The sequence below is a fragment of the Bartonella tamiae Th239 genome (genome assembly GCF_000278275.1).
Taxonomy (GTDB): Bacteria; Pseudomonadota; Alphaproteobacteria; order Rhizobiales; family Rhizobiaceae; genus Bartonella; species Bartonella tamiae.
In genome coordinates, this window is sequence record NZ_JH725147.1 from 539073 (window position 1) to 654415 (window position 115343).

A 115343-nucleotide genomic window follows, 5' to 3' on the forward strand; every position below is an offset into this window, starting at 1 on the left:
CGTGCTGAAACAGTAGCAGAGGCAACACCATGCTGACCAGCACCTGTTTCGGCAATAATACGTGTTTTGCCCATTCTTTTGGCAAGCAATATTTGTCCTAGACAATTATTAATTTTATGACTGCCGGTATGATTTAAATCTTCCCGCTTGAGATAGATTTTTGCACCACCTAAATGTTGGCTTAAGCGTTCTGCATAATATAGTTTTGACGGGCGGCCAGCATAATGGGTTGATAAATCTTGCAACTCTTTTTTAAAAGTGGGGTCTTTTTTTGCACTTTCGTAAGCTTCTTGTAGTTCTAGAATGAGAGGCATAAGCGTTTCTGCAACAAAACGTCCGCCAAAAATACCAAACATGCCATCATGATCAGGCCCTGTTTTGTAGGAATTGCGTTCTGCCGAATTGTCCACGTCAGTCTCCTTCAAAGTCTATACTTTTGACTGTTTCAATAAAATTGCGCATAAGCTGAATATCTTTAACGCCAGGTGTTTTTTCTATTCCTGATGAAATATCAATACCATCAGGTCGAGCAATATGAATGGCCTGCTTGACGTTATTGGCATTCAATCCACCCGAAAGCATGGTTTTTATATCTGCGTCAAGCAACTTCATAAGTGACCAATCAAAAGAAATGCCATTTCCACCAGGAAGTGATGCATTTTTAGGTGCTTTTGTATCCAATAAAAGAATATCGGCGATCCCTTTATAACTATGAGCAGTTTTCATGTCGTTTTCATCATAGATGGAAATTGCTTTTATAACGGGCAGATCATAGCGCTTTTTCATTGATTGAATATCTTTGGCGCTTTCATGACCATGAAGCTGCAAAATATCGGGATTGACACATTTGACAAGATGATCCAACTCCTCTTGGGTCGCATTGACTGTAACGGCAACCAATTGTGTTGGTTTTTGTATCAAAGGGCGCAGTTTAGCTGCGCGTTGTAAATCAATATTGCGCGGGCTTTTTGCATAAAATATAAAGCCAATATAGTTCGCGCCGAGATCCATTGCGGCTTTAATCGCTTCGGGCGTTTTTAAGCCACAGAGTTTAATGTCAAGATTCATCTTTTTAAATTGTCACAAAATTGTATAAAAGTCGAGTTTGAACATGATAAAAACAAAGCCGACTGAAAATATCAATTGTATCAAAGGTGATTAGAATTGATAAGCGTTTTCTTCTCATCGTTATGGTCGAGCTTTTTATAAAGATGAATCATAAAAGCGGCAGCAAAAAGTGGCGTTAAAAGATTAAGAAAAGGAATGGATACAAAAAAAGCAATAATCAATCCGCTTATAAAGACGCTCCCAGAATTACGTTTATAAAAAGCATGGGCATCGGCTTCAGAGCGAAATCGACAGGCTGCAAATTCAAAATATTCCCGTCCAAAAAGATACCCATTAATAACATAAAAGGCGATCAGATTGACGCCGGGAACAAAAAATAAAAGCAAAGCAATGAAATTGCCAAGAATGCTTAAAAGAACAAAACGTAAAGCTATAATAAGTGAACGACCTAATGGCATAGCCGTTCCTGGAATGTCATTTCGATAATCGTTTTTTTCTATAATTTCCGCGACGTCATCAATAAAAAAACCACCAATCATTGCTGTAATAGGAGCAATTAAAAGCGCCATTAAGACAGCAAGACCAATAGAGAATGTAAGCGCACCAATAAAACCTAGCCAACCGACCCAACTAGGAAGCGTTGGTAAAAAATCAGCAATCCATGGCCATACAAATGTAAAAAAAGCTTGTCTCACTAAAAGCCATAAAATGGCTAAAATCGCTAAAGTCGCGCCTAATGCTTTCCATAGCATAGAGCGAAATGGCGGGGTGAATATACGCTGAAGCGCGCGATAAGCAGCATCAAAAATCATGTTATTTTAAATAAGAAATGAGAGAATAAGAAGCAAGGGGTCTTGCGAGTTTTGATGTTTATAGTCATAAGAATTGATAGGAATGCCTGTTTTGGTGCAAACCTTTATAAAAGGAAGATTTTATGGCTGATTTTGATGTTTTGGCAATTGGCAATGCTATCGTTGATGTTATAGCGCGCGCTGATGATGATTTTTTAATTCAAAACAACATTATTAAGGGAGCGATGAATCTTATTGATAAAGAACGCGCTGAAATGCTTTATGCCTCTATGGGGCAAACGGTAGAAACATCAGGTGGAAGTGCTGGAAATACGGCTGCAAGCTTAGCAAGTCTTGGTGCGAAAACGGCTTTTATTGGTAAAGTCGCACGTGATCAATTAGGACATGTGTTTTCTCATGATATGCGTGGACAAGGCGTGGCTTATGATACACGCGCTCTTGATGGTGGTGCGTCAACTGCTCGGTGTATAATTTTCAACACCCCAGATGGCGAAAGAACGATGAATACTTATCTTGGCGCTTGTTTAGAATTTGGCCCAGAAGATATTGAAGTCTCAAAAGTTGCTGCATCAAAAGTCGTATATTTCGAAGGATATTTATGGGATCCGCCTCGCGCCAAAGAAGCCATGCGGTTAGCGGCAAAAATCGCTCATGAAAATGGCAATGAAATGGCAATCACACTTTCAGATTCTTTTTGTGTCGAACGTTTTCGTGATGAGTTTTTAGAACTCATCCGTTCCAATGTCGTCGATATTGTTTTTGCCAATGAGGCAGAGCTTCTTTCACTTTATGAAACATCATCATTTGAAGATGCCGTTGCAGCTATGCGTAATGATACACGTGGCTTTGCTTGTGTCACACGCGCAGAAAAGGGTTCACTTGTGATTCGTCGCGATGAAACTTTTAGCGTAAAAGCCTATCCTGTTGATAAGGTTGTTGATCAAACCGGTGCGGGTGATTCTTATGCGGCAGGTGTTCTTTATGGGTATACCAATGGACTGTCTTTTGAAGATAGCGCACGTTTGGGGTCACTTTGTGCCAGCCATATTATTCAACAAATTGGTCCAAGAGCGCAATATTCACTACGTGATTTGGGCGTGCAAAGCGGTATTATAGCTTCTAAATAGATCTGTTATGAGCTCAAGCCTATGGAATAGTTTCATCACATCATCCAAAGTCAAGTTCATTTGAATACATAAATTTTGTTTGCATTGAGTGAAATTTTTTAAATCTCATTGCGACACTAAGCACTGATAAAAATTATTGTATTCACACTATCATAAATTTTCGCAAGAGTGCGCAATGCCTTGATTGTGTCGTTAATAGCTGTAAATGGCAAGATAACACCTTGAAATTTGATCATATAGCCACTGCACTTATTTTGTATTTCTATCATATAGATGGGAAAGTTAAATAGAGACTGTTATAAAAGGTGTTTTTAATAAAATTGTTTTAAGAAAAGACAGCAAAAATAAATCGTTCTTTCTCAGAACTCTTATTCTAATGAAAACGCATATTTTTTAAAAAGCCTCACTTTATAAAACTATATTTTTGAAAAAAAATCGGCAATCTTAAGTGCAAGCTTTTGTGCAACATCATGTTTGCTCATTTCAGGCCAATCTTCAATTGTTTCATGGCTGATTAGATGAATGGTATTATTGTCTCCCCCCATAACACTTTGGCCTTTTTTAGAAAAAGAGACATCATTGGCTACAATGAAATCTGCTCCTTTTGTTTTTAGTTTTTTTTGTCCGTTTTTCAAAACATCATCAGTCTCAGCGGCAAATCCAACAACAAGTTTTGGTCGGTTTTCGGCATGACCGATTGTTGATAAAATATCGGGATTTTCTACCATTTTAAAGGCTGGCGCGTGTTTATTTTTTTTCAGTTTTTTAGAAATTTGATGATCACTACGCCAATCAGCAACTGCTGCAACGAAAATTGCGCCATCTGCAGGTAATGCTTCTTGCACAGCTTTTAACATATCATTAGCGGTTTCAACATGAATTGTGGTTACGCCTTTGGGGTCTTCTAGGTGGACAGGTCCTGAAATCAGTGTCACCTTGGCACCTAATTGATTAAGTTGAGTTGCGATCGCATGTCCTTGCTTGCCTGATGAGCGATTAGCAAAATAACGGATAGGATCAATAGGTTCATGCGTTGGACCAGATGTTACTATAAAATGGTGATTTGAAAGCAATTTTTTTTTGTTAGAAAAAAAATGTTCTATATGGGCAACCAGTGTTAAAGGTTCACTCATTCGGCCGCGTCCATTTTCACCTTTTTCAGCCATTTCACCACTTTCAGGACCTATAAAATGTACGCCATCTTTGTGCAGTATTTCGACATTGCGTTTGGTTGCAGGATGTGCCCACATGGAAGGGTTCATAGCTGGTGCTAAAATTATAGGACAAGTTGCGGCTAAAAGCACAGCACCTGCAAGATCATCAGCAATACCATTGGCCATCTTTGCGAGGCGATCTGCGGTTGCTGGTGCAACAATAATCGCATCGGCCATGCGTGCCAGCCGAATATGTCCAACATCATGTTCATCCTTATGTGAAAATAAATCGGTATAAACAGATGTGGCTGATAATGTACTTGCACTAAGGGGTGTCACGAAATGCTGAGCTGCCTGTGTCATAATGATATGAACTGTCGCACCGCGCTCTTTAAGACGTCGAATAAGATCAAGTGTCTTATAAGCAGCAATGCCACCGCCAATAATAAGGAGAATATTTTGTGATTGCAATGATTGCACATCATACGACAAATCATTTATGAAAACTGTTGGGTCGTCTTCATTGATGGTATCTCTTTTGCTTAAGATTTGTCGAACTTCTTCTTCCATAGAATGCCCGTTTTGAGCGGCTTGAAGTCTTAATTTTTCTTTGATTTCAGGGTTAAGATTACGAATCGTTATGCTGGCCATCTTGATTTCCTATTGCGATCAATGCAATCATTTTAACAGAAAAACATTCTTATAAAAAACGAAATGTTATGATGACTAAGCAAATCGCAATAATGATCAAAGCATAACGTCCAAATTTGTTATTTTTTGCGTGCGCATTTGCTAGTTTTTTAACTGTGGCATCTCCAAGAATAAGACCTTCCTGCGCCATTTGATCCATGCTCTTTTGTATACGCTGAAAACTTTCTGTGAGTTCAGGTGTTTTGCGCGCCAATGTTAAGAGAGATTGGGCACTTTCGTTTAGATCTTTTAAAATACCAACGGGACCCATATTTTTGGCTATCCATTCCTTAACGACAGGTTCAGAAGCTTGCCACATATTAAAATGTGGATTGAGTGAACGGGCGACACCCTCAACGACAACCATGGTTTTTTGCAAAAGCAAAAGCTCTGGACGTGTTTCCATATCAAAAAGTTCTGTTACTTCAAATAACAGCGTCAGCAGTTTTGCCATAGAAATAGTTTCAGCAGATTGTCCATGTATTGGTTCACCAATAGCGCGATTGGCTTGAGCAAAACTTTCAATATCATGATGATGCGGCACATAACCAGCTTCAAAATGCACACGGGCAACACGCATATAATCGCGGGTTATAAACCCATAAAGAATTTCAGCTAAAAAATATTTTTCTTTTTTCCCAAGCCGTCCCGTAATTCCAAGATCGACTGCAACAATACACCCGTCGTGATCAACAAATAAATTTCCAGGATGCATGTCTGCATGAAAAAAACCATCACGTAAACTATGGCGTAAAAATGATTGCATCAACGTAACAGCAAGTGCATTTAAATCAAAACCTTGAGCTTTAAGGGCATCAATGTCTGACATTTTTGTGCCCTCTATCCATTCCATGGTTAAAACGTCGCGTCCCGTTCTTTCCCAATCAACGATTGGAACACGAAACCCCGGATCTTGAGCAGAATTTTCACCCAATTCGGAAAGTGCGGCAGCTTCTAGGCGTAAATCCATCTCAATTTTTGTGGATTGGGCCAACATATCGACAACATCAACGGGATGAAGGCGGCGACTTGCAGGCACGTAGCGCTCTTGTATCTGAGCAACCATATAAAAACTTTGCAAATCTTTTGAAAATCGCACACGCACCCCAGGTCGAATAACTTTGACAGCAACATTGCGCAATGTACCATCTGGATTTTTAATGATTGCAGGATGGACCTGTGCCATGGAGGCGGCAGCTATGGCAGGTTTAAATTCAACAAAAATATCGTCAATTTTGCGCCCCAATGAACCTTCTATTTGTGCTACAGCCAATTCATGAGGGAAGGTATAAACACGGTCTTGTAGTTGAGCCAGATCTTTTGCAACTTCAGATCCTACAATATCAGGGCGTGTTGCCAAAAATTGACCAAGCTTAATATAAGATGGCCCGAGTTTATTCATAGCGCGCGACATATTTTCAGATCGCTTCACATTTTTGGCTTTTGGGCGCGCAATCCATTTTGCTATTTTATGCGCAAGTGCAGGAGGACCTTGCAATCCATCACTTGGCAAAGCGCTTAAAACACCCTCACGTGCTAAAATCCAGCCAGCGCGCATTAAACGCAATGTCGCAGTTATTTTTCCCATTCAAATTTTCCAAGCTGAATGTATGGCAGCAATTCCACCATTGAGATTACGATAAGAAACATGCGAAAATCCTGCTTTGCTTATCATTGCTGCAAAGTCCGTTTGTTTAGGAAATTTACGAATGGATTCAACAAGATATTTGTAAGAATCTGCATCCCCTGCAATCATTTGGCCCACACGCGGAATGCCATGAAATGACCATAAGTCATAAATCTTATCAAGAATTGGCATTTCGACTTCAGAAAATTCCAAACACATGAAACGGCCACCCGGTTTTAAAACCCGAAAAGCTTCAGATAAAGCTTGATCAATATGAGGAACATTACGAATTCCAAATGCAATTGTATAGGCATCAAAACTGTCTTCATCAAAAGGTAAATTTTCCGCATTGGCTTCAATAAAATCAATAAAAGAAGAAAGCCCTTTTTTTTGCGCGCGCTCAGTTCCAACTTCAAGCATGGAGCTGTTAATATCAAGCACTGTCGCATGTGCCTGACGGTTTGATGCTTCAACAATACGAAAAGCAATATCACCCGTTCCGCCCGCAACATCGAGCACATTCCAGTTTTTGGTTTTGGATGGCGATAGCCAAGATACAAAAGCATCTTTCCATAAACGATGCATGCCGATAGACATAACATCGTTCATAATATCGTATTTTTTTGCAACAGAATGAAAGACATCATTGACCATGGTTTGTTTCTGATTTTCTGCAACTGTTTGAAAACCAAAAGATTTTTCCATGCCACCTTGTGTGCCTACGCGTTTTGTTTCGAAACTCATATTATTGCCTTTCACGTCTTTCTTTACGTTTTATCGCAACTTCTATCTTTAGGGAATGGTTTCTATAAAAATAAGGTGAATAAACTCATGAGATGGATATTAGATCATCATATTATCTTTATTTACGGGCTTCATCCATAGATTGATCCATCATTATTTAAAACTATATAAATTTTAAAAATTATTCATTCAAAATGAAAGAACAGCCAAGTCAAAGAACAGCCAAGTCAAAGAACAGCGATTTCATTGTTACAGTCTTTCTTTGTAAGATTTTATGAGGCATATTTATTGTTGCGTATTTGAATGCTGGTGCAACATTTTTTTCAAAGAGATGCGTGTTCTTAATCAAGAAATATTTTTGTATGCTGTAAAAATAAATAATCACTAAGAGGAGATCCTTACATGGGTATAACGGTTGTTTCTCATCCCCTTGTTCAACATAAATTGACGATGATGCGTATGAAAGAAACCTCAACAGCCGAATTTCGTCAATTGGTACACGAAACGGCTTTTTTGTTAGGTTATGAAGTGACAAGAGATTTAAGTTTAGAAATGGTGCCAATTGAAACACCAATGGAAGACATGGACGCTCCTATGTTAAAAGGAAAAAAGCTCGTTCTTGCTTCTATTTTACGCGCGGGGGAAGGGCTTCTGTTTGGGATGCTGGATCTGCTCCCTTCTGCGCGCGTTTGTCATATTGGTCTTTATCGCGACCATGATACTTTGGAAGCTGTTGAATATTATTTTAAAGCGCCAGAAGATCTTCATGAACGTCTTGTTATTGTTGTTGATCCGATGCTTGCGACAGGCAATTCTGCAATTAAAGCGATTGATCAGCTTAAAAAGCGGGGTGCTAAAAATATACGTTTTGTATGTATCTTAAGCGTTGAAGAAGGGATTCAGCATCTTCAAAAAAAGCATCCTGATGTTGATATTTATACGGTCGCTATTGATAGAGAATTGAATCACCAAAGTTATATTTTACCAGGTTTAGGCGATGCGGGTGATCGTATGTTTGGAACAAAGTAATATTAATGTCTTGAAATCGTGATTTCCATTTATTAGGTGCTTAAAATATTATTTTAAAGACGTTTTAAAACGAAGAAAAGGCGGCATTATGCGACAGTGGATTTTAAAAGCCAATGCTAGATATCTTGATGATTTGGTGCTTGTTGAAAAAGATGTTCCAGAGCCAGGTCCAGGATTTGTGCGTATAAAAATGCATGCTGTATCATTGAATTTTCGTGATGTTGTAATTATGAGAAATGATGTTGGTATGGGGGTTAAACGGGATACAATACCCCTTTCTGATGGTGTTGGTGTTGTGGATGCAATTGGGCAAAATGTAACCAAATGGCATAAAGGCGAACGTATCGTGACAAATCTTTATGCAGGCTGGAAAGACGGAGCCATTACTGCACAGTTGGATAGCGGCCTTGGTTCTCAAGATATTGATGGAACTTTAGGCGAATATGTTTTAATCCCGGAAGATCGTCTTATGAAAGCCCCACGATCACTCTCAGACGAAGAAGCAGCGACATTACCTTGTGCAGGATTAACCGCTTGGTCTGCACTTCACGGCAATCGACCTTATCTTTTTACACCACAAAAAAAGCAAAAAATTTTGCTTCTTGGTACAGGGGGGTTGTCGCTTATGGCGATAAATATGGTGAAGGCGATGGGGTGTGATGTTTATATAACGACTGGTCAAAACGAAAAAATTGATCATCTTTACACAATGGGTGTAAAAGGTGTCTTTAATTATCGAGAAAACTCTCAATGGGGAGAAGCGGTTTATGATAAGACACAAGGTGGTGTTGATCTTGTGATGAATAATGCAGGACTTGATTCAATTGACCAAGCAGTTGCAGCATTAAAATATGGCGGTGTTATGTCTTTAGTAGGGGCAAAAGAACAAGCCAATATAGCACCGAATTTGTTGGCAATCATTCGAAAGAATATTACAATTTTTAGTGTTTTGACGGGTAGTCAAGCCGCTTATCAGGATTATATTCAATTTATTGATGATCATAATGTTAGATCGCCTATCGCAACTGTTCTTGAATTTGAAAAAGCTCGTGAAGCTTATGAACATGTCATAAATGCAGATCTTTTAGGAAAAGTCGTTCTTCGTATAGCACATGTATAATCGCTTATGACTGCGAAGTGATAATTAAAATATCTAAAAATTAATAGAACTCTCTTGTAAAGAAGATAAAGGATATCTTTTTAAGATAGTGTGCTGGCTTTAAGGCTTTATAGGTTGAAAAATAACACGTAAGCCACCAAGAGGGCTTTCGTCCAAAATTAAATGCCAACCATATGGTTTTAAGACACTGCTTGCAATAGAAAGTCCTAATCCAGTTGAGGAAGAGCGTTCATCAAATCGAATGCCGCGTTCAACAGCGTTTTTACGTTGTTGTGCTGTCATACCTGCCCCATCATCATCAATGATGAGGTGACAGTGATCATCAGTACTGATGATCACTGTTTTTGTGGCGTGGCGGGCGGCATTTTCTAAAATCGGTCCGAGAGCTTCTGCCATATCCGACATATCTAGTGGTAAATATGTCTGTGGTGTGATGTTGATTTGCCATTTCAAAACCTCACCATAAGCGGTGTTGGATAAAACACGAACCAATTGACACGTTAATGTATCAATATCACAAGAAACGGGACCTTTTTGTACAGAAACTTCGGCACGGCTGCGTGTTAATTCACGATCAATTTGGCGTTGTAGCCCAATGCTTAATTCGCGTAGATGCTGTGAAGCAACGTCATGACCTTCATCGTAAAGCTTTTGCGAAAGATTACGTAAGGCCGCTAAGGGAGATTTTAAGCCATGTGCAAGATCTGCCGCACGGTTTTTCGCCTCTTCAATAGATTGAGCGCGTGAATCCATAAGATGATTGATGGTTTGCGTTAGTGGTAATACCTCATTGGCAAAATTGTTATCCATGCGTTGAGAAGGCGTATTCATAAGTTTTTCAACCGCACTTCTTAATCCGCGCAACGGTAAAAGTCCCAGTTCAATTTGCAACCAGATGAGTAAAATTAGAACCGTGCCTAAAAGTAGAAGATAAAATGCTAAATCACTGGCAAATTCATCTCGTGCCTTATGGATAAACGCTGTATCAATGGCGACCTCAATACGCACACGCCGTGCCATATCCGTTGATGAAAGCATTAAACTGCGGGAAAGAATAAAATAATGATTAAGGCGCTTTGCGTGTTGACTGTCGCGCGTTTGCGGTAAATCTCCATCCCACAAAGAGCGTGAGCGAATATCTCCACCGTGTTCTAGATCACTCACACGCCAATAATATCCACTTAATGGCACATCAAATTGTGGGCTAAGACTTGAAGTGGATAAGTGGAGCTGATTGTCATGACCGACAATAAGACCAGCGGCAATGGCATTGAAGTGTAGATTCAATTCTTCAGAAAAGCGCCGCTCAATATGGCGTTCAAAAAGAAAAGTAAACCCAAAAAAAGAAATACCCATAGCCAGAATGATGGCTAAGGCGCCGAGCCCAAGTTGGCGTATGCGTAGTGAACGTGAGAGTGTCATTGGCTAACGCAAACGCTCATACATCACCACAAAAACGATAGCCAAAGCCGCGCCGTGTTTCAATTGTTTGACTCCCTAATTTTCGCCGCACCCGACCAATCAGTGCTTCAAGTGCATTGGGGTCACGTGCATCAGTATCTCCATAAATATGTTCGGCAAGTTCGCTAGCTTGGACAATGCGTTCGTGATGAAGTGCTAAAAAATGCACAAGACGATATTCTAAGGCTGTGAGATCAATGACTTTACCTTTTTGGGTTAGGCGCATTAATCGCGTGTCAATGTGTATATCACCTATGATTAAGTTCGGGTCTGCTTGTCCAGCGCTTCGCCTAATGAGCGCACGTAAACGCGCGATAAGTTCTATCATTTCAAAAGGTTTTGCTAGATAATCATCACCTCCTGAATCTATACCTTCTACTCGTTCCATCCATGTTCCGCGGGCTGATAATATAATAACAGGCGCGTGCATTTTGGCTTTGCGCCATAATTTTAAAACACTTAAACCATCTTTTATCGGCAAGCCTAGATCAAGAACAATGCCATCGTAATTTTCTGTATCACCCATAAACCATGCTGTTTCACCGTCACTTGCTTCATCAACGTTAAAACCAGCTTGTGTTAATGCATCGACCAAATCACCACGCAAACGCGCATCATCTTCAACAACAAGAACTCTCAATCATCCACCTCAATATCTAAGATATTACCTGTTTTAGCGTCTATTTCCACTTCTCGGATAACACCTTTTGCATCAATGACTTTCAATTCATAAATATAAAAACCGTCATCACGGTCAAATTCAACTTTAATAACATTACTGCCTGGCAGAACATCGTCTATGATTTCAAGCATATCTTTTAAAGGGCGAATTTCACCACGTGCCAAGGCTGCACGTGCAGCATCTTGGTCATCATCTGCCACAGCAAACGATACTAAGGCTGAAGATAAGCCAAGGGAAAGTGTTGAAAAAACTATTATCTGTAACCATCTCATCATCGTGTCAGTATGCCTTATCGAAACTGATAGAATGCTGACAGAAAATGTAAGGATAGTATCAGCTTTATTATTGTAAATGATGAAAGACGATCTGAAAAGCACGTTGTGTTTTAAATCGACGGTCTAAAAAAAATAGTAACGTTCGTTTTTGAAAAAGGAGATAGATATGTCTTTTAAAAATATGCGCATGATTGTACTTGCTTCTGCGTTAACGGCGACAGCAATGAGCGGTCTTGCAGCAACAAGCTACGCACAAAATGCACCAGATGCTCGAATTAGTTGGTCGCAATTGACCACGCAATTAGAACAAAACAATTATAAAATTCGTGAATTGGACGAAAAATATTATGGTTGGAAAGCTGAAGTGTATGATAAAGACCATCGACGCCTTGAATTGCGTATTGATAAACAAGGCAACATTATTCGACAGGAATTTGATGACTAATTTTTAATCAAAGTGAATAACACTCTTTCAATAAGCCCTATGCTGGGTATTTAATTCTTTTATTTAGGCACTTTCTTTTAAAATAAGAAGGTGCCTAAATTTATTCTCAATAGAGTATTTTTGAAATGTATAAAAAAGATACAATAATAAATTTGATTTTGAATTATAGCGATGTTTTTACTGTCTTTTTTTGAAAATAATAAAACAATAATGCGATTTTCATTATATTCTTTTGATATGAGCGGAAAAATTATTTATCGCCTGAAAAAGTTTACAGTGAGCGCATTCATGTTTTGTCTCTTTTGTTTTGAGGTGAATGACAATATCAATATTCGAAATAACATAGCCATCAGGTGGGGTCGGTAATTTTTTAAAATTTGGCGTAAACGCACTCATACTGATTTTATGCGCTTGCCCATTTTGATCCGTATGGTGAAAAAAAACACTATTGTTGCGTGCTGTTGCATAAAGTTGTTTTTGAGCATGACAAGAAACTGGCCTTATCAATCCGACTTTAGCAAAATGATGAAGCGTATTATAAATAGTTGCCAAAGACATGGTGTTTCCACAAAGAGCAACATCTTCATAAAGTGTTTCTGCATCGATTAAGGGATCTGTGCGGTCAAATATCTGCGCTGCAACCGTTAATCTTTGACGTGTGGCGCGCAAACCATAATGTGTGAGCAACTCACGATAAGACTTTTCTTGTTTTGTGCGCTCAAGAATGCTTCGTGTTTTTTCCGTATAGTTTAACATTCATAAAACTTTCAAAAAATTGCAATGAAGCAGGTTTTTGCAAATAATTCTTAGTTGCAAAAAGACATTAAGTTTGATAAGTAATAATGAAAATGCAAATCATGTGCAATAAGAAAGTGATATCCATGAGTGAAAAAAGTATAGTGTCTGTTTTCATACCAAAAAGGAACTTTTTAAAAGGTGCTGTTGTCGCGTTAGCACTCTATAGTGTAAGTCTTTTATCTCCAGTGCAATCTTTTGCTGCCGAAAAATTTAAAGCTGTTACAACCTTTACCGTTATTGCTGATATGGCTCGCAATGTTGCTGGCGAGGCCGCAGATGTTGAATCTATTACAAAACCAGGGGCGGAAATTCATGAATATCAACCAACCCCACAAGATTTAATGCGTGCGCAAGGGGCGGATTTAATTTTATGGAATGGTTTAAATTTAGAACTTTGGTTTGAGAAATTCTTTGATAATGTTCAAGACGTGCCAAGCGTCGTTGTTTCCGATGGCGTTGAGCCCATGAGCATTAATGATGGACCTTATCGGGGAAAGCCAAATCCACATGCTTGGATGTCTCCAACATCTGCATTGATTTATGTTGATAATATTCGTGATGCATTTGTAAAATATGATCCTGATAATGCAGATATTTATCGCAAAAATGCTGATGAATATAAGCAAAAGATCAGTGCGTCTATAGATCCAATCAAGGCAGAATTATCTGCTTTGCCAGAAGATAGACGTTGGTTGGTGACAAGTGAGGGTGCGTTTAGTTATCTTGCACGTGACTTTGGTCTTAAAGAATTATTTTTATGGCCCATAAATGCTGATCAACAAGGAACACCTCAACAAGTTAAACATGTCATTGATGAAGTGCGTGCTCATAATATCCCTGTGGTTTTTTCTGAAAGCACGATATCTGATGCGCCAGCAAAGCAAGTTGCACGTGAAACGGGCGCAAAATACGGTGGCGTTCTTTATGTTGATTCGCTTTCTGAAGAAGATGGTCCAGTTCCAACCTATATTGATTTGTTGAATGTTACCAGTTCTACAATAGCTAAAGGCTTAGCAGAATGAGTAATAGTGGTATATCCGCGCGTGATGTTAGTGTAACTTATCGCAATGGTCACACCGCTTTACGACATGCAAGTTTTGAAACGCCAACCAGTTCCATAACGGCACTGGTTGGTGTTAATGGTTCTGGCAAATCAACTTTATTCAAAGCGATTATGGGATTTGTTGGGCTGTCAAAGGGAACGATTACGGTTTTTGATATGCCTGTGAGCCATGCGCTCAAACAAAACTTGGTTGCGTATGTGCCTCAATCAGAAGATGTTGATTGGAACTTTCCAGTTCTTGTTGAAGATGTTGTGATGATGGGTCGTTACGGACATATGAATTTTATGCGCCGTCCCAAAAAAACAGACTATGAAGCTGTCAGTGATGCGCTTTCACGGGTAAATATGTTGGAATTTCGCAAGCGCCAAATTGGTGAGCTTTCAGGTGGTCAAAAAAAACGTGTTTTTTTAGCCAGAGCCATTGCTCAGGAAGCGCGCGTTATTTTGCTTGATGAACCTTTTACAGGTGTCGATGTAAAGACAGAAGATCAAATCATTACACTTCTTAAACAAATGCGCGATAGCGGTGCGGTTATGCTGGTTTCAACGCATAATCTGGGTTCTGTGCCTGAATTTTGTGATCGAACTGTTTTGATAAAAGGGACAGTTCTTGCTTACGGCCTGACATCGGATGTTTTTACCAAAAAGAATTTAGAAGAAACATTTGGTGGCGCTTTGCGTCATCATGTTCTTGATTCTGATCAGACGTCAGGTGTTAATGTTATAAGCGATGATGAAAGTCCACTTTTCCTTTATTCAAACAAAACTGGAAAGGGGGCATCGTGATTGCTTGGCTTTTGGAACCTTTTTCTTATCAATTCATGATTAATGCTATGTGGGTGTCAGCCCTAGTTGGCTGTGTTTGTGCCTTTCTGTCCGCCTTTTTAATGCTCAAAGGCTGGTCATTGATTGGCGATGCGCTGTCACATTCAATTGTACCGGGTGTTGCTGGAGCTTATATAATTGGGTTGCCTTTTTCGCTAGGTGCTTTTTTTTCAGGTGGTTTGGCTGCCATTGCAATGTTATTTTTCAATCAAAGAACCAAATTAAAAGAAGACGCAATTATTGGTCTGATTTTTTCTTCTTTTTTTGCTCTTGGACTATTTATGAAATCTCTGAAACCTATGGCCGTGAGTATAGATACGATTGTACTGGGGAATATTTTGGCTGTCAGCCCATCAGATATATTTCAATTGGCATTTATCGGTTTTGTGACCCTTTTTATTCTTTTATTAAGATGGAAAGATCTCATGGTCACATTTTTTGACGAAAACCATGCGCGCTCCATTGGCTTAAATACAAAAGCATTAAAATTACTTTTTTTTGCATTATTAGCGGCTTGTACAGTCGCAGCAATGCAAACAGTTGGGGCATTTTTGGTCATTAGTCTTGTTGTTACTCCAGGCGCGACCGCCTATTTATTAACCGATCGTTTTCAACGGTTGCTCATCATAGCGGTGGTTATAGGAACTTTAACAAGTGCGGTCGGCGTATATTTGAGTTATTTAATGCATGCGCAAACGGGTGGTGTTGTCGTTTTATTGCAAGCACTTTTTTTTGCATTAGCATTTATTTTTGGACCCAAGCACGGTTTTATTGCGGCGCGTTTACGCGCAAAACAGGCACGCTCATGATTGATACACTTCTTTTCCCTTTTCAATACCCGTTCATGATTCGTGGTATGGTGATAACCATGACCGTGGCATTTCCTATGGCCATGTTGTCTTGTTTCCTTATTTTGAAAGGCTGGTCTCTTTTGGGAGATGCAATTTCGCATGCAGTTTTCCCAGGAGTGGTGATTGGTTATATGGTTACTCCGAGTGTAGTTTCTGGATTAGCTCTTTTACCATGGGCAGCATTTCATATGCTCAATCCATCAGATGTAACAATGGCAATGATGGCAATTGGTGCTTTTATTGCAGGAATGATATGTGCCATTTTGACAGGATTTATCGGTGCCAATAGTCGTGTTAAGCAAGATACGGTGATGGGGGTGGTGTTTTCTTCCATGTTTGGCTTGGGTCTGGTTCTTGCTACAAGTATTGAAAGCGAATTGCATCTTAATCATATTCTTTTTGGTCATTTGCTAGGTGTTAATTGGCTTGATATTACCCAGACTGCGATCATATCAATAATAATCGTTGCAATTTTAGGCTTGAAATGGCGTGATTTTTTATTGTTCAGTTTTGATTTTATTCAAGCGCGTGCTGTCGGATTAAGTGTAAAGATACTTCATTATGCATTACTCATGATGATTTCTCTTACTATTGTTGCCGCACTTAAAGCTGTCGGTATTATTTTGGCCATTTCACTTCTTATTGCACCTGGTGCAATTGCATATTTGATGACCAAACGTTTTTCGACAATGTTAATTATTGCAATTCTCATTGGTGTATCATGTAGTTTTTTAGGTGTTTATTTAAGTATTTTTATAGGTTCAGACGCCGCATCTACTGTTGTATTATTAATGACAATACTGTTTGTAATGACCTTTATAGGTGTCTCTTATTCTGCAAGACGAGTTTCACAAAACAGTCTTTGAAAGACATGGATATTTATTGGCAGATGCTTCATAGCATGATAAAGACGAAATTCTTAATGAAAGGATGCAGTCTTAGCTCATGAAACTTTATGTTATTAATTTGGACCGTTCCAAAGATCGTTTGGAATTTGTAAAAAAAGCTTTTAACAGTGCAGGACTTGATTTTATTCGTGTGTCTGCTGTTGATGGTAAAAAAATTCCAGAAGATGAGTTTTTGCGTTTGACAAAAGTGCGTAATTGGTCAAAAAAATTGACATATACTGAAGTCGGCTGTTTTTTAAGCCACTTAGAATGTTTGCGTTTAATTGCGGAAGGTGATGAACCTTACGGGGCAATTTTTGAAGATGATATAAAACTTTCGCCACATGCGTCCACATTTTTAAAAGATTGGCATTGGATTCCTGAAAACACGGATATTGTAAAAATCGATACAGCTGAAATTGTTTGTGTTTTAGGACGTTTTAGTAAAACTTTATCCAACAATTATAAATTGGCACCATTAATAAGCAAACATTATTGTGCAGGTGGATATATAGTTTCAAAAGACTGTGCAAAATATCTTTATGAAACAAATCAGCAAGTAAGCGCTCCTATTGATGAAATTTATTTTAATCCTGAATGTGGATTTTTGCAGACAATGAATGTGCAACAAATGATGCCAGCTATTGTGATTCAAGCCGGTTTGGTCAGTACTATTCGCGATCCTAAAATTGAAATACACGATAAAAAATTAAAGAAAAAGAACCATAAACCTTCAAATAGACCTTTATGGGTAAAAATTATACGTGAAATTGCGCGCTTTGACCGACGTTATATTTATCCTTGGCGCATGAAAATTTCTTGTGGATATTATTGGGGAATTGTTCCATTCAAATAAAATAGAGTGATTATTTTTTTTAAAAATAATGACCATTAAATCTTTAAGATCATTGATCATTTCAGGAGCGGTTCCTTTTTAACACCTATTGAAGAATAACAACATCTTGTGCATAACAGCTATGCATTATTGTGCGTTGTGATCCTAAAGCTAATCCGCTAAATTTTTCGTCACCGGGATACTCCTCCCAAGCCCGGTATATGAGTGCAGCAATTCCTCCTCCCAACGCTGCATTCGGAATTAAAGGGCTGCGCACCTCCTCCCGCGCAGCCTTTTTTCTTTTTCAATATTTTTAATTCTCTCTTTTTTTCCATAAATAATTTATTGGATTTCATATAAGTTTATTTTTTTAAGTGTTTTGCTCAACCATGTTCTTTAAAAATAAATACAATCATTGGTTGTATATTTTTATTTGATTTTGGATTTTTTGAAGAATTTTAAGTATCTATTAACCTTAAATGCGTTAAGTGAATTTGTATTTTAAAATTGCCTTAATGGCTTGGTTGGAGAGGGTTCATGCGGTTAAAATCTTTTTTAATAGGAGTTGGTCTTCTGGCGACAGCAGCACTTTCAGGTTGTACAACTTTAAACGGTCCAGCAGCGACTTATCCGGCGATTAATGATGGTGGCTATGCAATTCCAGCCTTACCAGCAACAAAACTAAAGCCTGAATATCGTCGTCAAATGGTAGCTTATGACACGAAAGAAAAACCTGGTACTATTATTATCGAAACAAAGGAAAGATTTCTATATCTTGTTATGGAAAACGGTAAAGCTATGCGTTACGGCATTGGTGTTGGACGTGATGGTTTTCGTTGGTCAGGAAATGCAAGCGTCGGGCGTAAAGCAGAATGGCCTGTTTGGACACCGCCCGCTCCCATGATCCGCCGCCAGCCTTCCTTAAAGAAGTATGCTAACGGAATGAAGCCTGGGTTAAATAATCCTTTAGGCGCACGTGCACTTTATCTTTATCAAAATGGTCGAGATACACTTTATCGTCTTCATGGTACACCAGAATGGTGGACAATTGGCAGTAATGTATCATCGGGTTGTGTACGCCTTATCAATCAAGACATTATTGATCTTTATGAACGTGTTCCTGTCGGTGCTAAAGTTATTGTCCGTTAAAATTACATTCATGTCATAGATAATAAAAGCGCGGGTTAACCCGCGTTTTTTTGGTAAAATTATGAGAATGAGTAAAAACGAATTTTAGCAATCTCCAATGTTAGAAAAGGAAACAATGTTAGTTAAATTTTAATCACAAAATTCAGCGATATTGCAGCTTTTGGTGATTTTATTGGCTCATCATTTTACGAAATTATAGTATCAATTATTGAAATTTTTATGAGATGGGCGTGTTAAAATATATAATGATATACCGATTAGAATAATAAAAACGCCCAACGCAAGCCATAAAGCAGGTTTTGCAAAAAATAAAAAAGAACAAAATCCAATAAGCATGCCGCCAATGGCCAAACATTTTACATAAGGCGCAATAACACCATACTCTTCCCATTGAGTAATGGGTGGTCCAAAAGCTTTGTGATTATGCAGCCAGTTGTGAAAACGTGGCGAAGAACGTGCAAAACACCATGATGCGACAAGAAGAAATGGAACAGTAGGCATAATAGGCATAATCACACCAATGGCGGCTAAAACAACTGTGATGCATCCAATGATGTAGTAAATAATGCGAAGCGGGCGTGGTATATCAAAATTTTTCATTTATGTTCCATAATTGAAGGACGTTTGGTTGTTTTCCTAACATGTCTCTTCATGAGACAGTCATTTGTAAAAGATCATCAAATTATCTCATAATGGTCGTTTTACGACCATATATGCCCACTATACCAAGCGGCGTTATTTTTCTTCAACTCTCAATTTGTTAGCATCATATGTGTATTATAAAGATCAAAAAAAAGTCCTTATATTTTTTAAGCGTTATAATTATTGTCTTATTCCCAATCAGCAGTTTTGCCAGTGAATGTGGAAACGCATCTTGGTATGCGTTGCATTCAAAAACAGCATCAGGCGAAATGATGAATCCTTCGGCAATGACAGCCGCACATAAGACACTGCCACTTGGTAGTAAAATCCGTGTTACAAATCAACGTAATGGAAAAACCATTATTGTTCGTATTAACGATAGAGGGCCTTTTATCCGCGGCCGTGTTCTTGATTTATCAAAAGGCGCAGCTAGTCAATTAGGTTTTATACAAAGCGGTCATACCAATGTTTGTTTTGAAAAAATCAATTGAAGAATGCTTAAAACGCGTCATTATCTGTAAAATTGTTTTATGAGTATCTTTAAAAAAACTATAATCAATAAAATTAATAAAGAGTGATCATATCGTCATATATAAACTTTTTAAAAAGGCCGATATATATATCGGCCTTTTTTAAATTTTGCTCTTTAATTATAAGATCAGCTTAAATTGTGTTTGATAGAACGAAGTCCTATAGAAAAAGCAATCCAGCTCCATCCTTGAAAAATAAGATCAATGGCTAAGAAAAGACCAAGAACCCAAAGTGTATTTGCTGGCCAGCCCGTAATGATAAGAATACCTAATAAACCAGAAATAAGGCCTGCTGCTACAATCCAGCCCCAGCTTGAATATTGACGACTTTGGAGCCCAACTATCACACGGATCACACCATTTACAATCAACAAAAATCCAAGAATAAATGTAAAAATTGACGCCGCAAGTATGGGTTGAGTAAAACAGATAACGCCAGCAACAGTATAGAGCAGTCCTGCCAGAAGCCATAAAATAAAGCGTCCCCAGCTTTGAAGACTGAAAGCATGAATTAATTGAATGACGCCACCAATAACCATCATAATACCGATATAGATTGCCACTGCAGCGGTTGCAAATGGAAGCGCAATTGCAGCAATAAGACCGACAATGAGCAAGAAAACACCCATAGCCATAAACCAACCCCATTTTCCAGAAAGTTCGCGGCCATTTTGCGCAAGATTTATATTGTCTGCTTGTACCATGGTTTTTCCTTTTCATGTTAATGTTCCTGAGGAACGTTTTTTATGTCTTCGCTTTGTGTTAAAGGATTATATTTACATTTTTTATCGTCTAAAGATATAAAACTTTAATGAGACCTGAAAAGAGGTCAATCATCACTTTTTTGACAATAATTATTGTCTATTTATTAAGAAAGAAGCAAAACAGTCGATGAATGTCTTTATCGAAAATTATTGGCCCCATATTCTTGCCTTTATTTCTATCGTATTAGGTCTTTCAGCAGCTATTCATGCGACCATGACCAAGCAAGAAGTACGTGCAGCTATTGGATGGGTAGGGGTGATTATACTTTCACCTATTTTAGGTGCCGTTATTTACGGTATTTTTGGCATTAATCGAATACGCTCACGTTCAATAAGTAAAAAACGCCATCAAAACACTTCTTTTAGTTATTTTCATCCTTATGATTATGATCGCAGTGATAACGATATTCTTATCCAGTTTGGTCGTTTTGCCTTGCCTATGAAAAAATTAGGTGATCGTGTGAGTTTAGGACGTTTAACGTCAGGAAATTCACTCAAAATGCTCACAAAAGGCGATGAGATTTATAATGAAATGTTGCAATCCATTTCTATGGCAAAGCGCACGATTATTATGGAAAGCTATATTTTTGACTATGATAAAATGGGAGAAAAATTTGTTCAAGCTTTGAGTGAGGCAAATAAAAGAGGTGTTGAAGTCCGTGTGCTTGTTGATGCAGTGGGGGCACGTTATTCCAATCCAAGTATTGTCCGTGATTTAAAGCATCACAAAGTGCCAGTTGCCGTATTTAATGGTAATATAATCATTGGTTTACGATTGCCTTATGCGAATTTACGCACGCACCGTAAAATTCTTGTGATTGATAATGAGATCGCATTTACGGGAGGTATGAATATACGGGCAGGATTTTCTGAAAAACTAAGCGGGAAGTCCGCTTCTGATGATACGCATTTTAAAGTTGAAGGTCCAGCCGTTATAGATCTGTTTCATGTGGCAGCAAATGATTGGCGTTTTGCAACACATGAAAAATTAGGTGGAGAGAAATGGCTTATTCCGGCACCAAAATTAAAGCCGGGCGAAGGGATGAATATCAGGGTCGTTCCGACAGGTCCTGATCGGCTTATTGAGACCAATCAACGTATGATGATTGGAGCATTTTCAGTTGCTGAAAAGCATATTCGCATTATGACACCTTATCTTCTTCCTGATCGTGAATTAATTAGCGCTTTAGTGACAGCAGCAAGGCGTGGTGTTGAGGTTGATATTATTGTACCAGCTAATAATAATTTAAAATTGGTTGACCGTGCTATGCGTGCTCAATTTGACCAATTATTAAATGATGGTTGTCGGATATGGCGCGCTATGGGTCCGTTTAATCATTCGAAATTAATGACAATAGATCATATGTGGAGTTATGTAGGATCTTCTAATCTTGATGCGCGTTCTCTGCGTTTAAATTTTGAAATTGATATGGAAGTTTTTGATGAGACCCTTGCACATTTGCTTTATGATAGAATTGAACAAGAGCGATCTAACGCCTATCAAGTCTTATTGCATAACTTAAAGAAAAGACCATTTTTATCGCGCTTGCTTGATAAGATTATTTGGCTTGGCTCACCATATCTTTAACCACTTGTGTTGCAGAGGCTAAGTCAACTTGTGCTTTAATAGGAAGATGGTCTGAAGCAACGCGTGATAAAGGCGTATAATGGCTTTTAATATTTGAGACAAGCTGATGAGGAAAAGCAAAAACACGATCAAGAGCTAAGAAGGGAAAACGTGAGGGAAAACTTGGAACAGTCCCTAATGTGACATCAAAATAAGGAGCAAGATTAGTGAGGGATGAGCCTTTTCCAACACGCCATTCATTCAAATCACCAATCATAAGTGTTGGCATAATTTCACGTTTTTCAATAAGAGAAAGAATAAATTTTGCTTGCCGATTTCGTGAATGGCGTAAAAGACCAAAGTGGGCTGCTATAATGCGGATAGGTCCAGCATCCATTATCAATTCAGCAATGAGTGCACCTCTTGGTTCCATGCCTGGAAGTTTTACTTGTAAAACCTCATGAACATGGCCATTGCGATAAAACAGTGCATTACCATGCCAGCCATGACCATTCGGAGACATCGTAATGATAGGTACAGGCATTAAACCAGTCTCTTCGTGTAAATAATCAAGGTCAAGCAAACCAACTCGTTCACCAAAGCGTTTATCAGTTTCTTGAACGGCAATAATATCGGCATTGATTTCTGCGATGACGCGCACAATGCGCTTAGGATCAAAGATTTTATCAACGCCCACACATTTATGCACATTATAAGAAGCAATGACGAGGTCGTGATGATTATGATCCATTGTGCTTGGCCGATGACCACGGCGATTGCGAATGGCCTTCAAAATATTTTTTTGAATTGTTTTCTGACGTAACGGATCACGCCAGACAAATCTTTTGTTTTTTGGATCCTTAGACATGAAATTTATCACTTTAAAGATTAAAAGGAAAACTCAATTTAAAATTATGAAATCTTCATGCCATGACTGCAATAGACCTTTCAAAAAAGTGAAGATAAAAACACAAAAAGATGTTCTATTGAAATTGCGACATACAATGATCATAATACTATAAATTAGGGCGATTTCTGGAAAGTCTGCTCATTTATAGAATTTTGTTTATGAAAATATAGAAAGAATGGTTTTGCAGGCATGGGGCAGGAGAATAAAAATATTATCACAGCCTTTACAAACAACAATCAAACAAAAAAATATAAAGGGCCTGTCGCATTTAATCGTATCGAATTGGATGCGATTTTAAGAATATATGGGCAGATGGTTGCTGCTGGTATATGGCGCGACTATGCCATTGATTATCTTGATGATTATGCCGTTTTTTCAATTTTTCGACGCACAAGCGAAGTGCCTATTTATCGTATAGAAAAAAATCCAAAACGGGCGCAAAAACAAGGAGCCTATAGTATTTTGGGTGCCAATAATGTTATTCTTAAACGTGGTCACGACATAAAACAAGTCTTGAAATTCTTTAATAAATCTCTTTTGAAAATTGTTTAGGCTCAAGATCCATTCAATTTTTTGAATTGCCATTATAAACATTTAGATATGCGAGCTAGAAAGAAACTAAGCGGCTGAGGAATCTGGCTGTGCTTCCTTAAAAAATAGATTGAAGTTCTTCTTTGCCCTTTTGATATAATAAAATCTTCGCGATTAAATTTTTCGAAATCTTTGAAAAATCATATTTTCTGCTGTTCCTCTTCTCTTTCTTACATAAATTTTCATACTATTTGATAAAATTAATGGCTTTTTCGCTTAAGTTTATAAATCGTAAAACAACGTTTAAGGCTAAAAATTCAAAAATATAGGCTGTGTAAAGTATAAAGTCGTTTTGAATTTTAATGCTTAAGGCAATGCTTTCAAAGTATCTTTACGGAATTGTGATCATTTTTAACGTTCTTTGGTAATTTACATTCACATATAATTTCTAATGGTTTTGCTTGAAAGATAAGAGCTTGCGACGATAGTATCTGAGTTAACTCCTACTAAATTGAGAAAACTTTGTCTTTATAAAAGGCAATCTTGCAGTCAAAAGATTAAACAATCTTTATACAATGGTATAAAAAGCAATGATCATGTGAATGAAAATGGAAGATAAATACAATTGCATTTATTATTGGGATTTTGATTTTTGGTCTTAGAATGCGCGGTCACTATGCCATCTTACGCGCAATCATCTTGTGACGTACTGGAAATGAATCACTGTCCGACACAGTTGATACTAAACTTCCAGATGTTCAAAACATGTTGACATGGGATCTAAAAGACAAAATTAACGCTTTTTGTAATGAGTATCGTTTCAATCTTGCTGATTTATTTAAACATGCTACAGCGCGTTCGCTTTTACGCGACATTCAGTATTTATCACCAGTGTCGTATCGTATGGATCTTCATAATTCTGGACTTCAATAATATATAGAGCGAAAAACGTCACGGGTTTGATGTTTATTAAAAATGGTACTGTTATTTTGAATATTATGGACAAGGAACCATATCAAAAACCTTATGGACATCGCGTTCAGTTGGAAAATCCAATGTTTCAGCATTGGTTGGAGTTGCAGTAAAAGAGGGTAAAATTCAATCTTTGAATGATAAGGTCGTTCAATATAATTCTCATGTCTCAGGTTTAGCTTGGGAAGATGTAAGTATCCGCCAACTTTAGCAACATATTTCAGGCTTAGCATGATCAGAAAATTATGAAGATCCTCAGTTTGATTTTCTCAATTAATGCAATGTGAAGCTAATGATAATCCTTATGCATGTGTGCATGGTCTTATTATTAATAAAGATCAAAAAGCCTATACAAAACTGGGAGAAGAATGGTCTTATTCATCTGGTGGGGCATGGTTATTAGGGGATACGCTTGAAAAAGATGTTGGTATGCCAATTGCTAAATATTGACAAGAAAAGTCTGAAAACCTTTTGGTATGATACAGGATGGTGTCGGACATAGTTATGCGGTGAGTCAACATGATGTTGGTGCCCATGGTTTATCGCCACTTTAGAAGAGTAGGGAAAATTCGGTGAATTTAGTGAATTGCATGATAGTAAAAAAATATTGCCAGATAATTGGGTGTCGGAAGCAAATTCGCAGAAGCATGTAAAAAATTCTATGTCACAATGACATTCAGAAGGAACATATTTGTATGAATGGTGGAATAATTCCGTGCCACAAAACGTAGGAAATGTCTCACCAAAACAAAGCTTGATTCTAATGATACCATGTCGGGTCTTGGTATTTTCAGACAAATGAAGGTTGTTAATCAAAAACAAAATGTGGTTATTATTCAATGATCAACATGACCAAAAGCAGAACCGTCTTTTTTAGAACAACTTTCTGAAGCCCCTTAAATGTTTAATGTGGTTGCAAACAGTTTAAATTAGTAAGTTCTTTCTGAATTTTTAAGCGCATATCAATTTATTCAATGATCGAACGTCTCTTATTTTTATATGAGGCGTTTTTTAAATAACATAGAAATTTTATAGTAAAAACCAATTTAAAAAATGAGTGAAACATCGGCAATAAATAAGTCAATTGGTGTTTAAAATTTGTTCTTTAAATAAAAAATAAAGATTGACTTCTAAAGTTTAGATTATCATTGCGCGATTGATAAGTGTTTTAAATGTTTATAGGCAAAGCGTTTAATTAGTGACAAAACTTGAAAAAAATCATGTTTAAATTTTTGAAAAAGAAAATGAATTTAAGCGTTGAAAAAGTCAATGAAATAAGGACGTTTATAAATAGCTATAAGGGGAATGAGAATGAAGTACTCGTAAAAAAAGTTTCTCTTTAATGTTTGGTCGTTACCATGTGATTTATGATCATGCATCGGTGTATGAAACACAATTATCTATTATGTGAAAATAATAATTTAATGATCAAATTAAAACAAAAAAACCCCGTATGTCTGCGACAACGGGGCTTTTTGAAATAGTTATTTTATCAATTACGGTTTGAACCAAGAAATTGAAGGAGGAACATAAACATATTGATGAAATCGAGATAAAGTGCCAATGCACCCATGACAATTTTTCTACCACGTACTTCACTTCCATCAACCTCATAATACATTAATTTAATTTTTTGTGTATCATAAGCGGTAAGTCCTGCGAAAATCAAAACACCAATAATTGAAATTGCAAACTGAAGTGCACTTGATTGAAGGAAAATATTGACAACAAGTGCCAATATTACACCGATTAAACCCATGAAAAGGAATGAACCCATACCTGTTAAGTCGCGTTTTGTTGTATAGCCATAAAGCGATAACGAACCAAATGCAGCGGCTGTAATCAGGAATGTTTGCGTAATGCTTCCTGGTGTGTAGCGCAAGAAGATTGATGATAATGACAAGCCAACCAATGCGGCATAGACAAAAAAGAGTGTCCGTGCTGTTGAGGTGCTTAAGCTATTAATTCTAAAACTTAAGAAAAATACAGCTGCCAGAGGCGCGAGCATGATCACAAATGAAAATGCCGATGTATAAAATGTCACACCAAGTGATGTGAGCATAACACCATTACCCAATGAACCAGCTGCTTGTGCTGGATCTGTTGTTGTTGTAAGCGAAGAAATTGCAAATGCAGCTATGGCTGTTATGACAAGTCCAATTGCCATGGCATTGTAAACGCCTAACATATAACTGCGTAATCCTTGGTCGATAGAGGCATCTGCTCTTTCGACAGGTGCTGAATGATAATTTTTGAAATCAGCCATGAAATGAGTCCTTTAGCTTGTGTTCCGTCGGGTGTCAGGATTAAAGTAATTTTTAATTGAATTATCAAAAACTTACAATTATCCCGGGCTCCGCTGGCGGAATCCCAGCATGCCTAATATCTATTATGGCGATTTATTTTAAAAATTCAAGTCTTTCCCATAATTTAAGAGGTTACAAATCTTTAAGATATTGTGATGGTTTACGCCCTAAAATTTTCCATGTCCCAATTAATCCAAAACCGACACTTAAAATAAGTGCTATTGCAATAACGCCAATACCTGTACCAGCAAGTATCGTTGCATTGGTAAGTTCCATTTTATAACGCGCGATTGACCAACCAGCAAAACTCCCAGCAAGAAATGAGAAAATTGCTGTCGCTAGTCCAAGAAGTGTATATTCATAAATAAATGCTTTTATAAGAACTTTACGCGTTGCGCCTAATGTTTTTAAAACAACAGCATCATAGGCACGTGCACTGTTTCCTGCTGATAAAGCCCCAGCAAGAACCAATATTGAGGCGATAAGTGCAATGGAAGCGGAGGCTCGAATAGCAATACCAATTTGGCCAACAAGCACCTGTGCATCGGCAATGACTTGACGTACGGAAACAACCGTGACCGAAGGAAATTCTTTTGAAATATCACGCATGAATTTCGCATCATCAAAGGCGTTATTTGGATTGGTTTTTAATGTGGAGAGCCAAACATGAGGCGCACCTTTCAAACTTTTTGGTGAAAAAATCATTACGAAATTCATATTTAATGAATCCCAGTCAACATGACGAAAACTGGTAATGGTCGCGGTTATATCTTGACCCAAAACATTAACGGTAATCGTATCTCCCAACTTTAGCCCAAGTTCACGACCCTCGGGTTGCGATAAAGAAACTTTTGGTCTGTCATTTTCATTTTCGTTCCACCATTTGCCTTCTATGAGACGTGTATCTTCTGGCATTTTTTCAGCATAGGTAATATTTCGATCACCGCGTAAAACCCAAGCGCTATCAGGATGCACGGTTGCGTCTTGTGCTGGAACGTCATTTAATTTGGTGATGCGCGCGCGTAATGTGGGCATAATACGTAAGCGGCCTTCTGGATCTTGTTCTTTGACAAAAGACGAAAATGCATCAGCATCATCACGCGCTATATCCATAAAGAAAAAATCGGGTGCAGTTTCTGGTACAGATGTAGATAATTGATTGCGTAAATTGCCATCAATTGTGGCAAGAGCAACAAGAAGAGTTAAGCCAAGTCCAAGCGCCAAAACGACAGAGGGTGTTAAAGCTCCGGGTCGATAAATATTGCCAATGGCCAAGCGCAAAGCAGTTGATTGTACATGGACAGATTTTCGAGCCAGAAATTGTATAAAAATAGAAACAATGCGTAAAACCAAAAAAGCTCCACAAACCGCTAAAATAAAAATGACCGCCATTCTTCGGTCATAGGATTGGTAAATTGCCAAAGCGGTTGTGATCACCAATAATAACATCACAATAAAAAGTGCTAATTTTTGTTTTTCAGGGCGACGTGTGTCAAAGCTGCGCAAAAGTGCTGTGACAGGCGTTGCTTGTGCGTTTGCCAATGGCAAAAGAGCAAAGGAAGATGTGATAAGCAGTGCAAAAATAATCGCCATTATAAGAGCTGAAGGATAAAGATGTGCGCCGCCTAAAAACGGTAAATAATTTCGCAATAATTCTGAAGCCAAAAAGGGAATAAATGCTGCTAAAAAAAGGCCAATAACGATCCCGATTAAAGCGATTATCATGATTTGGAAAAAATACATTTCCATTATCATTCGTTTTTTTGCGCCTAAAGATTTAAATGTTGCAATCACACTGCGCTTTTCATCCATATAGGTACGAACGGCATTGGCAACACCGACTCCTCCTACAATAAGTGCGGTCAAACCGATAAGTGTTAAAAATTGTGTAAACCGTTCAATATTTTTAGAAAGCCCAGGTGCAGCATTATCGCGTGTTCGAATAGACAATCCCATTTCGATAAAGTTATTTTGTGCCTTTTCTTTTAATACAGCAAGTTCAGTGTCACTTAATTGTGGAGCGTATATGCGATAAAAATAAGTATGAAGGCTGCCTGGTTGAATGAGGTTGGAAGCCATTAAGGCTTCTTGTGATATCATTAAACGCGGTCCAAGAAGGAATCCTTCTGATAAAAGATCGGGTTCTTCATCAAGAATTGCAGTAATGGTAAGCTTGAGATCACCAACATTAATCGTGTCACCAATATTGAGCTGCAATTGGTTAAGCAATAATTTGGGTGCAACTGTGCCAAAGCTATCGCCTTTTTTCGCAAAAAGCTTTTTTGTGTTTAATTGTGGCGTGGTTTTGAGAGTCCCATAAAGTGGGTAAAGGGTATCAACAGCTTTGAGCTCTACCATAGTTTGGTCGTTGGTATCGATACGCCTTGCCATTGATCGTAAATGGGTAGATTGAGAAACTTGACCAATTGCTTGCATAAAGGTTGTTTCATTATCATTGGCAGGTCGCTGCACCAATCTAAAACGAATGTCGCCTGCTAAAAGTGCTTGACCTTGGCGGGTCATTTCTTCACCCACACTGCGGGAAATGCCATTGACACCGCCAATCGCTCCAACGCCTAAAGCAATACAGGCAAGAAAAATATAAAAGCCTTTTAATCCTGCGCGCATTTCTCTTAATGCAAAACGCAATGCTAAGATCATTTCATTCAAAACTGTCATGGTACAGTATTCCTACCTTTATTAATTTTTATGATGTGTGACAGTTTTGTTTTGATTATCACTTTTTAAAACGGATTGATCTGAAAACGCATTTTCTTGAACTTCTCCATTGCGGACATGAATTTGGCGATCACATTGTGCGGCAAGATTGAGATCATGGGTTACAAGTATTGTTGTTAAACCACGTTCATGGGCACGTTGAAAAATAAGCTCGGCAACGGCTGCACCTGTTGCTGCATCCAAATTTCCAGTAGGTTCATCCGCCACTAAAATGTGAGGATTGGGGGCAAGTGCGCGCGCAATTGCTACGCGCTGTTGTTCCCCACCAGATAACGTACCAGGATAATGATGCAATCGGTGTTCAAGCCCAACGGCTTTCAATTCTTGGCGTGCAACATCAAAAGCGTCTTTGCGACCTGCAAGTTCCAGTGGCACAGCCGTATTTTCTAATGCCGTCATATTAGGAATGAGATGAAATGATTGAAAGACAATGCCAATATTTTTTCCACGAAAAACCGCCGCCGTATCTTCTTTCATCGTATCAAGGCGTTCATGATTAATCAGGACTTCACCTTGATCAACTTTTTCAAGACCTGCAAGCACCATTAAAAGAGTTGATTTGCCTGAGCCTGAAGGACCAATAATGCCGACGGTTTCACCTTTTGCTATGCTAAGAGAAAGATTTTTTAACACATGAACACGAGATGCACCCTGTCCCAAAGTAAGATCAATATTTTTTAATTCAACCAATGCACTTGCCACAAAAATCTCCACATCCTATTTTATGCCTATGATAACGTTTAAAGGTAAACAAATGTTGCGATTTTCACTATCAACATTATTCGGGCTTTTTCTGGGCTTGTCTTTTTTATCACCAAGTTTTGGACAAGAAACTGGACTCCAAGAAGCTGTTACACCGCCAGAACCTTTTCAAATTGTTGGTTTTGGTGACAGTCTTATGGCAGGCTATCGTTTGGATGCCGATCAGTCTTTTACGGCTCAAATGGAAAAAGCTTTGCATGATAAAGGCTATAATGTTACCATAAACAATGCAGGTGTCTCTGGCGATACAACATCTGGAGGAAAAGACCGTCTTGATTGGTCTGTTCCAGATGGAACCAATTTGGTTCTTTTAGAATTGGGTGCAAATGATATGTTGCGTGCTATCAATCCCGAAATCACTGAAAAAAACTTAGACTTTATGTTGGCGCGTTTAAAAGAACGCAATATTCCAGTTATTTTGGCGGGTATGTATGGTGCGCCTAATCTTGGTGAAGATAACGCTGAAAAATTTAATGCCATTTATCCTCGCCTTGCGAAGAAGTATAATGTTCCGCTGTATCCCTTTTTTCTTGAGGGTGTCGCAGGCAATACGGGTTTGCAATTGGATGATGGTATGCATCCTAATGAAAAAGGCGTAGCAGTTATGGTTGAAAATATGCTGCCTTTTATGGAAGATATATTGAATAATTTAGGCGTCAATCCGTAAAGGGTTGTCGATTTTTGTTTAAAAATGCAAAAAATAATAACGTCTTAAGAAGTAAAATAAATGCCTATATTAAATTTGCATAAAAACCATCCATTGGAAGATGGGCGCCAATCTGAATATGCTCTTTTCGTGCGTCGTGGTGTGCAAAGATTTTTTCTGCAAATGGCGACTCCAACTTTGAGTGAGGTACCGTTAGTTGACGGGCGTCGTGCTGACTTAATCGGAGTAGACAAAAAAGGTTCAATCTTTATTGTTGAAATAAAATCGTCCATTGCTGATCTTAAAGCAGATCATAAATGGCAAGATTATCGTAGAAATTGTGACAAACTTTTTTTTGCAAGTCATGATGGCGTTCCACTCGATCTTTTTCCTGAAGATTGTGGTTTTTTATTGGCCGATAGTTTTGGTGGTCATATGATAAGAGAGGCACCTGAACATCGCCTTGCCGCTTCAACACGTAAAGCGTTAATGTTGCGTTTAACACGTCTTGCGGCACGCCGTTTAACGTGTTCTGAATTGCAAGGGTTTGATATGAGTGATGAAAAAGATGAAATGCTGTAAATTTTGATTTACAGGAACAATTTGCAAAGCTTTTAACGCGGTGCTCTTTTTGCGAGGATACGTTGAAGCGTACGTCTATGCATATTTAATCTACGCGCTGTTTCAGACACATTACGATCGCACATTTCATAAACGCGTTGTATATGTTCCCATTTTACGCGATCAGCTGACATTGGATTTTCTGGTACAGGCACTTTTTCATCAGGTTGTCGAGTAAGGGCTGTATAGATATCATCAGCATCTGCGGGCTTTGCTAAATAGTCAATCGCTCCTAATTTAACGGCATTGACGGCAGAAGCAATATTGCCATAACCAGTTAAAATAATGGCATGTGTGTCACTTCGATGCGCGCGAATTTCTTCAATAATATCCAGCCCATGACCATCGGTTAATTTCAAATCTATCACAGCATAAGCAGGTGGGTTTAAGCGTGCATAAGCGATTCCTTCTTTCACAGTTTCAGCTGTTGTGACTTCAAATCCACGGGCTTGCATTGCGCGTGCGAGGCGGTGTAAAAAAGGTCGATCATCATCAACCAAAAGCAGGGATGCATTAGGTGAGAGGAGATCTTGTTTGCGTTCCTCAACCATGATTTTTATATCCTTTTTATTCAATAGACTTTCGCATTTATATGGTGTGTGTAGCCAGAATAATGAAGAGGACAAGTACAGGAAAAGTTTTTCTATAAAATACGAATGTTTTTCACTGCTTTTTCTATGTGATTTTTTATCGTGTTCTTAACGCTAAAAGGCGTTTTTTTAAAGATCACTAGGAAGTGTTTTAATACGAGACATTTCATAAGAACAAAGTGTTCAATACTTTTTGATAAAAAAATGAAAGTTTAAGGTTTTTCTTTCTGTGATTTAAATCTTAAGGTTGACTTTATTAAAATCATCTCAGCACCAGAGCGAAAGAACATGTGAACTATTCATTTCAATATTTTTCTGTTCCATGCAAGATAAACTTCTGCACCAAATTCAACTTCTGGACTGTTTCGAAAACGTAATTGTGCGCCTGAGCGTTCAAGTAATGTTTTTGCAATAAAAAGTCCCAATCCTAAACCACCACCCATTTCACCTTCTGTCATATTTGTTTTTTGATTTTTTTGGTGCGTTATATGCCGTGTGGAGATGTAGGGTTCACCAATACGGTCGAGTATTGAAGGGTCATATCCATTGCCGTCATCAATAATGGTCAGTGCGATATATTTTTCATTCCACTGATAGTGGATAACAACCTTACTTTTAGCAAAATCAACGGCATTTTCGAGCAGATTTCCTAAGCCATAAATAATCCCTGGATTGCGTATAAAAGTAGGTTCTGCACCTGTTGTTTCGTCTTTGACCATTATAATATCGATGCCAAAATTGCGTAATGGGTTGCTGGCTTCTTCAATTAAAACTGTTAATGGTAAGCGCGCCAATTGATCTTCGTTTTGTGTTGAAAGACTGGTGAGTCGCGTTAATATATGGCGGCATCGTTCAGTTTGGCTGCGTAATAATTCAAGGTCTTCACCAATATTTTTATCATCTTTCATAGTATTGTACATTTCTTTCACAACAAGCTGAATTGTTGCCAAAGGTGTGCCTAATTCATGGGCTGCGGCTGCCGCCAGACCATCAAGAGCGGATAGATGTTTTTCATGTTGCCAGACAAGATCGGTTGCGGTGAGAGCATCAGCCAAGCGACGCGCTTCTTCCGCAACTTTATAAGCATAGATGGTTGTAAATAAAAGTGCTGAAACGATGGCCACCCAAATGCCGTCAATAAGAAGTCTTGGGATCTCAATGATTTTATCTGTATACCATGGAAGCGGCATTGAATAAAATGATAAAATACTTGCGGAAATAATAACAAAAATATTGAGGAAAATAATATTAAGAATAGGCAAAGACGCTGCTGAGATTACAGCAGGAGCAATCAGTAAAATAGAAAAAGGATTTTGCAAACCCCCAGTAAGAAAAAGTAACGTGGCAAGCTGAAGGCTGTCAAAACCTAAAACAAAAGTTGCAGCCTTTGATGAAAGTCGATGGTTGATTGAAAAATGTAATGTGAGAAAAATATTTAAAAAAGCTGATGCTGCGATCAAGATTATGCATGGGATTAAAGGCAAAGGAAAATTTAAATAAAAACTGACAAATCCGACGGCGATTGTCTGACAAAACACAGCCAGCCAACGTATGCGTACCAATGTTTTTGTACGCAACAAACGCGAATAGTTGGATGTGCGTTTGGTAAATTGATATTCCATGTTTTATAGCCTTTTTCATAAAATATTGGACAATTCCCATTTATTGTAATGCTATAGAGACTTCAATTATACCGTTTTTTTACGTGTTTTGTTGCAGGTGCGTTTAAAGGATTTTCAGGCCAAGGATGCTTAGGATAGCGTCCCTTCATATCTATACGGACATCAGCCCATGAACCTTGCCAAAATAGTGGTAAATTACGTGTGATTTGAATAGGGCGCCCTGCAGGAGACAAAAGTTCTATCATGAGGGGTATTTTTCCTTTTGCAATGGTTGGATGATGTGCAAGCCCAAATACTTCTTGCACACGTACGGAAAGAACAGGAATATCGCCTTCATAATGTATTGGAATTGAGGAGCCTGTTGGGACCGTAAAATGCGTTGGTGCCATATGCAATAGATCACTTTGTAAAGCATAGGGCACTAAAGATGTTAAAGCATCGCTTAACTTTTTTTTATCAATCGTATCAAGACGCGCATCACCTTTTAAAAATGGTAAAAGCCAGTCCTCTAAGCCATCAATAAGCGCTTTATCGGACATATCTGGCCATGGCTTTCCAAATTGACGAAAAACCCAATCCAATCTTTCTCGCAGCGCTTTTGTTTGTTTTTCCCATGGTAAAATATTTAAACCATGATGACGAATGACATCTAGAAGCGCATTATTGGCTTCTTCCCCTTTAGGAAGAGAATGGGCTGATTCATGAATGGTCAATGCGCCCAGTTTTGTGCGTTTTATTGCTTTGAAATTTTTTGTTTCTTTGTCAAAATCAAGCTCAATACGTGTGATAAAATCTTTATGCATTGCGTTTTGCATGGTCTTTTCATCAAGTGCAGCGGCTGAAAGAATACGTGCATTATCTGCTTTTCCAGAAATATCTCCGATGACGAGATAGGGAGCCTTAGCTAAAGGAGAGGCCGTATCAAGCGTTGCGCCACGTCCATTAGAAAGAATGAAAAAACCATGCTGGCTACGTGCTTTTGCAATACGGTCTGGCCAGGCTAACATTAAAAGATATGCGGTTTTTTGATGATGGTTTGAGTATTTTGCTGATGTTAAACGTTTTATAAGCGCACGTGCTTTTTTCGCCCTTTCTGACGTGTCTTTACGAAAATTATCCAGTCTTATGTCGAGATCAATATCTGTACCGCCTAGACCACGCTCTGTTAAAATGACAGCAATTTCTCCAGCCAAATATCCAAGATTTAAATATTCAGCTTTAAGCAACATGGCAGCAAGACGGACTGGTAAGGCCTTATTACGCATTGCTTGTCCTATTAAGGTGAGGTGCCCGTCTTTATCAAGTGCTTCAAGACGTGTGAGCAGGCTTTTGGCTTCACTTATATGCGCTAAGGGCGGTTTATCTAAAAAAGACAAATTTTCTATATTTTTAATACCGAAAGCGGTGCTTTCTAAAATAAGATTTGAAAGATCGGCTGATAAAATTTCGGGATGAGAATGTGAAGGCAAGGAAGCTGTTTGTCCTTGATGCCATAATCGAATGGCAAGACCTTTCATCGTGCGTCCTGCTCTACCTGCACGTTGATCGATTGAGTCACGAGAAGCTTTGACAGTCTGAAGTTTTGTCATTGAACTTGCAGCATCATAAAAAGGAATGCGAGATAAACCACTATCAATAACAATGCGTATATCGTCAATCGTTAAAGAACTTTCTGCAATAGATGTCGCCAAAACGATTTTGCGGTGTCCTTTGACAGAGCGGCGTATAGCTTGGTCTTGATCTGCCAAATCCATCCCGCCATAAAGAAGAGCAAGATGCGTTGTTGTGTTCAATAAGGGTGCTAAAAGAGTGGCTGTTTTTTTAATTTCTTTTTGACCAGGTAAAAAGGCAAGAATGCTTCCTTCTTCTTTTAAGAGCCATTTTTTGATTGTCGTAGCCATAGCTTGTTCTATTGAGTGTGTGCTTTTGCGTGGCTCATAAATAATTTCTACTGGATAACTACGACCAAGACTTTCAATAATAGGCGCATTTTGAAGAAGATTAGCCACTTGACGGCCTTCTAATGTTGCAGACATGACAATCATTGAAAGATCTGGACGCAAACTTTGACGCACATCAAGAGCCAATGCCAAACCAAAATCTGCGTCGATACTCCGTTCATGAAATTCATCAAAAAGAACCGCTTTTATGTCAGTTAATTCAGGATCATCAACGATCATGCGTGCAAAAACACCCTCAGTTACTACGAGTATTTTTGTCTTTGAAGATATTTTTGAATCAAGCCGCATTTGATATCCAACTGTTTGACCAACGTCTTCTCCCAAAAGTTGCGCCATACGTTTTGCGGCAGATCGAGCGGCGAGACGACGCGGCTCTAAAAGAATAATTTTTCCTTTATCTTTAAAAGTTTTTTTAAGCAGGTGAAGAGGCACAATTGTCGTTTTTCCAGCACCAGGCGGAGCGATAAGAACGCATGTACCTGTTTGTTCAAGGGCTGCATCAATTTTTGGCAAAACGTCACAAATAGGTAACTTCTTTGCGACATAGCGATTATCTGCATCATATGGAATGTTTTGCGACATTTTGACCTTATTGAAAAGTGGGATTTCTTTTTAGCACGATTATAATTGTTCTTTTATAACCATTAAAACACTTTCGCCAAGAAGTATGATACATGACTATCACTAAGATATGATCAGTATTATAAAACTAATTTTTGTGAAGATTAAGGAAAAGAAGGTGACCATTCACTATATTGAAACTAGTGCACGTATGAGTGAGGCTGTTATCTTTGATGATATTTTTTTGTCAGGGCAAGTGGAGGGTCCCGGTAAATCAACAAAAGAGCAGACTGTTGAAGCATTGGCCGAAATTGACCGCTTGTTACAAGAGGCAGGCACTGACAAATCGCGTTTGTTGTCCGTTACAATCTGGCTTGCCGATATGGTTGATTTTAATGTGATGAATATTGTTTAGGAAAATTGGGTTGTGAAAGGTTCAACGCCTGCTCGAACAACATTTCAGGCACAACTGGCCTCGCCTTAATATAATGTTGAGATCATTGTGACAGCAGCATTATAAGCATATTTTGATTATGTGATGTCTTTAATCATTGTGTTTGGACCATGCTTCATTAAAGACACAATTTCTTGATCGTCTATCGAGTATGATTGCAGTATAGTATGCGTTAATTTAAAATTTGAGCATCATTTAAATTTGATTATGCCTTATGATAGATAATCTGATCTTGCAATGACGAAGGAGAGTATTTTGATAATGCTCTATTTTGAAACACGATACAATTTTATGCTAAAAATTATATAAAATTATAAAAATTAAAGAGAGAGAGCCTATGAAGTCACGTGCAGCAGTTGCTTGGCAAGCCAATCAGCCTTTAACCATTGAAACAATTGATATTAGTGGGCCAAAACAGGGCGAAGTTTTGGTGGAAATTATGGCAACAGGTGTTTGCCATACAGATGCTTATACTTTGTCAGGGCTTGATTCTGAGGGACGGTTTCCTGCAATTTTAGGCCATGAAGGCGCAGGCATTGTTCGAGAAGTGGGCGCTGGCGTAACATCTGTAAAGCCAGGGGATCATGTTATCCCACTTTATACGCCTGAATGTAGAGAGTGTAAAACATGTCTTTCACAACGTTCAAATTTATGCACCGCCATTCGTTCGACGCAAGGGCAAGGTTTAATGCCTGATCATACCAGCCGCTTTTCGTGTGAAGGGGGCGAGGTTTTCCATTATATGGGCTGTTCAACCTTTTCAAATTTTACTGTTTTACCTGAAATTGCTGTCGCAAGGATCCGTGAAGATGCACCTTTTGATAAAGTGTGTTATATTGGTTGTGGCGTTACAACAGGTATTGGTGCGGTGGTCTATACGGGCAAAGTATGGCCAGGCGCAAATGTCGTTGTTTTTGGCCTTGGTGGTATTGGTTTAAATGTCATACAAGGGGCGCGTATGGTTGGTGCTGATAAAATTATTGGTGTTGATCTTAATTCGTCAAAAGTAGCATTGGCTAAAAAATTTGGTATGACGCATTTTATCAATCCCAGTGAAATTGGAGATGATAAAGTTATTGAAGCAATTGTTGATCTTACAGAGGGAGGTGCAGATTTTTCCTTTGAATGTATTGGAAATGTGAAGACCATGCGTCAGGCTTTGGAATGTTGTCATCGCGGTTGGGGTGAATCCATTATTATTGGGGTGGCACCTTCCGGTGCAGAAATTGCTACACGGCCATTTCAATTGGTTACAGGTCGGGTTTGGAAAGGTTCGGCTTTTGGTGGGGCACGTGGACGCAGTGATGTTCCCAAAATAGTAGATTGGTATATGGACGGCAAAATTGATATTGATAGTCTTATTACTCATACAATGCCGCTTGATGAAATCAACACTGCTTTTGATTTAATGCATGAGGGCAAATCTATTCGTTCTGTTGTACTTTATTAAAAAGGAAGAATTCATGATAGAAAGGGTCAATGAAACGCGATGCTTTGAAGGCATACAAGGCGTATATGCGCATGATTCACATGAAACAGAATGCAAAATGACATTTGCACTTTTTTTGCCTCCACAAGCACAAGAAGGCAAAGTGCCTTTGATTTGGTATTTATCAGGTTTAACATGCACGCATCAAAATGTTATGGATAAAGGAGAATATCGTCGTCTTGCGGCGGAGCTTGGTTTAGCAATCATTTGTCCTGATACCAGCCCGAGGGGTGATGATGTCCCTGATGAGGCTGATAATTGGCAATTTGGGCAAGGTGCTGGTTTTTATCTTGATGCGAGCGAACCACTTTATGCAAAAAATTATCGGATGTATTCTTATATTATTGAAGAACTACCAAAATTTCTTGAACACTATTTTCCTCTTGATATGGGGCGCCAATCTATTTTTGGTCATTCTATGGGTGGGCACGGTGCTTTAATTATGGCTCTTAAAAATCCAAATCGTTACCGTTCAGTTTCAGCTTTTGCACCCATTGTTCAACCAACAACGGCTGATTGGTCAAAGCCTGCCTTTCAAAAATATCTGGGCGATAACAAAGCGCTTTGGCGTAGCTATGATGCCACATGTCTTATTGAAGATGGCGCCCGCTTTGATGAGATATATATAGATCAAGGTGGTGCTGATGATTTTCTTGATCACGGTTTGCGTCCTTGGTTGCTTCAACAGATTTGTAATGAAAAGAACATTCCTTTAAAGCTTCATATGCGTGAGGGTTATGACCATTCCTATTTTTTTATTTCAACATTTATGAATGATCATTTGCGCTATCATGCAAAAAAACTTGCTTTATAAAGTTTTGTTGCGTTTTAATTTTGCGGCTTAAAGAAAGTCTTTTTATAAGCACGCTGTATCTACAAATTGTTAAAAGTGACAGATCATTTATTTGTCGTCCCAACATTATCTCGTGCATTTTGTAGTGCAATACCGCAAAATAGTTGCACGATAGTAAGGCAAAATAGCAGTCGTGCAATAAAAAAAGCATGCTAAAATCATTGAAAAGCTGGTGCATATTATGCTTGATAATAATGATGTTGGAACGATTGTTTGTTTCCATTATATTGTCCAGTTTTTCAAAAGGTTACGTTAGGTCAAAAAAGGACTTTTTATTCATAACAAACAGTCTTGTCTATCCACTAAAAAAACGTGAAAAAACTTGGTAAATCGGTACTCTTCACGTATAAATAAAGCAGATAAAACAACGATTCGTATGGTTGTTTCTTTTTAAGATTTAAGAATGGATCCGTTTATGAGTGATGAGACAGTGCAGAGCGAAGGTGTTTATGGTGCCGATTCAATCAAGGTGTTAAAAGGTCTTGATGCTGTGCGCAAACGCCCAGGCATGTATATTGGGGATACTGATGATGGATCTGGTTTGCATCATATGGTCTATGAAGTGGTTGATAACGCTATTGATGAGGCGTTGGCTGGACATGCAACATTGGTCACTGTTACACTCCATGCCGATGGCTCATGCTCTGTAACAGATAATGGGCGTGGTATTCCCACTGATATTCATCCAACAGAAGGTGTTTCAGCGGCCGAAGTCATTATGACACAGCTTCATGCAGGTGGTAAATTTGACCAGAATTCTTATAAAGTTTCTGGGGGGCTACATGGCGTTGGTGTTTCTGTTGTTAATGCGCTTTCTGTTTGGTTACGCTTAACGATAAAACGCAATGGTAAAATTCATGAAGTTTCGTTCACACATGGTGATGCAGATGCCCCTTTAAAGGTTGTGGGCGATAGCGGTGGTGAAACAGGAACAGAAGTTAGTTTTCTTCCGAGTGCTGAAACATTCACAATGGTTGAATTTGACTTTGAAACGCTTGAGCGGCGTTTGCGTGAATTGGCTTTTTTAAATTCAGGTGTACGCATTCTTTTAACCGATCGTCGTCATGCTGATTTGCGTCAGGTTGAATTGCATTACGATGGCGGATTGGTTGAGTTTGTTAAATATATTGATCAATCAAAGAAGCCTTTAATTGCTGAACCGATTTATATCATGGGAGAAAAAGATGGTATGACGGTTGAGGTTTCTATGTGGTGGAACGACAGTTATCATGAAAAAGTATTATGTTTTACCAATAATATTCCTCAACGTGACGGTGGAACACATTTAGCGGGTTTTCGCGGCGCTTTAACACGGCAAGTCAATGGTTATGCAGAAAGTTCGGGGCTTGCCAAAAAAGAAAAGGTTAGCCTGACAGGTGATGATTGTCGTGAAGGTTTAACAGCGATTTTATCTGTGAAAGTGCCGGATCCGAAATTTTCTTCTCAAACAAAGGATAAACTCGTTTCTTCTGAAGTGCGCCCCGTCGTTGAAAGTTTGGTCAATGAAGCTTTGTCAACGTGGTTTGAGGAACATCCAGCTGAAGCAAAAGTGTTGATTGGCAAAGTGATTGAAGCTGCAGCAGCGCGTGAAGCAGCGAGAAAAGCGCGTGAATTAACACGCCGCAAAGGTGCTTTGGATATTTCTTCGTTGCCTGGAAAGCTGGCCGACTGTCAGGAACGTGATCCTTCTAAATCTGAAATTTTTATAGTTGAGGGTGACTCAGCTGGCGGATCAGCAAAAAGTGGACGATCACGCCAAAATCAAGCTATTTTACCTTTACGGGGTAAAATCTTAAATGTTGAACGCGCGCGTTTTGATCGTATGTTGTCGTCTGATATGATAGGAACATTGATTACAGCTCTTGGGACATCCATTGGTAAAGATGAATTTGCTCCAGACAAATTACGCTATCATAAAATTATTATTATGACAGATGCTGATGTTGATGGTGCGCATATTCGTACATTGTTATTGACATTTTTCTTTCGCCAAATGCCTGAATTAATTGAGCGCGGGCATATTTATATTGCTCAGCCACCGCTTTATAAAGTGACACGTGGTAAATCATCGCAATATCTTAAAAATGAATCTGCTTTTGAGGATTATCTGATTGAAAGTGGGTTGGATGATACCGTTTTAGCATTGGCAGATGGCGAAGTTCGTGCAGGAGCGGATTTACGCCAATTGGCTGAAGATGCACGCTTATTACGGCAATTGCTCAATAGTTTGCATACTCGTTATAATCATGCAGTGGTTGAACAGGCTGCCATTGCTGGTGCGCTTAATCCTGAAGCATTTTCTACACCAGAAAAATCGCAGCAAACAGCTGATAGAACAGCAGCGCGGCTTGATTTGATCGCACATGATATGGAACGTGGTTGGAAGGGATCAGTTGATTCAGATGGATTGCGTTTAGAGCGTGTTTTACGTGGGGTTAAAGAAGTTGTCCTTCTTGATATGGCTTTGATTGGCTCAGCTGATGCACGTCAAATTGACCGTTTGTCTCAGCGTCTTCAAGAAGTCTACGCGAAACCACCTGTTTTAAAACGCAAAGATAAATCGGAACAAATTTCTGGGCCTGTGGCTTTACTGGAAAGTATTCTTGCAAATGGGCGCAAAGGATTGGCATTGCAGCGTTATAAAGGGTTGGGTGAAATGAATGCTGAGCAATTATGGGAGACAACGCTTAATCCTGATGCGCGCTCACTTTTACAAGTCAAAGTGACGGATGCAACAGATGCTGATTCACTCTTTTCACGTCTTATGGGTGATGAAGTTGAACCACGCCGTGAATTTATTCAAAGCAATGCACTTAATGTTGCCAATCTTGATGTTTAAAAATATAGGCCATGAATGGTTTTTTATCAAAAGGCGTAAGAAGTATAAGTTTATCGCCTTGTGATCATCATAAAAATCATATTGCTTCAGTGTGTGGATTAAAAAACACAACAGCCAATATCCTAGCATTTATTTTTAAACTTATGTCGCTATTCGACATTATTTATAAAAATTATGTAATAAAATTTTTTCGTGCATTTTCGCGTAAGCTCAAAACCACTTCATTTTAATGATATGGTGCTATAAATTGCAAAAAAAGGGGTAAGAAACTAAAAAACGGAGGATGTATCCTCCTCTTGGCTGTTTGGCAAAGGCGATTGAATCGGTTTTTGTGTATTTTGGATATGGATATTTTGTCGATAACTTTGTTGAACAGTCTTCAATATATCCATTTTTCCTGAGGCGACTCGCTTTTTTCTCAAAATTTTTTTCATACTCTATCAAAAAAAAGCAAGTGTTTTGTACCTAACACAAAAAAAATAAATGACCATTAACTGGTTTCAGTATTAAACCTCATAGTCACTCTGCTTTCACTCTATTCGTATAAAGTATATTGACCGTTTGAAGCTTTGTTTAAAGAAGAGCGGTTTAATAAATGAAAGCATTTTAAGAAATATTCATTAAATCACTATGATGAAAGCCGTTTAATTTAAAAGTTAAAAAAAGTTTGATGCCCAGTAGTAGGTTTGCATTTCAATATATACTATTCATCATAGCTCATCTAATATAAAAAGCTGAAGTTATATAAAAAGATGAAGGAGAGTGAAGACGAATGTTTAAACACGGACTGGGTTTAAAATGCGATCAACATTCCCAAAAAAATCCAAATAACGTTGAATTTCTTTAGGTTCTCCTGTCGCTTTTTCTGGATTATCCGATAATTTTACCGCAGGTTTACCATTGACATGTGTTACTTTACAAACAACAGAAATTGCATCTAACTCCTTAATTTCCCTCGGCGCACAACCCGCAAAATCATTTGTAAGATTGGTTCCCCAACCAAAACTCATGCGAACGCGGCCATCAAAATGGCGATAAGTTGTTTCTATCGTGTCGACATCAAGTGCATCAGAAAATATAAGTAATTTTTCACGTGGGTCTTTCCCGCGACTTTTCCACCATTCAATAATACGTTCCCCACCCTCAATCGGTGGTGCGCTATCAGGTCTAAATCCTGTCCAATCAGCGACCCATTCGGGTGCATTGCGTAAAAAAGCAGCTGTTCCGAATGCATCAGGAAGCGCTATCAATAAATTGCCGCCATAATAACGGTTCCAATCTTGCATGATTTGATAGGGAGCTGCACGTAATTCATCATCTGTATTGGCAAGAGCTGCAACCACCATCGGTAATTCATGTGCATTTGTCCCCAAAGCTTCAAGGTCATTATCCATCGCCAATAATACGTTTGATGTGCCTGTTAAAGATGCTCCTATGCCTTCTTTCAAAGCTTCAACGCACCAACGTTGCCATAAAAATGAATGTCTGCGGCGTGTTCCAAAATCTGATATTTTAATGTCAGGTAATTTTTGTAGCCGCTCGACCTTGCTCCACATTTTTGCTTTTGCACGTGCGTAAAGAATATCTAATGCAAACCGACCTTGCCCTTTCATGGCGGCACGTGAACGCAATTCATTGACAATTGCAAGAGCTGGAATTTCCCACATAGATGTATGTGTCCATGGACCGTCAAAAGTCAAAATATATTGACCATCCTTGCGCTTTAAATCATAATCTGGCAATTGAAAATCTTCAAGCCAATGTAAAAAATCAGGCGTGAAGATTTGTTTACGACCGTAAAATGTATTTCCAGCTAGCCAGATCATTTCTTTCTTGCTAAAGCGTAATGTACGGGCATGATTAAGTTGCGCGCGCAATTCCTCTTCATCTATCGTATCGGCCAGTTTTACCGATCTTGTACGATTAATAAGTGAAAATGTCACATTCACATCACGATAAAGACCCCAAATCATTTGAAGCATTAAAAGCTTATAAAAATCCGTATCTAGAAGTGAACGGATGATGGGATCAAGCTTCCATGCGTGATTGTAAACGCGTCTTGCAATATCGGTACGAGCCATGGTCTTATCCAATTATCATTAAGCTACTATGCCCTATTCTTGAAAACTTTTTCAAGAAAAAAATAAATGCTCAAAAAACTTGATAGTGAAACAGGTACTATCACTTTTTTTAAAGCAAATTTAATTAAGGATTAGTTTTAATCTTTTTAAATGACTGAAAATCTTTCTTAAGAGTAAAGAAAATAAAAATACTACTTTAATAGTTTAATGGTGAAAGTTATTGTGTTTATCTTTAAAAATTGACGCCAAAGCTCGCTTATAAGCCTTAAATACAGTCCCATTGATTTGTTGAAATGAATGGGACTTGAATCAGTTTTATTTTTTCCTTTAAGCTTGCTTTGCAAAAATCAAATATTATGAAAGCATTTATTCTGTTTTTTTAATGATGCGTTTAAGTGTGTGCTTTCCTGATTTTTCTAACTCAATAGGCATAATTACATGGTCGGTTTCTTTCCCATCAATGAACAATTTATCATCTTCGCCGCGCTCTAATGTAATGTAATAGAGCGCATCGTCGATTTTTAAAGTGGCTTCAAAGCCTGGCCAGTGGGTTGGTATGCAAGGTGTAAAATGCAAGGAATTACCAAAGCGGCGAATACCCAAAATAGTTTCCGTTGCCGCACGATAAAACCAGCCTGCCGATCCAGTATACCACGTCCAACCACCTCGCCCACATTTTTCTTCAACTGAATAAATATCTGCAGCCATAACATAAGGTTCAACACGATAAATATCGGCGTTTTGACCATGAGTGATTGGATTGATCATTGAGAATACATCATAGGCCATATCATTTTTGCCAAGTTTTGCCAAAGCAAGAATGCTCCAAATCGCTCCATGCGTATATTGTCCGCCATTTTCACGAATACCGGGTGGATAACCTTTAATATATCCGGGCTCTTGTTTTGTTTTATCAAAAGGTGGCCAAAAAAGACGAATGAGACCGCTTTTTTTATCTGATAGATGATCAAGCATCGATGCCATAGCCTGTTTTTGGCGTTCGATATCAGCCATGTTTGACAAAACACTCCATGATTGAGCGATTGTATCAATCTGACATTCGTCATTCTCTTTTGATCCCAAAGGCTGACCATTGTCATAAAAACCTCGGCGATACCATGCGCCATCCCATCCGTTTTTTTCAAGTGCTTGAGACAGTTTTTGCAATTGACTGCGCCAGATTTTGGTACGAATGCGATCTCCTCGTTTTTCAGCAAGAGGGATAAAGGCTTGTAAAACTGAACCTAAAAACCAACCCAACCATACACTTTCTCCTTTTCCTTCAAATCCAACAAGATTCATTCCATCATTCCAGTCACCGCCAAGCATTAAAGGAAGACCATTTTTACCTATACGACTTAGACCAAGATCAAGAGCTAAAGCACAATGTTCATAAAGAGATGCTGTTTTTTCAGAAACATTAGGTTGAAAAAAATTATCATGTTGCCCTTTTTCTAGAAGCGGTCCTTCTAGAAAGGGGATATCCTCATCAAGTAATTTCTCATCGCCTGTTGTTTGGACATAAAGTGCTGTTCCATAACCAAGCCAGGCAATATCATCACAAATGAGCGTGCGAACGCCGGCTCCCGTATTTGGAAGCCACCAATGTTGAACATCCCCTTCTATAAATTGTCTGGATGCGGCTTGTTTTAATTGCGCGCGCGCAAGTTCTGGTTTGAGCAAAAGTAGAGATAAACTGTCTTGTAGTTGATCACGAAATCCAAAGGCACCACTTGCCTGATAAAATGCGGCACGCGCCATGATACGGCAGGCATATGCTTGATAAGGAAGCCAACCATTGACCAAAATATCAAAGGAGGGATCCACCGTTTTTACTTGCAGTTTGCCGATAAAATCGGTCCAGCGTTGTTTTTGTTTTTCGAGTATAGTATTAAAGCTTTCTTGAATAATATCATCAAGCAAGATTGTGCTGGCATGTAATGTTTGAGCACTTCCCATATAAAAACAAATTTCTTTGATTTCATTTGGATGAAGATCAATATCATAGGCCATTGCCGCACAAGGATCTTGCCCAGCTTCGACAAGATTTGATAGATTGTCTGCTTTTTTAATTGCATTAGGATGTTTTACAGTGCCAGTTGATCCGATAAATTCAGATCTATCCCCCGTTATGCTAGAGGGTATTTGAGAGGCGACAAGGAAACTCACCTGATCAGATTTTTCAGTATGGTAAGGATTGCGTACAAAAATAGCCCCTCGTTTTTTATCATAATGTGAAATTATAAAGGGAACATTTTTTGACCGAACGTTTCCTAAAACCCATTCGGCATAATTATAAAGTCTCAAGCGACGGTTTTTGTTCGTTGTGTTTTCAATAATAAGGCGTGAAATGCGCACGGGCCTATCATGGTCAATCGTATGAGTGAGACTTAAACGTAAATTTTCATGTTGCGAGGTAAAGGTTGAATAACCCAAACCATGGCGCGTTTGATAAGAAGCCGTTTCATCACATTCAACAGCACTTACTGGCGAAAAACGTTTTAATGTGGTGCGATCAACAATATAAAGCGCTTCGCCTGGGCGGTTTACGACAGGATCATTTGCCCAGGGTGTCAACTGATAATCACGACTATTTCCTGTCCAAGTAAAGGCTGAACCTTCGGCTGAAACATGAAAACCAAAATGCTCATTTGCAATCACATTGATCCACGGATGCGGTGTGGTTTGTTGACCATGAAGATGGATAACATAGCTATGATCCTTATCAAAACCACCATATCCATTCCAATAGGCAAGTTCGGCATGATTATTGTTTGATTCTGCTTTATAAGCGTTACCTACAATACCAATTGCAGTAGCATTTCCTTGCACTGATACTGTTTTGTCTTCAATTTTATGGGCAAAATCTTCAGAGTGCTTTCTATCCGCTTTTTGGATCGCGCGATGCTGTGTTTCTACACGTTCAAGCTGTTCTGAAAGTGGGCCATTTTGTGCATGTAAGACGATACGCGCACTTGCAAGCAATGTATTGAAGCCTGCTTGATCCATTTGATCTTGTCTAAGAGTAAAAATATGCGCGCGACCATCCTTTTCAGACGTGCGATTTTTGTATCCTTCACACATCCACTCAATGGCGTGTTGTGTATCTTGCGCATAAGAAAACGCACGTTCATTCAAAATGACAAGATCCACCGTTAACCCACGCATACGCCAATATTCGTGTGCTTTTAATAGGTCACGCAGGACATTAAGATCCGTTTCATTATGAACACGTAACAGAAAAATTGGAAAATCACCAGAGATTGCCATTGGCCATAGATCAGACTGTTTACCCAGATTTTGAGCTAAAGAATCAGGAGGCAATCGCCATAAGCGATCTGGATAAATAAGCGATGTTGCAAATTTTTGATAAATTTGGGCTTCTTTGGGTTTAATGCTTAATTGATAGAGCGAAACTTGTGAGCGGGTCCAAGACATAGAAAATTCACGCTCAAACATATTGGCTTGGCGGTAATGATCAATATAAACGTGCAGTTTTTCACGTTCTTGCGCTGCAAATGTCCAAAAAATTAATTCTGCTTTTTTATGCGCTGGAACGCGAATGCGACAACGAAGCGATGCAATGGGATCTAAAACACAACCTTCACTGTTTTGAAAAGCACTGTCACGATCAAAAGCTGCTGGTCTACGTATCGACCGTCCACGACCAATAAATACACGCCGATCTGTTTCTGCTTCACAACTTCGTATTGCCCCTGATCCATCCGTAACAAAATGGCTCACATGAATATCAGGATCAGATGGAGCTCTTTTACGTCTTTTTGCAAAAATTGTGCTTCCATTATCAGCAATTTCTGTTTCAACAAACATACGGGCGAAAGCTGTGTGTGCGGCATCTGTTTCAGCTGTTGTTAAAACAAGTTCTGCATAAGATGTTATTTCAATAAGACGGTCTTTCGATGTCGTGTTTACAAGCTCTATGCGTCGGCCCTCACCATCACCATCTGAAGCGACAATGCATTCAACTGTTGATTTTATACCATCGACTGTTTTGATATATTCAGCCTTTTCATCACTAAATATACTGACGGTTTCTGCTTCTGCAATTCGTGTTGGTTCAGCAGTTGCAGACCACCAGCGTCCTGTTTTTGTATCACGTAAAAAGAGAAAACTTCCTTGTTGGTCTTCGCTATTATCAGGCTGAAAACGGCTAATAGCATAATCATTCCAGCGGCTATATCCAGAACCATTGGCTGTTAAAAGCGTATGATAAGATCCATTAGATAAAAGCACACTGGCGCGTGGCTTGATAAGCGGATCATTAATGATCCGTAAAGGCGCATCTTCAAATCCACCGTTATCATTACGCATAGGATTCGTCGTTTTAGCATGCAGCATTGGAATTTCACGCGGTGCTTTTTCTTGTAACAAAAGTTCTGTTGCTTCAATGACTGGATCATTGTGAAAACGTTCGCGCATGCGTCCATCAAAAATCACATTATTCACAGCGAGTATAGACATGCCATGATGGTGGGCATAATAGTTGCGAATAACAGCGTATTTTTCACCTTCGCGCAGCCGCGCAGGGGTGAAATCGACCGCATCATGATAGCCATAGTCTCCAAGCGCCCCAAGTTTTCTTAATCGCTTTAAATTGGCCACGGCTTGTTTTGGTGCATATTGAGCGGCCAAAAGACTTGCATAGGGTGCGATTACGGCATTACGCGAAAGACCACGCTGTAGTCCAAGACTAGGCACACCAAAATTAGAATATTGATAATTCAACATGGGATCACGAGCATTAAAGGCGGCCTCAGATATTCCCCATGGCAATCCACGTTCATGAGCGTATTGTATTTGACGACGAACAATGAGGCGATTCGTCTGGTCAAGAAGAGACCCTAAAGGTTCACGCATAACTAGTGGAGGCATTAAATATTCAAACATAGAACCAGACCAAGATAAAAGTGCACCTTTCCAACCCACAGCTATTAATAAACGCCCAAGTCTGAACCAATGTTCAACTTTGATATCACCTTTCGCAATAGCAAAAAGGCTGGATAAACGTGCCTCAGAAGCGAGAAGATCATAACAGCTTTCATCAAGTTCTTCTTCTTGTACACGATAGCCGATGGATAGAAGACGTCGTTCAGGCCGTTCGAGAAAATCAAACTTCATATCAAAAGCAAATTGACGAGCTTGTTGTGAAAGACTTGCAAGTCTTTGTCTTAAAACGTGCGTGTCATGCGCACTTATGGAATCATCATTATGTGCTTTGCAGGTTTTGATAAGTTCTTTTGCCCAAGAAACCACCAATTTTGTTTCACGATTGTTGATTTCGCTGTCCAGCTCATGGCTTAATCGTAAAATATTTTCAGCCGCAAGACCAATATTGACCGTTCGTAAAGAAGAACTTTCTGGTTCATTTATTGTTGTTTGCACCAAGCGGCGAAAATTCTTGATACATTCATGAATACGTTGCCTTAAAGGGCGCAAAACACGCCGATCATCAGGTATAGTGTTTAAAGTGTCTTCTAAAATAGCATTAACATCCAAAAGTCCGTTAAGCTCTCCTTGCAAAAAGACTGAAGGTGCTTCTGCCCATTGTGTTAAAGCAGAAGAAAGAGTCACAAGATGACCGGCAAGATTGCCTGAATCAACCGTCGAGACATAAGTTGGCATCATTGGTTTCAAAGTGTCCGTTTCATACCAATTGTAAAGATGTCCACGAAATTTTTCTAATTTTTCAATACTTTCTAATGTTTTTTCAATTCGCATAATGGCATCTTCAAAACTGATCCAGCCAAAATCGCGTGCAGCGACAATCGATAGCAGATAAACACCAATATTTGTTGGAGAGGTTCGTTTTGCAACAACAGGTTGTGGATCTTCCTGAAAATTGTCGGGAGGAAGAAAATTGTTATCTTCAGTGGTAAATTGGTCATAATATACCCAAGTCCGTCTTGCAATGCATCGCAGTTCATTGATGTCCTCGGCGTCAATTTTTAAAGTATCATGATAGGCTGCAGAACGGCTGACTATCCAGGCTATGAAAGGTGAAAAAAACCACGCGAGTGTAAAGGGAAGTGCGATCAATGCAGTCCAACTGTTTAGATTTATCGACATCGTCAAGCATAAAAGACCAATAACCGAGGCAGGCCACATGGTGAATATATAATAACGTAAAGTATTGGGTGTTGAGCGTGTGGATGCCGATGTTTTCCATTCAAGCAAATCGCGATGAGAAATCAATAAACGGTAAAGAGTTCTTATAATAGCATCAGTGGTGAAATAAGCGGCATGAGCAAGAAATGTCGCTCTTAGCATAACATCAGCAGTACTTGTTGTTATTGTTGTTACGACGGATTGCGCATGGCCTTTTAGTGAATTATCCATGCTTGTTGGCATAATGTTACGCAAAATACCAAGCGTTGGCGCTGTAAAGATAGATAGAAGAAGAAAAATTTGCCAAATAAGAGCTTGTTCAACCGATAGAACGCACCAACCGACCAAAGACGCGATAATCCAAAAAAGAGGTGTGAGTGAACGCCTCAAATTATCAAGCATTTTCCAACGCGTTGTCAGACTTATATTTTTGGAAAATAACAGATAGGGAAGCAATTGCCAGTCACCGCGTATCCAACGATGATGGCGAGCAACATCAACGTTATAGGCTGTTGGATAATCTTCAACCACTTCGACATCACTCACCATGGCCGCGCGCGCATACCCTCCTTCAAGAAGGTCATGGCTTAAAACCGCATTTTCTTCGACCTTTCCTTCCAATGCTTTATGAAATGCATCAATGTCATAGAGTCCTTTGCCCGTAAACGTTCCTTCACCAAGCAAATCCTGATAAGTGTCTGATACGGCAAAGACATAAGGATCAATTCCCCGATTGACAGAAAATACACGTTGCAGAAAAGAAGCATCATCACCCGTAGTCAGTGATGGTGTAACACGTGGTTGTAAAATGCCATAACCTTGAGTAATGGTTTGTGTTTTTGAATCAAACACAGGTCGATTTAAAGGATGGTTTAGCTTGCCTACCAATTTTGTAACCGAACCAGGTGTTAATCGTGTGTCGGAATCAAGTGTCATGACAAAGCGAATGTCTTTGGGAAGTCGCGCATCAGGGGGGAAGAAGCTTGTATCTTGATCGCCTCGTAAAAGCAAATTAAGCTCATGCAGCTTGCCTCTTTTGCGTTCCCACCCCATAAAACAGTCTTCACTTTCATTATAAAGACGATGGCGATGCAAAAGGAAAAATAAAGGTTGATTGTCTCCACGATAATGGCAGTTGAGTGCGTCAATACCTTTTTGCGCGTAATTGTAAAGTTCGATATCTTTTGGTGTTTCTTCTTCGTCTGAATCCGCCCAGTCCGTTGCGAGAGCAAAATAGACAGCACCTTGTGGATTGGACAGATAATGAACCTCAAGATTGTGTATTTGTTCATCAATCACATCATGTGAGGTGATCATCGTTGGAACAACAACCATTGTTTTTGCACTGTCAGGAATTCCTGCTTTATATTCATAGCCAACTAATCGTGTTGCGGGCACTCCCCATGCAATAAGAGTGTTAAATAATGCCAATGCACCATCCATTGCTGGAAAAAGTGCAAGTGCTGTAAAGAGTAAAGACTGCGAAACGCTAAAATCTATATTATGAAAAACCAGATAGACAATGCTGAGAATAACAAGCGTTAAGAGCGTCACAGGAAGCGCAATGCTCCATATTTTCATCGCGCGGAAACGACGCATAAATCGGGTGCTAAAGGGGCGTTTATAGCCGCACGCATCTTCAAATTCAGGGCGCCCGTTACCCATAAAATATCGCGCAACTGAAGCACTTGTTGTTTGATTGTCTTGTTGCGCAGTTTTTGCCATTTTAAGCGCTTTTTGGGTCACGTCAATTTCGCTCAATTGTGAGCGACGTGCAATTTTTTCTATCACCACGCGATAGGCGTTGCGCGAATGAAAATCAATTTCGGCAAAATCACTTTGGTCGCGTAACATCGCATCAACACGACTGACACTTTCAAACCATGTCGTCCAGTCAATATCGTCGATTGCTTTTAAAGAGCGAATAATATTGCTTAAACTCACACTGCCTGATGTTTGATTGGCATATTCCTTAGTCGTAATCGTTTCATCATCAAGATGGTGTTTTTTTAACTGAGTATCCAACCAATTTAAGGCAAAAGATGAATCCGTTGATGCTCCACGCAAACGATAGAGCAAATGGGTTGAAAAAGTTGCATCAGCAGTGAGCCTTTCATAAGATGATAATAACTTTATTAAGCTATCTTTATTTTGATTGTGTGTGATTTTATCAGCAATTTGATTGGCAAAGTGACGCATTCTGCGTCCTCTTTCAATCAACAAAGAAAGGCGGCGGGCATTTTCAATTAGAATAAGACGAATAGCCGAGGGAAGTGCCCATAATTCACCAATTTGAAGATTGGTATCTTTTTGAAAACCTTCGACCATAGCGGTTAGAGTGTCGAGAGAAAATTGACTGTCATTATAGGCAACATAAGCCCACGCAAAAGCAAAAATGCGGGGAAGTTGATCCATGTCTTTATAGAGCGGTAGTTGTTTTACAAAAGCTTTTGGAAAATCACGTTTTACTTGTTGGATATTTTTATCAATTGTATAGTGATTGTCTAAAAGCCATTGAGCGGCAGGTGTTATGGTTTCATTATTGCGAGCAGCTGCATCTGTCGCACGAAAAGCGTGAAGAATAAGTTTTGCATTTTCTTTAAGCCGTTTTGCAAAATCAAATATGACATATTCAGGTAAATCAACGCCTTGCACAGATGCCATTTCATGACCCAATTGTCGTAATTCATCTTGTGATTTCAATTGCGCGCAAATGGGTGGAGAGGCTTTAGGTATAAAAGATACATCAGTGGATTGAGAAAAAAGCCATTGAATCTTTGACGCCGTTTCAGCCATTTATTCTATCCTTATTTTCGTTTTAATGAAACATATCTTTGTGACATATGTCATAGTTTATATTGGACCGATTAAATCGACATTTTTAAGATGGATATAGCGATTGACGAACACATTATATTACAAGCTATTACACGCCTATAATGTATCATGGTCTTGAGAATCTCGTAGAAAAAAATTATAAAAATTTCTCCTATGAATTTAAATGTCAATTTTCAGCTGATTGATAAAGAGCATAACGCATTGAAAAGTGTTATTGCACCTTTTGATCAATCCGATGGATTACCTTTATAATTTCGATTGTGTTGATCTTTCTTAAGAGATCAATAAAAAAGCCACGGTTTCGCCGCGGCTTTTGAAAGTGTTTGATATCTTGTTATTAAGATTTAGCATTATAAGCACTAAAGGCTGCCATTGTTACGATATCCGCGTCACGTGCGTCAAGCGGAACAATTTGAACAGATTTTTCAAGACCGATTAAAATAGGACCAATAAGCGTCGCTCCACCTAATTCTTGTAACATTTTGCTAGCAATTGATGCAGAATGATAGCCTGGCATCACAAGAACATTGGCCGCTTCTTTAAGTCCCATAAATGGATATTGTTGCATGAGTTTTGGATTAAGAGCAACATCGGCGCTTATTTCACCATCAAAAGCAAAATCCACATGGCTTTCTTTTAAAATATTAACTGCTTCTTGAATACGATGTGCGCCTTCGCCTTTCATGTGGCCAAAGGTTGAAAAAGCAAGGAGCGCCACATTCGGCGTATAACCCATAGTTTGAGCAAATTTTGCGGCCTGTTCACTTATTTTGGCGAGTGTTTGCGCATCGGGATGTTCGTGGATTGCGCAATCGGCGATAAAGACTGTCCGCCCACGACAAGTAGCAATAGTGATGCCGATCACGTTTTCATCGTTTTTAACATCAATAACTTGGCGAATATCCGCAAGCGCTGTTTCATAATTGCGTGTGACACCAGTAATCATGGCATCAGCATGGCCAAGCGCGACCATACATGCGGCAAAATAATTGCGATCATTATTAATAGCGCGATGACAGTCTCGCGAAAGCCAACCCTTACGTTGCAATTTTTTATAAAGATAATCTGCATAAGTATCTTTATGTTCACTCAAGCGTGCATTCACAAGACTGATATTTTCACGTTTTAAATCAATACCAGCTGCCCGTGCGGTCTTTTCAATTTGATCTTCACGACCAATAAGAATTGCTTTACCTAACTTTTGGTGCACAAAGGACACCGCCGCACGCATAACTTGCTCTTCTTCCCCCTCGGCAAAAACAATGCGTTTGGGATTTTCAATCACGCGGTTATAAACACCACGCATTGTTGCTGCCATAGGATCACGCCGTGCTTTCAGATCTCGTTCGTAGGCTTGCAGATTTTCAATTGGTTTTCCTGCGACACCGCTATCCATTGCAGCCTTGGCAACAGCGGTTGGAATGGCTGAAAGCAAGCGTGAATCAAATGGAACAGGAATAATATAGTTTTTACCAAATTTTAATTGGCTAGAATGATAGGCTTCAGCAACGTCATCAGGTACTTCTTCACGCGCAAGCTCTGCAATGGCTGTTGCTGCAGCAATTTTCATGTCTTCATTGATAGTTGAGGCGCGTACATCAAGCGCTCCTCGAAAGATGTAAGGAAAACATAAAACATTATTGATCTGATTAGGATAATCAGAACGTCCCGTAGCCATAATGACATCGTTACGTATATGAGCAACTTCTTCTGGTGTGATTTCTGGATCAGGGTTTGCCATAGCAAAAATAATGGGATCTTTTGCCATGGATTTAACCATATCCGCAGTAAGCGCGCCTTTAGCGGAAACACCAAAAAATACATCTGCTCCATCCAGAGCTTCTGCTAGAGTTCTTTTATCTGTTTTAACAGCATGAGCAGTTTTCCATTGGTTCATTCCCTCTTCACGGCCTTCGTAAACGACACCTTTGGTGTCACATAAAGTGACATTATGTGGATTGAAGCCCATGGCTTTAATAAGTTCTATACACGCAATACCTGCTGATCCAGCGCCATTGCAAACAAGTCGGGTGTTTTGCATGTCACGATTGGTAAGGTAAAGGGCATTGATAAGACCAGCCGTTGCAATGATTGCCGTGCCATGTTGGTCATCATGAAAAACAGGAATATTCATAAGTTCGCGCAAACGGCTCTCAATAATGAAGCAATCTGGGGCTTTAATATCTTCCAGGTTAATGCCACCAAATGAAGGACCAAGATAACGGACGGCATTGATAAATTCGTCAACATTGTACGTATCAATTTCAAGATCAATAGAATCAATGTCGGCAAATCGTTTAAATAAGACGGACTTGCCCTCCATAACGGGTTTTGATGCTAATGGGCCAAGATTCCCTAGCCCTAAAATAGCTGTGCCATTAGAAATAACGGCGACAAGGTTGCCTTTAGCTGTATAATCATAGGCTGCAGAGGGATCGTCGGCGATCGCCTTTACAGGCACAGCAACACCTGGTGAATATGCCAGTGATAAATCATGCTGTGTGTCCATAGGCTTTGTCGGTATAATTTCTAATTTACCCGGCCTTCCACGTGCATGAAAATCAAGTGCTTCTTGTTCCAAATTACTGTTAAGAGATTTTTCTGACATATTATTTTTATGCATTTTCTTTCATTTCTATCTATGGTCGAAGATGATGATATTTTATTCAGGTAGCTGTGTGCAATGAGAAGTTTTGATTTGCGTTCTTTCAATCATTGTGATGATTTAGAACGGTTAAGTTTTTACATATGTTTGATGGATAATGATGATTTTTAATAAAGTAAACTTAAAAACTGACATAAGATTGATATGGATAGACAATACTACTTCATTAAATTTGTTTGCAATACTTTCAATGTGAAAGACCAATAGTGTGGTGAGAAAAATTGAAAAACGAACAGACAAACTTAAATATTAATTTTGAACAAGATGCAAGTCTAAGCAATGAACGTAAAGAACGTTTAACGCCTATGATGGAACAATATATCGAAATCAAAGCGGTGTATAGCGATTCGATGTTATTTTATCGCATGGGTGATTTTTATGAATTGTTTTTTGATGATGCACAAGAAGCTTCACAAGCTTTAGGAATAGCGCTGACAAAACGAGGAAAACATTTAGGTGAAGATATTCCAATGTGTGGTGTGCCTGTTCATGCCGCGGATGATTATTTGCAAAAATTAATTTCCCTTGGGTATCGTGTTGCAATTTGTGAACAAACAGAAGATCCACAAGAAGCCAAAAAACGTGGACCTAAATCCGTTGTGCGTCGCGATGTTGTGCGATTGGTAACACCTGGTACCTTAACTGAGGATAAGTTGCTTGATCCTGCAAGCGCAAATTATTTGATGACGTTATCACGTTTGAAAAGAGATGATCAGGATCAATTTGCACTTGCTTGGATTGATATATCGACAGGTATTTTTCGTGTTGCTCAAACAGATAATGATCGTGTTTTGGCAGATATCATGCGCATTGATCCTAAAGAACTCATTGTAGCAGAATGTGTTTATCATGATAAAGACATAAAAGCGCTTATTGATGTTTTAGGGCGTCTCATTGTGCCACAACCCGACAGTCTTTTTGAAAGTACAATGGCAGAGCGAGCAATTTGTGATTATTATAATCTGTCAACGATTGACGGCATTGGTGATTTTAATCGCAGTGAAATTGCCGCCATTTCAGCAACCATACGATATATTGAAAAGACACAAATTAAAGAACGTCCTGCTCTTATGCGTCCTGAGCATGAAAATACGAATACGACACTTTTTATCGATCCTGCAACGCGCATCAATTTAGAGCTTGCGCGCACATTGTCCGGTCAGCGTGAGGGAAGTTTGATAAAAGCTATTGATCGAACGGTGACAGGTAATGGAGCGCGTCTTTTGAGTGAGCGGCTCATGGCACCATTGACGGTTTCAGCAAATATTGATGAACGGCTTAATTCTGTTGCTTTTTTTCTTAATGAAACTCTTTTGGCAGATGCGGTTCGCACGTCTTTAAAAGGTGGCCCCGATATGGCTCGTGCATTGTCGCGTCTTGCACTTGGTCGTGGGGGGCCGCGTGATCTGGCGGCTATTCAGCGTGGTTTTGAAATTATTGGTGAAATCAATGCCCTTTTAGAAACATGTCTTTTGCCACAGGAACTAAGAGACGCACAAAAAATATTACAAACCTTGCCTGTTGCGCTTTATGATCACTTAGATCGATTATTAGATGATGATTTGCCGCTTTTAAAACGTGAGGGTGGTTTTGTTCGTTCGCATTATCATCAAGAACTGGATGAATTAAGGGGGCTTCGTGATGAATCCCGCCGCATTATTGCGCAATTGCAATTGCGATATTGTGAAGAAACGGGTGTTAAAGCCTTAAAAATCAAGCATAATAATATTTTAGGCTATTTTATAGAGGTCACGGCCTTGCAGGCGGGTGCTTTATGTAACAGTAATGAAGCAAAAGCACGTTTTATTCATCGCCAAACGATGGCAAATGCCATGCGTTTTACTACAACAGAACTGGCGGAACTTGAAAGCCGCATTGCCAATTCTGCTGAACGTGCTTTAGCGATTGAGCTCACACTTTTTGACACTATCGTTGAAGAAATTGTTGCCAAAGCTGATTTTATCAGAAAAGCAGCACAGGCTTTGGCTCTTTTAGATGTCTCTATAGCCCTTGCACGACTTGCAGAAGAACAGGGCTATTGCCGTCCAAAAATTGACCAGTCTTTATCCTTTCAGATTGTTGCAGGTCGTCATCCCGTTGTGGAACAGGCATTGCGCAAACAGGCGGCGGATCCTTTTGTGGTAAATGATTGTTGTCTTTCGCCACAAAAAGAGGGTGATTATGGTGCTATTTGGCTGCTGACTGGGCCAAATATGGGTGGAAAATCAACTTTTTTACGCCAAAATGCGCTGATTGCTATCATGGCACAGATGGGGTCTTTCGTGCCTGCTGGATCAGCTCATATAGGTGTGGTTGATCGACTGTTTAGTCGTGTTGGCGCCTCTGATGATTTGGCGCGCGGTCGCTCAACATTTATGGTTGAGATGGTAGAAACGGCAACAATTCTTAACCAAGCGGGTGAACGGTCAATGGTGATATTGGATGAGATTGGGCGCGGAACATCAACATTTGATGGTCTTTCTATTGCTTGGGCGGCTGCCGAATATCTTCATGAAGTTAATCACTGTCGTGCAATTTTTGCAACGCATTTTCACGAAATGACATCTTTGGTTGAAAAATTAGAACGTCTTGAAAATGTAACGATGAAAGTCAAGGAATGGAATGGAGATGTCATTTTTCTCCATGAAGTGGGGAAAGGAGCGGCTGACCGTTCTTACGGTGTGCAAGTGGCCAAACTAGCAGGACTTCCTGATGCAGTGGTGATGCGCGCAAAAAATGTTCTTCATCAATTGGAAGAAGGAGAAATGGCTGGAAAAGGGCACAAATTGATCGATGATTTGCCACTTTTTTCGGTAACATTATCGCAAAGTACAAAGAATCATAATTCTCAGATATCAAAAATTGATGCCGCCTTAAGAGCCGTTAATCCAGATGAATTGACACCTAAACAAGCTTTAGAAGAACTTTATCGTCTTAAAATGCTTAGTGTTGCATAGATAAAAAGAAGTATCGTTTATCGTGTTATCGCAAAAAATAAAAAAAGGATGTACTTAACTCAATAAAATAGTTTTACGTTTTGAACTGATTTTAATGCTGGGTCATTCTTTGGAATATGGTTTTAAAGGTGCATGGGTTTGAACAATGCTGATAGCCCCATGCCGCCACCAATTCCCATTGTTGCTAAACCTAAAGAGGCATCAGACAGATCTTTCATCTGTGCCAACAAACGTGTGACCAAAATAGCGCCTGACGCACCAAAAGGATGACCAAGTGCAATCGCCCCTCCATGTTGATTAACCATAGAAGAGTCAAGATTTAATTGATCAAGACTTGCCAGAACTTGTACAGCAAATGCCTCATTAAATTCTATGATGGTTAGATCCCTTAGCTTGAGCGAAGCTTGTCTTTTAAAAAGTTTTTGAGTGGAAGCTACAGGGCCAATACCAAGAAAATTTGGATCAACACCTGCCACGGCACTATCGATAAAGCTTAAAACATGCTTTGCGCCCACTTCACGTGCTTTTTGTTGTGATGTCACTAATGCCATGGCGGCTCCATCATTGAGTGGACAAGCATTACCTGCTGTTACAGTACCACTTTGGCAAAAAACAGGTTTTAAGCGTGAGAGTGTTGAAAAGGAAAGTCCTTCTCTTATAGATTCATCTTTTTGAATAAGACCAAGCGATGTTTGGACTGGTATGATTTCGTCTTCAAAAATATGATTTTTTAACGCTTTCATTGCTCTTTCGTGACTTTGTAAGGCAAACGCATCTTGCCTTGCGCGCGAAATTTCAAATTTTTGTGCAATATTTTCTGCGGCTATCCCCATGTCAGGATCACCAATTTCATCAGGTGAAAAACGCGCTCTTTTATAAAATTCTGGTGTATCGCTCAGTCTTTTTGGGCGTTTTATACGCCAAGGAGCGGTACTGATACTTTCTGCGCCACCTGCCAAATAAAAAGAACCTGCTCCTGCCTCAATAAGCCGACATGCTTGAATGATGGCTTCAAGCCCTGATCCACATTGGCGATCAACTGTTTGACCAGCTACATGAAAGGGTAAACCAGCACTAAGAGCGGCAAGACGGGCGAGGTTTCCTCCACCACCAGCAGCATTGCCTATAATAACATCGTCAATATCATTCTCATTCACATTGGTGCGTTCTAAAAGAGATTTTATCAACGTGGCAGCAAGATATTCAACGTCAACCATGGCAAGTCCCCCATAAGCACGCGCAATTGGCGTGCGAAGAGCCGCAATGATAACAGCTTGATGAGCTTCATTTTTCATAGTTTTCGTAGGACCTTCGAATTTTTTTCGACCAGTTGTTTTACTTGCTCACGCGCGATTTTATCACTCCAAGTCATTGGCCATTGAGAAATTTGGTAAATATCTTTCGGCCATTTATATTGTGGTAAAAAGGCACGGCATGCCGTATGAATCTCGTTCGCACTATAAGATTTATCCGTCTTTAATGAAATGACGATAACCAGTTTTTCCCCATAGAGTGCATCTTTTTGCCCAAAAGCGATGACGTCATGAATGTCGTCAATTTGTTTGATGGCATCTTCTATTTCAGAAAAATAAATATTATTCCCTGCAGAGATCATCATTGTACCTTGTCGTCCTAAGATATGAAGGTTATCCTCATTATCAAGCATACCAAGATCACCAACACTTGCTCCCTCAGCTATTTTTCTAAATGATTGGTGTGTATCACCCCATAAATAGTGCGAAGCAACCAAGTCACTATCAACAAAGATTGTTCCGATTGTCCCATTGGGACATAAAATATTTTTATCATCGCGGATTGTAATTTTTACGCCTGGAAAAGGCTTGCCAACGGATGACATAGACGTATTTCGGGATAGTTTTTCTTCAGTCAAAGTATTGATTGAAACAAAACTTAATTCTGATGCCCCATAATATTGAAGAATTTTGGCATTTGGAAAAAATTTTTTTGCCTGTTTAAAATGGTCTTTATCAAATTTTGCAGCACCACTCATGAATTGGCTTAAACGTGGAAAGACAGTTTTTTTTAATTCTGAAGCATTGCTGAGGAGCGACAACATTGTCGGTACACCAATAAAGCGGTCACAATTTGTTAAAAGCTTTGCAATATTCTTTGGCTTGAATTTTTGAGTACTATAAAATCTTTGTCCCATAAAAAAAGCTTCTGCCATCGCATAAAGGCTGACTCCGTGAACCAGTGGCCCTGGTGCTAAGCAATTTTGTTGCTTTTTAAGATTAAACACATCCTGTCCTCTTTGCAAAGAGTAACGCCAGCTATTACGAGTTCTGATAAACGCTTTTGGCATTCCTGTTGTGCCTGATGTAAAGCCAATAAAAAAAGGATGATCAGGCAAGTTTTCGATACACTTGTCATCATATTGATTTTCTAAAAAACGTTCGTAAGAATGATTAGGATGATTAGTTTCATCAAGGAAAAGGACATTATGTGCCTTCTCAAGAGCAAGACTGGCAATTTGAGTATGATCTTTTTCACAAATGACAAGATCTGGTTTGAGACGTGTTAAAACTTCACGCATTTGTATTTTTGGTGTTTGTGTTGATAAAAGTGCAATGCAATGAGGTGAGGCTGATGCCCCTGTAAAAATTTCTGCAAAGTGAAAATGATTGGGCAAGATTGCCAAGACAAGACGACCTTCTTCACTTAAGCCGTGACATTCACAATTTTGGCGTTTCAGTGTTTTGAGGGCTTGGCGAAAGCGCGAAGCGCGATTAAAAAGTGTCGCATAATTCATACTCTGCCCATCAATATTGAAACAAAGCTTTTGCGGCATATTGTGTGCATGTTTTTGCACAGCATCAATAATCGGCATCAATCTTTCCTATAAAATTATCAATCTTTTAAAATAATCGTTTTGAAAACTTTTTTATGATGACATAAAAACTTTATAAAATAAAAACAGCTTCACTTTAAATATCAAAGTAAAGCTGTTTGTAAGATATAAATAATATTTTTTTTAAATTTTAAATTTGGCGCACTGCACCTTTTGCAGCCGATGTCGTCATCGTAGCGTAAGCTTTCAGTGCTTTAGAAACTTTACGCTTACGCACTTCTTCAGGTTGCCATGCATCTTTGCCTTTTTCTTCCATTTTTTCACGGCGATGGGCAATTTCACTATCATCAACTACAAGATGAATTTTTCTGTTTGGAATATCAATCTCAATTATATCGCCTTCTTTTACCAGACCGATAGTGCCTCCTTCAGCGGCTTCTGGAGAAATATGCCCAATGGATAGCCCTGATGATCCGCCTGAAAAACGACCATCAGTAATTAATGCACAGTCTTTTCCTAATCCTTTTGATTTTAAATAGCTGGTTGGGTACAACATTTCTTGCATGCCCGGTCCCCCACGGGGACCTTCATAACGGATAAGTACAATGTCTCCAGGTTTTATTTTGCCGTTTAAAATTGCCAATACTGAAGAATCTTGACTCTCAAATATGCGTGCGGGTCCTTTAAATGTTAAGATTGATTCATCAACACCCGCGGTTTTAACAATGCATCCATCTTCGGCTAAATTACCATAAAGAACAGCTAAACCACCATCTTGCGAGTAAGCATGATTCTTTGCGCGAATGACACCTTTTTCACGGTCAAGATCCACCGTTTCATAACGTTTGGATTGACTGAAAGCCGTTTGGGTTGGAACACCACCAGGTGCTGCACGATAAAACTCATGAATTGTTGGATCATTAGTTTGTTTTACATCCCATTTGCGCAAGGCATCTTTCAATGTCTTTTCATGCACTGTATAGGTTGAATTATCAATGAGACCTGCGCGATCAAGTTCGCCCAATATGGCCATAATTCCTCCTGCACGATGGACATTTTCCATGTGTATATTGGCAATAGCTGGAGCAACTTTACATAAAACAGGAACATTGCGTGACAAACGATCAATATCAGCCATCGTAAAATCAATATCGCCCTCTTGTGCCGCAGCAAGAAGGTGAAGGACTGTATTGGTCGAGCCGCCCATTGAAATATCAAGGGTCATAGCATTTTCAAACGCTTTCAGTGAGGCAATATTACGAGGCAATATAGTTTCGTCATCATTTTGATAATAGCGTTTGGCAAGTTCAACAATACGATGTCCAGCCTCTTCAAAAAGGCGGCGGCGATCAGAATGGGTTGCAAGTGCAGAACCGTTGCCAGGCAATGATAGTCCTAAAGCTTCTGTCAGACAATTCATCGAATTTGCTGTAAACATACCTGAACATGACCCACATGTTGGACATGCAGAACGTTCCATTGCGCTAATTTCAGCATCACTATTATTATCATCAGCCGCAGCAACCATCGCATCAACAAGATCAACAGAAATGTCTTTGTCTTTCCAAGTGATTTTGCCTGCTTCCATTGGACCGCCAGATACAAAAATGGTTGGAATATTCAACCTTAAAGAAGCCATGAGCATTCCTGGCGTAATTTTATCGCAGTTGGAAATGCACACCAAAGCATCTGCACAGTGTGCATTAACCATATATTCTACAGAGTCGGCAATAATTTCACGCGATGGTAAAGAATAGAGCATACCATCATGACCCATGGCAATACCATCATCAACAGCAATAGTGTTAAATTCCTTTGCTACACCACCAGCATTGGCAACTTCTAAAGCAACCAATTGCCCCATATCTTTAAGATGGACATGACCGGGAACAAATTGGGTAAATGAATTGGCAATAGCGATAATTGGCTTTCCAAAATCGCTGTCTTTCATGCCTGTAGCGCGCCATAAGCCGCGTGCACCTGCCATGTTGCGACCATGGGTAGAGGTTCTTGAGCGATAAGGGGGCATTGTTATTTCCTTGAAGTAATCTAAATTTTATTATGTTTTGCGCCAATTCACAGTTAAAGGCAAGACGATTGTATTTTTTCTTATCAGAATTGGCTGATATCTTTGTTATAATATTATATATAATAAATATTTTTCGTAATATTATTGCTTATATTTCAACCATTCTTCCTGAAAAATCACGTCATTGAGAGGCATGCGTCGCCGCCAGCCTTTTTCTTCCAATTCAGGTTTATCGTAAAAATGGCTAACATAGCCCAAACAAAGATAAGCAATAATAGTAATTGATTCGGGGATCTTTAAAAGAGCGCGTAATTCACTTTCACAATAGATTGATACCCAGCCCACACCAATATTTTCATATCGTGCTGCAAGCATGAGATTTTGCACAGCACAGGCGCAGCTATAGGCTGACATTTGCGGATTATGATAGCGTCCAAGTCCACTTGCGCCATCCCGTTTATTTTCACAGGTGATAACAATATTAAGCGGTGCTTTCACAATTCCTTCTAGTTTTAGTGATTGATAAAGTTGTTGTTTTTTATCTTTAAAAAGAGTTGCTTCTTGAAGTTGTGCCTTTTTAAAGATGTTTTGAACATTTTTTTTTCGTTTTACATCACGGATAAGGATAAAATTCCAAGGTTGTTGAAAGCCAACAGAAGGGGCATGATGAGCCGCATCTAAAAGACGCATTAAGGTTGTCTCATCGATCGACTTTGGTAAAAACTCATCGCGAACATCACGCCGTTTTTTTATTAGAGCATAAATATCGTCACTCATATTCAAGAGATTCGCTAACAGATCATTACAATTTTGGTCATTATTTGTAAATTTTGATCCTTTTAAAGATTGTAAGTGCTTTATAATTTTAGTTTAAGGATTTGATCTTGATAATTTTTTAAAGGCGGGCAACAGTTATGAACATTTGATGTCTCTTTTTAAATATATGACTGATCTTTCTATTAAAATTAAGTGAATTAATAGACATAAACGCGCATGACAAGCATGGTCAATGCTATAACGACAATATGACTTTTGTAGATGGTTTGTACATTTGAGAAAAAAACTAAAACCGCTATTTATTCAATATGAGCAATGTTTCATTGAGCGTCATTGTCAAAAGAAGTGACTTAAATTTTAAGAAGATAGAAAAATGGTGGAGCTAAGCGGGATCGAACCGCTGACCTCTTGCATGCCATGCAAGCGCTCTCCCAGCTGAGCTATAGCCCCAAATTCATAAAATGATTTGGTCAAAAAACTTTAAGCAAACTTTTAGGTTTCTTAAAGCTTGCAAAGAGGAAGATCAAGAAGAATTTGTACTCTTTGATAAATGGAATACAAATTCTTCCTTTTATTTGTTCTTATTCGTCGTCGTTAGAAATACCGCCGCCAAGTATGTCGTTGACATCGTCATTTTCATCGTCATCATCATCTGGCAAAAAGGCATCATCACCATCATCACCAAGATCAATATCATCGTCGCCAAGATCAGGAAGGTCATCATTGCCTTTTGTCTCATCATCGGCATCTTCGAGAGAAATGAATTCAGGTTTTTCTAATGCGGTATCGAGCTCTTCTGCTTCCACTTCCTCTTCTTCACCCTTAGCCTCAGCAGAAGCTTCAAAATAAGAGCGTGGATACGAAATGCCCGTATAGGGCGAAATAACAGGATCGCGATTAAGATCGTAAAATTTTTTGCCTGTTTCTGGATCTATACGTTTGGTTCCAAGTTCAGGTTTTGCCATGGACCGTGCCTCTTTAGTTGATCGAGCTATTTTCTTCTTATAAACTTATGCTTAAAAAAGAAAATAAGCCGTTTGCCTTATGCAGTACATTTTCAAAGCAGAACCGTGTTCTAATTGCAAATGAAAATGCGAAATGGTTACATTAAAAAATCGTTTGTGGTGCTTAAGCGCAAAATGACTCATTTGTCAAAGATAAAGCGCAAATTTTACGCGTATTTTCTCATGACGTAAACAATTCTGTATGCTAAACCACTCTTGATTTTTATAATGAATGATAAAATTAGGGTGTCATGCAAAAACTAATAACCGCTATTGCAGAAAAATCTGAAGGACTTAAAGGACATGTTCGTATTCCTGGTGATAAATCCATATCCCATCGTGCTTTTATGTTTGGTGGTTTGGCAAGTGGGGTAACGCGCATTACTGGTTTGCTTGAAGGGGACGATGTTATCCATACAGGCAAAGCCATGCAAGCAATGGGTGCTAAAATTGCGAAAGAGGGTAATGTTTGGATCATTCATGGAACAGGAAATGGCTGTTTGTTGGAAGCACAAAACCCTTTAGATTTTGGTAATGCGGGAACAGGCTCACGCTTAACAATGGGTTTAGTTGGTACCTATGCTATGAAAACCAGTTTTATTGGCGATGCATCTTTGTCAAAGCGCCCAATGGGGCGTATTCTTGATCCATTAAGATTAATGGGTGTTCAAGTTGAAGCCTGTGAAGGGGATCGTCTGCCCTTGACTTTAAAAGGCCCTCATATGGCTTCTCCAATATCTTATCGCGTTCCAATGGCTTCTGCTCAAGTAAAATCAGCCGTGCTGCTTGCTGGTTTAAATACACCAGGTATTACAACAGTCATAGAACCTATCATGACACGCGATCATACAGAAAAAATGCTTGTTGGATTTGGTGCGGCTTTAGAGATAGAGACAGATAAAAACGGTGTGCGTCATATCCATTTGCAAGGTCAAGGACAACTGATAGGACAAATTATTGACGTTCCAGGAGATCCCTCATCGGCAGCTTTTGCTCTTGTTGCGGCTCTTATTGTTGAAGATTCAGATATAACCATTGAAAATGTTCTATTAAATCCAACACGGATAGGTTTAATCGACACATTGCTAGAGATGGGAGCAGATATTCATTTTATCAATCAGCGACAAACAGGTGGTGAGGATGTTGCCGATATTCGTGTGCGCTCATCACAATTAAAAGGGGTAACAGTTCCTAAAGAACGTGCGCCATCTATGATTGATGAATATCCAATTTTAGCTGTTGCTGCTGCTTTTGCTGAAGGTGACACACATATGGAGGGTCTGGAGGAATTGCGTGTTAAGGAGTCTGATCGTCTTTCAGCTGTAGCGCAAGGTTTGAAAATAAATGGGGTGTCCTGCAAAGAAGGGGATGATTTTTTAACGGTTACAGGCGCAAAAGATAGAAAAATATTGGGAGGTGGTACGGTTATCACTCATCTTGATCACCGTATTGCGATGAGTTTTCTTGTTTTTGGTCTTGGTAGCGGTAAGCCTGTGAAAATTGACGACAAACGCATGATTGCTACAAGTTTTCCTGAATTTATTGATGTAATGGTTCAATTAGGGGCAAACATACAATGAGCACATTTGTCATTGCAATTGATGGACCCGCTGCATCTGGAAAAGGCACTTTGGCACGAAAAATTGCGGATCATTATCATTTTCGCTATCTTGATACAGGTTTAACATATCGCGCGGTTGCCGATGTGCTGATGAGAGAAAATATCGCATTGGATGATGAAGAATCTTTGGTAGAAATAGCGCATCATCTTGATTTTTCTGCACTTGATCGGACGCATTTATCCGATCATAAAATTGGGGAAGTGGCCTCAAAGATTGCGGTTTTTAAAAAATTACGGCAAACATTAGTGCACTTACAACGTCAATTTGCTCAAAGCAATGACGGTGTTGTTCTTGATGGTCGCGATATTGGGACCGTGGTTTGTCCCGATGCCAATGTAAAATTATACATCAGTGCATCTGCTGAAATCAGAGCTCAGCGTCGTTATAAAGAGTTACGATCAAAAGGTTTCCAAGCCAATTATGACAATATTTTAGCAGATTTAAAAAAACGCGATGAGCGGGATATGAATAGAATCGAAGGGCCATTAAAGCCTGCTGATGATGCGCACTTGCTTGATACAACAAAATTAAGTATAGAGGCAGTGTTTGAAGACGCTTGCTTATTGATTGATCCACTCTATCACGTAGTTTGCGAAATATAACACCATAATTATCGAAATGCTTAGCGGCTTTCATAATGGCAAAAAGAATTGGCATTTGGAATAAGCAACAGCTTTTAACAAAATTGAACTGTTAAGCGCTGAACGGCTGATTGATAATATTAAAAATTTGTGTTTTTTCTGCCTTTGCGCCAAAAAATGCCTGCTGAAATGTAGGAGGTGGAAAGCACATTGTTTTAACACCAACCTGGCGCATGTGTCTATATATAACGGCACGTTTTAGGAGTTTCTATGTCACAATATAATCCCACAACAGCGGATTTTGAAGCCCTTTTGGCAGAATCCTTTCAAACAAATGATTTGGCTGAAGGTTCTGTTGTAAAAGGCCGCATCATAGCAATTGAAAAAGATATGGCGATCATTGATGCTGGTTTAAAAGTAGAAGGTCGTATTCCTTTAAAAGAATTTGGTGCCAAGGGCAAAGATGGTTCATTAAACCCGGGTGATGAAGTCGAAGTTTATGTTGAACGCATTGAAAATGCCATGGGTGAAGCCGTCTTATCGCGCGAAAAAGCACGTCGCGAAGAAAGCTGGGTTCGTTTGGAAGAAAAATTCAATGCAGGTGAACGCGTTGATGGCGTAATTTTCAGTCAGGTCAAAGGCGGCTTTACAGTTGATCTTGATGGTGCAGTTGCATTTTTGCCGCGCTCGCAAGTGGATATTCGTCCTATTCGCGATGTCACACCTTTGATGCATAATCCACAGCCATTCGAAATTTTAAAAATGGACCGTCGCCGTGGCAATATTGTGGTATCACGTCGCACAGTACTTGAAGAAAGCCGTGCAGAGCAGCGTTCAGAAATTGTCCAAAATCTTGAAGAAAATCAAATTGTTGATGGTGTTGTTAAAAACATCACAGATTATGGTGCTTTTGTTGATCTTGGCGGTATTGATGGTTTGTTGCATGTGACGGATATGGCTTGGCGTCGCGTGAATCATCCTTCAGAAATTTTGACAATTGGTCAAACGGTAAAAGTTCAGATTGTTCGCATCAATCAAGATACCCATCGTATTTCCTTAGGCATGAAACAGCTTGAAAATGATCCATGGGATGGTATTGGTACTAAATATCCAATCGGCAAAAAAATCACTGGAGCTGTTACCAATATTACCGATTACGGAGCTTTTGTTGAAATTGAACCCGGTATTGAAGGTTTGATCCATGTTTCAGAAATGAGCTGGACGAAGAAAAATGTTCACCCTGGAAAAATTCTTTCAACATCTCAAGAAGTCGAAGTGGTCGTGCTTGAAGTCGATCCTTCAAAACGCCGTATTTCTCTTGGACTAAAACAAACATTAGAAAATCCTTGGACTGCCTTTGCAGATAAGTTCCCTGTCAATTCACAAGTTGAAGGTGAAGTGAAAAATAAAACCGAGTTTGGTTTATTTATCGGACTTGAAGGTGATGTTGACGGTATGGTTCACTTGTCTGATCTTGACTGGAATCGTCCTGGTGAGCAGGTGATTGATGACTACAATAAAGGTGATATGGTTAAAGCCATTGTTCTTGATGTAGACGTTGAAAAAGAGCGTATTTCTCTTGGTATTAAACAGCTTGCAGGCGATAAAGTTGGAGAGGCAGCTGCTTCTGGCGATTTACGTAAAGGTGCAGTTGTAACATGTGAGGTAACAGGCATTAATGAAAATGGTGTTGATGTTAAATTGATTGATCATGACATTGAAACCACTATTCGTCGTACAGATCTTTCACGTGATCGCGATGAACAACGTCCTGAACGCTTTACCGTTGGTCAGAAAGTTGATGCGCGTGTATTGAGCTTTGATAAAAAAACACGCAAACTTTCCGTTTCCATCAAAGCACTTGAAATTGCTGAAGAAAAAGAAGCGGTAGCTCAATATGGCTCAACAGATTCAGGCGCGTCGCTTGGTGATATTCTTGGTGCCGCTTTGAAAAAACAAGGCGATGACTAAAAATAAAGTACAATTTCAATAGCCACTTTTATAGTAATACATAATAATTTAAACCCGCTTTGAATGGCGGGTTTTTTATTACTAATTTTTTCTAAATTGCCTCGCGTATATTCACTCACATAAAGATGAAACCAGACAAAATGTCATCTCACGCAGCAATGAGAGAAAATATTGAAGAAGCATATGTGTATGTAAAAAATAATATTAATAGGTTCTATATGACTATGCATGTCAGTATTATTGTGATGATTGACTGATAAATTTTAAACTATCATCAATATAAAAGGTAAAATTTACAAATAATATATGTACTATAAGTATATTTATATAAGTTTTTTATTTTAATATAAATTGGTATGATATTTATTGTATTATTTAATTTTTTAAAAATAAATTTAAAACTATATATAATATAAATTTATACCTAATGTTTATTTTTATGTATGATAAAATAAAACCATCCCCAAAATATGTTGGGAATGGTTCACTATTAAAAATTGACGATTAAGAAGGTTTGCTCTGCGCCTTAGCTTGTTCTTCAGCAATACGTTTTTGAAAAAGACCTGCGAAATCGATTGGGTCAATCATCAAAGGTGGAAATCCACCATTACGCGTAGCTTCAGTAACAATTTGGCGCGCAAATGGGAACAAAAGTCTTGGGCATTCAATAAAGACAAGCGGCATCAAATGTTCTTGTGGAATATTTTTAACTCGAAAGACACCGCCATAAACGAGTTCAACATTGAATAACATATCTTTGCCTTCACCAGCTTTAGCAGAAAGGCTTAAAACGACATTGTAGTTATCATCGCCGATGGGATCGGCATTAACATTAATGCCTATATCAATTTCTGGCGCCTTGTCACGAGGACGCAAAGCGTCTGGTGCATTAGGGCTTTCGAACGAAAAATCTTTAAGATATTGCGTTAAGACTGTAAAAACTGGCGCTTCGCCTTTATTGTTTGCGTCACCTTCGGCCATTTGAAAAACCTTCTTTTATAATTGATAGCTTCACCATCAGGGTTTAAAGATAGTCTTGGCTATCATGTTGTGCCTCATCTTGCAAGAAAAGCTGAACGTGTTTTCTTCTTTTCCTATTGTTTAAGGGAGACGACGATTATCATCATCTTGGCGCCATGGTGATTTATTTGGATCAGAACGATGATATTCATCGTCATGAAGATTAATAATTGTCTCATCATCTTGCTTTATATCACCATGATAAGTTGTTTTAACCTGTATTTTCTTTGTAATAAAATGCCAAATTAAATGACGAATTGGCGGTATGAAAAGAAGTATTCCAAAAATATCACTGACAAAACCCGGAATAATAAGAAGAATAGCCCCAATAATTACAAAGGCACCGTTACCTATGGTGCGATTAGGCATGTGCCCAGCCGCCAATTCATTTTGTAAGCGCGTCAGCAGAGTAAGTCCTTGTATGCGTAAGAGAATGCATCCAACAAACATGGACAAAATTATAAGGCCAAGTGTTGCTAATACACCAATCTTACGTCCAACAATGATAAATCCCGCGATTTCAATAAATAATGCGGCAAAAAATAATAAACCGGCAAAACCGGGTTTGACTCTATAAATATGTTTCAACGGTTTTTTCCTTTTACGAATTCTTTATTTTGCACCATATTAATTACAAATTGCGACTTTATAGAGAAAATGCATAGCAAAATTTGAATGATCGTACTGACTGCTCTATATGTTTAGAAGAATTTTCGCTATGATGATATGGCGATGTATGAAGTTTTTATGAAAGATTGGCTGTCCTGATGGAATTTGACATTGTAATGGTTTTGGCGTTGATTGCGGCTGTTGTGGTTTTTCTTCAATTGCGTAGTGTTTTAGGAAAAAGAACAGGTTTTGAAAGACCTCCACTTGATCCGTATGCGCAGAAAAAACAAAATGAAGCTGATAATGTTTCTTCGGCTGATATTGTGGAATTGCCAAAACGTGAACAGCGAGAGCCAGATGATTTTAAAGATATTGACCGTTTTGCGCCAATAAACAGTGATTTGAATAAGGGGCTACGTTCGCTTCGTAAGAGTGATCCTTCATTTGCGCCACAATCTTTTGTTGATGGTGTGCGTGTAGCTTATGAAATGATTGTCACTGCGTTTGCAAATGGTGATAAAAAATCTTTAAAACCTCTTTTGGCCGCTGAGGTTTATGATGGGTTTTCTGATGCTATTGATATACTTGAAAAAAATAATGAAAATGTAAGCTTTACTTTTGTGGGTATCAATAAATTAGAAATGATCACTGCGCAAATGGTTGATAAGGAAGAGCAAATCACAATGCGTATTGTGAGTGAAATTATTTCAGCAACCTATCAGAAGGATGAAACATTAATTGATGGTGATCCTGAAACGATTGTCGAGATTACTGATGTTTGGACATTTGCACGGCCGTCTCAATCCAATGACCCAAATTGGAAGCTTATTGCAACACAAGATGAAGAATGATTTTTATCTAGGATAAAAAATTAAATGCATATGAAAGATTTGTGGTGTAAACGCAAAAATGACACGCAAAGGAAGCAACGACAAAACGTATCCATTAAATGTGCATGATCGTATCTTATGGGATGCGGTTAAACGTACCGCAACGCCTTTACACCATTTAGAAGAAACACAAAAAGACAATAATGTCTTTGTGACTGGTTTTTATGATTTTCGTGATAAAACGAAAATCATAAAACCTGATCCATCAAAAAATAATAAAGAAGTGCTTACGAAAAATACACGATCAGTCAATCCGCTCCATCCTCTTGATAAGACAACACAACGTAAATTAGCCAAAGGGCGTCTTCACATTGAAGGACGGGTTGACCTTCACGGATTATATCAAGAGGAAGCTTATTCTTTACTTTTAAGTTTTTTAAACTCTGCCCATCAAAAAGCCCTGCGTTATGTTTTGGTGATTACTGGAAAAGGAAGATCATCAGGAGGAAACGGTGTATTACGTCAATCTGTGCCACAATGGTTATCGACAGCACCATTTCGTCAATATGTTGTGTCTTATGAAGATGCGGCCCTTACTCATGGAGGTAAGGGGGCTCTTTATATTCGCTTGAGGCGAAATGTGAATGGAAAAGATTAATGACACCCTTTGGTCTTAAAATAAGAGAATTACGCCAAAATAGAAACATTAGTCAAAAGAAAATGGCCAATGATATTGGTGTATCACCAGCCTATTTGTCTGCTTTAGAACATGGTAAAAAAGGTCAGCCCAGTTTTGTAATGGTGCAACGCATCATTACTTATTTTAATATTATATGGGATGAAGCGGATGAATTGATCAACCTTGCTGGAAGGTCACACCCAAGAGTTGTTATTGATACATCTGGTTTAAGCAGTGAAGCAACGCTTTTTGCCAATCGTTTATCAAAAGAAATTAATCGTTTATCTAAAGAAGAGATTATCATGCTTATGCACATTTTAAATCAGTCATCAATGACGTAAATCTTTCTCAATTTTTTATTTAAACGTTATCAGAAAAATAAATATTTATTACTACAGCATTTTTTTAAGGATTTTGGTAATTGATCTCAGAAAAATATATCAATGTGATAATTTATCGCAATGCTTAGAATAGTTTTTTAAGATCGTCTATTTTCGAATTAACGAACCAACCATAATAATTTTCTTCAGGTAGACGTATTTTTTGACCGTTTTTAACGGCGCGCTTATTGTCATCGGCAAGGATTTTTGCGCGTGCTTGCGCGCCACCAGTATTGTATAATGTTGATGTTAGACCTGGATTTTTGGAAATATCAAAATCAGCAATTTGACGATATGCGTCGATTGATTGCCGAATTGTGGCTGCAATATAGGGAATTGTTAAATCAGGATCCATAATGGTTTTATAGACTTGCCCACCATTATCAGCTGACAGTTTAGGAAGACCGGAAATGCGATTAACACGGTCAGACATTTTCAAAGCTGTTAAAGGGTTGACTTGCCCAAGACCAAATGTTTGTCCAGCATAAAAGGGTTGAAAAAAAACAGCGCTAAAACGGTTATCTGGATATTTTACGCCTTCAACTGTTTTTCCTCGAAAATCTTTGTCCCATATATCTTCACGGCATGTCCACAATCTGTAACTATCGTTCAAACTTGTGCATAGAGAAAATTGTGGTCGTTTTACAAAAGTTGTAACATCTTCTCCATTATAATTAAAGCGAACACCCTGTTTGATGTATGATATACCTTTGACATAATAGGTTTGAAGACGATCATAGACATCGACATTATAGGTATGTTCACCAATGATTGCACCAGCAATATGTATAGGATCAATGCCATATGTTTTCGCTGTGGCTTTTATCCGTGCGCGTAATTTGTCATCATTTTTTATGAGATGATAGATTTTATCATATTTTGAGGCATAACTTGTGGCCAATTCTCGCGTACGTTTGGCTGATGCATGAGGAATAGGAGGTTGAGTGTTATGACGATTGCCCTCAGGCACCACCATAATGGCATTCGCCTCAGCAAGTAAGATTTGAGTGAAACATGATAGAGATAATAAGGCAATCATACATAATTTTTTCATCGATATGCTCAAGTTCACACCTTTAATTAACCATAAACGTCTCTTTTCATAGAAAACGATGGGCGTGAAGTCGAGTGAAAAACTTAAAACGCGCACATATTTATTATTTAATCGCGATTTATCTACCACGCAATATGTCTAGTAATGTGCGTTTTTTGTGTGGTGAAGCTTGAGCACGATTATCAATTGCATTTTGTTGAGCCCAATATATATCTTGATTATTCCTTTCAGGTGAGGGATAGGGCGCTAATGGTTGATCGCTATCAGGTAAAATGTCGCTGCCACCAGGGATCGCATTTTCAAGATGGTAGTTGCCCGGTAATGGTGTTATGGGGAGCGATTTTTCTGCAATCGACATATAGGCTTTCCACGCTTTTACTGGCAAAGATCCGCCCGATACCGTTTTCATCGCCGCACCATTATCATTACCAAACCATACACCCGTAACATAATCAGCGGTATAGCCAATAAACCACGCATCACGAAAATTCTGACTTGTCCCTGTTTTACCTGCGGCGGGCCTTTGAATGTTGGCATGTCTGGCTGAACCATTTTCAACAGTTTGTGCTAACATGGCATTCATCATACCCACAATATTCGGATCAATGACGCGTACTGCGGAAATATCACCAAAGTCATAGAGAATTGTACCATTTTTGTTTGTAACGCGGCTAATGAGGCGTATTTGGGGTTTATACCCGCCATTGGCAAAAGGAACAAATGCGCCTGTCAATTCCATTAAGCTGACTTCTGATGTGCCTAATGCAATAGATGCATTGTCAGATAATGCTGAATGGATGCCAAGTTTATGAGCGACTTCAATCACTTTTTGTGGCCCCACTTCCATAATTAATTGAGCAGCAACAGAATTGAGAGAATGGGAAAGTGCGGTTGTCAATGTCACCATACCTCTATATTTTCCACCATAATTCTTTGGTGTCCAATTGCCAATTTTAACAGGCGCATCATTGCGCACAGAATTTGGCGTGCGACCATCTTCAAGTGCGGCAAGATAGACAAAGGGTTTGAAGGTTGATCCAGGTTGACGCTTTGCATCTACAGCCCGATTAAATTGGCTTTGCGCATAATCCACTCCGCCAATCAAAGCACGAACGGCACCGCTTCGGTCAATAGAGACTAAAGCTCCTTGGCTGACATTGCGATTTTTTCCATTTTCAGAAATTTGATCGCGAATAGACGTTTCTGCTTCTTTTTGTAATGTCATATCCAATGTGGTTTCAACTACAATATCCTCGTCACTTTCTCCTATAAGAAAGGGCAATTGTGCCACCACTTGATCAGCAACATAATTTTCTGCCCCTGTCCAATAAGAAGCAACAGGTGACACAGGTTCTGTCTGAGCAATTTGTACTTGTTTGTTGTCAATCATGCCTTCTTCACGCATAGCGTTTAAAACAAGCTTTGCCCGTTCATGTGCAGCTTCTGCGTCGCGTGCAGGCGAAAGACGCGAAGGTGCCTTCAAAAGCCCTGCTAATGTTGCGGCTTCCATGAGATCAACATCTTTAGCTGATTTGTTAAAATAACGCCTTGAGGCGGCTTCTACACCATAGGCACCTGAACCAAGATAAACCCGATTAAGATAGATTTCGAGAATTTGATCTTTGCTATATTTATGTTCAAGCCAAATAGAAAGTAGGGCTTCTTGTATTTTTCGTTCTATGGTGCGTTCAGGTGAAAGAAAAAGATTTTTTGCCAATTGTTGTGTGAGTGTTGATCCGCCCTGTTTGCTGCCACCGGGTGTGATATTTGCCAAAAGTGCACGAAGAATACCAATCGGATCAATCCCTGGATGATCATAAAAACGGCGGTCTTCAATCGCAATAACAGCTTTTGGAATCCAAGCGCTCATTTCATGAAGAGACACGGCCTCTCCACCTGTGGTGCCACGATTGGCAATTAAAACACCATGACGATCAACAATGCTCACATTGGGTGGGCGTTGTGGGATATCCCAAGTTGATGCTTGCGGCATTTTTAAAGCGACATACCCAACATATCCAACAATAGCTACGCCTGCCCACATCCCCAAAATGAGGCTGTATTTAAAAAATAAACGAAAAAAACCTTTTTTGGGGTTTTTAGGTTTTTTTTTGCGTGTTGATGAATTTTTGCGCGATGAAACTTGTTTATATTTCTTTTGCGGTGGCACCGAGCGATCATTATGGGTTACGCGCATGTCTTGCGCCCCCTCTCTTTATAGAGTTCGCAAAGTTTAAAATAAAATACCATAAAATTATCTTCAAAAATGAGTACACTGCTATTGATTAAAATCTAAATGAGGCAGTTTAATGAGAAGTAAACTGATTTGAAATTTTATAGTATTGAATAAAGGTACTTTGAAGCAAAATTACGAAAGAAACTGCATAAAATTTGGTGAAGGCATTTTATTATTGAAAAAAATAATCAAAATGCGACTCTTGTTGTTAACAAAAAAATAAAAAGAGCGAACCTGTTCAATCACGACTATTCACTGCGTTTATTGTTAGGCGTAAGAGCATATTGATAATAGGCAATAATACATAATGCGTATAATTTCACGATAATCTATCGTTTTTAAGCTTTATGAAATGTCATTATTTTTCTTATCATCGTCGTTATTTTGTGAGGAACCAAGTTTATCAGGATCAAAATGATAGACAGATGAGCAAAACTCACAAGAGACAGTAATTTCACCATCTTCAATGCTTTCTTGCAACTCATCTTGATTAAATCCTATCAATACATTTTCAATTTTCTCGCGTGAACATGAACAACGATCAATGATTGGCGTTGCATCAAAAACACGGACACCATGTTCATGAAATAGGCGAAACAGCAATCTTTCAGCACCAATATGAGGATCAGTCATTTCTGCGCTTTCAACTGTATGTGTAAGGGCAATCACTTCGCGCCAATGATCATCCAGAATTTGTTGATTTTGCTTTTCGTTTTCTCCTTCATGAAAGGATGATTGTGGCAAAAATTGTGTGAGCATACCACCAGCACGCCAACTTTGTTTTGGTGCCCCTTGTTCATCACGATCAAAAAGTGTGGCAACAGCCAGTCTTATATCTGTCGGAATTTGTTCGGATTGTAAGAAATAATTGCGCGCAATTTCTTCAAGATTTGACCCATCTAAAGCAACAATTCCTTGATAACGTTGCATATGAGAACCTTGATCGACTGTCAGTGCCAGTGTGCCTTGGCCAAGTAATTGCTCAGGCGCTGTTTGTCCATCTGATATGGCTTGTTTAAGCCGCTCTTCGTCAAAGCGCGCATAACCGCGGATTTGTGAAGGGGTCTGAAAATCACAAACAAGAAGATTAACAGGTCCATCAGAACTTGTTTGAAATATAAATTTACCGTCAAATTTTAAGGACGTCCCAAGAAGAACTGTTAAAACCAGCGCTTCCGCTAAAAGGCGTGAGACAGGTTCAGGATAATTATGGCGTTCCAATATAGAATTAACCGCCGCACCCAATTGTACAGAACGCCCACGAGCATCCAACCCTTGTACTTCAAAAGGAACAACCGCATCATCGCCTGCAAAATGAAAGTCGCCCAAGCGGATAGCATCTTCACCTTTACCAAATTGTTCACTCACGGTGATTTCCTTTTTGTCTCTAACAGCTGTAATTTATTTCTTCCTGCGACGATATTTCCATTACGAGATATGAAAACAGTCTGATAGGTCAATGAAGTATACAAGACTGATCTTATTCAATTTTAACCAAACGATTGAAGTTTATCTGCATTAAAATCATCATGAATGATGACATCATTTCAATGTTAATAAATTCTCGTTTTAATTTTGATAACAAAATGTGTTTTGAAAACGCATCTGTAAATTTATAGTGTTATGCTTATAGATAGGTGAAAAAATTAATCGTTCAAGCACCATGCAAGGATAGCCTTTTGTGCGTGAAGACGATTTTCTGCTTCATCAAAAACCACAGAATGTGGGCCATCAATAACGGCATCAACAACTTCCTCACCGCGATGGGCTGGCAAACAATGCATGAAAAGCGCATCTGGTTTTGCATGTTGCATAAGCGCTTCATCAACACAATAGGGTTTAAAAACCCTATTGCCGCGCGCGCGAAATTCTTGCCCCATCGAAACCCAAGTGTCCGTCACAATACAATCAACATTATTTGCTGCTTCTTGCGGATTATGTGTCAAAAAAATATGCGCACCGCGCTCACGAGCCCAACTCACATAACGTTGTTCTGGTTCACTACCAGCGGGTGTGGCAATATGTATATTAAATTTGAAAAGTGCGGCAGCTTCAATCAAAGAATGTAAAATATTATTCCCATCCCCCATCCATGCAAATGTTTTTCCCTCTATTGGTCCTCGATGTTCTTCAAAAGTTAAAACGTCAGCCAAAATTTGGCATGGATGCGTATCATCCGTTAAAGCATTGATCACGGGAACTTCGGCATGTTTTGCGAGATCTAGCATACGTTCATGAGCGGTTGTGCGAAAAGTGATAATATCGACAAAACGCGATAAAACCCTTGCGGTATCTGCTATGGTTTCGCTATGACCAAGTTGCATTTCAGAGCCTGTCAACATTAAGGTTTCTCCACCCAGTTGGCGCATTGCTACGTCAAAAGAAACTCTGGTGCGAGTTGACGGTTTTTCAAAGATCATCGCTAAGGTTTTACCACAAAACATAGCCTCACGATGTCCGGCTTTTAAAGCTGCCTTCATACTTTTTGCGTGCTCTATTATAGCACGTGCTTCATGGCTTGATAATAGAGATAGATCCGTAAAATGCCGTATTTTTATTAGGTCCCGCGTCATAATTTAAACCTGTTTTTCTTTTTTGGAATGAGAAATGCGTGCAATTGCTGCTTCAATGCGTTGTAGACCATCATGCAAGTCATCTTCACTGATAGTTAAAGGAGGTAAAAGACGAATAACATTATTGCCTGCACCCACGCTGAGCAATTTTTCTTCATGCAATGCTGTAATGACTTTATCACGAGGGATCACACATTTAAGGCCTGTTAAAAGACCAGTGCCTTGTATGGAACTTACAATGTCAGGATAGGTGTCAATAATAGAGGCCAAACCCTGTTTAAAAATATTGGACATGGCATTGATGTGATCAAAAAAACCTTCTTTTAAAATCACATCAAGCACTGCGTTTGCGGCAGCCATTGCAAGCAAATTGCCACCAAAGGTCGATCCGTGGGTGCCAGCTGTCATGCCCTTTGCCGCTTTTGCTGTTGCAAGGCATGCGCCAATAGGAAAGCCACCTCCAAGTGCTTTTGCCAAGGTTAAAATATCAGGTGTAACACCAGATAATTCATAAGCAAAAAGTTTACCTGTGCGTCCAATTCCTGTTTGTACTTCGTCAAAAATAAGCAAAATGTCGTGATCATCACATATTTGTCGTAAAAATCGTAACGTTTCATTTGGAACAATGCGCACTCCCCCTTCGCCTTGTATAGGTTCAATAAGAATAGCAGCCGTGTGTTTATTTAAGGCTTCTTTTAAAGCTTGTTCATCATTAAAGGGAACTTGGATAAATCCTTCAGCTTTAGGACCAAATCCTTCTAAGTATTTTTCTTGGCCACCGGCGGCAAGGGTTGCTAAAGTGCGTCCGTGAAAAGCACCTTCAAAAGTAATTATTTCATAACGCTCTGGATGGCCTGTTACATAGTGATAACGACGTGCTGTTTTTATGGCGCATTCTAAGCTTTCTGCACCAGAATTACAAAAAAAGACCTTATCTGCAAAGCTATGTGCACATAAAACTGACGCAAGTTTTTCTTGTTCAGGTGATTGAAACAGATTGGATATATGCCATAATTTTTCTGTTTGAACTTTAACAGCATCAATCAATTGAGGATGGTGGTGACCAAGCGCATTGACCGCTATACCTGAGGTGAAGTCAAGATAGTGTTCGCCTTTGTCTGAAATAAGCCATGCGCCGTTTCCTCGCACAAAACGCAAATCGACACGCGCAAAGGTATCATAAAGATGTTGCGTTGAGGACGTGGGCATGTATTTTCCTTTCATCTTTTTTGTTTTAAAATTTGCTGGGCTTTATAAATTTTGTTCTATTTTGCGCATTGTTATGCGATGTGCAAATGTTTTATGCATCTTTTTTAAAAAAATGTCTGAGATTATTATGCTTTATAGATACAATTTACTTTGTTTTTGATCTCTATTTTAAATTTTATCGTCTAGTATTATGAACATAAAAATTCAAATAAATATGATCAATAGTTTTAAGCGCCATTTAATAACCATAATCAGCTTATATGAAGAGTATTGCTTTTTAAAAAAGATTGTATTTTTTGAAAACTGATTTGCAAGTTGGGGAAAACATAAGGAAAAGTGGTGATAGAGCTTATCAGACTCTTGCCACATAGTTGAGCCATATTGTAGTATTTTAACCAATACATTTTGTGTCAGTAGTTGAATTATCATAATAGATGTAGTTATCGAACGCTTTTTTTGAGCAATGATGATATTTGGCAATATGCAAAATGAATATAATAAGACGTGATATGCGATGACAAGTGAGATCGCAATGAATGAAAAGAACGGAGTGCCGGTATGAACTGGACAGATGAACGCGTTGAACTTTTAAAAAAATTATGGAGTGAAGGATTGAGCGCGAGCCAGATTGCAGCTCAATTGGGCGGTGTGAGCCGCAATGCTGTTATAGGAAAGGTTCATCGCTTAAAATTGTCAGGCAGAGGTAAGCCTACAAAATCTACCCCCCGTGCCAATAAAACAGTTGAAAATAGCGCGAGTAATAATCTAACGTCAAATACTGCAAGTGTTAGTCGTGCAAGCCGCGTAGCTACGCCAACATCTGCTGCATCGGGACGAAATACAACGCGCAATGTTGGTGCGACCGCGCTGAAATTAGATTTTGTAGCGGATGCTGTTTCTCAAGTTGAGACACGCCCAACGGAAGATGTGGTTGTTCCTATGTCACGCCATTTAAGCCTTCTTCAGTTGAGTGAAACGACATGTAAATGGCCTGTTGGAGACCCTTTGGCTGAGGATTTTTACTTTTGTGGTGCGGATTCTGGTGAAAATGGTCCTTATTGCACATTTCATGCAAAAATGGCGTTTCAACCTATTTCAGAACGTCGGCGTGTGAGAGCTTAATTTTATCACAATAAACTTAGTATTGCTTTTGTAAGTTTATCTCATGAAAAAGCTGTCTTTATAAGTTATCTTTGTAATGAGTGCGAGTGACTTTATAGTTTAAGCAAGCCGTTTGAACTATAAAGTGTTCATGTTTAATTGTGACTTGAATATGTAACATTTATCAAAATATTAAAGCCAATAAGGCTATAATTATAAACAATTGCCAATGATTGTAAGCTGCTTTTACCATAGTCAATCGTTTTATTTAATTCTTATGAAACACAGATCCAACGACGATATCGTCACGTTCTTCAATAGACACCCAATAGCCGGGTGATAGTATTGCTTGACGTTTAAGATAAGTATATTCTGTGTCTTTCCAATTATAAATTTCATCACGCAAATTATCGAGAATAAAATCACCACGGTCAGTGCGCACGGTAAGAACGGCATGACCTTCTCCATTTGGTTTTTTCAAAACGGTGATTAAAAGGCTTGCAAGAGGGAAGCCTTTTTGATGCAAAATACGCTGTTTTTCTAACGCATAATCTTCACAATCTCCAGCATCAACAGGATAGGCCCAATATTCTTCCTGCCCATAAAGCTCAATATCTGTGACAGGACGAATGCGTTTGTTAATGTCGTTATTCACATCAATCAATGTATCCCAGCTTCTTTGTGTTAGTTTGATAGGGCGTAAAACTTTGTTGCGGATTTTACATTCATTGGGCAAACGTTGGCAAAATTCATAATGACCGATAGGTTGAGATGTCTGTCCCGTTGTGATCATAAATTCATCAGCAGCCAACGCCGCTGACATGGAGGAGATAAGACCAAAAAACAGGAAAAAAAAACTTTTATACAGATTGACCATTTGTTTACTCAATTTAACACTTCACGATAATCATCGTTAATAAAAAGTTAAAAGGCAAATTTGGTTCCCCGTCAATGACATGAAAGCAACATTAAAGTAAGATTGCTTTTATGGTTAAAATTGCAAAATCAAATCAGTTTACCACTTATTTTTGTAAAAAAGCATATATTCTTTTTTAAAATTTATGGAGAGCTTATACGTATTGACGCATAAAGATGTATCCCACATGAAACGATTATGGTTAACCAACATCTCTCTTTTAGGCGGTTATGCAGACCACTTAAAATAAAATTAAATTTTTCATGATGGAGATGGGTTTATTTGGAATTGGTTTTGGCGTTTTGTTGAAGAGTGAGGGCTCTTTCAATTTCTGGTAAAGTTTCTTGAGCATAAATTTGAGGTGATAAAGGACCAATATGTTTATATAAGATGATCCCATCGGCACTTAACAAAAATGTTTCTGGTGGTCCATAAACACCCCAATTAATGGCGGCGCGTCCTGATGGATCAAAACCAATAGATTGAAACGGATTGCCAAAATTTGTTAGAAAACGCTGTGCATTTTCTTGTTTGTCTTTATAATTGATACCGACAAGATCAAATCGTTGATCTTTGCTGATCTCCATTAAAACGGGATGTTCGTCACGGCAAGGTGGGCACCAAGATCCCCAAAAATTAACCAATGTAACACGCCCTTTTAAATTTTGCGGATCGAACACACCGTCTTTTCCCAATAAGGGCAATTTTGTTTGAGGAACGGTTTTTCCTGCCAAGGCATTCGGTACAAGGTTTTGACTATTAGGATCCGTTTTTTCCATATGATTATACATAAGGACAACGAGCATAACAAACAGAATGAACGGCCCAAAAAGTGCCAAAGCAACCGGCCAACGCATGGTTTTATTATTCTTATCCATTTTTTGTTTTATGCCTTGCTTTTTTGTTTTGTTCAATCTGTGTTTGTTTCATGGCTTCAAGCTTTAAAAGTTTCGTGTTTTCGCGTTTTCCTGCAACAATAATATAGATAATTAAAACAAATAAAACGAAAGCAGCTATACTATAACTCAAAATAACAATTTGATTATGGCTTAAAGTGCCAAGCCAAATATCGATCTGTGCAAAAAAACCGTGTGTTATGGTTGATGGATCAACATCGTTCATAAGGAACGCTCCTTATTACGTAAACGCCGCGCTGCCATACGTTGCAAATTATGAACTTTACGCCTTATAATTTCGGTACGCATAGAGGCCAAATGAAGAGTTAAGAGTAAGAAAGTAAATCCGATAGCCATTGTAAGCAAAGGCCAAAGCATAGAGGGATCAATCGCAGAACCCCCAGAACGTATTAATGATGCGGGTTGATGTAGTGTATTCCACCAATCAACGGAAAATTTTATAATAGGTATGTTGATGAAACCAATAAGGGTCAATATGGCTGAGGCCTTAGCACCTTTTGAAACATCATCAAAAGCGCGTGATAAGGCAATTATTGCTAAATAAATGAAAAAAAGCACCAATACGGATGTGAGACGTGCATCCCATTCCCACCATGTTCCCCACGTCGGGCGTCCCCATAAAGAGCCTGTGATGAGTGCTAACGCCGTAAATATTGCACCAATAGGAGCTGCAGATTTTAATGCAACATCGGCCAAAGGATGCCGCCAAACAAGTGTGCCGAATGCAGAGGCAGTCATAATTATGTAACAAAACATAGAAAGCCAAGCAAAAGGAACATGAATATACATGATGCGGACGGTTATGCCTTGCTGATAGTCCGCTGGTGCGCGAAATGCAAAAAATAGTCCGACAATCAGAAGGATAGAGGTTATTGCAATAAGCCACGGCATAGCCGTTTTACTTAAAGACATAAAGCGGCTTGGATTGGCAAGATTTTGCCACCAATTTGGTTTGTTTTGTGTTCCATCCATAGTAATGTCCATGATAAGCGAGGTTTAAAAAACTGGCAATCGTCTTTCTTTACTCTGATAAAGCTTTCAGAGCAAAAGAGGCGGCAAAAGGGCCTAAAATGCTAAAAAATAATGATAACGCAATCAGAAAAATAAGCGGATTTATAAAAGAGACATCATGATTAGTTGCGGCATAGGCGGCAGAAACACCAAAAATGATGACAGGAACAGTAAGGGGCAAAACAATGATGGACATTAATATGCCCCCCTTGGGCAGGACTGTCGCCAAAGCTGCGCCAACAGCACCGATAAGTGTTATAGCAGGTGTACCACATAAAAGAGAGATCATAATGCTTATGGCAAGTTTTATTTCAAGATGGAGCATAAGACATAAAACGGGCGTGACAAGTATAAGGGGAAGAACGGTAGCGCACCAGTGTGCTGCGCATTTTATAAAGACAATGACACTCAGACTTTTATGCTGATCGGCAAGGATAAGAATATCAAGGCTACCATCATCATTATCGCTTTGAAAAAGTTTGTCTAACCCAAGCAATGTTGCAAGAAGAGCCGCGATCCAAAGCATCCCGGGACCAATGCGAGCCAGAAGCATTTGATCAGGTCCAAGAGCAAAAGGCATGATAATGATGATAATTGCAAAAAAAATGAGTCCTGTCAGAAGTGAACTGCTGGGGCCAAACGCCATTTTAAGATCACGCCAAAATAAAGCTTTCACAATCAATACTCCCAATCGGGCAGATAGTCACCAAGAGCAATATTTATGTTTACATCTAATCCAAGCGGTAAATGTGTTGCCGCAATAATCATACCTTTATTATCAAGGTGTCGTTTTAAAAGCTTAGTAAAAATATCAACGGCAATACTATCTAGTCCAGAGGTAGGTTCATCTAAAATCCATAAAGGGTGAAAAGATAGAAGAAGTCTTGCAATGGCCACACGCCTTTTTTGTCCAGTTGAAAGAACGCCAAAGGGTAACGTTTCCACACCACTTAGTTCAACTGCGTTTAAAGCGTCTTGAGGGGATAAAAATGGTTTGTCATGAAAGTTTGCCCAAAACGTAAGATTGTCAAGAACACTAAGATGTGTTTTCATGGCATTTTGAGTGCCTAAATAATGACAGGCAGAAGAGACAGGAAAATGAAAAGACTCTTCTGTCAAAAATACATTACCCTCTTCAGGATTTAAAAAGCCTGCGATGATTCGCAATAAAGTTGACTTTCCGATGCCGTTTGAACCGATAATTGTCATCAATTGCCCTTCATTTAATGTAAAGCTAAGATGATCAAAAAGACGATCCTCCCCTCGTTTTGCACTAAGATTTTTAACACATAATTTCATATAACCGCCTGAATTGTTTCAATCTTTGATAGCCGTTTTCGAAAAAATGGGCAAGTTAACAAAATTTTGCACAGATTCAGTCTGGAACAGTTCCAAAAAAGCTTCTATAAGATTAAAGAACCACACCAGCGGTCGGTGTGGAAAGAATTTTTGGGCCGGACACTTACTTCTGTCTCTAATAGGTGGTGTAAGGAACGGACAGCGGAAATGACTGCACCCGCACCGTATCTGCGATCTTGACCCGCAGTTTGTGGCGTTCGTTCTGAAAAAAGCTTCTGGCTCACAAGCATAAGGACGAACAGTCATGTCTCAAATAGATAGTTTTAAGTGCCGCAAGACGCTGAATGTGAATGGTAAAGACTTTACGTATTATAGTCTTGTAGAAGCTGAAAAGAATGGGCTAGAAGGGGTTTCTCGCCTACCGTTTTCTATGAAAGTTTTATTAGAAAATCTTCTGCGATTTGAAGATGGGCGTACGGTCAAGAAGGAAGATATTGTTAATATTGCAAAATGGTTGGATGATAAGGGTGGCGCTGGTGCCGAGATTGCTTATCGTCCTTCTCGCGTTCTGATGCAAGATTTTACCGGTGTTCCAGCAGTTGTTGATTTAGCAGCAATGCGTGATGCTATGGTAAAATTGGGGGATAGCGCAGAAAAAATTAATCCGCTTGTTCCTGTGGATTTGGTGATTGACCATTCTGTTATTGTTGATGATTTTGGCAATCCACTTGCTTTTAAACATAATGTTGACCTTGAATATGAACGCAATGGTGAACGTTATCGCTTTTTGAAATGGGGTCAACAAGCGTTTAAAAATTTCCGTGTTGTGCCTCCTGGTACAGGCATTTGCCATCAGGTTAATCTTGAATATTTGGCGCAATGTGTTTGGACAAAAGAAGAAGATAGTCAAACTTTGGCTTATCCCGATACGTGTGTTGGAACCGATTCTCATACAACAATGGTAAATGGTCTTGGTGTTCTTGGTTGGGGTGTTGGTGGTATTGAAGCTGAGGCTGCAATGCTTGGTCAACCCGTGTCCATGCTTCTTCCTGAAGTTGTAGGATTTCGTCTTACAGGTAAACTAAAAGAAGGCGTGACTGCGACGGATCTTGTTTTGACCGTAACACAAATGTTGCGCAAAAAAGGTGTGGTTGGAAAATTTGTTGAATTTTTCGGACCTGGTCTTGAACATATGACTTTGGCTGACCGTGCGACAATCGCCAATATGGGTCCTGAATATGGCGCAACATGTGGTTTCTTTCCTATAGATAAAGAAACTGTGCGTTATTTACATATGACAGGACGCGATGAAGAGCGTATTGCATTAGTTGAAGCGTATTCAAAAGCTCAAGGTATGTGGCATGATGAAAATGCTTCAGACCCTGTTTTTACCAATACACTTGAACTTGATATGGCCAGTGTTGTTCCATCCATGGCAGGACCAAAACGCCCAGAAGGACGTCTGGCTTTGGAAGAGGTTGGCAGTGGTTTTGAAAAAGCCTTGCGCGATGAATACAAAGTAACCAGCGGGCAGACAACACGCTATGCAGTTGATGGTGAAGAATTTGAAATCGGTCATGGTGATGTTGCTATTGCTGCGATCACATCGTGTACCAATACATCCAATCCAAGCGTTTTGATCGCGGCAGGTTTATTGGCGCGCAATGCGGTTGCAAAAGGTTTGAAAACAAAGCCTTGGGTTAAAACGTCACTTGCCCCGGGCTCGCAAGTGGTTGAAGCCTATCTTACAAATTCTGGATTGCAAAAAGATCTTGATGCTTTGGGATTTAATCTTGTTGGTTTTGGCTGTACAACGTGTATTGGAAACTCTGGACCTTTGCCACCAGCAATTTCAAAAGCGGTTAATGAAAAAGGCTTAATTGCTGCCGCCGTTCTTTCAGGAAATAGAAATTTTGAAGGGCGTGTATCCCCTGATGTACAAGCCAATTATTTGGCTTCACCACCCCTTGTTGTAGCTCATGCTTTGGCAGGAACGGTCGTAAAGGACCTCACCAGTGAGCCTTTAGGTGAAGGTTCTGATGGGCAGCCTGTTTATCTCAAAGATATTTGGCCGACTTCTCAAGAAATTCAAGAATTTATTGAAAAAAATGTCACTCGTAAAATCTTTGCAGAAAAATATGCGGATGTTTTCAAAGGTGATGAGCATTGGCAAAAAGTCAATGTTCCTGCAGGCGAGACATATGCGTGGGATGATCAATCGACTTATGTGCGTAATCCGCCTTATTTTGATGATATGCCTAAAGTTCCTTCGCCGTTGGAAAATATTGAGAGTGCTCGTATTTTAGCGCTTTTTGGTGATAAAATAACAACCGATCATATTTCACCCGCTGGTGCCATTAAGGTTGATTCTCCAGCTGGCAAATATCTCACAGATCACGGTGTAAAACCCGCAGACTTTAATCAATATGGAACGCGTCGTGGTAATCATGAGGTCATGATGCGTGGTACTTTTGCGAATATTCGCATACGTAATTTCATGTTGGGTGAAAATGGTCGTGAAGGTGGATACACTATTCATTACCCAAGCAAAGAAGAAGAACCCATTTATGATGCAGCTATGCAATATAAAAAGCAACATACGCCTTTGGTTGTTTTTGCTGGTATTGAATATGGAAATGGTTCTTCGCGTGACTGGGCGGCAAAGGGAACAAGTCTTCTTGGTGTTCGAGCAGTAATTGCGCAATCTTTTGAGCGTATTCACCGTTCAAATCTTGTTGGTATGGGCATTGTTCCTTTTGTTTTCGAAGATGGTTCAAGCTGGAAGTCTCTTGGCTTAAAAGGTGATGAGACAGTCACGATTGAGGGAATCAACGAATTAAAACCGCGTCAGAAAACTTTTGCAAAAATTACTTATGCCGATGGCACACAAAAAAATGTTCCGCTTCTTTGCCGTGTCGATACAGTGGATGAGCTTGATTATCTGCATAATGGTGGCATTTTGCAATATGTGTTGCGTAATCTTGCCGCTGAATAACAGTGACGATATGTGATAAAGAAAAAGAGAGTGAAGCCAAGCTTTACTCTCTTAATTTTTACACTTTTGGTCGAAAACACATTGACGAGCGCTTATGAGTTACGTTATAAGCCCCACAAAGATAGATGGCGCATAAGCCATTATTGTTATTGTAGGCATATATTATTGCCACTTAAATATGAGAGAAAGAGAAACTTATGGCGAATACACCTTCGGCCAAAAAGGCAGTGCGTAAAATAGAAGCGCGCACACAGGTCAATAAGGCACGTCGCTCCCGCGTTCGTACATTTATTCGTAAATTTGATGATGCAATTGCTGGTGGTGATAAGGCTGCGGCAGAAGTTGCTTTTAAAGTTGTTGAACCTGAAATTATGCGAGCTGCTTCAAAAGGTGTCATCCATAAAAATACTGCATCACGTAAAGTGTCACGTTTAGCAAGACAATTGAAAACGCTTTCTGCTTAAATTTATAGCAGTTTTATATATAAAATTACTATGATCGTTTAAAGCCGATTTCTTTTTGAGAAATCGGCTTTTTTATTGACCGCATGAGTCTTTTTGATTTTTTATTTCCAATATTTAAAGGATAAAATATCATCACAAAAGCGGAAAAAAATACAGTGAAAAATCCCCTATGATGTCGTTTTCCACAAAGCATCAACCGCTCGAATGTGTAGTTGTTTTGTCAAGCTTTTTTTTAAAAATTTTTTTAAAAAAAACTACTTTGTGTAACAAAAAAAATTGCAAGAAAAAAACCTTATTGAATCAATGTGATCAGCCATATTGTAAGGCGATAACAGTCAATTTTTTGCGCTTTATACGTTAATATGTCTGCTTTCCCCCTCTTGCTTTTATGGTTCACCTTTTTGTATGGTTATTTTGTAAATGTTGAGAGCATTTCGATCTTTTTGTCTTTAGGCTTTTTCTTAGCTTATTCATCATGATTGTAAGCACTGTATCATGATAGTATAGCGTAGAATTCACGGGGCTTTATCGATGTTCGAAAGATCGGCTTTTAACAGTAAAAAATAAAAAAGTTTTATAAGATGAACCGTAGCCTTGAGGCAGGTCTGTCGACAATACAGATCTAGAAGCGACTCTTTAAGTTATCGTTTTTAGATTAGCCTTAAAATTTGTCATGAACCTCTAGGGTTTATTTGATGTGTATTTGAGAGGTGTTAGAGCTAAAGTAAAAGTATATCGAGTAAAACTGTACACATTACACGTTTTATTTGCGTCTTTTATATATATTATAGTGTTCGGGGTCTGAATTATTACATTGGGCTATAGCCATATATTGATGGTTTCGTTGAAGCCATCGAATATATTTTTTTGTTTTAAATAAAGGATAATTATTAGTATTTGAGTGATTTAAATGATTTTTAAAATCGTTTGTTATTGCTTTTTTAGGCTAATGATTATTATCAAAGAGAATGAAGCGTAAAATGTCGAAAGTGAATGATATTGATAAAGATGAGACTGTAATGGAAAATGGGGGACATCATTCAATTGTCGGGCAAAATGGTGCCGATATTTTCACTCGTGTAATGGCGCAATTAAAAGTTCATGTTGGTGCGGAGGCTTATGCCAGTTGGTTTGGACGTTTAAAACTTGATGAATTTAGTCGCAGTCTTATTCGTCTATCTGTACCAACTGCATTTTTACGCTCTTGGATTAATAATCATTATGCGCCTTTATTAACACAGTTGTGGCGGCATGAATGTCCAGATCTTTTACGATTAGAAGTTGTTGTTCGTGGTGTGAACCGTATTGCCAAAGCTCAAGATATTAAGACAACGGAAGAGTCGCCTCTAAACCCCGTCGCAGTAGGACATTCACCTTCTCTGCCAGTTCGTGCAAAAACCGATCGATTATTGGCAGATACTCAGCCAAATATTTTTGGATCTCCACTTGATGCCCGTTACACATTTGATAGCTTTGTTGAAGGCGCTTCTAATAGAGTGGCACTTGCTGCAGCACGCTCCATTGTTGAAAGCAATAATACTTTACGTTTTAATCCCCTTTTTATTCATGCGGCAGTTGGATTGGGAAAAACGCATTTGCTTCAAGCGATTGCAGCGGCGGCTTTACAGCGCCCGCAGCCTATGCGTGTTATTTATTTGACAGCTGAATATTTTATGTGGAGATTTGCAACGGCTATTCGCGATAATGATGCTCTGTCATTTAAAGAACAGCTTCGTGATATTGATTTACTTATCATAGATGATATGCAATTTTTACAAGGAAAATCGATCCAACATGAATTTTGCCATTTGTTAAATATGTTGCTTGATGGTGCAAAACAGGTGGTCGTTGCAGCGGATCGTTCTCCTGCTGAATTGGAATCATTAGATGTTCGTGTGCGTTCAAGACTTCAAGGCGGTGTTGCCCTTGAAGTTGAGACACCAGATTTTGAAATGCGATTGCAAATGTTGCGTCAACGTTTAAAAAACGCACAAAAAGAAGATCCTTCCATCGCAATCACAGAGGATGTTCTCACACATATAGCAAACACAATATCGGGTTCTGGTCGTGATCTCGAAGGGGCCTTTAATCAGCTTTTATTTCGACAATCTTTTGAACCAGATCTTTCTCTTAATCGCATTGATGAATTGCTTGATCATTTAACGCGAACAGGTGATCCTAAACGCATTCGCATTGAGGAAATTCAGCGTGTCGTTGCGCGTCATTATAATGTTTCAAAACAGGATTTGCTTTCTAATCGTCGTACACGCACAATAGTTAAACCGCGCCAAGTTGCAATGTATTTGGCCAAAATGTTAACGCCACGTTCATTGCCCGAAATTGGTCGGCGTTTTGGTGGGCGTGATCATACGACTGTTCTTCATGCTGTTCGTAAAATTGAAGATATGGTTGATGGAGATCAACAATTGGCAAAAGAATTGGAATTGTTGAAGCGTTTAATTGGAGAGCAATCTACCTAATCTTCGATGCTTATCAACAGGCAAGATTGAATTATAGGACTTGGTGACTTGCATTTATGATGAAGATTCTGGCAATTTAAGTGTCGAAAAGGCATTTTTGTTGATGATTCTTTCCAACTTGTTGATTATCCCTGTTAGAAATTCATCACATGGTTGAATATACAGAGTTCTGGTTCGGTATAAGTGAGTGTTAATATGCGTATTGTCGTTGATCGCAGTCATCTTTTAAAATCATTAAGTCGCGTTCATCGTGTTGTCGAACGACGCAATACTATTCCTATTTTGTCTAATGTTCTTATTGATGCTTCTCAAGGAAAAGTTGAATTTAAAGCAACAGATCTTGATCTAGAAGTGACAGAGCAAACACTAGGAAATATTGAACAAGATGGTGCAACAACAGTTCCGGCTCATCTTCTCTACGATATTGTTAGAAAGTTACCAGACGGTGGTGAAGTGAAGCTTTCTGTTTCTGATAACGGTCAGACAATGTCTGTTATTTCAGGTCGTTCTAATTTTAAATTACAATGTTTGCCAAAAGCAGATTTTCCAGAATTAAGTGCTGGTGAGTTTACTCATCACTTTACCCTTACAGCATCAGCGTTAAAACGTTTGATTGATTGCACACAATTTGCAATTTCAACTGAAGAGACACGGTATTATCTTAATGGTATTCATTTTCATGTCATCGATAATGAAGGCTTAAAGTTGCGCGCGGTCGCAACAGATGGTCATCGTTTGGCACAAGCAGAAATGGTCGCGGCTGAAGGCTCGGAAGGCATGCCCGGTATCATTATTCCGCGTAAGGCTGTCAGTGAACTTCAAAAACTTCTTGGCGATGATTCGGACGCAGAAATTAAAATTGAACTATCTGAATCAAAAATTCGTTTTGTTGTCGATTCGGTCGTTTTAACATCGAAATTAATTGACGGAACTTTTCCAGAGTATCAACGGGTGATTCCAGTTAATAATGACAAAAAATTAGTGATTGATCGTCAAGGCTTTGCTTCTGCTGTTGATCGTGTGTCAACTATATCAAGCGATCGAGGTCGTGCTGTTAAGCTTTCGATTGAAAGTGGACAGGTCACATTAACAGTGAATAATCCTGATTCTGGCAGCGCTGAAGATCAAATCTCTGCAGAATATGATGCCGATTCTATCGAAATTGGCTTTAACTCACGTTATTTGTTGGACATCGCCGCTCAACTTTCTGGCGATAATGCGATTTTTATGCTTGCTGATTCTGGTGCGCCAACACTTATTCGTGATGATGCAGATGCAGACGCGTTATATGTTTTAATGCCTATGCGTGTATAGGATTTGAGACGTGTCGGTGATAAAAGCGCAGGCTACTAAAGTCACCGTTCAGCAGTTAAAGCTTAATAATTATCGCAATTACCAGTCCTTACAACTGGATTTTTCAAGCCGTTATGTCGTCTTTACAGGGCATAATGGTGCAGGCAAAACAAATTTGCTTGAATCTTTGTCATTTTTATCGCCGGGTCGAGGACTAAGACGTGCAGCCTATAATGATATTGCGTCTGCCAATAATCCGTTAAACGGGTTTGTTGTTTTTACTCATCTTTTATCTGATGATTTTGGTGATATTGATATCGGAACAACAACCGATGGTATAGAAACTGGAAGAAAAGTTCGTATAAATGGACAAACGGGCAGTGCAGATCGATTAAGCGATTATTGTCGAATAAGTTGGCTTGTGCCTTCAATGGATGGACTGTTTATGGGTGCCAGTAGTGATAGACGGCGCTTTCTAGATCGGATGGTGTTATCTGTTGATTCTTTTCATGCGCGTCGTGTTATGGATTTTGAAAAGCTGATGCGCGCGCGCAATCGTCTTTTGTTGCAAGACCATGCCGATAACGCATGGTTTGATGCGGTTGAGCATAATATGGCAGAGCTCGCAACAGCTATTGGTGCTGCACGCTTAGATGTTGTGCGTCTTTTAACTGATATGAACGCTATAGAAGACGGTGAGAACGGTTTTCCAAAAGCGATTGTCAGTCTCGATGGTTGCATTGAAAATGCACTTATTAAGAAATCAGCCATTGATGTTGAAGAATCGTATCGTCAATATTTGCATGATGAGCGTAAAAGCGACCAAATTGCAGGAGGCAGGACGCGTGAAGGCACTCATCGCAGTGATTTAAAAGTGATTTACCGAAAAAAAAATATGGCTGCCGCACTGTGTTCAACAGGTGAACAAAAGGCACTTTTAACGGGTCTTGTGCTTTCACATGCTCAATTAACAGCTAAAATTTCTGGAATTATACCAATACTACTACTGGATGAAATGATGGCACATCTAGACCCTGCGCGTCGATTAAGTCTTTTTTCCATTCTGGATCACTTGGGAGGTCAGGTTTTTATGACAGGAACGGATAAAACACTTTTTAATGGATTAGACAATAAAGCAGAATTTTTTGAAATTCATGACGGTGCTTTACTGTCAAAAGAAAAAGATTAAATTGTGCGTATTAAAAATTAAATAGTCTTTTGGAGTGAGCCGTAATGACTCAAAAAATCATGATTGTGAATGGTCCAAATTTAAATTTATTAGGCACAAGAGAGCCTGATATTTATGGATCTGAGAGCTTGAAGGATATTGAAAAAAAATGTTTTTCGTGTCTTAAAACTTATGACGTAAGAGGTATTTTCCATCAGAGCAATCATGAAGGTGAACTTGTTGAATATATTCATGAAGCGATAAAAACTGCCCATGGGATTATAATTAATCCTGCGGCTTATAGTCACACATCAATTGCACTATTAGATGCGCTTAAAATGTTTCAAGGTCCTGTTGTAGAAGTACATTTGTCAAATATTCATAAAAGAGAGCCGTTTCGTCATCACTCATTTATCTCTTCGAGAGCAGATGCTGTCATTGCAGGTTGCGGGAGCAAAGGATATGAATTTGCTATTCACTTTATTATGAATAGTTTGAATGAATAGAAATATTCTATAAATAAATGTGAAAAGACCGCGCATATTGCCGCAGGTTAAAAAAAAACTTGCGAAATTTCGCTTAAAAGGTAATACATTGCCTAGAAGCTGCCACAATTATGTCTGTTGCAAAAGCATTATATTTTAAAAAGAATACAATTCTTTACGCATTAGGCATGTGTGGTAAGTTTAAAAGTGTTCTAAGAGAATAATTTATCCAGTCTTGGAAAACGCTAGGATGGAATAGGTGTGACGGTAAAACATCAGAAACTTTTATGGGTTTTAAGCGTATTTACCCTCATACGAAAGTATGCGATGCATATAAAGGCAGGTAGGAATGAAATATTTTGTTAAATTAACGGGGCTGGTAACTGTTCTCGCATCCTTATTGCTTTTGACAGGTTGTGAATTTGATGTTCTCAAGCCTGCAGGCTATATCGCCCAACAACAATTGATGCTGATTATTATCTGCGTAGCGGTTATGCTATGTGTGGTTATACCTGTAATGATTGCAGTTGTTTATTTTGCAATTAAATATCGTGCAACCAATACGAAATCAGAATATCTCCCCGATTGGGGGCATTCTAAAAAGGTTGAAACCTATATGTGGGGGATACCAATTGTGATCGTTACTATCTTAGGGGCGATGACAGTATATTATACATTTAAGTTAGAACCGTCTAAAGTCATATCGCAAGAAATTGCTGGTGATGAAAAGCCCTTACAGATTGATGTTGTAGCTCTTGATTGGAAATGGCTCTTTATTTATCCTGAATATGGTGTTGCTTCAATTAACGAAATTTATGCTCCTAAGGGTCGTCAGGTTTTTCTTCAGATTTCATCGGAAAGTGCGATTAATGCATTTTGGGTGCCAAAACTTGGAAGTTTAATTTATGCGATGCCTCAAATGAATGCTAAGCTGCATTTAATCGCGGACGAAGATGGTGTTTTTTATGGCCGCTCAGCTAATTATAGTGGTGATGGTTTTGCAACAATGCATTTTAAATGGCATTCAGTACCTGAAGCTGATTTTAACCAATGGATTGAAACTGCCCGTCAAAGTGGCAATGAATTAGATAGACAATCATATCAGCGTCTTGCTGTCGCCCCAAAAATGGGAGACGTTGCAGCTAAAGAAAAAGACGCCGAAGTGCGTTATTTTTCTCACGTTGATCCTAATCTTTATTATCGTGTCGTTAATCGGTGTGTCGTTGACGGAACGACTTGTAATGAAGATCAAATGAAGCTAGCCGCTGCTCAAACACTTTGGGGCGAATTGTGTTCAGTGTTTGATCCTGGTGTTATTCAAAGACAATAAAGTCGTCGATAAGAGTGGGCAATTTAATTGCGTCTCTTTTTTTTAAAAAAATTTATTATGTGGGTTGAAACATGTTGTTAGGAAGACTTACAGATCCGGTAGCTGGTACATTTCATGCTTTAGAGCATGAGCCAATTGTTCTTTTTACGACAATCGTTGTCGTGGCTATGGTTGCCGTTGTTGCTGTTGCAATTTTATTTATGGGTTGGTTAGGGCCATTATGGCGCAATTGGATTACGACCGTTGATCATAAACGGATCGGGATTATGTATATTGTATTGTCCATTATCATGCTTGTGCGTGGTTTTACGGATGCACTATTAATGCGTTCCCACCAAGCATTGGCTTTGGGGTCAGAAACAGCAGGCTTTTTGCCACCTGATCACTATGATCAGATTTTTTCGGCACATGGAACGATTATGATATTTTTCATGGCAACGCCGATGTTGTTTGGAATTTTGAATTATGTCGTGCCGCTGCAACTTGGTGCACGAGACGTTGCATTTCCATTTGCCAATAATCTTGGTTTTTGGATTACCGCAGCAGGTGCAATCCTTATCAACATTTCATTTGTCATGGGTAATTTTGGCCGTGGTGGTTGGTTGATGTATCCACCATTTACAGCGCTCGAAAATAGTCCCGACACAGGTGTTGATTACTACCTTTGGTCATTGCAGCTTTCAGGTATTGCAACAACAATGGGTGCGGTCAATTTTGTCGCAACCATTATAAAAATGCGTGCTCCTGGCATGACTATGATGAAAATGCCTGTTTTTTGTTGGACAGCATTGGTTGCCAATATTCTTATTTTGATCATTTATCCAGTTTTGACTGTTGCTTTAGCAATGTTGGCTGGCGATCGTTATTTAGATATGAACTTCTTTACCAACACAGCGGGTGCTAATCCGATGGTGTGGATTAACTTTGTCTGGATTTTTGGACATCCTGAAGTTTATGTTCTTGTTATACCAGCCTTTGGTATCATCTCAGAGATTGTGCCGACATTTTCTTCGAAACGTCTTTTTGGCTATGCATCCATGGTTTGGGCTGTTTTAGTGATTCTGATTTTGTCATGTCTTGTTTGGGCTCATCACTTCTTTACGATGGGTGGTGGTGAAATTGTCAATAGTTTCTTTGGTATTGCCACAATGATTATTGCTGTCCCAACTGGTGTGAAAGTCTTTAACTGGCTCTTTACAATGTATAAAGGTCGCATTCGGTTTGAACCACCTATGTTATGGGCTATGGGTATGATGTTTACCTTCGTTGGTGGTGGTCTTACAGGTGTTTTATTGGCAGTAGTGCCAGCTGATATGCAATTTCACAATTCGCTTTTCTTAGTGGCTCACTTTCATCATACTATTATTGGTGGTGTTGTGTTGTCATATCTTGGGGGTTTGGCGTATTGGTTCCCGAAAGCTTTTGGTGTGAAGCCAAACCGTAAATTAGGTATTGCATCTTTCTGGTGCTGGTTTGTTGGTTTTTATTTTGCTTTCTTTCCGCTTTATGCAGTCGGTTTAATGGGGGCGACGCGTCGTATGCAGCATTATACACGAGAAGACTGGGCGCCTTTTTTCTGGGTTGCCGCAGTTGGTGCATTAATTATTCTGATCGGTATTTTATGCTTTGTATTACAAATTTTGATCGCTATTTGGTACGGTTATAAGCATAAAGGAAAACTTCCTGTTATTCATAATGACCCTTGGGGCGACTCGCGTACACTTGAATGGTCTATTTCATCGCCGCCACCTGCCTATAACTTTGCGACTATTCCGATCGTGCAATCAGATGATGCCTTTTGGGATATGAAACAGCGTGGTGAAAAAAGAAAGCTCAAAGGATTTGATAAAATTCATATGCCGTCAAATTCAAGTGCTGGTATTATCGCAAGTGCTTTCTTGCTCGCTGTTGGGTTTGCATTAGTGTGGCATATTTGGTGGCTTGCAGCTGTCGGATTGGTTGGTTTTTCAATAACTATTTTTGCTCATTCACTCAATGGTGATCATCATGGTTATTATATTTCAGCCAATGAAGTACAAAAAATAGAAGACGAATTTACTTCTGTCTTAAAAGCGCATGGAGAAAAAGCATGAGTACGACAACTGTCACAACATCTCACGCTCAAGATCATCATCACGATAGCAGTTCAACAATGACCTTTGGGTTTTTGGTATACATTCTGTCTGACTTGCTTCTTTTTGCAACATTATTTTCATCGGCGATCGTTTTTGGATCCGCTTATGGGGGGGGACAAAACGGTAAAGAATTTTTTGATTTGAATTTTGTTCTGGTCGAAACATCGCTCTTATTGGTCTCCTCCATCACTTATGGTTTTGCCATGGTGCAAGTCTATAAAAATAATATTGGCGGTGCGCGTCTATGGTTAGGCATCACCTTCCTTCTTGGTGCAGGCTTTATCGGTATGGAACTTTATGAGTTTCATCATCTTCTTGGTGAGGTTTTCTATTTTGATCCAGCGGCTTATGCTGGTGTAGATTTCGAAACGGGAATTAAGTCTTATGGTAAGGAAGTTTTGTCGGCTTATTGGTCATCTTTTTTCTTCCTAGTTGGTACCCATGGAATTCACGTGAGTATTGGTCTTATTTGGATGGCTTTTATGTTTGTTCATTTAAGCCGTCGTGGATTGGATGACGATAATAAAACACGTCTTTCCTGCTTATCGATCTTTTGGCATTTCCTTGACATTGTTTGGATCGGTGTATTTACAACGATTTATCTTTTAGGGGTCTTATAATGAGCGCACATACACATAATGAAGCACACAGTGCTAGTGCTGGAAAATATATGGTTGGATTTATTCTTTCTGTTATTTTAACACTTGCATCATTTCTCCCTGTCATGAATCATTGGTTGGATGATTGGGCCGTTAGCAGTAAAGTGATTTATCTTGTTGGTATGGCCTTAATTCAAATTGTCGTTCAGATCATCTTTTTCTTGCATTTAAATGAAGGTCCTGATGCAAAATGGAATGTGACAGCCATGTGGAGCGGTGTTGTTTTTATTGCATTGGTAATTGGTGGTACTTGGTTTGCCATATCTCATCTTAATTATAATATGATGGGTGGTTCAGGGCGTGTTATTCGGCCCAGTATAACTGAGCAATTGCCAAATGATAATGCCCCTGCAGTCCAAATAAAAACACCTAATAATGTAACAGAGTGAATTTGGTCGTTAAACTGTTGAAAATAAAAAACCCTGCATCAAGCAGGGTTTTTTATTTTAAGAATAATATTTTATTCTTATAAAAATGTCTCACTCTTAAATATCTTACTTTGCTTATCTTTGTATATTGTTCGCAATATATGTATGAAGGAATGAACCTTCATACATGTTTTATTAAGTTATTGTTCTTGAATATGAGCTTCTAAAAACCAAAGATTTTTATCGAGTGTGCGTGAAGCTGCGGTAAATATATCAGCAGTATCGGCATCGCCAGCTTCATCAGCATCATCAATGGATTTACGCATCTCGTTTGCAGCATCACCATAGCGTTCAATCAGTGCATGTAAGTGATCATTAACTTTATAAATATCGGTCGGATAGGGGTTTAGGTTTGTTGTATCTGCAACTGTTTGTGTTGTTCCTAAAGCTGTGCCACCTAATTGAACGGCGCGTTCGGCGATAATATCTACATGTTCGTCTAAATCAGAACGAAATCCATCAAGCATTTCATGTACGCCAATAAAATTGGGTCCTTTTAAGTTCCAATGTGCTTGTTTGGTTACGAGAGATAAGTCAATCAATGTTGATAAGGTTTTATTTAATAAAGCGATTGCTGTCGTTTTTGCATTAGATGGCATATCATTACGTGTTTGATGGTTTTTAATCATAATTTTCTCCGCTTGAATTTAATCGTGGGTTTAAACGCATCATAATCAATAAAGTTCACAGGGTCAAAGACTTGTCATTTTCGCCGATGATCCTAGTTCATAAAATATGATCAATAAACAACCATACACACATAATCAAAAAATCCCAATTCAAAGCTTTGAGAGCATCACATTGACTAATGCTGCCTTATTTTTCGATCTTGATGGGACTTTGATTGATATTGCACCAACACCCGATGGCGTCATAATTCCTAGCGGATTGGCTTTGTTGCTTATTAAACTATCACAAAAAGTAAAAGGTGCACTTGCAATTAATACTGGACGCTCAATTCGTAATGTTGATGCGTTATTAGGCATTAAATTACCAATATCAGGGCTTCACGGTGGTCAAATTCGTTATAATAAAGACTGTATGTATAAATTAAAAACGTCTTCAAGACTGTTGGATGCAAAGAAATTTCTCTTTGATACGATTTCAAATGTTACTGGACTTGTCATTGAGGACAAAGACGAAGCGCTTGCTCTGCATTATCGATTAGTACCAAATCTAAGATCAAAAGCAGAAGATTTGATGAAAAAAGCACATCATATAGCCGGCAATAACTATGAATTGCAAAAAGGTCAAATGGTTTATGAATTAAAGCCTGCAGGCGTAAGTAAGGCAACAGCACTTCACAATTTTATGCAATATTCTGTTTTTCGATATCGTCGGCCTATTTGTTTTGGTGATGATCTCACCGATGAAGATATGTTTGGTGCAGCAAAGCATTATGGTGGTTTTGGAGTGAAAGTTGGAAATACTGCACATCCAACACTGGCTATATATAGACAAACTAGCCCCGGTGAATTGTACCAATGGCTTGAAAGTAAAGTATAATGAGTAGGCTTATTGTTGTGTCTAACCGTGTTCCATTGCCGAATAAAAGTGGTGAAATACCCGCTGGAGGGCTTGCAGTGGGCTTGCATGGCGCTTTGCAAGAACGCGGTGGTTTATGGATGGGATGGTCTGGTAAGACTTTACAAACGGATAAAAAACCTGAAATTACAATGCTTGAAAAAGGAAATATATCTTATGCATTAATAGATTTATCACGGCAAGATGTTGATGAATATTATGCAGGTTTTGCCAATGGTATGTTATGGCCTCTTTGTCATTACCGTATTGATCTCATAGATTATGCCCGACAAGATATGTCAGGATATTTTCGTGTAAATCGTTTGTTTGCAGAACAAATCGCACCTTTAATTGAGGCAGACGATATTATCTGGGTTCATGACTATCATCTTATCCCTTTGGCATCTGAATTACGGCAAAAAGGCATATCGAATCCAATTGGATTTTTTTTCCATATACCATGGCCACCCCCAGATGTTTTTTTCACACTTCCTGTTTACGAAGTGCTTTTACGCGGCTTATCAACATTTGATGTGGTTGGATTTCAAACAGATTTTGATGTTGAAAATTTTAAACAATGTTTATTACGAGAAAGTGTCGGAGAAGATTTAAAAAATGGATATTTTCATGCCTATCATCAGCGTTTTTTCGTTGGGGCATTTCCAATTGGGATCAATATTCAAGATTTTTCTTATACGCATCATCTTCAAAAAAAATCCATAAGACAGCGGCAAATGGAAAAAAGTTTAGGCGATCAAGATTTAATTATTGGTGTTGATCGCTTAGACTATTCTAAGGGCATTCTTCATCGTATGGAGGCATATGAACGTTTTATTAAAGCTTATCCCGGAAGTCGCGGGCGTGTATCTTTTTTGCAAATTACACCAAAATCACGCAATGGGGTGGTCGAGTTTGATAAGATGCAAACACATATTGCAACAATTGTTGGTCGTATTAATGGTGAATATGGTCGTATCGACTGGACACCAATTCGTTATATAAATCAATCTACGCCACGAGAGACATTAGCTGGACTTTATCGTATGGCACGCGTTGGTCTTGTCACACCTTTGCGTGATGGGATGAATATGGTTGCAAAAGAATATGTTGCGGCGCAAAATCCTGAAAATCCGGGTGTACTTATTCTTTCAAGATTTGCAGGCGCAGCTCGTGAATTAAAAAATGCGCTCCTTGTTAATCCATACGACCGTGATGGTGTGGGTGATGCAATTGCGCGCGCTTTATCCATGTCTTTGGAAGAACGGCTAACTCGGTGGAAACCGATGATGGCGGATATTACAAAAAACAATATTACACAATGGTGTACAGATTTTCTGACCGTTTTAAAAGAAAGTGCAAAAATGCGTCATAGATCCAGTCTTTAATGAAGATGAAGTCTTTTGTTTTTTATGGCAATGATTTACATTTAGAAGATGATGATACTTGCACTTGATACTGGATTAAAAAATTGTGCCGTTGCGCTTGTCAACAATGGTGAAATAGTTGCGCGCATAAGTGACACAATAGGTAAGGGACATGCTGAAAAGCTGATTGAGCAACTATCAATGCTTTTTCATGAAGCGCATATCTCTTTTGATGATGTTGATCGATTTGCGGTAAATGTTGGACCGGGGTCATTTACAGGTGTGCGTATAGGCGTTTCAAGTGCGCGGGCATTATCTTTAGCGTTTAAAAAACCATCAATTGGTGTCAGTTCTCTTGAAGCCATGGCCTATCAAACGGTGATCAATATGGGTAGTGAAAATATAAAAAAAACCGCAATTGTTTGCGTCATGGATGCTGGACGTGGTTTGGTGTATCGTCAAGATTTTCAAAGTACAATGCATCCAATAACGCCACCTCAATTATTGGCACGCGAAAATTTTGCTTTTCATTTGCCAAATGATTATATTCTTGCAGGTCCCTATGCAGGTGATCTTGGTCTCGTCATGACATTAGAAAGCGATCGCATTATTCAATTTGATGCACCAGATATTGTGAGTTATGCTTTTTTAGCAGAAAATAAAAAGTTTTCTGAATTGCCAAAACCACTTTATTTGCGTGATGCAGATGCAAAACCTCAAACAGGATATGCACTTGCAAGGAAGTGAATATGGTTGGCTTTCCCTTTTTAAAAAATAACTTTTCTATCACACATATTGAAAAAGATGATGTTGGAGCGCTTGAAGCTGTGCATCAAACGGCATTTTTTGATTCTTGGAATGCGGAAACTTTTCTACAATTTTTATCCGATCCGCAAATCTTTGGTTATGTTTTACGCTTGGTCGGACAGCCGAAACGCTTGCTCGGTTTTGTTTTATGTCGATTGGTTTTACAAGAGGCTGAAATTATCACCATTGCGGTGCATCCGTATTTTCGTAGCAGAGGTGTTGGTAAAGACCTTTTAGAAGCTGTGTTGCGTCATCTTTATCGAGAACGAGCAACAAGTTTATTTCTTGAAGTGGATGAAACGAACAAGGCTGCCCTTCATCTTTATCATTATTTTTCATTTCAGGAAATAGGGCGCAGACCAGCTTATTATCAGACATCTTCTGGTCGCAATGATGCGCTTATTATGAAAAGAAGTTTTCAGCAAAAAGATTGAGCTTTTTTGTAAAACACGCTAGAAGCGCTCTATGAGCGAAGGTAACCAAAAAAATACTATGGAAAATAGTCGTAAAGTTTTTATTAAAACTTATGGCTGTCAGATGAATGTCTATGATAGCCAGCGCATGAGTGATAGCCTCGATGCAGTAGGTTATGTAACAACGGAAAGTCCCGATGATGCGGATTTGATCTTGGTTAATACATGCCATATTCGTGAGAAGGCGGCCGAAAAACTGTATTCTGATTTGGGGCGTTTGCGTAAGCTGCGTCAAAAACGCGATCCTTTGCGACCTGTTACTATTGGTGTTACGGGATGTGTCGCTCAAGCAGAAGGTGAAGAAATTTTACGGCGTGCGCCAACGGTGGATCTTGTTGTCGGTCCTCAAACCTATCACCGATTACCAGAAATTTTGAATAAAGTTCAAAAAGGTCAGAAAATTGTTGAAACGGCTTATGCTGTTGAAGATAAATTTGCGCATTTACCCGCCCATAATACCCAAGCGGTGCGTCAAAGAGGAGTGAGTGCTTTCTTAACGGTTCAAGAAGGGTGTGATAAATTTTGTACCTTTTGTGTTGTGCCTTATACACGAGGCGCAGAAGTTTCGCGTTCTGTTGCGCAGATTAGCGACGAAGCGCGTCAACTTGTCGATGCTGGTGTTAAAGAGATTACACTGCTTGGTCAAAATGTGAATGGATGGCATTTTGATGCTACAGATGAAAAAAAATGGCGCTTAGGAGATTTGCTTTATCATTTGGCCAAAATACCAGGTTTGGAGCGTTTGCGTTATACAACAAGTCACCCACGAGATATGGATGATAGCCTTATCGCTGCGCATCGTGATCTGGATATGCTCATGCCCTATTTGCATTTGCCCGTGCAATCTGGTTCCGACCGAATTTTAAAAGCAATGAATCGTCAACATAAAGCGGTTGATTATATGAGGTTGATTGATAAAATTCGTCAAGCGCGTCCAGATATTGCTTTTTCAGGTGACTTTATTATTGGTTTTCCCGGTGAAAGCGATAAGGATTTTGAAGATACAATAAAATTAATTGAATATGTGGGCTATAGTACCGCCTATTCTTTTAAATATTCGCCGCGACCAGGCACCCCTGGTGCGTCCATGAATGACCATGTTGATGAAAAGATAAAAGATGAGCGTTTACAGCGTGTACAAGCTTTGCTTCTTGACCAACAACATCGTTTTTTAAGATCAAAAGTTGGTCAATCAACACAAGTATTGATTGAAAAAAATGGCCGTCACGATGGGCAGATGGTTGGGCGCTCGCCATGGTTATTACCTGTTGCTGTCATGACCAATGCAAAAATCGGTGATCTTGTCATGGTTGATATAAAGGATGCACGCTCTAACAGTTTATATGGCGAAGTTTTGGTATCGTGAAGCTCTTGTCATGCTATGGTTCTGTATATTTTCTTAAAAGCGTTTTACTTTTAAAAAACTGCACTATATTATAAAGGCTATATGATTGTGTAGGAGAGAGGGTTGAATACTTCAACCAATAAAAAACAAAGCAACCTAAATAAACGCGACAATAAATACCCAATATCAGGTGCGTCGGATATGACCCATATTGTGTTGTCTTTTGAAGATAATCATCATGCAACATTGATGTTTGGTCAATTTGATCAAAATGTTGCAAGGATAGAACAAAAACTTGGGCTTGATATTCGTGTTCAAGGAAATGAAGTGTCTATTCGTGGTTCCAATACCCAGACGCAGGTTGCGCGATATATATTTGATCAGCTTTATGCGCTTGTAAAGACAGGTCATGATCTTAGTTTATCTGATGTTGATGGTGTTATTGCAATGGCCGATAGTGCCGTTAATCAAATGGAATTACCGAATTTAGAACAAAGTGCTGCAAAATTGAGTTCTGCGCGTATTTCAACAAGAAAAAAGACGCTTTTTGCTCGGACACAAACACAAGATGCTTATATGCGTGCTATGGAGCGTTCTGAGTTGGTTTTTGGTGTTGGACCTGCGGGAACAGGAAAAACTTATCTTGCTGTTGCCCATGCCGCCATGTTGCTTGAGCGCGGTGTGGTTGAACGTATTATTTTATCGCGTCCAGCAGTTGAGGCAGGCGAAAGATTGGGTTTTTTACCCGGAGATATGAAGGAAAAGGTCGACCCATATTTGCGTCCGCTTTATGATGCTCTTTATGATATGATTCCAGCTGAAAAAGTAGAACGTGCTTTGGCAGCAGGTGTGATAGAAATCGCGCCTTTGGCTTTTATGCGGGGACGTACTTTGGCTCATTGTGTGGTTATTTTGGATGAAGCCCAAAACACAACGTCCATGCAAATGAAAATGTTTTTAACCCGATTGGGTGAAGGTGCGCGTATGATCGTGACGGGGGATCCCAGTCAAGTCGATCTTCCACAAGGACAAAAATCTGGATTGGTTGAAGCCTTGCAAATTTTAAACACTGTTGAAGAGATCGTAACAGTTCGTTTCAGTGATCAAGATGTAGTTCGCCATCCACTGGTTGCGGCAATTGTAAAAGCTTATGATCGCGCGACAAAAGAAAAATACAAAAATAAGTCAGACGTGACGCATGAACGTGATATGAGAGCATGACCATAACCTATGATATTATGGTTGTAGATGATAGCTGGCACAAACAAAAAAATATTGATAGTATTGTGCAAAAAGCTGTTACTATAGCATTAGAGACTCTTAACTTTAGCCATATTGAAAGTGAACTCAGCATTGTTTTAAGCAATGATGAAGAAATTCGTAAAATTAATGCCCAGTGGCGCCAGAAGGATCAGGCAACAAATGTTTTATCCTTTCCGGCTTTTCCATTAGAAGTGGGGCAAACTCCAAGTATTATGTTGGGTGATATTATCCTTGCACGTGAAACAATATTAAATGAAGCGGCTGAAGAAAAGAAAACTTTTGAGCATCACTTAACCCATATGATCGTTCATGGATTATTACATCTTTTGGGTTATGATCATGAAACGGATGCAGAAGCTGAAGAAATGGAAAAGCTTGAAAGGGAAATATTGTATAGACTTGCTATTGATGATCCCTATGCTGTATTATTATAAACATGATGATTTAAATTTTATATTAGAACTGATGATGAGAAATAGAATTTTTATTGAAATTAAAAGAAAATATAAGATTTGAAACAATGACAGAAAAAAACCATAAATCAAAACATAAAGAAACATCATCAGATAGTGATGGGCACAGTCCATCGCGCACGCAGAGCGTTGAAAAACCGTCTTTTTTTGTGAAAATTTTTCCTTTTTTGCGTGCGCGTCAAACGTCTTCCTTACGAGATGATCTAACAGATGCTTTATCGGTTGAACAAAGTGAGGATAATACACTATTTTCACCTGAAGAACGTTTAATGTTGAATAATATTTTGAGGCTTCGTGAAACGCGCGTGGAAGATGTGATGATACCGCGTTCAGAAATCGAAGCTTTAGAAATCAATACAAGTTTGGCTAACGCGCTGGATTTATTTGAAAAAAATGGTCATTCGCGTATGCCTGTTTATGTTGACACTATGGATGACCCTCGCGGAATGATTCATATTCGCGATGTGTTGAATTTTATCACACGATCTGCACGTCCTACGAAACAAAATGGAAAACTTGATTTACAACATATTGATTTTGGTCGTCCGATAGGCGAACTTGATTTGATACGGACCGTTTTATTTGTTCCCGGTTCCATGATGGCTGGTCAACTTTTAAACCGTATGCAAGCCACCCGTACGCAAATGGCGTTAATTATCGATGAATATGGTGGCACAGATGGGCTTGCGTCTATGGAAGATATTGTCGAGCTTGTGGTTGGTGATATAGAAGATGAACATGATGATGAAGATGTTCTTATTATCAAAGAGCCAGACAATAAATGGTTGGTTGATGCAAGTGCAGAACTTGAAGATGTAGAAAAAGCTTTGGGTCCTGATTTTGTTATTGGTGAGTTGGGCGAAGATGTGGATACAATTGGTGGATTAACGGTTTCTGCCATGGATCGCATTCCAGCAAAAGGGGAATTGATTGAAGCGGTTCCGGGATTTAACTTCCAAATTGTTGAAGCAGATAAAAGGCGCATAAAAAGAATTTGCATTCAGCGTATTGTCCAAAATGAGAAAAAGGTAAACGATCATCAGCTTTCTTCACTTGAAGATTAATATGATGACAATAGGTCGTATTGGAAACTGACTATAATGACAGTGTGACCAATGTCCAATGACAGTCAATTTATAGCGATCGCTTATAAATATTTATCAATTGTAAAATAGCAATTTCATCGCGGTGTATATATTATTGCTTCTTTTGGTAATATTTTAAAACGTGTTAAGCATTTTAAAAATGTCTTTTTAAAAAGATATACTTTAATGATCTTTTTCGTTATGGCATGCACTATGTAAACGCATAAATTTTAATAAAAGTATCATAAAGGTGATTAAATCGTGAAACAGAATATTCACCTTCATAAACTCATCATGTTTTTGCATGAGGTGCGCGGCTGGAAACGCCAGTTTATGATGATTTTTTGTGGAGCAGCCACATCTTTTGCACTCTCACCTTTTCATTTTATTATAGTCGGGTTTTTGACATTTCCTATCCTTATCATTGTTCTTGATGGTGTTGCAGAAATTTCAAATTTGAAAAGGCGCATTTTCATTGCGAGTATGACATGTTGGTCATTTGGCTTTGGTTATTTTGTTTTTGCGCTTTGGTGGCTGAGCCATGCTATGCTTATTGATCCGATTGCTTTTGCATGGGCGATCCCTTTTGCTGTATTGGGTTTGCCAGCCTATCTGGCCTTATATTGGGCATTGGCAGGTTGTCTTGCTATGATGTTTTGGTATCCAAATGCAGCGCGTTTTCTTGCTCTTGGATTTGCATTTGGGGCAGGCGAATGGTTCAGGGGAACACTTTTAACAGGTTTTCCTTGGGCTTCGATTGGTTATACTTTAATGCCAACGCCGCTTTTAATGCAATCAGCAGCAATTTTGGGACTTTATGGTATCAATGCTCTTGCGGTTTTGTGTTATAGTCTTGCAACGGTGCTTTTCACGGATGAAAAAAAACTCTTTAGTTTAAGTCTTTTGATGGTGTTAATCGGCGCGCATATTGGATTTGGTGTATATAGAATGCACAATCTGCCAAATGTTGAAAATTATAAAACTGCTGAAAGATGGGTGCGGATCGTCCAGCCTTCAATACAGCAAACCAATAAAATGGATGTTGAAGACCGCCAAAAAACATTTGAAATGCATCTTGATTTGAGTGAGGCGCCTATAAAAAAAGGCTCAAAAAAACCAGATTTCATTGTTTGGCCTGAAACATCTGTGCCTTATATTCTTGATTATGTTCCTGCAGCAAAAATGCGTATTGCTGATATGCTTACCAACAATCAATGGGCGATAGTTGGTTCGGTACGCACAGATGGTCGCGTTAATCAAACGAATAAGCATTATTATAATACGATAGAAGTGGTGAATCATCACGGACAAATACTGGCTTCTTCAGATAAAGTGCATCTTGTTCCTTTTGGAGAATATTTGCCTTATCAAAAGTTATTTGACGCAATAGGTTTAAAAGCGATTGCCGATGATGTGGGGGGATATAGTCCAGCAGACCAAAGACGCAGTGTGACAATGCCTAACGATTTTACGTATCTTCCAATGATTTGTTATGAAATAATTTTTCCCGATGGTATGGATTATCATGGCAATAAACCTCAAGCGATTTTAAATGTTACCAATGATGCTTGGTTTGGCATGACACCTGGTCCTTATCAACATTTAGATCAAGCTCGATTGCGTGCGGTAGAACTTGGTCTTCCTTTGATAAGAGCCGCCAATAATGGTATATCAGCAGTTGTTGATCCTTATGGTCGTATTGTTCAGTATTTAAAACAAAATGAAGTAGATTTTGTTGATTCTCCGATTCCTGATTCCATTGTTCCATATTGGAACAATGGGCCTCAATCTTACCACGCTTTTGTAATTATCTTTCTTTTGCTAGTATCAAATCTGCTGCTAAGACGCACAAAAACCGGCAATCATTTGACAAATATACGGTGATGCTGTGTTATAGGCAATGGCAATGTTCTACGGGGGACTATGGCCACAACCTATAATTATATCATGGCTTGCACAATCATGTATTGTTTGCTTAAGGCTAGTGGCGAAGTGAAGAGTTGATATATGACTGCACCGAAAAAAAAACCTGATCCTACGGATATTTATGTTGGTAGCCGTATTAGGTTACGTAGAAACATGCTTGGTCTAAGCCAGGAAAAGTTGGGTGAAAAATTGGGTATCACCTTTCAGCAAATTCAAAAATATGAAAAAGGCACGAATCGCGTTGGTGCGAGCCGGCTACAAGCTATTTCAGAAATTATGGATGTTCCTGTTTCTTATTTTTTTGAGCAGATGACAGAAGGTCGTCCAACTGAAGGCTTTGTTGAAAATGAACATCAATATGTTGATTTTTGCTCAAGCCATGAGGGTATTCAGCTTATGCGTGCGTTCACAAATATTAAAGATCCGAAAATACGCCGTAAAATCATTGATCTAGCAAAAGCTTTATCTGAAGATGAGCCTTTTGAAAAGGATTGATTTAAATACGAAATGTTGACGGTTTTAATGATGCGATGACTGTTTATTGAAATGTTATAAGATGTGTTATTGCGCTTATTTCTTAAGATAGGTTAAAACAACATTGACGTGAGCCGACAAGCTTGGCAAATAGATAAGGTTATGGTCTTTTTCGCAAAACTGAAAAGGATAGAAACTTATTCTTTCAAGAGGGGTTCCCCGTGTCGCATAAAAATTATCTTTTTACCAGTGAATCTGTATCTGAAGGTCATCCCGACAAAGTCTGTGATCGTATTTCAGATGAAATCGTTGATATGATCTATAATGAAGCTCGCAAGACTGGGGTTGATCCTTGGTCTGTTCGTATAGCGTGCGAAACATTGGCAACCACCAATCGTGTTGTAATTGCTGGTGAGGTACGTGTTCCTGAAACTTTGCTTAAAAAAGATAAAAACGGTCACCTCGTTCATGATAAAGCCGGTCATCCTATGATCAATCCCGCTCGTTTTCGTTCTGCAGCACGTCGCGCTATTCGTGCAATTGGGTATGAGCAAGATGGGTTTCACTGGAAAACAGCTAAGATTGATGTTCTTTTGCATTCCCAATCAGCAGATATCGCTCAAGGGGTTGATAATGCGGCAGATAGACAAGGTGAAGAGGGTGCTGGTGATCAAGGCATTATGTTTGGTTTTGCTTGCCGTGATACGCCTGATCTTATGCCTGCGCCGATTTACTATGCACATAAAATTTTAGAATTTTTAGCGATCGCGCGTCACATGGGCGAAGGTGAAGCGGGTAAACTTGGCCCAGACGCTAAAAGTCAAGTGACAGTGCGCTATGAAAATGGCAAACCCGTTGAAGTTACATCGATTGTTTTATCAACCCAGCATATGGAAGCAAATTGGGATTCGAAGAAAGTGCGTGCGGTTGTTGAACCATATATCCGTAAAGCGTTAAGCGATATTGCAATTTCAGATAATTGTCAGTGGTATATTAATCCAACTGGTAAATTTGTTATTGGTGGGCCTGATGGTGATGCTGGTCTGACGGGAAGAAAAATTATCGTTGATACATATGGCGGAGCAGCACCTCATGGCGGTGGTGCTTTTTCTGGTAAAGATACTACAAAGGTTGATCGCTCTGCAGCTTATGCGGCGCGTTATCTTGCGAAAAATGTTGTGGCGGCAAATCTTGCTGATCGCTGCACAATTCAAATTTCTTATGCTATTGGTGTGGCGCAACCTTTGTCAATATATGTTGATTTACATGGAACTGGTAAGGTCGATGAAGCCGTGATTGAAAAGGCTATTCGTAAAGTGATGGATTTGTCTCCAACGGGTATTCGTAAACATCTTGAATTGAATAAAGCGATTTATGCTAAAACATCGGCTTATGGACATTTTGGTCGTAAACCGAGCCGAAACGGTGCTTTTTCGTGGGAGCGTACAGATCTTGTAAAAGATCTTAAGGCTGCTATTAAAGCATAATAAAAGTGATGGACCGATAATGGATGATCGTAGACAACGGACAAGCGAAGCCTTTTATGGGCGACGTCATGGTAAGGCTTTGCGAGACGGACAAAAGGCGCGCGCGATAAAGTTCATGCCAGCGCTTAAGCTTGATCTTCAGCAGGCTGCACCGATGGATCTGACGCATTTATTTGTTGGATCTGTCCAATCCGTTCGTTTAGAAATTGGTTTTGGTGGGGGGGAGCATCTTTTGCATGAAATGGCACGATGCCCAAATACGGGTTTCATTGGTGTTGAACCTTTTGTGAATGGTATGGCAAAAATGCTTGCAGGCCTTGAAGAGCAAGATGTTTTGCAAAATCGTATTCGGCTTTATGATGACGATGCAACGCATGTGCTTGATTGGTTGGCGCCTTCCTCACTTGATGGTATTGATTTGTTTTATCCAGATCCTTGGCCGAAGACAAAACATTGGAAGCGTCGATTTGTGAGCCAAAAAAATCTGGACCGTTTTGCACGCGTTTTAAAACATGGAAGTCAATTTCGATTTGCTAGCGATATTGAGAGTTATGTTAATTGGACACTTATACATTGTGAACAGAATGAAAATTTTTCATGGCAAGCTGAAAGTTCAAAAGATTGGCAAACAGCATTTGAGGATTGGCCAAGTACGCGTTATGAGGCAAAAGCCTTTCGTGAAGGGCGCTGTCCAAGCTATTTAACGTTTTTACGTTCATAATTTTTATTTATTGAGAGAGCTTGAAGATCATCAAAGGAAGTGCTTGAAAAAAGAATGAGAAAGGCGTATACAAATTATAAATTCTTGATCTTATGATGAAGGGTGGGCCATTTGGACCCGCTCTTTTTTGTTTCTAGAATATGGATAAGGACACTTTTGATAAAAAGGCGATAATTATGGATAACCGTCTGGTTGACATTGATGAAGCACGTTTGTTTGAAGAAACAGGTGTTGATGCGCATATTGCCAATCTCATTGCGCCAGTATTGCGCCCACTTGGTTTTCGTCTCGTTCGCGTGCGTTTATCAGGTCTTAATGGTTTAACACTACAAATTATGGCAGAACGCAGTGACGGCACAATGACAATTGAAGATTGTGAAACGGTGAGTAAAACGGTCTCTCCTATTCTTGATGTAGAAGATGTTATTGATAAAAAATATCATTTGGAAATTTCTTCGCCAGGAATTGATCGCCCTTTGGTAAGACAATCTGATTTTGTAAATTGGCAAGGACACATTGCTAAGATCGAAACTGCAATTTTGATTGATGGACGACGCAAATTTCGTGGTGTCATAAATGATGTTGATGCGCAAGGATTGACTTTGACGGCAGATAAAGCAGCTTATGGTGAAGCGCTTTTTGTGCGTATTCCATTTGCAGATATTCGTGATGCGCATTTAATTTTGACAGATGATTTGATCCGTGATGCGCTGCGAAAAGATAAAGCTTTGCGTGAGCAACTTATCCCTGATGATGATTTGGATTTGCATACTGTATCCAACAGCTAAAATTAAAATCTGTTGGAAATGATTGAACATAAATGAAAGGCCGCGAGGCGCGCGGTATAAAAAGGAGAGTATCAATGGCTGTAAGTGCTAACAGGCTGGAACTTTTGCAGATTGCAGATGCCGTTGCCCGCGAAAAATCGATTGATCGTGAAATCGTTATTGCCGCAATGGCAGATGCTATTCAAAAGGCAGCACGCTCACGTTATGGTCTCGAAACCAATATTAGCGCAGATATCAATTCCAAATCAGGTGAAATTAAATTACAGCGTTTGCTTGAAGTGGTGGATAATGTCGAAGATTATGTGACTCAAATTTCTTTAGCGGATGCGCGTCAAAGAAAAGTGGATGCTGAAATTGGAGATTTCTTATCAGATCCTTTGCCGCCAATGGATTTTGGGCGTATCGCTGCACAGTCAGCCAAGCAAGTGATTGTACAAAAGGTGCGCGAAGCTGAGCGTGATCATCAGTTTGAAGAATATAAAGATAAAATTGGTGAAATCATTTCCGGTACGGTTAAGCGTGTTGAATATGGTAACGTTATTGTCGATTTAGGTCGTGGAGAAGCGATCGTACGTCGCGACGAATTGATCCCTAGAGAGTCGTTTCGTTATGGCGATCGCATACGCGCATTTGTTTATGATGTGCGTCGTGAACAGCGTGGTCCTCAAATTTTCCTTTCGCGCACGCATCCACAATTTATGGCAAAACTTTTTACTATGGAAGTGCCTGAAATTTATGACGGTATCATTGAAATTAAATCGGTGGCTCGTGATCCAGGTTCTCGGGCAAAAATTGCTGTAGTTTCGCGTGATGGGTCTATTGATCCTGTAGGTGCGTGTGTTGGTATGCGCGGCAGCCGTGTTCAAGCTGTCGTTGGTGAATTGCAAGGTGAAAAAATCGATATTATTCCTTGGTCGCCAGATGCTGCAAGTTTTATCGTCAATGCGCTTCAGCCTGCTGAGGTGGCAAAAGTTGTTTTGGATGAAGAATCTGAGCGGATTGAAGTTGTTGTCCCAGATGATCAATTGAGCCTTGCTATTGGGCGTCGGGGGCAAAATGTCCGTCTTGCTTCTCAATTAACAGGATGGGATATTGATATTCTAACAGAGAAGGAAGAATCTGAAAATCGCCAAAAAGAATTTAACGAACGTAGCCAATTGTTTATGGAAGCCTTGGATGTTGATGAAATGGTAGGGCAAGTGCTGGCTTCTGAAGGTTTCACGTCTATCGAGGAAATTGCTTATGTGGAATCTGAAGAAATCGCCACAATTGAAGGCTTTGATGAAGAAACAGCCGCGGAAATTCAACAACGTGCTAAAGAATATATTGACCGCCAAGAAAAAGAGCTGGATCAAAAGCGCAAAGATCTTGGTGTTGAAGATGAACTGCGTGAATTGCCCGGCATCACAACAGCCATGCTTGTTGCAATAGGTGAAGATGGTGTGAAAACTATGGAAGATTTTGCAGGTTATGCTGTTGATGATTTGGCTGGTTGGCGTGAGCGTAAAAATGGCGAGACACAAAATTTCGCAGGTGTGTTTACACCTTTTGAAATGAGCCGTGCTGATGCGGAGGCAATGGTTATTGCTGCGCGTTTAAAAGCGGGTTGGATGACAGAGGAAGATCTTGTCAGTGAAGCCTCAAATCAGGAAACGTCAAACGAAGAAGAGACAGGCGCCAATTAATTTGATGGAAATAAGTCGATGAATGATCGTACATGTATTGTAACAAAAAAAAGCGGATCACCTGATGAGTTGATCCGTTTTGTTGCAGATCCTGACGGTCAGATCGTTCCTGATATTAAAGCCAATCTTCCTGGGCGAGGTGCATGGGTTCAAGCTTCATATAAAAGTGTTGAAGATGCTATAAAACGAAAAGCATTTTCACGAAGTTTGAAAAAGGAAGTGATAGTTTCGCAAGATTTGGCTGAATTGGTCGATAGTCTTTTGATGAAAGCCGCACTTGGACATTTGGCAATGGCACGTAAGGCAGGTGCAGTGATAACAGGAGCATCAAAAGTTGATAAGGCCATAAGATCTGGTGATGTTCGACTTATTTTGCACGCTATTGAGGCAGCAGAAGATGGCAAACGTAAAATTGCACAAGCTATTTTTTCTGCTTATCAAAATGATAAAAAGACAGTAACAGCCCTATCTTTATTCACGATGGATGAAATGGGTGTGGCTTTTGGTGACAATCATGTGGTACATGCAGCATTAATGAATATGAAGGCTGCGAATGGGTTCATTAAGATGGCGAAAAAACTTGTCGCTTATCGTGGGATTGAGGACAGTGAACCAAAAGAGATGACGGTGGATGCCGTGAAGGAAACGGAATGACTGAAGATAAGAATGACAAAACAACGGCGAAAAAAACGCTCACTCTGAAACGTTCGGGTGTAGAAACGAGCACGATTAAGCAAAATTTCAGCCATGGTCGCACTAAAGCGGTTGTTGTTGAAACAAAAAGACGTAAAATCACGCGTCCAGATGAAAAAACAGAAGCAACCCCAATTGTTACAAAACCTCATGTTGCGGCGCCAGCTAAACCGCGTGTGGAGACGCCGCCACCTGCAAAGCAAAAAAAGTTAGATCAAAATGGACTTTCTACCGCTGAAATGGAAGCGCGTACACGTGCGCTTGAAGAAGCGCGCCTGCGTGCTGAAGAAGAACGTAAACTGGCAGAAGAAGATGCTAAACGCCGCGCTGCAGAAGAATTAGAACGCGCAAAAGAGCGAGAAGAAATATTGCGTCAACAAGCGCTTGAAGATGAAAAAGCGAGCGCTGAAGCAGAGGCGCGTAAAGCTGCTGCAGCCAAGTCAGTAGAGACTGTAGCAGTGCAAAATATGCCAAATCCTGTGCCAGAATCTTTTAGCGAAGTG

96 protein-coding genes, 1 tRNA gene and 2 pseudogenes (2 of these 99 cut by a window edge) are annotated in these 115343 nt (G+C 39.2%); 56 read left to right on the forward strand and 43 right to left on the reverse strand.

Translation table 11 applies throughout. From position 1 onward, the window contains the following. The 3 genes from trpB to ME5_RS02530 form a co-directional block, all read right to left on the reverse strand. A protein-coding gene (trpB, locus tag ME5_RS02520; RefSeq protein ID WP_196793560.1) for a tryptophan synthase subunit beta crosses the window boundary here: on the reverse strand, window positions 1–356 show its 5' portion. Its footprint begins 811 nt before the window's first position; the window shows 356 of its 1167 coding nt (coding positions 1–356); its start codon is at window positions 354–356; its stop codon lies beyond the left edge, outside the window. A 55-nt stretch (window positions 357–411) separates the two neighbouring features. Beyond that, window positions 412–1068 carry a phosphoribosylanthranilate isomerase gene (locus tag ME5_RS02525; protein WP_008038105.1) on the reverse strand — a complete coding sequence of 219 codons (657 nt, stop codon included), beginning with the start codon at window positions 1066–1068 and terminating at the stop codon, window positions 412–414. Between the two features lie 80 nt (window positions 1069–1148). Continuing rightward, window positions 1149–1880, reverse strand: a complete 732-nt coding sequence (locus ME5_RS02530) for a sulfate transporter family protein (protein ID WP_008038106.1) — start codon at window positions 1878–1880, stop codon at window positions 1149–1151. 122 nt (window positions 1881–2002) lie between these two features. Here ME5_RS02530 and ME5_RS02535 point away from each other — a divergent pair, with 122 nt between their 5' ends. After that, window positions 2003–3007, forward strand: coding sequence for an adenosine kinase (locus ME5_RS02535; protein WP_008038107.1), 1005 nt, complete (start codon window positions 2003–2005; stop codon window positions 3005–3007). A 416-nt stretch (window positions 3008–3423) separates the two neighbouring features. On the opposite strand, the gene coaBC is transcribed toward ME5_RS02535, so the two are convergent. From coaBC to ubiE, 3 genes are read right to left on the reverse strand one after another with little or no spacing between them, the layout of a single operon-like run. Further along, window positions 3424–4812, reverse strand: coding sequence for a bifunctional phosphopantothenoylcysteine decarboxylase/phosphopantothenate--cysteine ligase CoaBC (gene coaBC, locus ME5_RS02540; RefSeq protein ID WP_008038108.1), 1389 nt, complete (start codon window positions 4810–4812; stop codon window positions 3424–3426). Between the two features lie 49 nt (window positions 4813–4861). After that, entirely contained in the window at window positions 4862–6439 is a 1578-nt protein-coding gene (gene ubiB, locus ME5_RS02545) for a 2-polyprenylphenol 6-hydroxylase (RefSeq protein ID WP_008038115.1), read from the reverse strand. Continuing rightward, window positions 6440–7222, reverse strand: a complete 783-nt coding sequence (gene ubiE / locus ME5_RS02550; RefSeq protein WP_008038116.1) for a bifunctional demethylmenaquinone methyltransferase/2-methoxy-6-polyprenyl-1,4-benzoquinol methylase UbiE — start codon at window positions 7220–7222, stop codon at window positions 6440–6442. A gap of 402 nt (window positions 7223–7624) precedes the next feature. Between ubiE and upp the strand changes: the two genes are divergently transcribed. Continuing rightward, window positions 7625–8251, forward strand: coding sequence for a uracil phosphoribosyltransferase (upp, locus tag ME5_RS02555; protein ID WP_008038117.1), 627 nt, complete (start codon window positions 7625–7627; stop codon window positions 8249–8251). An 88-nt stretch (window positions 8252–8339) separates the two neighbouring features. Beyond that, a complete protein-coding gene (locus tag ME5_RS02560) occupies window positions 8340–9371 on the forward strand; it encodes a zinc-dependent alcohol dehydrogenase family protein (RefSeq protein WP_008038118.1) in 1032 nt (343 codons plus the stop codon). Window positions 9372–9470: 99 nt separating this feature from the next. On the opposite strand, the gene ME5_RS02565 is transcribed toward ME5_RS02560, so the two are convergent. From ME5_RS02565 to ME5_RS02575, 3 genes are read right to left on the reverse strand one after another with little or no spacing between them, the layout of a single operon-like run. Beyond that, window positions 9471–10793, reverse strand: a complete 1323-nt coding sequence (locus ME5_RS02565) for a sensor histidine kinase (RefSeq protein ID WP_008038119.1) — start codon at window positions 10791–10793, stop codon at window positions 9471–9473. 16 nt (window positions 10794–10809) lie between these two features. After that, window positions 10810–11472, reverse strand: coding sequence for a response regulator transcription factor (locus tag ME5_RS02570; RefSeq protein WP_008038120.1), 663 nt, complete (start codon window positions 11470–11472; stop codon window positions 10810–10812). Then, window positions 11469–11789, reverse strand: coding sequence for a PepSY domain-containing protein (locus tag ME5_RS02575; protein ID WP_008038121.1), 321 nt, complete (start codon window positions 11787–11789; stop codon window positions 11469–11471). Before ME5_RS02575 ends, ME5_RS02570 begins: the two co-directional genes overlap by 4 nt. 166 nt (window positions 11790–11955) lie before the next feature. Here ME5_RS02575 and ME5_RS02580 point away from each other — a divergent pair, with 166 nt between their 5' ends. Next, on the forward strand, window positions 11956–12234 hold the full coding sequence (locus tag ME5_RS02580; protein WP_008038122.1) for a PepSY domain-containing protein: 279 nt from the start codon (window positions 11956–11958) through the stop codon (window positions 12232–12234). 222 nt (window positions 12235–12456) lie between these two features. Here ME5_RS02580 and ME5_RS02585 read toward each other — a convergent pair whose 3' ends face one another. Then, on the reverse strand, window positions 12457–12990 hold the full coding sequence (locus tag ME5_RS02585) for a Fur family transcriptional regulator (protein WP_008038123.1): 534 nt from the start codon (window positions 12988–12990) through the stop codon (window positions 12457–12459). 125 nt (window positions 12991–13115) lie between these two features. Here ME5_RS02585 and ME5_RS02590 point away from each other — a divergent pair, with 125 nt between their 5' ends. The 5 genes from ME5_RS02590 to ME5_RS02610 all read left to right on the forward strand — a co-directional run bounded on the left by ME5_RS02590 (window position 13116) and on the right by ME5_RS02610 (window position 17514). After that, on the forward strand, window positions 13116–14054 hold the full coding sequence (locus tag ME5_RS02590) for a metal ABC transporter substrate-binding protein (RefSeq protein ID WP_425338824.1): 939 nt from the start codon (window positions 13116–13118) through the stop codon (window positions 14052–14054). Continuing rightward, a complete protein-coding gene (locus ME5_RS02595) occupies window positions 14051–14881 on the forward strand; it encodes a manganese/iron ABC transporter ATP-binding protein (RefSeq protein ID WP_008038126.1) in 831 nt (276 codons plus the stop codon). The genes ME5_RS02590 and ME5_RS02595 overlap by 4 nt, the downstream gene beginning before the upstream one ends. After that, window positions 14878–15729 carry a metal ABC transporter permease gene (locus ME5_RS02600; RefSeq protein ID WP_008038143.1) on the forward strand — a complete coding sequence of 284 codons (852 nt, stop codon included), beginning with the start codon at window positions 14878–14880 and terminating at the stop codon, window positions 15727–15729. The genes ME5_RS02595 and ME5_RS02600 overlap by 4 nt, the downstream gene beginning before the upstream one ends. After that, window positions 15726–16637: a metal ABC transporter permease gene (locus tag ME5_RS02605; protein ID WP_008038144.1), complete on the forward strand. Its 912-nt coding sequence runs from the start codon at window positions 15726–15728 to the stop codon at window positions 16635–16637. The genes ME5_RS02600 and ME5_RS02605 overlap by 4 nt, the downstream gene beginning before the upstream one ends. A 79-nt stretch (window positions 16638–16716) precedes the next feature. Then, a complete protein-coding gene (locus tag ME5_RS02610; protein WP_008038145.1) occupies window positions 16717–17514 on the forward strand; it encodes a glycosyltransferase family 25 protein in 798 nt (265 codons plus the stop codon). Window positions 17515–17599: 85 nt separating this feature from the next. On the opposite strand, the gene ME5_RS10480 is transcribed toward ME5_RS02610, so the two are convergent. Continuing rightward, on the reverse strand, window positions 17600–17770 hold the full coding sequence (locus tag ME5_RS10480; RefSeq protein WP_155799365.1) for a hypothetical protein: 171 nt from the start codon (window positions 17768–17770) through the stop codon (window positions 17600–17602). A 260-nt stretch (window positions 17771–18030) separates the two neighbouring features. Here ME5_RS10480 and ME5_RS02615 point away from each other — a divergent pair, with 260 nt between their 5' ends. Continuing rightward, window positions 18031–18642 (forward strand): L,D-transpeptidase, encoded by a 612-nt coding sequence (locus ME5_RS02615; RefSeq protein WP_008038147.1) that lies wholly within the window; start codon window positions 18031–18033, stop codon window positions 18640–18642. A 201-nt stretch (window positions 18643–18843) separates the two neighbouring features. Here ME5_RS02615 and ME5_RS02620 read toward each other — a convergent pair whose 3' ends face one another. Continuing rightward, window positions 18844–19242 carry a YbaN family protein gene (locus tag ME5_RS02620; RefSeq protein ID WP_008038149.1) on the reverse strand — a complete coding sequence of 133 codons (399 nt, stop codon included), beginning with the start codon at window positions 19240–19242 and terminating at the stop codon, window positions 18844–18846. Window positions 19243–19493: 251 nt separating this feature from the next. On the opposite strand from ME5_RS02620, the pseudogene ME5_RS02625 reads away from it, so the two are divergent. Further along, window positions 19494–19775, forward strand: a pseudogene (locus ME5_RS02625) (septal ring lytic transglycosylase RlpA family protein); the annotation flags it as partial. Window positions 19776–19942: 167 nt separating this feature from the next. On the opposite strand, the gene ME5_RS02630 reads toward ME5_RS02625, so the two are convergent. Beyond that, window positions 19943–20518 carry an HdeD family acid-resistance protein gene (locus ME5_RS02630; RefSeq protein ID WP_008038151.1) on the reverse strand — a complete coding sequence of 192 codons (576 nt, stop codon included), beginning with the start codon at window positions 20516–20518 and terminating at the stop codon, window positions 19943–19945. 187 nt (window positions 20519–20705) lie between these two features. Between ME5_RS02630 and cls the strand changes: the two genes are divergently transcribed. Further along, window positions 20706–22166, forward strand: coding sequence for a cardiolipin synthase (cls, locus tag ME5_RS02635; protein ID WP_008038152.1), 1461 nt, complete (start codon window positions 20706–20708; stop codon window positions 22164–22166). Here cls and ME5_RS02640 read toward each other — a convergent pair. Continuing rightward, complete coding sequence (locus tag ME5_RS02640; protein ID WP_008038153.1) at window positions 22138–23013, reverse strand: endonuclease/exonuclease/phosphatase family protein; 876 nt, start codon at window positions 23011–23013, stop codon at window positions 22138–22140. The genes cls and ME5_RS02640 overlap by 29 nt on opposite strands. A gap of 231 nt (window positions 23014–23244) precedes the next feature. Here ME5_RS02640 and ME5_RS02645 point away from each other — a divergent pair, with 231 nt between their 5' ends. The 4 genes from ME5_RS02645 to ME5_RS10605 all read left to right on the forward strand — a co-directional run bounded on the left by ME5_RS02645 (window position 23245) and on the right by ME5_RS10605 (window position 25008). Then, the gene (locus ME5_RS02645; RefSeq protein WP_008038155.1) at window positions 23245–23607 is read left to right on the forward strand and encodes a DUF2794 domain-containing protein; all 363 of its coding nucleotides are present in this window, start codon (window positions 23245–23247) and stop codon (window positions 23605–23607) included. 744 nt (window positions 23608–24351) lie between these two features. After that, on the forward strand, window positions 24352–24519 hold the full coding sequence (locus tag ME5_RS10485; RefSeq protein WP_155799366.1) for a hypothetical protein: 168 nt from the start codon (window positions 24352–24354) through the stop codon (window positions 24517–24519). Window positions 24520–24548: 29 nt separating this feature from the next. Next, a complete protein-coding gene (locus tag ME5_RS10855; protein ID WP_280641511.1) occupies window positions 24549–24671 on the forward strand; it encodes a hypothetical protein in 123 nt (40 codons plus the stop codon). A gap of 163 nt (window positions 24672–24834) precedes the next feature. Beyond that, window positions 24835–25008: a hypothetical protein gene (locus ME5_RS10605; RefSeq protein ID WP_008038156.1), complete on the forward strand. Its 174-nt coding sequence runs from the start codon at window positions 24835–24837 to the stop codon at window positions 25006–25008. 1042 nt (window positions 25009–26050) lie between these two features. Here ME5_RS10605 and ME5_RS02655 read toward each other — a convergent pair. From ME5_RS02655 to ME5_RS02665, 3 genes are all read right to left on the reverse strand, one after another. Then, a complete protein-coding gene (locus ME5_RS02655; protein WP_008038157.1) occupies window positions 26051–26824 on the reverse strand; it encodes a Bax inhibitor-1/YccA family protein in 774 nt (257 codons plus the stop codon). A 172-nt stretch (window positions 26825–26996) separates the two neighbouring features. Continuing rightward, window positions 26997–29543: an ABC transporter permease gene (locus ME5_RS02660; RefSeq protein WP_008038158.1), complete on the reverse strand. Its 2547-nt coding sequence runs from the start codon at window positions 29541–29543 to the stop codon at window positions 26997–26999. 21 nt (window positions 29544–29564) lie between these two features. Beyond that, entirely contained in the window at window positions 29565–30305 is a 741-nt protein-coding gene (locus ME5_RS02665) for an ABC transporter ATP-binding protein (protein ID WP_008038159.1), read from the reverse strand. Between the two features lie 52 nt (window positions 30306–30357). On the opposite strand from ME5_RS02665, the gene ME5_RS02670 reads away from it, so the two are divergent. Beyond that, window positions 30358–31032 carry an arylesterase gene (locus ME5_RS02670; RefSeq protein ID WP_008038160.1) on the forward strand — a complete coding sequence of 225 codons (675 nt, stop codon included), beginning with the start codon at window positions 30358–30360 and terminating at the stop codon, window positions 31030–31032. Window positions 31033–31092: 60 nt separating this feature from the next. Next, on the forward strand, window positions 31093–31593 hold the full coding sequence (locus ME5_RS02675; protein WP_008038161.1) for an MmcB family DNA repair protein: 501 nt from the start codon (window positions 31093–31095) through the stop codon (window positions 31591–31593). Between the two features lie 32 nt (window positions 31594–31625). On the opposite strand, the gene ME5_RS02680 is transcribed toward ME5_RS02675, so the two are convergent. The 3 genes from ME5_RS02680 to hrpB all read right to left on the reverse strand — a co-directional run bounded on the left by ME5_RS02680 (window position 31626) and on the right by hrpB (window position 36387). Further along, a complete protein-coding gene (locus ME5_RS02680; RefSeq protein ID WP_008038162.1) occupies window positions 31626–32183 on the reverse strand; it encodes an ActR/PrrA/RegA family redox response regulator transcription factor in 558 nt (185 codons plus the stop codon). Window positions 32184–32521: 338 nt separating this feature from the next. Next, the gene (locus tag ME5_RS02685) at window positions 32522–33844 is read right to left on the reverse strand and encodes an ActS/PrrB/RegB family redox-sensitive histidine kinase (RefSeq protein ID WP_008038163.1); all 1323 of its coding nucleotides are present in this window, start codon (window positions 33842–33844) and stop codon (window positions 32522–32524) included. 62 nt (window positions 33845–33906) lie between these two features. After that, window positions 33907–36387 carry an ATP-dependent helicase HrpB gene (gene hrpB, locus ME5_RS02690; RefSeq protein ID WP_008038164.1) on the reverse strand — a complete coding sequence of 827 codons (2481 nt, stop codon included), beginning with the start codon at window positions 36385–36387 and terminating at the stop codon, window positions 33907–33909. A 109-nt stretch (window positions 36388–36496) separates the two neighbouring features. Here hrpB and ME5_RS02695 point away from each other — a divergent pair. The 4 genes and pseudogenes from ME5_RS02695 (at window position 36497) to gyrB (ending at window position 42001) form a co-directional block, all read left to right on the forward strand. Then, window positions 36497–36850 (forward strand): annotated as a pseudogene (locus tag ME5_RS02695) (RidA family protein). Window positions 36851–37157: 307 nt separating this feature from the next. Next, window positions 37158–38270, forward strand: a complete 1113-nt coding sequence (locus ME5_RS02700) for an S-(hydroxymethyl)glutathione dehydrogenase/class III alcohol dehydrogenase (RefSeq protein ID WP_008038166.1) — start codon at window positions 37158–37160, stop codon at window positions 38268–38270. 13 nt (window positions 38271–38283) lie between these two features. Then, entirely contained in the window at window positions 38284–39123 is an 840-nt protein-coding gene (fghA, locus tag ME5_RS02705) for an S-formylglutathione hydrolase (RefSeq protein ID WP_008038167.1), read from the forward strand. A 454-nt stretch (window positions 39124–39577) separates the two neighbouring features. Continuing rightward, window positions 39578–42001 (forward strand): DNA topoisomerase (ATP-hydrolyzing) subunit B, encoded by a 2424-nt coding sequence (gene gyrB / locus ME5_RS02710; protein ID WP_008038169.1) that lies wholly within the window; start codon window positions 39578–39580, stop codon window positions 41999–42001. Window positions 42002–42777: 776 nt separating this feature from the next. Here gyrB and pncB read toward each other — a convergent pair. The 3 genes from pncB to ME5_RS02730 all read right to left on the reverse strand — a co-directional run bounded on the left by pncB (window position 42778) and on the right by ME5_RS02730 (window position 55669). Beyond that, entirely contained in the window at window positions 42778–44082 is a 1305-nt protein-coding gene (gene pncB, locus ME5_RS02720) for a nicotinate phosphoribosyltransferase (protein WP_008038171.1), read from the reverse strand. Between the two features lie 366 nt (window positions 44083–44448). After that, entirely contained in the window at window positions 44449–53004 is an 8556-nt protein-coding gene (locus ME5_RS02725) for a glycoside hydrolase family 94 protein (RefSeq protein ID WP_008038175.1), read from the reverse strand. 379 nt (window positions 53005–53383) lie between these two features. Beyond that, the gene (locus ME5_RS02730) at window positions 53384–55669 is read right to left on the reverse strand and encodes an NADP-dependent malic enzyme (protein WP_008038176.1); all 2286 of its coding nucleotides are present in this window, start codon (window positions 55667–55669) and stop codon (window positions 53384–53386) included. A 263-nt stretch (window positions 55670–55932) separates the two neighbouring features. On the opposite strand from ME5_RS02730, the gene mutS reads away from it, so the two are divergent. Next, window positions 55933–58668 carry a DNA mismatch repair protein MutS gene (gene mutS, locus ME5_RS02735; protein WP_008038177.1) on the forward strand — a complete coding sequence of 912 codons (2736 nt, stop codon included), beginning with the start codon at window positions 55933–55935 and terminating at the stop codon, window positions 58666–58668. Between the two features lie 122 nt (window positions 58669–58790). On the opposite strand, the gene ME5_RS02740 is transcribed toward mutS, so the two are convergent. The 6 genes from ME5_RS02740 to ME5_RS02765 all read right to left on the reverse strand — a co-directional run bounded on the left by ME5_RS02740 (window position 58791) and on the right by ME5_RS02765 (window position 65248). Beyond that, a complete protein-coding gene (locus ME5_RS02740; RefSeq protein ID WP_008038178.1) occupies window positions 58791–59963 on the reverse strand; it encodes a thiolase family protein in 1173 nt (390 codons plus the stop codon). Further along, window positions 59960–61516, reverse strand: coding sequence for an AMP-binding protein (locus ME5_RS02745; RefSeq protein WP_008038179.1), 1557 nt, complete (start codon window positions 61514–61516; stop codon window positions 59960–59962). The genes ME5_RS02740 and ME5_RS02745 overlap by 4 nt, the downstream gene beginning before the upstream one ends. A gap of 151 nt (window positions 61517–61667) precedes the next feature. Next, window positions 61668–63506, reverse strand: a complete 1839-nt coding sequence (gene ilvD, locus ME5_RS02750) for a dihydroxy-acid dehydratase (protein WP_008038180.1) — start codon at window positions 63504–63506, stop codon at window positions 61668–61670. 141 nt (window positions 63507–63647) lie between these two features. Then, complete coding sequence (bluB, locus tag ME5_RS02755; protein WP_008038181.1) at window positions 63648–64283, reverse strand: 5,6-dimethylbenzimidazole synthase; 636 nt, start codon at window positions 64281–64283, stop codon at window positions 63648–63650. Between the two features lie 374 nt (window positions 64284–64657). After that, window positions 64658–64733: transfer RNA gene (locus ME5_RS02760), tRNA-Ala, on the reverse strand. Between the two features lie 131 nt (window positions 64734–64864). Further along, a complete protein-coding gene (locus ME5_RS02765) occupies window positions 64865–65248 on the reverse strand; it encodes a TIGR02300 family protein (RefSeq protein ID WP_008038182.1) in 384 nt (127 codons plus the stop codon). A gap of 290 nt (window positions 65249–65538) precedes the next feature. On the opposite strand from ME5_RS02765, the gene aroA reads away from it, so the two are divergent. The 3 genes from aroA (at window position 65539) to rpsA (ending at window position 69461) form a co-directional block, all read left to right on the forward strand. Then, a complete protein-coding gene (aroA, locus tag ME5_RS02770; RefSeq protein WP_008038183.1) occupies window positions 65539–66867 on the forward strand; it encodes a 3-phosphoshikimate 1-carboxyvinyltransferase in 1329 nt (442 codons plus the stop codon). Continuing rightward, window positions 66864–67511: a (d)CMP kinase gene (cmk, locus tag ME5_RS02775; protein ID WP_008038184.1), complete on the forward strand. Its 648-nt coding sequence runs from the start codon at window positions 66864–66866 to the stop codon at window positions 67509–67511. Before aroA ends, cmk begins: the two co-directional genes overlap by 4 nt. A gap of 249 nt (window positions 67512–67760) precedes the next feature. Beyond that, window positions 67761–69461: a 30S ribosomal protein S1 gene (rpsA, locus tag ME5_RS02780; protein WP_008038185.1), complete on the forward strand. Its 1701-nt coding sequence runs from the start codon at window positions 67761–67763 to the stop codon at window positions 69459–69461. Between the two features lie 504 nt (window positions 69462–69965). Here the strand turns inward: rpsA and secB are convergent. Beyond that, entirely contained in the window at window positions 69966–70442 is a 477-nt protein-coding gene (gene secB, locus ME5_RS02785) for a protein-export chaperone SecB (RefSeq protein ID WP_008038186.1), read from the reverse strand. A 120-nt stretch (window positions 70443–70562) separates the two neighbouring features. Beyond that, window positions 70563–71069 (reverse strand): FxsA family protein, encoded by a 507-nt coding sequence (locus ME5_RS02790; RefSeq protein WP_008038187.1) that lies wholly within the window; start codon window positions 71067–71069, stop codon window positions 70563–70565. A gap of 179 nt (window positions 71070–71248) precedes the next feature. On the opposite strand from ME5_RS02790, the gene ME5_RS02795 reads away from it, so the two are divergent. From ME5_RS02795 to ME5_RS02805, 3 genes are read left to right on the forward strand one after another with little or no spacing between them, the layout of a single operon-like run. Beyond that, window positions 71249–71941, forward strand: a complete 693-nt coding sequence (locus ME5_RS02795) for a Tim44/TimA family putative adaptor protein (protein ID WP_008038188.1) — start codon at window positions 71249–71251, stop codon at window positions 71939–71941. Window positions 71942–71999: 58 nt separating this feature from the next. Then, complete coding sequence (locus ME5_RS02800) at window positions 72000–72578, forward strand: Smr/MutS family protein (RefSeq protein ID WP_008038189.1); 579 nt, start codon at window positions 72000–72002, stop codon at window positions 72576–72578. Further along, the gene (locus ME5_RS02805) at window positions 72578–72940 is read left to right on the forward strand and encodes a helix-turn-helix domain-containing protein (RefSeq protein ID WP_008038190.1); all 363 of its coding nucleotides are present in this window, start codon (window positions 72578–72580) and stop codon (window positions 72938–72940) included. Before ME5_RS02800 ends, ME5_RS02805 begins: the two co-directional genes overlap by 1 nt. A 124-nt stretch (window positions 72941–73064) precedes the next feature. Here the strand turns inward: ME5_RS02805 and ME5_RS02810 are convergent, their stop codons facing one another. From ME5_RS02810 to ME5_RS02830, 5 genes are all read right to left on the reverse strand, one after another. Further along, window positions 73065–74033 carry a DUF1402 family protein gene (locus ME5_RS02810; RefSeq protein WP_008038191.1) on the reverse strand — a complete coding sequence of 323 codons (969 nt, stop codon included), beginning with the start codon at window positions 74031–74033 and terminating at the stop codon, window positions 73065–73067. Between the two features lie 118 nt (window positions 74034–74151). After that, the gene (locus ME5_RS02815) at window positions 74152–76230 is read right to left on the reverse strand and encodes a transglycosylase domain-containing protein (protein WP_008038200.1); all 2079 of its coding nucleotides are present in this window, start codon (window positions 76228–76230) and stop codon (window positions 74152–74154) included. A gap of 384 nt (window positions 76231–76614) precedes the next feature. Beyond that, window positions 76615–77637 (reverse strand): Hsp33 family molecular chaperone, encoded by a 1023-nt coding sequence (locus ME5_RS02820; protein ID WP_008038202.1) that lies wholly within the window; start codon window positions 77635–77637, stop codon window positions 76615–76617. A 278-nt stretch (window positions 77638–77915) separates the two neighbouring features. Then, window positions 77916–78842, reverse strand: a complete 927-nt coding sequence (gene argF / locus ME5_RS02825; protein WP_008038203.1) for an ornithine carbamoyltransferase — start codon at window positions 78840–78842, stop codon at window positions 77916–77918. Window positions 78843–78845: 3 nt separating this feature from the next. Then, entirely contained in the window at window positions 78846–80051 is a 1206-nt protein-coding gene (locus tag ME5_RS02830) for an aspartate aminotransferase family protein (protein ID WP_008038205.1), read from the reverse strand. Window positions 80052–80609: 558 nt separating this feature from the next. Between ME5_RS02830 and ME5_RS02835 the strand changes: the two genes are divergently transcribed. Continuing rightward, the gene (locus ME5_RS02835) at window positions 80610–81173 is read left to right on the forward strand and encodes a GcrA family cell cycle regulator (RefSeq protein ID WP_008038206.1); all 564 of its coding nucleotides are present in this window, start codon (window positions 80610–80612) and stop codon (window positions 81171–81173) included. 247 nt (window positions 81174–81420) lie between these two features. Here the strand turns inward: ME5_RS02835 and ME5_RS02840 are convergent, their stop codons facing one another. From ME5_RS02840 to ccmA, 6 genes are all read right to left on the reverse strand, one after another. Further along, window positions 81421–82029 carry a transglutaminase-like cysteine peptidase gene (locus ME5_RS02840; RefSeq protein WP_008038207.1) on the reverse strand — a complete coding sequence of 203 codons (609 nt, stop codon included), beginning with the start codon at window positions 82027–82029 and terminating at the stop codon, window positions 81421–81423. Window positions 82030–82346: 317 nt separating this feature from the next. After that, window positions 82347–82946, reverse strand: a complete 600-nt coding sequence (locus ME5_RS02845) for a DsbE family thiol:disulfide interchange protein (protein ID WP_008038208.1) — start codon at window positions 82944–82946, stop codon at window positions 82347–82349. After that, on the reverse strand, window positions 82939–83190 hold the full coding sequence (locus ME5_RS02850) for a heme exporter protein CcmD (protein ID WP_008038210.1): 252 nt from the start codon (window positions 83188–83190) through the stop codon (window positions 82939–82941). The genes ME5_RS02845 and ME5_RS02850 overlap by 8 nt, the downstream gene beginning before the upstream one ends. Beyond that, window positions 83187–83957 (reverse strand): heme ABC transporter permease, encoded by a 771-nt coding sequence (locus ME5_RS02855; protein WP_008038212.1) that lies wholly within the window; start codon window positions 83955–83957, stop codon window positions 83187–83189. Before ME5_RS02855 ends, ME5_RS02850 begins: the two co-directional genes overlap by 4 nt. Before the next feature lie 49 nt (window positions 83958–84006). After that, complete coding sequence (gene ccmB, locus ME5_RS02860; RefSeq protein WP_008038214.1) at window positions 84007–84672, reverse strand: heme exporter protein CcmB; 666 nt, start codon at window positions 84670–84672, stop codon at window positions 84007–84009. A gap of 2 nt (window positions 84673–84674) precedes the next feature. Continuing rightward, window positions 84675–85295 (reverse strand): heme ABC exporter ATP-binding protein CcmA, encoded by a 621-nt coding sequence (gene ccmA, locus ME5_RS02865; RefSeq protein WP_008038217.1) that lies wholly within the window; start codon window positions 85293–85295, stop codon window positions 84675–84677. Between the two features lie 304 nt (window positions 85296–85599). Between ccmA and acnA the strand changes: the two genes are divergently transcribed. The 10 genes from acnA (at window position 85600) to cyoD (ending at window position 98693) form a co-directional block, all read left to right on the forward strand. Next, complete coding sequence (acnA, locus tag ME5_RS02870) at window positions 85600–88290, forward strand: aconitate hydratase AcnA (RefSeq protein ID WP_008038224.1); 2691 nt, start codon at window positions 85600–85602, stop codon at window positions 88288–88290. 197 nt (window positions 88291–88487) lie between these two features. After that, window positions 88488–88754 carry a 30S ribosomal protein S20 gene (rpsT, locus tag ME5_RS02875; protein WP_008038227.1) on the forward strand — a complete coding sequence of 89 codons (267 nt, stop codon included), beginning with the start codon at window positions 88488–88490 and terminating at the stop codon, window positions 88752–88754. Between the two features lie 980 nt (window positions 88755–89734). After that, a complete protein-coding gene (gene dnaA / locus ME5_RS02880; protein ID WP_008038229.1) occupies window positions 89735–91234 on the forward strand; it encodes a chromosomal replication initiator protein DnaA in 1500 nt (499 codons plus the stop codon). Between the two features lie 195 nt (window positions 91235–91429). After that, window positions 91430–92548, forward strand: a complete 1119-nt coding sequence (gene dnaN, locus ME5_RS02885; RefSeq protein WP_008038230.1) for a DNA polymerase III subunit beta — start codon at window positions 91430–91432, stop codon at window positions 92546–92548. Between the two features lie 10 nt (window positions 92549–92558). After that, window positions 92559–93716: a DNA replication/repair protein RecF gene (gene recF, locus ME5_RS02890; protein WP_008038231.1), complete on the forward strand. Its 1158-nt coding sequence runs from the start codon at window positions 92559–92561 to the stop codon at window positions 93714–93716. 44 nt (window positions 93717–93760) lie between these two features. Continuing rightward, window positions 93761–94201 carry a type II 3-dehydroquinate dehydratase gene (gene aroQ, locus ME5_RS02895; RefSeq protein ID WP_008038232.1) on the forward strand — a complete coding sequence of 147 codons (441 nt, stop codon included), beginning with the start codon at window positions 93761–93763 and terminating at the stop codon, window positions 94199–94201. 328 nt (window positions 94202–94529) lie between these two features. Then, the gene (gene cyoA / locus ME5_RS02900; protein ID WP_008038233.1) at window positions 94530–95510 is read left to right on the forward strand and encodes a ubiquinol oxidase subunit II; all 981 of its coding nucleotides are present in this window, start codon (window positions 94530–94532) and stop codon (window positions 95508–95510) included. Window positions 95511–95584: 74 nt separating this feature from the next. Further along, window positions 95585–97603 (forward strand): cbb3-type cytochrome c oxidase subunit I, encoded by a 2019-nt coding sequence (locus ME5_RS02905; protein ID WP_035000391.1) that lies wholly within the window; start codon window positions 95585–95587, stop codon window positions 97601–97603. After that, window positions 97600–98265, forward strand: a complete 666-nt coding sequence (locus ME5_RS02910) for a cytochrome (ubi)quinol oxidase subunit III (protein ID WP_008038237.1) — start codon at window positions 97600–97602, stop codon at window positions 98263–98265. The genes ME5_RS02905 and ME5_RS02910 overlap by 4 nt, the downstream gene beginning before the upstream one ends. After that, window positions 98265–98693 carry a cytochrome o ubiquinol oxidase subunit IV gene (gene cyoD / locus ME5_RS02915; protein ID WP_008038239.1) on the forward strand — a complete coding sequence of 143 codons (429 nt, stop codon included), beginning with the start codon at window positions 98265–98267 and terminating at the stop codon, window positions 98691–98693. The genes ME5_RS02910 and cyoD overlap by 1 nt, the downstream gene beginning before the upstream one ends. Window positions 98694–98872: 179 nt before the next feature. Here cyoD and dps read toward each other — a convergent pair whose 3' ends face one another. Then, window positions 98873–99361, reverse strand: coding sequence for a DNA starvation/stationary phase protection protein Dps (gene dps / locus ME5_RS02920; RefSeq protein ID WP_008038250.1), 489 nt, complete (start codon window positions 99359–99361; stop codon window positions 98873–98875). A 172-nt stretch (window positions 99362–99533) separates the two neighbouring features. Between dps and otsB the strand changes: the two genes are divergently transcribed. The 16 genes from otsB to infB form a co-directional block, all read left to right on the forward strand. Beyond that, window positions 99534–100238, forward strand: a complete 705-nt coding sequence (gene otsB / locus ME5_RS02925; protein ID WP_245256477.1) for a trehalose-phosphatase — start codon at window positions 99534–99536, stop codon at window positions 100236–100238. Then, window positions 100238–101641, forward strand: a complete 1404-nt coding sequence (gene otsA / locus ME5_RS02930; RefSeq protein WP_008038253.1) for an alpha,alpha-trehalose-phosphate synthase (UDP-forming) — start codon at window positions 100238–100240, stop codon at window positions 101639–101641. Before otsB ends, otsA begins: the two co-directional genes overlap by 1 nt. 48 nt (window positions 101642–101689) lie before the next feature. Further along, a complete protein-coding gene (gene tsaB, locus ME5_RS02935; protein ID WP_008038254.1) occupies window positions 101690–102367 on the forward strand; it encodes a tRNA (adenosine(37)-N6)-threonylcarbamoyltransferase complex dimerization subunit type 1 TsaB in 678 nt (225 codons plus the stop codon). 2 nt (window positions 102368–102369) lie between these two features. Beyond that, window positions 102370–102861, forward strand: a complete 492-nt coding sequence (gene rimI, locus ME5_RS02940; RefSeq protein ID WP_008038256.1) for a ribosomal protein S18-alanine N-acetyltransferase — start codon at window positions 102370–102372, stop codon at window positions 102859–102861. 31 nt (window positions 102862–102892) lie between these two features. Beyond that, complete coding sequence (gene miaB, locus ME5_RS02945; protein WP_008038258.1) at window positions 102893–104266, forward strand: tRNA (N6-isopentenyl adenosine(37)-C2)-methylthiotransferase MiaB; 1374 nt, start codon at window positions 102893–102895, stop codon at window positions 104264–104266. A 102-nt stretch (window positions 104267–104368) separates the two neighbouring features. Continuing rightward, window positions 104369–105466, forward strand: coding sequence for a PhoH family protein (locus ME5_RS02950; RefSeq protein WP_425338823.1), 1098 nt, complete (start codon window positions 104369–104371; stop codon window positions 105464–105466). Further along, complete coding sequence (gene ybeY / locus ME5_RS02955) at window positions 105463–105942, forward strand: rRNA maturation RNase YbeY (RefSeq protein WP_008038262.1); 480 nt, start codon at window positions 105463–105465, stop codon at window positions 105940–105942. The genes ME5_RS02950 and ybeY overlap by 4 nt, the downstream gene beginning before the upstream one ends. 86 nt (window positions 105943–106028) lie before the next feature. Continuing rightward, complete coding sequence (locus ME5_RS02960; RefSeq protein ID WP_008038264.1) at window positions 106029–107045, forward strand: hemolysin family protein; 1017 nt, start codon at window positions 106029–106031, stop codon at window positions 107043–107045. A gap of 282 nt (window positions 107046–107327) precedes the next feature. After that, a complete protein-coding gene (gene lnt / locus ME5_RS02965) occupies window positions 107328–108950 on the forward strand; it encodes an apolipoprotein N-acyltransferase (protein ID WP_008038266.1) in 1623 nt (540 codons plus the stop codon). Window positions 108951–109073: 123 nt separating this feature from the next. After that, the gene (locus ME5_RS02970) at window positions 109074–109487 is read left to right on the forward strand and encodes a helix-turn-helix domain-containing protein (protein ID WP_008038269.1); all 414 of its coding nucleotides are present in this window, start codon (window positions 109074–109076) and stop codon (window positions 109485–109487) included. A 200-nt stretch (window positions 109488–109687) separates the two neighbouring features. Next, window positions 109688–110953 (forward strand): methionine adenosyltransferase, encoded by a 1266-nt coding sequence (gene metK, locus ME5_RS02975; RefSeq protein ID WP_008038271.1) that lies wholly within the window; start codon window positions 109688–109690, stop codon window positions 110951–110953. 19 nt (window positions 110954–110972) lie between these two features. Beyond that, complete coding sequence (gene trmB, locus ME5_RS02980) at window positions 110973–111674, forward strand: tRNA (guanine(46)-N(7))-methyltransferase TrmB (protein ID WP_008038272.1); 702 nt, start codon at window positions 110973–110975, stop codon at window positions 111672–111674. 140 nt (window positions 111675–111814) lie between these two features. After that, window positions 111815–112462, forward strand: a complete 648-nt coding sequence (gene rimP, locus ME5_RS02985) for a ribosome maturation factor RimP (RefSeq protein ID WP_425338822.1) — start codon at window positions 111815–111817, stop codon at window positions 112460–112462. A gap of 74 nt (window positions 112463–112536) precedes the next feature. Then, window positions 112537–114147 carry a transcription termination factor NusA gene (gene nusA, locus ME5_RS02990; protein ID WP_008038275.1) on the forward strand — a complete coding sequence of 537 codons (1611 nt, stop codon included), beginning with the start codon at window positions 112537–112539 and terminating at the stop codon, window positions 114145–114147. Window positions 114148–114165: 18 nt separating this feature from the next. Next, entirely contained in the window at window positions 114166–114801 is a 636-nt protein-coding gene (locus tag ME5_RS02995; RefSeq protein ID WP_008038276.1) for an RNA-binding protein, read from the forward strand. Continuing rightward, a protein-coding gene (gene infB / locus ME5_RS03000; RefSeq protein WP_008038278.1) for a translation initiation factor IF-2 crosses the window boundary here: on the forward strand, window positions 114798–115343 show its 5' end (the start). 2031 nt of this gene lie beyond the right edge of the window; 546 of the gene's 2577 nt are visible here — the first part of the coding sequence; it begins with the start codon at window positions 114798–114800; its stop codon lies off the right edge, out of view. Before ME5_RS02995 ends, infB begins: the two co-directional genes overlap by 4 nt.

Coding starts and splice junctions, on each gene's coding strand:
- ME5_RS02525 (WP_008038105.1), bottom strand. CDS start 1,068: ATGAATCTTGACATTAAACTCTGTGGCTTAAAAACGCCCGAAGCGATT.
- ME5_RS02530 (WP_008038106.1), bottom strand. CDS start 1,880: ATGATTTTTGATGCTGCTTATCGCGCGCTTCAGCGTATATTCACCCCG.
- ME5_RS02535 (WP_008038107.1), top strand. CDS start 2,003: ATGGCTGATTTTGATGTTTTGGCAATTGGCAATGCTATCGTTGATGTT.
- coaBC (WP_008038108.1), bottom strand. CDS start 4,812: ATGGCCAGCATAACGATTCGTAATCTTAACCCTGAAATCAAAGAAAAA.
- ubiB (WP_008038115.1), bottom strand. CDS start 6,439: ATGGGAAAAATAACTGCGACATTGCGTTTAATGCGCGCTGGCTGGATT.
- ubiE (WP_008038116.1), bottom strand. CDS start 7,222: ATGAGTTTCGAAACAAAACGCGTAGGCACACAAGGTGGCATGGAAAAA.
- upp (WP_008038117.1), top strand. CDS start 7,625: ATGGGTATAACGGTTGTTTCTCATCCCCTTGTTCAACATAAATTGACG.
- ME5_RS02560 (WP_008038118.1), top strand. CDS start 8,340: ATGCGACAGTGGATTTTAAAAGCCAATGCTAGATATCTTGATGATTTG.
- ME5_RS02565 (WP_008038119.1), bottom strand. CDS start 10,793: ATGACACTCTCACGTTCACTACGCATACGCCAACTTGGGCTCGGCGCC.
- ME5_RS02575 (WP_008038121.1), bottom strand. CDS start 11,789: ATGATGAGATGGTTACAGATAATAGTTTTTTCAACACTTTCCCTTGGC.
- ME5_RS02580 (WP_008038122.1), top strand. CDS start 11,956: ATGTCTTTTAAAAATATGCGCATGATTGTACTTGCTTCTGCGTTAACG.
- ME5_RS02585 (WP_008038123.1), bottom strand. CDS start 12,990: ATGTTAAACTATACGGAAAAAACACGAAGCATTCTTGAGCGCACAAAA.
- ME5_RS02590 (WP_425338824.1), top strand. CDS start 13,116: ATGAGTGAAAAAAGTATAGTGTCTGTTTTCATACCAAAAAGGAACTTT.
- ME5_RS02595 (WP_008038126.1), top strand. CDS start 14,051: ATGAGTAATAGTGGTATATCCGCGCGTGATGTTAGTGTAACTTATCGC.
- ME5_RS02605 (WP_008038144.1), top strand. CDS start 15,726: ATGATTGATACACTTCTTTTCCCTTTTCAATACCCGTTCATGATTCGT.
- ME5_RS02610 (WP_008038145.1), top strand. CDS start 16,717: ATGAAACTTTATGTTATTAATTTGGACCGTTCCAAAGATCGTTTGGAA.
- ME5_RS02615 (WP_008038147.1), top strand. CDS start 18,031: ATGCGGTTAAAATCTTTTTTAATAGGAGTTGGTCTTCTGGCGACAGCA.
- ME5_RS02620 (WP_008038149.1), bottom strand. CDS start 19,242: ATGAAAAATTTTGATATACCACGCCCGCTTCGCATTATTTACTACATC.
- ME5_RS02630 (WP_008038151.1), bottom strand. CDS start 20,518: ATGGTACAAGCAGACAATATAAATCTTGCGCAAAATGGCCGCGAACTT.
- cls (WP_008038152.1), top strand. CDS start 20,706: ATGAATGTCTTTATCGAAAATTATTGGCCCCATATTCTTGCCTTTATT.
- ME5_RS02640 (WP_008038153.1), bottom strand. CDS start 23,013: ATGTCTAAGGATCCAAAAAACAAAAGATTTGTCTGGCGTGATCCGTTA.
- ME5_RS02645 (WP_008038155.1), top strand. CDS start 23,245: ATGGGGCAGGAGAATAAAAATATTATCACAGCCTTTACAAACAACAAT.
- ME5_RS10485 (WP_155799366.1), top strand. CDS start 24,352: ATGTTGACATGGGATCTAAAAGACAAAATTAACGCTTTTTGTAATGAG.
- ME5_RS10855 (WP_280641511.1), top strand. CDS start 24,549: ATGTTTATTAAAAATGGTACTGTTATTTTGAATATTATGGACAAGGAA.
- ME5_RS10605 (WP_008038156.1), top strand. CDS start 24,835: ATGCAATGTGAAGCTAATGATAATCCTTATGCATGTGTGCATGGTCTT.
- ME5_RS02655 (WP_008038157.1), bottom strand. CDS start 26,824: ATGGCTGATTTCAAAAATTATCATTCAGCACCTGTCGAAAGAGCAGAT.
- ME5_RS02660 (WP_008038158.1), bottom strand. CDS start 29,543: ATGACAGTTTTGAATGAAATGATCTTAGCATTGCGTTTTGCATTAAGA.
- ME5_RS02670 (WP_008038160.1), top strand. CDS start 30,358: ATGTTGCGATTTTCACTATCAACATTATTCGGGCTTTTTCTGGGCTTG.
- ME5_RS02675 (WP_008038161.1), top strand. CDS start 31,093: ATGCCTATATTAAATTTGCATAAAAACCATCCATTGGAAGATGGGCGC.
- ME5_RS02680 (WP_008038162.1), bottom strand. CDS start 32,183: ATGGTTGAGGAACGCAAACAAGATCTCCTCTCACCTAATGCATCCCTG.
- ME5_RS02685 (WP_008038163.1), bottom strand. CDS start 33,844: ATGGAATATCAATTTACCAAACGCACATCCAACTATTCGCGTTTGTTG.
- hrpB (WP_008038164.1), bottom strand. CDS start 36,387: ATGTCGCAAAACATTCCATATGATGCAGATAATCGCTATGTCGCAAAG.
- ME5_RS02700 (WP_008038166.1), top strand. CDS start 37,158: ATGAAGTCACGTGCAGCAGTTGCTTGGCAAGCCAATCAGCCTTTAACC.
- fghA (WP_008038167.1), top strand. CDS start 38,284: ATGATAGAAAGGGTCAATGAAACGCGATGCTTTGAAGGCATACAAGGC.
- gyrB (WP_008038169.1), top strand. CDS start 39,578: ATGAGTGATGAGACAGTGCAGAGCGAAGGTGTTTATGGTGCCGATTCA.
- pncB (WP_008038171.1), bottom strand. CDS start 44,082: ATGGCTCGTACCGATATTGCAAGACGCGTTTACAATCACGCATGGAAG.
- ME5_RS02725 (WP_008038175.1), bottom strand. CDS start 53,004: ATGGCTGAAACGGCGTCAAAGATTCAATGGCTTTTTTCTCAATCCACT.
- ME5_RS02730 (WP_008038176.1), bottom strand. CDS start 55,669: ATGCATAAAAATAATATGTCAGAAAAATCTCTTAACAGTAATTTGGAA.
- ME5_RS02740 (WP_008038178.1), bottom strand. CDS start 59,963: ATGAAAAATGAAGCTCATCAAGCTGTTATCATTGCGGCTCTTCGCACG.
- ME5_RS02745 (WP_008038179.1), bottom strand. CDS start 61,516: ATGCCGATTATTGATGCTGTGCAAAAACATGCACACAATATGCCGCAA.
- ilvD (WP_008038180.1), bottom strand. CDS start 63,506: ATGCCCCCTTATCGCTCAAGAACCTCTACCCATGGTCGCAACATGGCA.
- bluB (WP_008038181.1), bottom strand. CDS start 64,283: ATGAGTGACGATATTTATGCTCTAATAAAAAAACGGCGTGATGTTCGC.
- ME5_RS02765 (WP_008038182.1), bottom strand. CDS start 65,248: ATGGCAAAACCTGAACTTGGAACCAAACGTATAGATCCAGAAACAGGC.
- aroA (WP_008038183.1), top strand. CDS start 65,539: ATGCAAAAACTAATAACCGCTATTGCAGAAAAATCTGAAGGACTTAAA.
- cmk (WP_008038184.1), top strand. CDS start 66,864: ATGAGCACATTTGTCATTGCAATTGATGGACCCGCTGCATCTGGAAAA.
- rpsA (WP_008038185.1), top strand. CDS start 67,761: ATGTCACAATATAATCCCACAACAGCGGATTTTGAAGCCCTTTTGGCA.
- secB (WP_008038186.1), bottom strand. CDS start 70,442: ATGGCCGAAGGTGACGCAAACAATAAAGGCGAAGCGCCAGTTTTTACA.
- ME5_RS02795 (WP_008038188.1), top strand. CDS start 71,249: ATGGAATTTGACATTGTAATGGTTTTGGCGTTGATTGCGGCTGTTGTG.
- ME5_RS02800 (WP_008038189.1), top strand. CDS start 72,000: ATGACACGCAAAGGAAGCAACGACAAAACGTATCCATTAAATGTGCAT.
- ME5_RS02805 (WP_008038190.1), top strand. CDS start 72,578: ATGACACCCTTTGGTCTTAAAATAAGAGAATTACGCCAAAATAGAAAC.
- ME5_RS02810 (WP_008038191.1), bottom strand. CDS start 74,033: ATGAAAAAATTATGTATGATTGCCTTATTATCTCTATCATGTTTCACT.
- ME5_RS02815 (WP_008038200.1), bottom strand. CDS start 76,230: ATGCGCGTAACCCATAATGATCGCTCGGTGCCACCGCAAAAGAAATAT.
- argF (WP_008038203.1), bottom strand. CDS start 78,842: ATGACGCGGGACCTAATAAAAATACGGCATTTTACGGATCTATCTCTA.
- ME5_RS02830 (WP_008038205.1), bottom strand. CDS start 80,051: ATGCCCACGTCCTCAACGCAACATCTTTATGATACCTTTGCGCGTGTC.
- ME5_RS02835 (WP_008038206.1), top strand. CDS start 80,610: ATGAACTGGACAGATGAACGCGTTGAACTTTTAAAAAAATTATGGAGT.
- ME5_RS02840 (WP_008038207.1), bottom strand. CDS start 82,029: ATGGTCAATCTGTATAAAAGTTTTTTTTTCCTGTTTTTTGGTCTTATC.
- ME5_RS02845 (WP_008038208.1), bottom strand. CDS start 82,946: ATGGATAAGAATAATAAAACCATGCGTTGGCCGGTTGCTTTGGCACTT.
- ME5_RS02850 (WP_008038210.1), bottom strand. CDS start 83,190: ATGAACGATGTTGATCCATCAACCATAACACACGGTTTTTTTGCACAG.
- ME5_RS02855 (WP_008038212.1), bottom strand. CDS start 83,957: ATGGATGGAACACAAAACAAACCAAATTGGTGGCAAAATCTTGCCAAT.
- ccmA (WP_008038217.1), bottom strand. CDS start 85,295: ATGAAATTATGTGTTAAAAATCTTAGTGCAAAACGAGGGGAGGATCGT.
- acnA (WP_008038224.1), top strand. CDS start 85,600: ATGTCTCAAATAGATAGTTTTAAGTGCCGCAAGACGCTGAATGTGAAT.
- rpsT (WP_008038227.1), top strand. CDS start 88,488: ATGGCGAATACACCTTCGGCCAAAAAGGCAGTGCGTAAAATAGAAGCG.
- dnaA (WP_008038229.1), top strand. CDS start 89,735: ATGTCGAAAGTGAATGATATTGATAAAGATGAGACTGTAATGGAAAAT.
- dnaN (WP_008038230.1), top strand. CDS start 91,430: ATGCGTATTGTCGTTGATCGCAGTCATCTTTTAAAATCATTAAGTCGC.
- aroQ (WP_008038232.1), top strand. CDS start 93,761: ATGACTCAAAAAATCATGATTGTGAATGGTCCAAATTTAAATTTATTA.
- cyoA (WP_008038233.1), top strand. CDS start 94,530: ATGAAATATTTTGTTAAATTAACGGGGCTGGTAACTGTTCTCGCATCC.
- ME5_RS02910 (WP_008038237.1), top strand. CDS start 97,600: ATGAGTACGACAACTGTCACAACATCTCACGCTCAAGATCATCATCAC.
- cyoD (WP_008038239.1), top strand. CDS start 98,265: ATGAGCGCACATACACATAATGAAGCACACAGTGCTAGTGCTGGAAAA.
- dps (WP_008038250.1), bottom strand. CDS start 99,361: ATGATTAAAAACCATCAAACACGTAATGATATGCCATCTAATGCAAAA.
- otsA (WP_008038253.1), top strand. CDS start 100,238: ATGAGTAGGCTTATTGTTGTGTCTAACCGTGTTCCATTGCCGAATAAA.
- tsaB (WP_008038254.1), top strand. CDS start 101,690: ATGATGATACTTGCACTTGATACTGGATTAAAAAATTGTGCCGTTGCG.
- rimI (WP_008038256.1), top strand. CDS start 102,370: ATGGTTGGCTTTCCCTTTTTAAAAAATAACTTTTCTATCACACATATT.
- miaB (WP_008038258.1), top strand. CDS start 102,893: ATGAGCGAAGGTAACCAAAAAAATACTATGGAAAATAGTCGTAAAGTT.
- ybeY (WP_008038262.1), top strand. CDS start 105,463: ATGACCATAACCTATGATATTATGGTTGTAGATGATAGCTGGCACAAA.
- ME5_RS02960 (WP_008038264.1), top strand. CDS start 106,029: ATGACAGAAAAAAACCATAAATCAAAACATAAAGAAACATCATCAGAT.
- ME5_RS02970 (WP_008038269.1), top strand. CDS start 109,074: ATGACTGCACCGAAAAAAAAACCTGATCCTACGGATATTTATGTTGGT.
- trmB (WP_008038272.1), top strand. CDS start 110,973: ATGGATGATCGTAGACAACGGACAAGCGAAGCCTTTTATGGGCGACGT.
- rimP (WP_425338822.1), top strand. CDS start 111,815: ATGGATAAGGACACTTTTGATAAAAAGGCGATAATTATGGATAACCGT.
- nusA (WP_008038275.1), top strand. CDS start 112,537: ATGGCTGTAAGTGCTAACAGGCTGGAACTTTTGCAGATTGCAGATGCC.
- ME5_RS02995 (WP_008038276.1), top strand. CDS start 114,166: ATGAATGATCGTACATGTATTGTAACAAAAAAAAGCGGATCACCTGAT.